Source organism: Nocardia sp. NPDC049737 (assembly GCF_040674755.1).
In the GTDB taxonomy this organism is placed as follows: domain Bacteria; phylum Actinomycetota; class Actinomycetes; order Mycobacteriales; family Mycobacteriaceae; genus Nocardia.
The window spans coordinates 1-115,343 of record NZ_JBFANH010000001.1 but is presented as its reverse complement, the minus strand read 5'-3'; the positions used below and the strand labels follow the sequence as shown (position 1 = coordinate 115,343).

General features: G+C 65.2%; 108 protein-coding genes, 4 tRNA genes and 1 pseudogene. 65 read left to right on the top strand and 48 right to left on the bottom strand.

Annotated elements, in window-relative coordinates:
• Positions 1-184: 184 nt before the first annotated feature.
• Positions 185-261 (top strand) — tRNA-Arg (locus AB0J47_RS00565).
• 453 nt (positions 262-714) lie between these two features.
• Positions 715-1,590 carry a TIGR03621 family F420-dependent LLM class oxidoreductase gene (locus AB0J47_RS00560; protein ID WP_364338872.1) on the top strand — a complete coding sequence of 292 codons (876 nt, stop codon included), beginning with the start codon at positions 715-717 and terminating at the stop codon, positions 1,588-1,590.
• A 341-nt stretch (positions 1,591-1,931) separates the two neighbouring features.
• Here the strand turns inward: AB0J47_RS00560 and AB0J47_RS00555 are convergent, their stop codons facing one another.
• A complete protein-coding gene (locus tag AB0J47_RS00555) occupies positions 1,932-3,353 on the bottom strand; it encodes an amino acid permease (protein WP_364338870.1) in 1,422 nt (473 codons plus the stop codon).
• A gap of 83 nt (positions 3,354-3,436) precedes the next feature.
• On the opposite strand from AB0J47_RS00555, the gene AB0J47_RS00550 reads away from it, so the two are divergent.
• On the top strand, positions 3,437-4,387 hold the full coding sequence (locus AB0J47_RS00550) for an FAD-dependent oxidoreductase (protein ID WP_364338868.1): 951 nt from the start codon (positions 3,437-3,439) through the stop codon (positions 4,385-4,387).
• 188 nt (positions 4,388-4,575) lie between these two features.
• Positions 4,576-5,169 (top strand): hypothetical protein, encoded by a 594-nt coding sequence (locus AB0J47_RS00545; protein ID WP_364338866.1) that lies wholly within the window; start codon positions 4,576-4,578, stop codon positions 5,167-5,169.
• 68 nt (positions 5,170-5,237) lie between these two features.
• Here AB0J47_RS00545 and AB0J47_RS00540 read toward each other — a convergent pair whose 3' ends face one another.
• The 3 genes from AB0J47_RS00540 to AB0J47_RS00530 all read right to left on the bottom strand — a co-directional run bounded on the left by AB0J47_RS00540 (position 5,238) and on the right by AB0J47_RS00530 (position 7,004).
• Positions 5,238-5,846: a hypothetical protein gene (locus tag AB0J47_RS00540; protein ID WP_364338865.1), complete on the bottom strand. Its 609-nt coding sequence runs from the start codon at positions 5,844-5,846 to the stop codon at positions 5,238-5,240.
• A 153-nt stretch (positions 5,847-5,999) separates the two neighbouring features.
• Positions 6,000-6,479 (bottom strand): DUF4383 domain-containing protein, encoded by a 480-nt coding sequence (locus AB0J47_RS00535; RefSeq protein WP_364338864.1) that lies wholly within the window; start codon positions 6,477-6,479, stop codon positions 6,000-6,002.
• A gap of 141 nt (positions 6,480-6,620) precedes the next feature.
• Complete coding sequence (locus AB0J47_RS00530; protein WP_364338862.1) at positions 6,621-7,004, bottom strand: VOC family protein; 384 nt, start codon at positions 7,002-7,004, stop codon at positions 6,621-6,623.
• Positions 7,005-7,125: 121 nt separating this feature from the next.
• Between AB0J47_RS00530 and AB0J47_RS00525 the strand changes: the two genes are divergently transcribed.
• Complete coding sequence (locus tag AB0J47_RS00525) at positions 7,126-7,785, top strand: L,D-transpeptidase family protein (protein ID WP_364338860.1); 660 nt, start codon at positions 7,126-7,128, stop codon at positions 7,783-7,785.
• Here the strand turns inward: AB0J47_RS00525 and ectB are convergent, their stop codons facing one another.
• Positions 7,786-9,027, bottom strand: coding sequence for a diaminobutyrate--2-oxoglutarate transaminase (gene ectB, locus AB0J47_RS00520; protein WP_364338857.1), 1,242 nt, complete (start codon positions 9,025-9,027; stop codon positions 7,786-7,788). It lies immediately after the preceding gene.
• Between the two features lie 310 nt (positions 9,028-9,337).
• On the opposite strand from ectB, the gene AB0J47_RS00515 reads away from it, so the two are divergent.
• From AB0J47_RS00515 to AB0J47_RS00505, 3 genes are read left to right on the top strand one after another with little or no spacing between them, the layout of a single operon-like run.
• Complete coding sequence (locus tag AB0J47_RS00515; RefSeq protein WP_364338855.1) at positions 9,338-10,192, top strand: ABC-2 family transporter protein; 855 nt, start codon at positions 9,338-9,340, stop codon at positions 10,190-10,192.
• Positions 10,185-11,018, top strand: coding sequence for an ABC-2 family transporter protein (locus AB0J47_RS00510; protein ID WP_364338853.1), 834 nt, complete (start codon positions 10,185-10,187; stop codon positions 11,016-11,018). Before AB0J47_RS00515 ends, AB0J47_RS00510 begins: the two co-directional genes overlap by 8 nt.
• A 2-nt stretch (positions 11,019-11,020) precedes the next feature.
• Positions 11,021-12,010 (top strand): ATP-binding cassette domain-containing protein, encoded by a 990-nt coding sequence (locus tag AB0J47_RS00505; protein WP_364338850.1) that lies wholly within the window; start codon positions 11,021-11,023, stop codon positions 12,008-12,010.
• Between the two features lie 149 nt (positions 12,011-12,159).
• Here the strand turns inward: AB0J47_RS00505 and AB0J47_RS00500 are convergent.
• Positions 12,160-12,264 (bottom strand): annotated as a pseudogene (locus AB0J47_RS00500) (DUF4389 domain-containing protein); the annotation flags it as partial.
• 6 nt (positions 12,265-12,270) lie between these two features.
• Entirely contained in the window at positions 12,271-12,657 is a 387-nt protein-coding gene (locus tag AB0J47_RS00495; RefSeq protein WP_364338848.1) for a hypothetical protein, read from the bottom strand.
• Between the two features lie 333 nt (positions 12,658-12,990).
• Between AB0J47_RS00495 and AB0J47_RS00490 the strand changes: the two genes are divergently transcribed.
• Positions 12,991-13,527 carry a DUF4254 domain-containing protein gene (locus AB0J47_RS00490; RefSeq protein WP_364338846.1) on the top strand — a complete coding sequence of 179 codons (537 nt, stop codon included), beginning with the start codon at positions 12,991-12,993 and terminating at the stop codon, positions 13,525-13,527.
• On the opposite strand, the gene AB0J47_RS00485 is transcribed toward AB0J47_RS00490, so the two are convergent.
• The 3 genes from AB0J47_RS00485 to AB0J47_RS00475 are packed head-to-tail and all read right to left on the bottom strand — an operon-like array spanning position 13,528 to position 16,060.
• Positions 13,528-13,794, bottom strand: coding sequence for a hypothetical protein (locus AB0J47_RS00485; RefSeq protein ID WP_364338844.1), 267 nt, complete (start codon positions 13,792-13,794; stop codon positions 13,528-13,530).
• Between the two features lie 42 nt (positions 13,795-13,836).
• The gene (locus AB0J47_RS00480) at positions 13,837-14,985 is read right to left on the bottom strand and encodes an acyl-CoA desaturase (protein ID WP_364338842.1); all 1,149 of its coding nucleotides are present in this window, start codon (positions 14,983-14,985) and stop codon (positions 13,837-13,839) included.
• Between the two features lie 16 nt (positions 14,986-15,001).
• Positions 15,002-16,060 carry an FAD-binding oxidoreductase gene (locus AB0J47_RS00475; RefSeq protein WP_364338840.1) on the bottom strand — a complete coding sequence of 353 codons (1,059 nt, stop codon included), beginning with the start codon at positions 16,058-16,060 and terminating at the stop codon, positions 15,002-15,004.
• Positions 16,061-16,243: 183 nt separating this feature from the next.
• Here AB0J47_RS00475 and AB0J47_RS00470 point away from each other — a divergent pair, with 183 nt between their 5' ends.
• Positions 16,244-16,864 carry a TetR family transcriptional regulator gene (locus AB0J47_RS00470; RefSeq protein ID WP_364338838.1) on the top strand — a complete coding sequence of 207 codons (621 nt, stop codon included), beginning with the start codon at positions 16,244-16,246 and terminating at the stop codon, positions 16,862-16,864.
• Here the strand turns inward: AB0J47_RS00470 and AB0J47_RS00465 are convergent.
• Both AB0J47_RS00465 and AB0J47_RS00460 read right to left on the bottom strand, forming a co-directional pair.
• Positions 16,861-17,619: an SDR family oxidoreductase gene (locus tag AB0J47_RS00465; protein WP_364338836.1), complete on the bottom strand. Its 759-nt coding sequence runs from the start codon at positions 17,617-17,619 to the stop codon at positions 16,861-16,863. The two genes, AB0J47_RS00470 and AB0J47_RS00465, sit on opposite strands and share 4 nt — an antisense overlap.
• A 36-nt stretch (positions 17,620-17,655) precedes the next feature.
• Positions 17,656-19,002, bottom strand: coding sequence for an MFS transporter (locus AB0J47_RS00460; protein ID WP_364338834.1), 1,347 nt, complete (start codon positions 19,000-19,002; stop codon positions 17,656-17,658).
• Positions 19,003-19,151: 149 nt separating this feature from the next.
• Here AB0J47_RS00460 and AB0J47_RS00455 point away from each other — a divergent pair, with 149 nt between their 5' ends.
• The 4 genes from AB0J47_RS00455 to lysA all read left to right on the top strand — a co-directional run bounded on the left by AB0J47_RS00455 (position 19,152) and on the right by lysA (position 24,497).
• Entirely contained in the window at positions 19,152-19,733 is a 582-nt protein-coding gene (locus AB0J47_RS00455) for a PadR family transcriptional regulator (RefSeq protein ID WP_364338832.1), read from the top strand.
• Positions 19,730-21,760 (top strand): NADPH-dependent 2,4-dienoyl-CoA reductase, encoded by a 2,031-nt coding sequence (locus AB0J47_RS00450; protein ID WP_364338830.1) that lies wholly within the window; start codon positions 19,730-19,732, stop codon positions 21,758-21,760. Before AB0J47_RS00455 ends, AB0J47_RS00450 begins: the two co-directional genes overlap by 4 nt.
• Positions 21,761-22,086: 326 nt before the next feature.
• On the top strand, positions 22,087-22,890 hold the full coding sequence (gene cmrA, locus AB0J47_RS00445; protein ID WP_364338828.1) for a mycolate reductase: 804 nt from the start codon (positions 22,087-22,089) through the stop codon (positions 22,888-22,890).
• A gap of 263 nt (positions 22,891-23,153) precedes the next feature.
• Positions 23,154-24,497, top strand: a complete 1,344-nt coding sequence (gene lysA / locus AB0J47_RS00440; protein ID WP_364338826.1) for a diaminopimelate decarboxylase — start codon at positions 23,154-23,156, stop codon at positions 24,495-24,497.
• A 10-nt stretch (positions 24,498-24,507) separates the two neighbouring features.
• Here the strand turns inward: lysA and AB0J47_RS00435 are convergent, their stop codons facing one another.
• Complete coding sequence (locus AB0J47_RS00435) at positions 24,508-24,951, bottom strand: MarR family transcriptional regulator (RefSeq protein ID WP_364338824.1); 444 nt, start codon at positions 24,949-24,951, stop codon at positions 24,508-24,510.
• Between the two features lie 52 nt (positions 24,952-25,003).
• Here AB0J47_RS00435 and AB0J47_RS00430 point away from each other — a divergent pair, with 52 nt between their 5' ends.
• On the top strand, positions 25,004-26,098 hold the full coding sequence (locus tag AB0J47_RS00430; protein WP_364338822.1) for an NAD(P)/FAD-dependent oxidoreductase: 1,095 nt from the start codon (positions 25,004-25,006) through the stop codon (positions 26,096-26,098).
• 3 nt (positions 26,099-26,101) lie between these two features.
• Here AB0J47_RS00430 and AB0J47_RS00425 read toward each other — a convergent pair whose 3' ends face one another.
• Together AB0J47_RS00425 and AB0J47_RS00420 are read right to left on the bottom strand one after the other, a co-directional pair.
• Positions 26,102-27,745, bottom strand: coding sequence for a S8 family serine peptidase (locus AB0J47_RS00425; protein ID WP_364338820.1), 1,644 nt, complete (start codon positions 27,743-27,745; stop codon positions 26,102-26,104).
• A gap of 139 nt (positions 27,746-27,884) precedes the next feature.
• Positions 27,885-29,690 carry a helicase HerA-like domain-containing protein gene (locus AB0J47_RS00420; RefSeq protein WP_364339750.1) on the bottom strand — a complete coding sequence of 602 codons (1,806 nt, stop codon included), beginning with the start codon at positions 29,688-29,690 and terminating at the stop codon, positions 27,885-27,887.
• A gap of 335 nt (positions 29,691-30,025) precedes the next feature.
• Here AB0J47_RS00420 and orn point away from each other — a divergent pair, with 335 nt between their 5' ends.
• Positions 30,026-30,667 carry an oligoribonuclease gene (gene orn, locus AB0J47_RS00415; protein WP_364338818.1) on the top strand — a complete coding sequence of 214 codons (642 nt, stop codon included), beginning with the start codon at positions 30,026-30,028 and terminating at the stop codon, positions 30,665-30,667.
• Between the two features lie 55 nt (positions 30,668-30,722).
• Positions 30,723-30,795 (top strand) — tRNA-His (locus tag AB0J47_RS00410).
• 236 nt (positions 30,796-31,031) lie between these two features.
• Here the strand turns inward: AB0J47_RS00410 and AB0J47_RS00405 are convergent.
• Positions 31,032-31,934 carry an NADP-dependent oxidoreductase gene (locus AB0J47_RS00405; RefSeq protein WP_364338816.1) on the bottom strand — a complete coding sequence of 301 codons (903 nt, stop codon included), beginning with the start codon at positions 31,932-31,934 and terminating at the stop codon, positions 31,032-31,034.
• A 137-nt stretch (positions 31,935-32,071) separates the two neighbouring features.
• Here AB0J47_RS00405 and AB0J47_RS00400 point away from each other — a divergent pair, with 137 nt between their 5' ends.
• Complete coding sequence (locus AB0J47_RS00400) at positions 32,072-33,340, top strand: LuxR C-terminal-related transcriptional regulator (protein ID WP_364338814.1); 1,269 nt, start codon at positions 32,072-32,074, stop codon at positions 33,338-33,340.
• A gap of 129 nt (positions 33,341-33,469) precedes the next feature.
• On the opposite strand, the gene menC is transcribed toward AB0J47_RS00400, so the two are convergent.
• Entirely contained in the window at positions 33,470-34,576 is a 1,107-nt protein-coding gene (menC, locus tag AB0J47_RS00395) for an o-succinylbenzoate synthase (protein ID WP_364339748.1), read from the bottom strand.
• Positions 34,577-34,727: 151 nt separating this feature from the next.
• Here menC and AB0J47_RS00390 point away from each other — a divergent pair, with 151 nt between their 5' ends.
• Positions 34,728-35,012 (top strand): hypothetical protein, encoded by a 285-nt coding sequence (locus tag AB0J47_RS00390; RefSeq protein WP_364338812.1) that lies wholly within the window; start codon positions 34,728-34,730, stop codon positions 35,010-35,012.
• On the opposite strand, the gene AB0J47_RS00385 is transcribed toward AB0J47_RS00390, so the two are convergent.
• Entirely contained in the window at positions 35,009-36,193 is a 1,185-nt protein-coding gene (locus AB0J47_RS00385; protein ID WP_364338810.1) for an Ig-like domain-containing protein, read from the bottom strand. The genes AB0J47_RS00390 and AB0J47_RS00385 overlap by 4 nt on opposite strands.
• A 346-nt stretch (positions 36,194-36,539) precedes the next feature.
• Here AB0J47_RS00385 and AB0J47_RS00380 point away from each other — a divergent pair.
• From AB0J47_RS00380 to AB0J47_RS00370, 3 genes are all read left to right on the top strand, one after another.
• A tRNA-Lys gene (locus tag AB0J47_RS00380) sits at positions 36,540-36,612 on the top strand.
• Between the two features lie 389 nt (positions 36,613-37,001).
• The gene (locus AB0J47_RS00375) at positions 37,002-39,560 is read left to right on the top strand and encodes a LuxR C-terminal-related transcriptional regulator (RefSeq protein WP_364338808.1); all 2,559 of its coding nucleotides are present in this window, start codon (positions 37,002-37,004) and stop codon (positions 39,558-39,560) included.
• Positions 39,561-40,186: 626 nt separating this feature from the next.
• Positions 40,187-40,477, top strand: a complete 291-nt coding sequence (locus AB0J47_RS00370) for a hypothetical protein (RefSeq protein ID WP_364338805.1) — start codon at positions 40,187-40,189, stop codon at positions 40,475-40,477.
• Positions 40,478-40,517: 40 nt separating this feature from the next.
• Here the strand turns inward: AB0J47_RS00370 and AB0J47_RS00365 are convergent, their stop codons facing one another.
• On the bottom strand, positions 40,518-40,976 hold the full coding sequence (locus AB0J47_RS00365; protein WP_364338803.1) for a MarR family transcriptional regulator: 459 nt from the start codon (positions 40,974-40,976) through the stop codon (positions 40,518-40,520).
• Between the two features lie 62 nt (positions 40,977-41,038).
• Between AB0J47_RS00365 and AB0J47_RS00360 the strand changes: the two genes are divergently transcribed.
• From AB0J47_RS00360 to hemB, 7 genes are all read left to right on the top strand, one after another.
• A complete protein-coding gene (locus AB0J47_RS00360; RefSeq protein WP_364338801.1) occupies positions 41,039-41,407 on the top strand; it encodes a VOC family protein in 369 nt (122 codons plus the stop codon).
• Positions 41,408-41,582: 175 nt separating this feature from the next.
• A complete protein-coding gene (locus tag AB0J47_RS00355) occupies positions 41,583-41,723 on the top strand; it encodes a hypothetical protein (protein WP_364338799.1) in 141 nt (46 codons plus the stop codon).
• 407 nt (positions 41,724-42,130) lie between these two features.
• The gene (locus AB0J47_RS00350) at positions 42,131-42,421 is read left to right on the top strand and encodes a hypothetical protein (RefSeq protein WP_364338797.1); all 291 of its coding nucleotides are present in this window, start codon (positions 42,131-42,133) and stop codon (positions 42,419-42,421) included.
• 38 nt (positions 42,422-42,459) lie between these two features.
• A complete protein-coding gene (locus AB0J47_RS00345; protein ID WP_364338795.1) occupies positions 42,460-43,137 on the top strand; it encodes a hypothetical protein in 678 nt (225 codons plus the stop codon).
• Entirely contained in the window at positions 43,134-44,282 is a 1,149-nt protein-coding gene (locus tag AB0J47_RS00340) for an FAD-dependent oxidoreductase (RefSeq protein ID WP_364338793.1), read from the top strand. The genes AB0J47_RS00345 and AB0J47_RS00340 overlap by 4 nt, the downstream gene beginning before the upstream one ends.
• Before the next feature lies 1 nt (position 44,283).
• Positions 44,284-45,075 (top strand): aspartate/glutamate racemase family protein, encoded by a 792-nt coding sequence (locus AB0J47_RS00335; RefSeq protein ID WP_364338791.1) that lies wholly within the window; start codon positions 44,284-44,286, stop codon positions 45,073-45,075.
• Positions 45,072-46,049, top strand: a complete 978-nt coding sequence (hemB, locus tag AB0J47_RS00330) for a porphobilinogen synthase (protein ID WP_364338789.1) — start codon at positions 45,072-45,074, stop codon at positions 46,047-46,049. The genes AB0J47_RS00335 and hemB overlap by 4 nt, the downstream gene beginning before the upstream one ends.
• A 617-nt stretch (positions 46,050-46,666) precedes the next feature.
• On the opposite strand, the gene AB0J47_RS00325 is transcribed toward hemB, so the two are convergent.
• Positions 46,667-46,924 carry a hypothetical protein gene (locus AB0J47_RS00325; protein WP_364338787.1) on the bottom strand — a complete coding sequence of 86 codons (258 nt, stop codon included), beginning with the start codon at positions 46,922-46,924 and terminating at the stop codon, positions 46,667-46,669.
• A gap of 274 nt (positions 46,925-47,198) precedes the next feature.
• On the opposite strand from AB0J47_RS00325, the gene AB0J47_RS00320 reads away from it, so the two are divergent.
• On the top strand, positions 47,199-49,862 hold the full coding sequence (locus AB0J47_RS00320; protein WP_364338785.1) for a discoidin domain-containing protein: 2,664 nt from the start codon (positions 47,199-47,201) through the stop codon (positions 49,860-49,862).
• A gap of 169 nt (positions 49,863-50,031) precedes the next feature.
• Here the strand turns inward: AB0J47_RS00320 and AB0J47_RS00315 are convergent, their stop codons facing one another.
• From AB0J47_RS00315 to AB0J47_RS00235, 17 genes are all read right to left on the bottom strand, one after another.
• Positions 50,032-50,601, bottom strand: coding sequence for a nuclear transport factor 2 family protein (locus AB0J47_RS00315; RefSeq protein ID WP_364338783.1), 570 nt, complete (start codon positions 50,599-50,601; stop codon positions 50,032-50,034).
• Positions 50,602-51,253: 652 nt separating this feature from the next.
• Positions 51,254-54,562, bottom strand: coding sequence for a protein kinase (locus AB0J47_RS00310; protein WP_364338781.1), 3,309 nt, complete (start codon positions 54,560-54,562; stop codon positions 51,254-51,256).
• Positions 54,563-54,696: 134 nt separating this feature from the next.
• Positions 54,697-55,713 (bottom strand): dihydrodipicolinate reductase, encoded by a 1,017-nt coding sequence (locus AB0J47_RS00305; RefSeq protein ID WP_364338779.1) that lies wholly within the window; start codon positions 55,711-55,713, stop codon positions 54,697-54,699.
• 428 nt (positions 55,714-56,141) lie between these two features.
• On the bottom strand, positions 56,142-57,146 hold the full coding sequence (locus AB0J47_RS00300) for a LacI family DNA-binding transcriptional regulator (RefSeq protein ID WP_364338777.1): 1,005 nt from the start codon (positions 57,144-57,146) through the stop codon (positions 56,142-56,144).
• Between the two features lie 28 nt (positions 57,147-57,174).
• Entirely contained in the window at positions 57,175-58,176 is a 1,002-nt protein-coding gene (locus tag AB0J47_RS00295; RefSeq protein WP_364338775.1) for an NAD-dependent epimerase/dehydratase family protein, read from the bottom strand.
• A 14-nt stretch (positions 58,177-58,190) separates the two neighbouring features.
• Positions 58,191-59,027, bottom strand: coding sequence for a mycofactocin-coupled SDR family oxidoreductase (locus AB0J47_RS00290; protein ID WP_327099472.1), 837 nt, complete (start codon positions 59,025-59,027; stop codon positions 58,191-58,193).
• A gap of 32 nt (positions 59,028-59,059) precedes the next feature.
• Positions 59,060-60,262: a cytochrome P450 gene (locus tag AB0J47_RS00285; RefSeq protein WP_327099473.1), complete on the bottom strand. Its 1,203-nt coding sequence runs from the start codon at positions 60,260-60,262 to the stop codon at positions 59,060-59,062.
• A gap of 67 nt (positions 60,263-60,329) precedes the next feature.
• Entirely contained in the window at positions 60,330-61,070 is a 741-nt protein-coding gene (locus AB0J47_RS00280) for a hypothetical protein (protein WP_364338772.1), read from the bottom strand.
• A gap of 38 nt (positions 61,071-61,108) precedes the next feature.
• Positions 61,109-62,311, bottom strand: coding sequence for an MlaD family protein (locus AB0J47_RS00275; RefSeq protein ID WP_364338770.1), 1,203 nt, complete (start codon positions 62,309-62,311; stop codon positions 61,109-61,111).
• A 56-nt stretch (positions 62,312-62,367) separates the two neighbouring features.
• The gene (locus AB0J47_RS00270) at positions 62,368-63,453 is read right to left on the bottom strand and encodes an MlaD family protein (RefSeq protein ID WP_364338768.1); all 1,086 of its coding nucleotides are present in this window, start codon (positions 63,451-63,453) and stop codon (positions 62,368-62,370) included.
• A 52-nt stretch (positions 63,454-63,505) separates the two neighbouring features.
• Complete coding sequence (locus AB0J47_RS00265) at positions 63,506-64,621, bottom strand: MCE family protein (protein ID WP_364338766.1); 1,116 nt, start codon at positions 64,619-64,621, stop codon at positions 63,506-63,508.
• Entirely contained in the window at positions 64,618-65,670 is a 1,053-nt protein-coding gene (locus AB0J47_RS00260; RefSeq protein WP_364338764.1) for an MCE family protein, read from the bottom strand. The genes AB0J47_RS00265 and AB0J47_RS00260 overlap by 4 nt, the downstream gene beginning before the upstream one ends.
• Before the next feature lie 7 nt (positions 65,671-65,677).
• Positions 65,678-66,715: an MCE family protein gene (locus AB0J47_RS00255; protein WP_364338762.1), complete on the bottom strand. Its 1,038-nt coding sequence runs from the start codon at positions 66,713-66,715 to the stop codon at positions 65,678-65,680.
• Positions 66,712-68,022 (bottom strand): MCE family protein, encoded by a 1,311-nt coding sequence (locus AB0J47_RS00250; protein WP_364338759.1) that lies wholly within the window; start codon positions 68,020-68,022, stop codon positions 66,712-66,714. Before AB0J47_RS00250 ends, AB0J47_RS00255 begins: the two co-directional genes overlap by 4 nt.
• 3 nt (positions 68,023-68,025) lie before the next feature.
• Positions 68,026-68,880 carry an ABC transporter permease gene (locus tag AB0J47_RS00245; protein ID WP_364338757.1) on the bottom strand — a complete coding sequence of 285 codons (855 nt, stop codon included), beginning with the start codon at positions 68,878-68,880 and terminating at the stop codon, positions 68,026-68,028.
• The gene (locus tag AB0J47_RS00240) at positions 68,880-69,752 is read right to left on the bottom strand and encodes an ABC transporter permease (RefSeq protein ID WP_364339745.1); all 873 of its coding nucleotides are present in this window, start codon (positions 69,750-69,752) and stop codon (positions 68,880-68,882) included. The genes AB0J47_RS00245 and AB0J47_RS00240 overlap by 1 nt, the downstream gene beginning before the upstream one ends.
• Before the next feature lie 11 nt (positions 69,753-69,763).
• A complete protein-coding gene (locus tag AB0J47_RS00235; RefSeq protein ID WP_364338755.1) occupies positions 69,764-70,198 on the bottom strand; it encodes a nuclear transport factor 2 family protein in 435 nt (144 codons plus the stop codon).
• A gap of 120 nt (positions 70,199-70,318) precedes the next feature.
• On the opposite strand from AB0J47_RS00235, the gene AB0J47_RS00230 reads away from it, so the two are divergent.
• Positions 70,319-71,185 (top strand): helix-turn-helix domain-containing protein, encoded by an 867-nt coding sequence (locus AB0J47_RS00230; RefSeq protein ID WP_364338753.1) that lies wholly within the window; start codon positions 70,319-70,321, stop codon positions 71,183-71,185.
• A gap of 16 nt (positions 71,186-71,201) precedes the next feature.
• Here the strand turns inward: AB0J47_RS00230 and AB0J47_RS00225 are convergent, their stop codons facing one another.
• Together AB0J47_RS00225 and AB0J47_RS00220 are read right to left on the bottom strand one after the other, a co-directional pair.
• On the bottom strand, positions 71,202-71,750 hold the full coding sequence (locus tag AB0J47_RS00225) for a nuclear transport factor 2 family protein (RefSeq protein WP_364338751.1): 549 nt from the start codon (positions 71,748-71,750) through the stop codon (positions 71,202-71,204).
• A complete protein-coding gene (locus tag AB0J47_RS00220) occupies positions 71,747-72,160 on the bottom strand; it encodes a nuclear transport factor 2 family protein (protein ID WP_364338749.1) in 414 nt (137 codons plus the stop codon). Before AB0J47_RS00220 ends, AB0J47_RS00225 begins: the two co-directional genes overlap by 4 nt.
• Positions 72,161-72,688: 528 nt before the next feature.
• Between AB0J47_RS00220 and AB0J47_RS00215 the strand changes: the two genes are divergently transcribed.
• Positions 72,689-74,137 carry an aldehyde dehydrogenase family protein gene (locus AB0J47_RS00215; RefSeq protein ID WP_364339742.1) on the top strand — a complete coding sequence of 483 codons (1,449 nt, stop codon included), beginning with the start codon at positions 72,689-72,691 and terminating at the stop codon, positions 74,135-74,137.
• A 132-nt stretch (positions 74,138-74,269) separates the two neighbouring features.
• On the opposite strand, the gene AB0J47_RS00210 is transcribed toward AB0J47_RS00215, so the two are convergent.
• A complete protein-coding gene (locus tag AB0J47_RS00210; RefSeq protein ID WP_364338747.1) occupies positions 74,270-74,644 on the bottom strand; it encodes a cupin domain-containing protein in 375 nt (124 codons plus the stop codon).
• 77 nt (positions 74,645-74,721) lie between these two features.
• Between AB0J47_RS00210 and AB0J47_RS00205 the strand changes: the two genes are divergently transcribed.
• From AB0J47_RS00205 to AB0J47_RS00195, 3 genes are all read left to right on the top strand, one after another.
• Positions 74,722-75,192, top strand: a complete 471-nt coding sequence (locus tag AB0J47_RS00205) for a MarR family winged helix-turn-helix transcriptional regulator (RefSeq protein ID WP_364338745.1) — start codon at positions 74,722-74,724, stop codon at positions 75,190-75,192.
• Positions 75,193-75,729: 537 nt separating this feature from the next.
• Positions 75,730-76,362, top strand: coding sequence for a transglycosylase SLT domain-containing protein (locus tag AB0J47_RS00200; RefSeq protein ID WP_364338743.1), 633 nt, complete (start codon positions 75,730-75,732; stop codon positions 76,360-76,362).
• Between the two features lie 94 nt (positions 76,363-76,456).
• Positions 76,457-76,768: a hypothetical protein gene (locus AB0J47_RS00195; RefSeq protein ID WP_364338741.1), complete on the top strand. Its 312-nt coding sequence runs from the start codon at positions 76,457-76,459 to the stop codon at positions 76,766-76,768.
• 1 nt (position 76,769) lies between these two features.
• On the opposite strand, the gene AB0J47_RS00190 is transcribed toward AB0J47_RS00195, so the two are convergent.
• Complete coding sequence (locus AB0J47_RS00190; protein ID WP_364338739.1) at positions 76,770-77,234, bottom strand: MarR family transcriptional regulator; 465 nt, start codon at positions 77,232-77,234, stop codon at positions 76,770-76,772.
• A 58-nt stretch (positions 77,235-77,292) separates the two neighbouring features.
• On the opposite strand from AB0J47_RS00190, the gene AB0J47_RS00185 reads away from it, so the two are divergent.
• Complete coding sequence (locus AB0J47_RS00185; RefSeq protein ID WP_364338737.1) at positions 77,293-78,270, top strand: pirin family protein; 978 nt, start codon at positions 77,293-77,295, stop codon at positions 78,268-78,270.
• A gap of 136 nt (positions 78,271-78,406) precedes the next feature.
• The gene (locus AB0J47_RS00180; protein WP_062993065.1) at positions 78,407-78,703 is read left to right on the top strand and encodes an excalibur calcium-binding domain-containing protein; all 297 of its coding nucleotides are present in this window, start codon (positions 78,407-78,409) and stop codon (positions 78,701-78,703) included.
• A 61-nt stretch (positions 78,704-78,764) separates the two neighbouring features.
• Here the strand turns inward: AB0J47_RS00180 and AB0J47_RS00175 are convergent, their stop codons facing one another.
• Complete coding sequence (locus tag AB0J47_RS00175; RefSeq protein ID WP_364338734.1) at positions 78,765-78,986, bottom strand: DUF3618 domain-containing protein; 222 nt, start codon at positions 78,984-78,986, stop codon at positions 78,765-78,767.
• A 190-nt stretch (positions 78,987-79,176) separates the two neighbouring features.
• Here AB0J47_RS00175 and bcp point away from each other — a divergent pair, with 190 nt between their 5' ends.
• Complete coding sequence (gene bcp / locus AB0J47_RS00170) at positions 79,177-79,650, top strand: thioredoxin-dependent thiol peroxidase (protein ID WP_364338733.1); 474 nt, start codon at positions 79,177-79,179, stop codon at positions 79,648-79,650.
• Positions 79,651-79,813: 163 nt separating this feature from the next.
• On the opposite strand, the gene AB0J47_RS00165 is transcribed toward bcp, so the two are convergent.
• The gene (locus AB0J47_RS00165) at positions 79,814-81,073 is read right to left on the bottom strand and encodes a hypothetical protein (protein WP_364338731.1); all 1,260 of its coding nucleotides are present in this window, start codon (positions 81,071-81,073) and stop codon (positions 79,814-79,816) included.
• Positions 81,074-81,387: 314 nt separating this feature from the next.
• Between AB0J47_RS00165 and AB0J47_RS00160 the strand changes: the two genes are divergently transcribed.
• The gene (locus AB0J47_RS00160) at positions 81,388-82,008 is read left to right on the top strand and encodes a TetR/AcrR family transcriptional regulator (RefSeq protein WP_245721387.1); all 621 of its coding nucleotides are present in this window, start codon (positions 81,388-81,390) and stop codon (positions 82,006-82,008) included.
• Positions 82,009-82,068: 60 nt separating this feature from the next.
• On the opposite strand, the gene AB0J47_RS00155 is transcribed toward AB0J47_RS00160, so the two are convergent.
• Together AB0J47_RS00155 and AB0J47_RS00150 are read right to left on the bottom strand one after the other, a co-directional pair.
• Positions 82,069-82,503, bottom strand: a complete 435-nt coding sequence (locus tag AB0J47_RS00155) for a holo-ACP synthase (protein ID WP_040687506.1) — start codon at positions 82,501-82,503, stop codon at positions 82,069-82,071.
• A 93-nt stretch (positions 82,504-82,596) separates the two neighbouring features.
• Positions 82,597-91,950 carry a fatty acid synthase subunit beta domain-containing protein gene (locus AB0J47_RS00150; protein ID WP_364338728.1) on the bottom strand — a complete coding sequence of 3,118 codons (9,354 nt, stop codon included), beginning with the start codon at positions 91,948-91,950 and terminating at the stop codon, positions 82,597-82,599.
• A 387-nt stretch (positions 91,951-92,337) separates the two neighbouring features.
• On the opposite strand from AB0J47_RS00150, the gene AB0J47_RS00145 reads away from it, so the two are divergent.
• From AB0J47_RS00145 to AB0J47_RS00120, 6 genes are all read left to right on the top strand, one after another.
• A tRNA-Leu gene (locus tag AB0J47_RS00145) sits at positions 92,338-92,419 on the top strand.
• Between the two features lie 170 nt (positions 92,420-92,589).
• Positions 92,590-93,024: a hypothetical protein gene (locus tag AB0J47_RS00140; protein ID WP_364338726.1), complete on the top strand. Its 435-nt coding sequence runs from the start codon at positions 92,590-92,592 to the stop codon at positions 93,022-93,024.
• Positions 93,021-94,064, top strand: coding sequence for a tyrosine-type recombinase/integrase (locus AB0J47_RS00135; protein ID WP_364338724.1), 1,044 nt, complete (start codon positions 93,021-93,023; stop codon positions 94,062-94,064). The genes AB0J47_RS00140 and AB0J47_RS00135 overlap by 4 nt, the downstream gene beginning before the upstream one ends.
• A 25-nt stretch (positions 94,065-94,089) precedes the next feature.
• Positions 94,090-94,980: a DUF2637 domain-containing protein gene (locus AB0J47_RS00130; RefSeq protein WP_364338722.1), complete on the top strand. Its 891-nt coding sequence runs from the start codon at positions 94,090-94,092 to the stop codon at positions 94,978-94,980.
• Positions 94,981-95,212: 232 nt separating this feature from the next.
• A complete protein-coding gene (locus tag AB0J47_RS00125; RefSeq protein ID WP_364338720.1) occupies positions 95,213-95,539 on the top strand; it encodes a hypothetical protein in 327 nt (108 codons plus the stop codon).
• A 1,095-nt stretch (positions 95,540-96,634) separates the two neighbouring features.
• Positions 96,635-97,243, top strand: coding sequence for a hypothetical protein (locus AB0J47_RS00120; RefSeq protein WP_364338718.1), 609 nt, complete (start codon positions 96,635-96,637; stop codon positions 97,241-97,243).
• A gap of 189 nt (positions 97,244-97,432) precedes the next feature.
• Here AB0J47_RS00120 and ligD read toward each other — a convergent pair whose 3' ends face one another.
• On the bottom strand, positions 97,433-98,353 hold the full coding sequence (gene ligD / locus AB0J47_RS00115) for a non-homologous end-joining DNA ligase (RefSeq protein ID WP_364338716.1): 921 nt from the start codon (positions 98,351-98,353) through the stop codon (positions 97,433-97,435).
• Between the two features lie 264 nt (positions 98,354-98,617).
• Here ligD and AB0J47_RS00110 point away from each other — a divergent pair, with 264 nt between their 5' ends.
• Together AB0J47_RS00110 and AB0J47_RS00105 are read left to right on the top strand one after the other, a co-directional pair.
• Positions 98,618-98,749: a hypothetical protein gene (locus AB0J47_RS00110; protein WP_364338714.1), complete on the top strand. Its 132-nt coding sequence runs from the start codon at positions 98,618-98,620 to the stop codon at positions 98,747-98,749.
• Between the two features lie 195 nt (positions 98,750-98,944).
• The gene (locus AB0J47_RS00105; protein WP_364338712.1) at positions 98,945-99,598 is read left to right on the top strand and encodes a hypothetical protein; all 654 of its coding nucleotides are present in this window, start codon (positions 98,945-98,947) and stop codon (positions 99,596-99,598) included.
• A 186-nt stretch (positions 99,599-99,784) separates the two neighbouring features.
• On the opposite strand, the gene AB0J47_RS00100 is transcribed toward AB0J47_RS00105, so the two are convergent.
• Positions 99,785-100,231, bottom strand: coding sequence for a hypothetical protein (locus AB0J47_RS00100; protein WP_364338710.1), 447 nt, complete (start codon positions 100,229-100,231; stop codon positions 99,785-99,787).
• A gap of 1,073 nt (positions 100,232-101,304) precedes the next feature.
• Here AB0J47_RS00100 and AB0J47_RS00095 point away from each other — a divergent pair.
• The 13 genes from AB0J47_RS00095 to AB0J47_RS00035 all read left to right on the top strand — a co-directional run bounded on the left by AB0J47_RS00095 (position 101,305) and on the right by AB0J47_RS00035 (position 110,261).
• Entirely contained in the window at positions 101,305-102,048 is a 744-nt protein-coding gene (locus tag AB0J47_RS00095) for a hypothetical protein (protein ID WP_364338708.1), read from the top strand.
• Positions 102,036-102,842, top strand: coding sequence for a hypothetical protein (locus AB0J47_RS00090; RefSeq protein ID WP_364338706.1), 807 nt, complete (start codon positions 102,036-102,038; stop codon positions 102,840-102,842). Before AB0J47_RS00095 ends, AB0J47_RS00090 begins: the two co-directional genes overlap by 13 nt.
• A 110-nt stretch (positions 102,843-102,952) precedes the next feature.
• Complete coding sequence (locus AB0J47_RS00085; RefSeq protein ID WP_364338704.1) at positions 102,953-104,170, top strand: hypothetical protein; 1,218 nt, start codon at positions 102,953-102,955, stop codon at positions 104,168-104,170.
• The gene (locus AB0J47_RS00080; RefSeq protein ID WP_364338702.1) at positions 104,158-104,913 is read left to right on the top strand and encodes a hypothetical protein; all 756 of its coding nucleotides are present in this window, start codon (positions 104,158-104,160) and stop codon (positions 104,911-104,913) included. Before AB0J47_RS00085 ends, AB0J47_RS00080 begins: the two co-directional genes overlap by 13 nt.
• A gap of 48 nt (positions 104,914-104,961) precedes the next feature.
• On the top strand, positions 104,962-105,219 hold the full coding sequence (locus AB0J47_RS00075; protein ID WP_364338700.1) for a hypothetical protein: 258 nt from the start codon (positions 104,962-104,964) through the stop codon (positions 105,217-105,219).
• 14 nt (positions 105,220-105,233) lie between these two features.
• Positions 105,234-105,665: a hypothetical protein gene (locus tag AB0J47_RS00070; RefSeq protein WP_364338698.1), complete on the top strand. Its 432-nt coding sequence runs from the start codon at positions 105,234-105,236 to the stop codon at positions 105,663-105,665.
• Positions 105,662-105,928 carry a hypothetical protein gene (locus AB0J47_RS00065; RefSeq protein WP_364338695.1) on the top strand — a complete coding sequence of 89 codons (267 nt, stop codon included), beginning with the start codon at positions 105,662-105,664 and terminating at the stop codon, positions 105,926-105,928. The genes AB0J47_RS00070 and AB0J47_RS00065 overlap by 4 nt, the downstream gene beginning before the upstream one ends.
• Positions 105,918-106,415 (top strand): hypothetical protein, encoded by a 498-nt coding sequence (locus AB0J47_RS00060; protein WP_364338693.1) that lies wholly within the window; start codon positions 105,918-105,920, stop codon positions 106,413-106,415. Before AB0J47_RS00065 ends, AB0J47_RS00060 begins: the two co-directional genes overlap by 11 nt.
• Positions 106,400-106,678 carry a hypothetical protein gene (locus tag AB0J47_RS00055; protein WP_364338691.1) on the top strand — a complete coding sequence of 93 codons (279 nt, stop codon included), beginning with the start codon at positions 106,400-106,402 and terminating at the stop codon, positions 106,676-106,678. Before AB0J47_RS00060 ends, AB0J47_RS00055 begins: the two co-directional genes overlap by 16 nt.
• Positions 106,679-106,681: 3 nt before the next feature.
• A complete protein-coding gene (locus AB0J47_RS00050; RefSeq protein WP_364338689.1) occupies positions 106,682-107,353 on the top strand; it encodes a hypothetical protein in 672 nt (223 codons plus the stop codon).
• Between the two features lie 46 nt (positions 107,354-107,399).
• Positions 107,400-107,987, top strand: a complete 588-nt coding sequence (locus AB0J47_RS00045) for a hypothetical protein (protein WP_364338686.1) — start codon at positions 107,400-107,402, stop codon at positions 107,985-107,987.
• Positions 107,984-108,865, top strand: a complete 882-nt coding sequence (locus tag AB0J47_RS00040; RefSeq protein WP_364338684.1) for a bifunctional DNA primase/polymerase — start codon at positions 107,984-107,986, stop codon at positions 108,863-108,865. Before AB0J47_RS00045 ends, AB0J47_RS00040 begins: the two co-directional genes overlap by 4 nt.
• Before the next feature lie 328 nt (positions 108,866-109,193).
• On the top strand, positions 109,194-110,261 hold the full coding sequence (locus tag AB0J47_RS00035; protein WP_364338682.1) for a DUF4192 family protein: 1,068 nt from the start codon (positions 109,194-109,196) through the stop codon (positions 110,259-110,261).
• A 16-nt stretch (positions 110,262-110,277) separates the two neighbouring features.
• Here the strand turns inward: AB0J47_RS00035 and AB0J47_RS00030 are convergent, their stop codons facing one another.
• A complete protein-coding gene (locus AB0J47_RS00030; RefSeq protein WP_364338680.1) occupies positions 110,278-110,451 on the bottom strand; it encodes a DUF6374 family protein in 174 nt (57 codons plus the stop codon).
• A gap of 171 nt (positions 110,452-110,622) precedes the next feature.
• On the opposite strand from AB0J47_RS00030, the gene AB0J47_RS00025 reads away from it, so the two are divergent.
• The 5 genes from AB0J47_RS00025 to AB0J47_RS00005 all read left to right on the top strand — a co-directional run.
• Complete coding sequence (locus tag AB0J47_RS00025) at positions 110,623-111,681, top strand: DUF4192 family protein (RefSeq protein ID WP_364338678.1); 1,059 nt, start codon at positions 110,623-110,625, stop codon at positions 111,679-111,681.
• 137 nt (positions 111,682-111,818) lie between these two features.
• A complete protein-coding gene (dprA, locus tag AB0J47_RS00020; protein ID WP_364338675.1) occupies positions 111,819-112,697 on the top strand; it encodes a DNA-processing protein DprA in 879 nt (292 codons plus the stop codon).
• 102 nt (positions 112,698-112,799) lie between these two features.
• Positions 112,800-113,033: a hypothetical protein gene (locus AB0J47_RS00015; RefSeq protein ID WP_364338673.1), complete on the top strand. Its 234-nt coding sequence runs from the start codon at positions 112,800-112,802 to the stop codon at positions 113,031-113,033.
• A gap of 135 nt (positions 113,034-113,168) precedes the next feature.
• Positions 113,169-114,812 (top strand): hypothetical protein, encoded by a 1,644-nt coding sequence (locus AB0J47_RS00010; protein ID WP_364338671.1) that lies wholly within the window; start codon positions 113,169-113,171, stop codon positions 114,810-114,812.
• 97 nt (positions 114,813-114,909) lie between these two features.
• Positions 114,910-115,343, top strand: a 434-nt coding sequence (locus tag AB0J47_RS00005) for a single-stranded DNA-binding protein (RefSeq protein WP_364338669.1), incomplete at its 3' end; no start/stop codon positions are given.

Below are 115,343 nucleotides of genomic sequence, written 5' to 3'. Positions count from 1 at the left end.
GCGGGGTTTGGGCCGATATGGTGGCTAACGGATCGGAGGTGCGATGTCGATCATCCCGCGACTCGCTTGGCCCGCACACCCAAGTGCTGAAATGTTGCTGACGCTAAGAAGCTAGCCATCTGGACGGTCGCTATACTTGGCGCGCTGGACAGCACGGCCAATGTCGGCCATGGTGGAACCCACTGCCTCCGTAGCTCAGTTGGATAGAGCAAGGGCCTTCTAATCCCTAGGTCGCAGGTTCGATTCCTGCCGGGGGCGCCACGCAGCCCGTCCGTTCGCGTTTACGCGGGCAGACGGGTACCGCGCACGTCGTCTCACCCTCTGTCGACCGTACGCGGATCCAGGTTCGAGGGCTCGTCTCGAGGCCCGCCCAGGAACTCACCGATTCAGTTGTCACATCTGTGACCGATTTCCCATCCGAGTAGCCCGAAGTAAGCAGAGGTCACGGCCTGCCGTCGGATAGGTACCACCCCAGACCACCCTTTAAACGAGAAAATCAGACTTCTTCAACGACTCGCCGAGACCCGATCAGCGTTTCTACGAGACGATTCGGAGCCCGCGGCCATCTGGACGCCAGACGAAGCCGACAACCTCACCAGGCGGCAAGTGACCTCGCCGCCAGCCAGGCCGACCGACATCGCCGGTCGAGATGCCGCATGATCGACTAACGTGCGAGGTGTGGAAGAAACTCGAAATGAGATGACTCGAAATGAGATGACACAGCGTCCTTTTCGGTTCGCCGTCGGTTTCTCCGCCGCGGGCTCGCGCGCCGAGTGGCGGGACAAGGCACGGCAAGCCGAAGACCTGGGCTACGACGTGATCCAGGTTCCCGACCATCTGGGTATGACTTCACCTTTCCCCACGGTGGTCACCATGGCGGAGGCGACGAACCGTGTGCACGTCGGCACGATGGTATTGAATGCGGGCTTCTACCGGCCTGCTCTGCTGGCTCGTGACGTCGCCAGCGTGGATCAGCTCACCGATGGGCGCTTCGAGTTCGGACTCGGTGCCGGACCGGATTTCGCGAAACCCGAGTTCGAAGCGGCCGGGCTGCCGTTCCCGAGCGGGCGGCAGCGTATCGACTACCTGCGTGACACCATCGGCGAAATCCGGACACTGTTCGGGAACGGTCACCAACCACCCGTCCACCGCCGGATTCCGCTGCTGGTGGCCGGGCTCGGGGACCGTCTGGTGAGGGTTGCCGCCGAACAGGCCGACACGGTGTCGCTGGCCGGGGTGCCCGTCAGCGCCGACATCGATTCCGAGAAAGCCGGAACCGTCGCGCTCGCCCAGCGCGTCGAGTTCGTCCGGGCCGCGGCCGGAGAACGCTTTCCGCACCTCGAGTTGGGCCTGATGTTGCAGGCAGTGGACGTGCAGGGCCACGCCGAGACCGATCTGTGGCTGCCCCGCAGGTTCAATCCGGACCTGTCCGATGCCCAGTTGCGTTATCTGCCCGGCGTACTGCACGGATCCGCACACCACATCGCCGACACCCTGCGGCATTACCGCGACGCATACTCGATCACCCATTACTCGGTCTCCGAGACGGATATGACCGCTCTAGCAAAAGTGATCGAACAGCTTCGGTGAGCGTGTCGCAAGGACCGCACTGGTCACGGCGATTCCGGCGGCCGCAGTGCCGATCGACACCGGAGGCGTGACCGCACTCGCGGCTGCGGATCTGTACCGCGCGACCGCCGTCTCGTTGACTCCGAAGTCATGTGCACCGCCGACGCCCAGGTAATGCAATCGGCATTCTTCACCAGCCAGGGCTACCCGACCGGCACCCGCGACGCCGCCGATCCGTCCTACCAACCCACGCTGCGTCAATAGCCGAGGTACGCTGCGGCCCAGGATATTCCGTAATGCCGATTCGAGCGCTCTCGGCTGGACCCTCCACCATGATCGAATAGCTCGATAGCCGTAGCGTGCTAATGAGACGATTCGGAGTCCGCCGCGGGCTGGACGGCCTCGGTGGTTCGTCGTCTGAGGAACCAGCCACCGACCAGCACTGGGACCATGATCAACGGGACGGCGACGATTGCGCTGCGCTGTTCGGTGCTTCCACTGCTCGCCATCAGAGCTACTACACCGGCGAGGAAGACCAGGGTGGCAATGCTGGTGTAGGGGGTGCCGATCAGGCGGAAAGTGGGGCGGGTTGCGCGGCCGTCGCGCCACCAACGCCAGAGTTGCAATTGGCACAGGACGATTGCCGCCCAGGCGGTTATGACGCCGAGGGCCGACATGTTCAGAACTATCTCGTATGCCTGCTCGGGGACTACCGCGTTGAGTCCGACGCCGGTCAGGGCGATCGCGCCGGTGGCCAGAACCCCAACGTAGGGAACGCCATTCGCTGACAGCTTGGCTGCGCGGGCGGGGGCGCTGCCGTTCATAGCCATGGAGCGCAGGATTCGGCCGGTCGAGTACAGGCCCGCATTGAGGCTGGAGAATGCCGCCGTCAGCACGACCAGGTTCATGACGGAATCCGCACCATCCACACCGATTTTGGCGAAGAACGTGACGAATGGGCTCTGCCCGCCACGGAAGGCTGTGTAGGGCAGCAGCAGACTGAGCAGCACCAGCGAACCGACATAGAACACGGCGATGCGTGCGATTACCGAGTTGATGGCGCGCGGCATGATCTTCTCGGGATTTTCGGCCTCACCGGCGGCGGTGCCCACCAATTCGACTGCGGAGTAGGCGAATACGACACCGGTCGTGACGACGACCAGCGGAAGCAGCCCGGTCGGGAACAGCCCGCCGTGATCGCGCAGGACACCGGGCCCGGTACTCTCGCCCGCTATCCGGAAGCGTCCGATGAGGAAGACCGTACCGATCACCAAAAAGCTTACCAGCGCAACAACTTTGATCAGTGCGGCCCAGAATTCCAGCTCACCGAACCAGCGCACCGACACCAGATTGATGGCCACCACCACGGCCAGCGCGATCAGCGCGATGACCCACTGCGGAATCGCGCCGAACGCCGACCAGTAGTGGACGTAGGTGGCGATGGCGGTGATATCCACGATGCCGCTCATGCACCAGTGGAAGAAATACATCCAGCCGACGGCATACGCCAGTTTCTCGCCGTAGAACTCGCGAGCGTAGGAGACGAACGATCCCGACGACGGACGGTGCAATACCAACTCGCCCAGCGCGCGGAGCACGAAGAAGACGAACACCCCGCACACGGCGTACACCAGCACCAGCCCGGGACCGGCGCTGGCCAACCGACCGCCCGCACCGAGGAACAACCCGGTCCCGATGGCACCGCCGATCGCGATCATCTGTAGCTGACGTGGGCGGAGACTCTTCTGATACCCGACGTCCTCGTCGTGCAATACGTCAGTCACAGTGCCTCCCGCGCTCCCGAATCGTATCGCTGATTAATGTATCGTCAAATAACGGCACACTCAATGGTGTTAAAATAATCGGCGTGCGAGCGGTGATAGTCGGATCCGGGATCGTCGGCCTGTCAACGGCATTCGAGCTGCTGCGCGGCGGGCACCATGTCGTGTTAGTAAGCGCGGAGCCCATCGACTCGACGACATCGTTTCTCGCCGCCGCGGTATGGTTTCCCACCGCAGCCGGGCCGATCGATCGGGTGGCTGCTTGGAGCGTCGAAACGTTCACCCATCTGGAACGACTCGCGCACGCCGGTACACCTGGTGCGCGCATGTGCGAGTCGCTCGCCGTATATCGCGACGAACCAGCGACGCCGTCCTGGTCCGAGGCCGTCCAAGCGTTCCGGCTGGCGCGACCGGACGAACTACCGCCGAACTACCGATTCGGGTTCCGATTCGCCGTTCCGCTGCTCGAGATGCCGATCTTCCTGCCGTGGTTGGCTGCTCAGGTTCGCCAGGCGGGCGCGTACTGGGTTCGGCGGACGATCCGGAGTCTGGACGAGCTCGACGATCTGGCGCCCGATGTGATCGTGAACTGTGCGGGTCTGCGTGCCGGCCCGCTGGCCGACGACGCCGAGGTCTACCCGATCCGCGGCCAGATCGTGCGCATCACCAATCCGGGCATCTCGGTCTCGGTGCGTGACGAAGCGCATCCCCTCGGGCGCGCCTATGTCCATCCCCGCACCCACGACTGCATCCTCGGTGGCTCACTGGAGACCGGAGCATGGGATCGCACCCCCGATCCGCGACTGACACAGTCGATCCTGCGTCGATGCCGAGATCTCGTACCGCAGCTGATGGGTGCCGAGGTCATCGAAACACTTGTCGGACTGCGCCCGGGGCGCGCCGAAGTCCGCCTGGAGATCGCCCAGGCCGACGCGTCATCGGTGCCAGTGATCCACAACTACGGCCACGGTGGCTCCGGCATAACTATCGCCCACGGTTGCGCCCGCGAGGTGTCGGCGCTCATCGATACGCTGTGAGCAGAGCCGGATCCGGACGGCTCATCGACGCAACTGGGCCAGCTGATCGGCACCACGCCCGAATGCACTGTGAGCTAGCGAACACCACGACTGTGGCGGATCGGGTGAACCAAATGCTTGCGGTCGCTCGTGGTACGGGGACGAGATGCGTTGTGCACCTTGTCGAAGAACGACGAAGGGTTCCAAAGATGAGTTCAGCCAAACGTTTTCAGCGTGTCACCGTGCCGGTCGCGGCTGCCGCTGTCATGCTCGCCGGCCTGCTCAGCGCCTGTGGCGGCGAGAAGGGTGCCGAGGCGGTGGCGCGGACGTCGACCGCCGCGGCAGCGGTACCCGCCGCGGCACAGGCGCCCGCGGTGGCGAAAACGCAAGGCTGGCTGAAGATCTACGACGGCACGGCTGCGACCGGGACCACTAATGCGGTGCAGCTCAAAGTGACCAGCAATCCTGCTGTCGGACAGTATGTTTCGGACGGATCGGGCCGATCGCTGTACCGGTTCGACAAAGATACGGCGGCACCGTCGGTATCCAACTGCGCCGGGCAGTGCGCCGTGACCTGGCCGCCGCTGACCGTGACCCGCGATCAAGTGCTCTATGCCGCGGGGGTCGATCCCCAACTCGTCGGATTCATCGAACGTGCCGACGGCACATGCCAAATCACCATCGGCGGTTGGCCTGTGTACTACTTCTCGAAAGACATCAAGCCGGGTGATCTGCTCGGCCAGGGTGTCGGCGGAACGTGGTTCGCGGTGGCTCCGAATGGCGGCAAGACGCTGAGCAAGTGATCACAACGGCCCCGGCGCGGAACCCGGGGCCGTTCGGGTCGCAATTCGCTGCCGGAGCTCCGAGTACATCATTGGCTGCCCTGACCGGTGGGGTGGCTGAATTGACGCCACTCCCGGTCCAAACGGATGTGTCGGCGGTGGTTCAGCGCCCATGTGGTGGCCCAGACGACCGCTGCTACACCGCAACCGATTTCGAGTAGAACGGCGACACCCACACCGATGCCGTGCACGGCGGCGGCACTGGATTGTTCGGGAGGGGCGGTCGGTTTGCCGTCCGGGCCCAGCCAGACAGAAGCGGGCTGGCCGGGTTCGGCGGCATCGGGGACGCCGACGGTCGCGGTGCCGGACTTGCCGTCGTGGATCCAGGACACCTGCGCCTCGAAGTGGTCGCGGACCGTTGCGTTGCGGTCCGCTATGGGTGCGGTGACCCGGGCGGGGGTGCCGATAATGGTCCCTGTCACAACGACTTTCGTCGCATTCTCAGTGTGGATTCGTGCGGATGCCGAGCTATAGGCCGCGGTACCGGCCGCCGCCGCGGTCGGCACGGCGATCAGCAGCATCAGGACGGCCAGAATGCGGACGAACCCCTCCACCCGATCAGAGACCCGCATCAGCGGACTGGGATTCCAGGGCTGCATCCGCCAGCTCCGCACCGGCCACATCGGCGGCTCCGACACCTTCATCACCTCCTACGACGAAGCCACGGTCCGCTCCAGACCGCGACTCCTACCCGGGGCATTCCCCCGACTCGCCGGTTGATGCATCGGCGGAACCCGGAATATGGACAAACCCCGCTGGGCCGCATCCAAGCGGGATTCATCGACTCGTAGCTATTGAATCGACGGACGCGGATGCCCGGTTATGCCTCGTCGGCTGCCCGACCAACCGAGCGCCGCCCCGACGGCGACCATGCCGACGCCGAGGGCGAAGTGCAGCCAGTTGTCGGCGGTGTTCACCGGGACGAAGTTCGCATCGCTGTGCTGGTCGATGACCAGCCCGTACAACCACAGCACCAAGTAGATAAGACCGCCGCCGAGCAGGAACGCCCGGGATGCGAGCACTGTGCGCGATGCCAGCAGGCCGGCTACGCCGAATACCAGGTGGACGATGTTGTGCAGGATCGAGACGTTGAACAGCCCGAGAAGTTGGGCGTCGGAGCTGTGTCCGGCCCATTCCATGCTGTCGTAATTCGTGGTGACGCCCGGAATGAAGCCGAGCACGCCGACCACCAGGAACACCGCACCGACCGCCGCCGCCGCGATGCGCAGCGGCGTCCAATGCGCGGAGGTTTGCGCGTGATGCGCGGCCATGGTGACTGCCTCTCCCGAACCAGGCGTCCGGACGGGCGCCCGCTTCGTGCGACTTGATTTCAGCGACTGCCGGTGGCGGCAGTCACCTGCGTCATACCCACGCGCCGCGTGGACAAACGGACAAACCCGCAGGTCCAGCACTCAGGAGCGCCGATGCAGCCAGATGAGGCAGAAGGTGTGTCCGACTGGATCGGCATAGACACGGAACTGCTCGTCGTCATTGGCCTGCACCAACCGCGCGCCGAGCGCGAGCGCCTTCGGCTCGGCCTCCGCGATATCGTCCACCAGCACGTCGAAATGTATCTGCTGGGATGCTTCCGGATCCGGGAAGCGCGGTGGTCGATATTGCGGCGCGTATTGGAAGGCCAAGCGCCTGCCGCCGGGTTCTTCGATGACAACCCACGTGTCATCCGAGGTGTAGGTCGGTTCGGCGCCGAGCAGGCGGGCGTAGAATTCGGCGAGCTTGGGCGGATCCGGGCAATCCAACACGACTGTGCGCAGACTCCCGACCTTGCCTTCCGTCATCGTTCGACCTCCTATTTGTCGCGGCAATGCTCATCGCGTACCCGCGCGGGGACACTCGAACCCGCCTGCCATGGCAAGGGCGCAATCTGCATTAGGGTCGAGGCCCGTCGGGAGGTTGCAATTGTCGAAACGCATAGTGCTGCTCGTGGTTCTGCTGGCCGGCGTCGCCGCGTGCACCAGCACATCGAAGTCCGATCTACCCCTGCCGTACCACGGCGACGCCGACCAAGTCGTCACCGTGGTCACCGAGCACGCCGCTGCCACCACCGCGACGTTGACTGCGTGGCAACGTATTTCAGGCGGCTGGCGCGCCGAGATCGGTCCGCTCCTGGCCTATGTCGGGCGCGACGGCATCGGCCGAGCCAGCGAGGATTCGGCGCACACTCCCGCTGGGGTGTGGACGCTGAGCGAGGCGTTCGGGATCGCGCCGAACGACGGGACCCGGCTGCCTTATCGCCAGGTCGGCACGCAGGACTGGTGGGTCTCCGATAGCAGCTCGCCGAATTACAACCGCTATGCGCAATGTGCCACTGGCACTTGTGAATTCAATGAAAACGCGAGCGAGAACCTCGGCCGGGCGGGAGCGGCGTACGAACACGCCGTCGTGATCGACTACAACCGTCAGCCCGTCGTCGCGGGCGCGGGTTCGGCGTTCTTCCTCCATGTCGAGACCGGAGGCCCGACCGCCGGATGCGTGTCGATCCCGGCTGCCGACCTCAGCGCCGTTATGCGATGGCTGGATCCGAGCGCGCACCCGGTGATCAATATCGGCAGCAGGTGACTATCCGCAGATCGCCTCCACCGCGCCGGCGAGCAACGTCAATCCGCGATCCAATTCGTCCTGGCTGATCGTCAACGGCGGCATCAGCTTTACCACCTCGTCGACCGAACCGGAGGTCTCCACGAGCAGCCCGCGCTCGAAGGCGAGTTGGCACACCTTGCCCGCGCGTGAGGCTTCCTCGAACACGATGCCGTGCACCAGCCCGCGACCGCGCGTCGAGACACCGGGAGATGCCGCTGCGATGTCGGCGAGCACGCGTGCCGTGCGCTCCCCTTTGGCCACCGTCGAAATCTCCAGCGCACTATCTGACCAATAGTGCTCGAGCGCGACCCGCGCGGTGACGAATGCCGCATTGTTGCCGCGAAAGGTCCCGTTGTGCTCACCGGGCGCCCACTGATCGAGTTCGGGCTTGAAAAGCACCAGAGCCATGGGCAACCCGTAACCGCCGATGGATTTCGACAGCGTCACGATGTCGGGAGTGATGCCCGCGAACTCGAATGAGAAAAACCCGCCGGTCCGTCCGCAACCCATCTGCACATCGTCGACGATCAGCAGAATTCCGCGCGCCCTGCACAATTCGGCCAGCTGCCGCAGCCATTGCGAGCGGGCGACATTCACCCCGCCCTCGCCCTGCACCGTCTCCACGATCACCGCGGCGGGCTTGTCCACCCCCGAGGACGAATCGTCCAGGGCCCGCCGCATCCAGCGCAGATCGTCGGCCACATCGAGGAACCCGTCGTAGGGCATGGGCATCGTATGCGGCAGTGGTACACCGGCAGCCGCGCGTTTGGCGGCATTTCCGGTCACCGATAGGGCGCCGAGCGACATGCCGTGGAAGGCGTTGGTGAAGTTGAGAACGGTCTGACGTCCGGTGACCTTGCGAGCCAACTTCAGCGCGGCCTCGACCGCATTTGCGCCGGTCGGACCGGGAAACTGCACCTTGTAGTCGAGGCCGCGCGGCTCGAAGATCGTGTCCCGCAAGGCCTCCAGCAGCCGTCGCTTGGCGACGGTCGACATGTCGAGGCTATGTGTGATGCCATCGCCGACGATGTAGTCCAGCAGTGCCCGCTTCAGCACCGGATTGTTGTGGCCGTAGTTGAGTGCGCCCGCACCCGCGAAGAAGTCCAGGTAGTCCTTGCCGTTCTCATCACGCAACCAGGACCCGCTGCCGGTGTCGAAGACGGTCGGCCAGGCCCGGCAGTACCCGCGCACATTCGACTCGAGCGTCTCGAAAACGGTCAATGCGGTGCTGTTTCGAGCGACCTGCGAGCAGTCGCTAGCGGTGCTGTTTCGAGCGACCTGCGAGCAGTCGCTAGCGGTGTTGTTTCGAGCGACCTGCGAGCAGTCGCTAGCGGTGTTGTCTCGAGCGACCTGCGAGCAGTCGCTAGCGGCGACAGTCATCGACGATCCTTCCTGTCGTGCGCGAGCGCCCACGAGGCAAATCTGAAGTGACTGTGTTTCTAACATTGGTGCAGCAGGTTTGTCGCACTTTTCCAAAAATCGCGCGCTTACCTACCGCGCGTCCCCCGACGCACCGTAGAGTTAGCTTTTTGTGCGCGGCAGAGTGGAGGGCAACAGTTCGCAGCTCGCCGTAGCGCACCCACTCCGGACCGCGCGGCTGTACCTCTACCTCGTACGAGCCGGTTTCCGACGCCAATCCCAATACAAACTCGCGATGTTCGCGGGCCTGTTCACCAACTGCGTGTTCGGATTCGTGCGCGCGGCGGTGATGATGTCGGCGGTGCGCGCCTCCGGCGGCTTCGGTGGTTACGACGTCGGATCGATCGGCGCCTACGTCTGGCTGTCACAGGGACTGCTCGGTGCGACTCAATTCATGGGGCCACCACTGGAATTGGTGGATCGAGTCAAGAACGGCGATATCGCGATCGACTTCTTGCGTCCGGTCGATGTCCAGTTCAGTTATCTCGCCATGGATCTCGGCCGCGCGTCCTGCACGATCCTGCCGCGCGGGGTGCCGAGCGTACTGGTCGGCGTGCTTACTTTCGGGCTCCTCATGCCCGGCACGCCCGGACCCTACGTGCTGGGGCTGGTCAGCGTGGTACTGGCCGTCGCGTTGTCATTTCTATGCCTTTTCGCCGTCGGATTGATCGGATTCTGGGTAGTGGAAACCCGCGGCCTGCGAGTGCTATACCAGATCTGCGGCACGTTTCTGGCCGGGTTGTTCGTGCCGGTCCACATGTTCCCGGCATGGCTGCGCACCGTCGCGCAGGCCACTCCGTTCCCGTCGATCCTGCAGTCGCCGATCGACATCCTGTCGGGTCGGGTCATCGGGATGGACGCCGTGACGGTCGTTGCCGCACAAGTGTTCTGGGTACTCGCGGTCGGTGCGGTGGGCCGGGCACTATTGATGGCCGGACGCCGCAGGCTGGAGGTGCAGGGTGGTTGAGCCCCCGTATACGCCCGTACCGGCCGGTACCTGGTTCACCCCGTATGCGGCGGTGCTGCGGTCGCGGATGCGAGCCCAGCGCGCATATCGATTGTCCTTCGCCAGTGAGGTATTCAGCGCCTTCCTGATCGGCATCGTCGAATTCGCCGAGGTTTGGGTCATCTACCACAATGTCCAGGTGCTCGGCGGCCTCGATCTGGACGGCGCACTGCTGCTGTTCGGCCTGAGCAATTCCGCATTCGCACTGGCCCAAGTCCTGTTCGGCCACCTTGATTCACTGCCGACACTCATCCGGCTCGGCGTGCTCGACGCCTACCACCTGCGCCCCCAACCACTTCTGTTGCAGCTCATCACCAGCGACATCTCGCTGCGCCGATTCGCCCGCGCCTCGGTGGCGATCATCGTGCTCGGACTCGGTCTCGTTCGCAACGATCTCGACTGGGGTCCGCGAACTCTCGTACTGCTGGTGACCACCCTGCTCAGTGGCATCGCACTGTTCGGCGGAGTGTTCGTCTGCGCCGCCGGCGCGCAGTTCTATCTGATCGACGGTGCGGAATTGACCAACAGCTTCACCTACGGCGGCTCCTTCGCGGCCATGCAACCGGCTTCGGTGTTTCCGACGTCGCTGAGGCTGGTATTCGGCTTCGCCATTCCGGTCGCGTTCACGGCGTATCTACCGACCATCGCACTGCTACACCTACCCGGCCCGCCGCTGCTGCCGCCCTGGCTGGCCTGGTGCGCACCGCTGGCCGCGCTGTGGGTGTGGCTGCTTGCGTTTGGTTTGTGGCGACTAGGCACTCGGCACTATCAGGGAGGCGGCGGATAAGCGTGGCGGACAGCGAGTTATCGGACTCGATCATCGAGATCGAGAACCTGACAAGACAATTCATTCTGTACCGCAAGAACGGGCATCGCTGGCGACGCAGCCGCGAAACACTCACCGCGGTGGACCGGATGACATTTCGCATCGAACGCGGTTCGGCGGTGGGATATATCGGCGCGAACGGGGCGGGCAAGTCGACCACGATCAAAATGCTGACCGGCATCCTGGTCCCCACCTCGGGCACCGTGCGCACCTGCGGCCTGGACCCGGTGCGACGGCGTCGTGAACTCGCCGCCCGAATCGGTGTGGTGTTCGGGCAGCGCTCCCAGCTGTGGTGGGACCTACCACTGCGCGAATCGTTCTCGATTCTAGCAGCGATCCACCGCTTGGAATCCGATGTCGCGCAAAAACGTACCTACGAGTTGGTCGAACAACTGGAGATGGCCGAGACACTGGACACCCCGGTGCGCCAGCTCTCGCTCGGCCAGCGCATGCGGGCGGAGGTAGCCGCGGCACTGTTGCACTCTCCGGAATTGGTCATTCTCGACGAACCGACCATCGGCCTCGATGTGCTGTCGAAACAGCGACTACGCGAATTCCTGCGCGCCGAACGCACCGAGCGCGGCACCACCCTGTTGCTGACCACCCACGATATGGGTGATATCGAGCGGCTCTGTGATCGGGTGCTTGTCGTCGACCGCGGCACTCTGGTGTACGACGGTTCACTGACCGGTCTGGCGGTGCGGGTTGGCGCGCGGCGGGTGCTGGTCGTCGACCTGGCCGAACCGACCCGCGATCTCGACGATCTGCCGAGCGCCGAACTGTTGACCAGCGAGGGCGGGGGCATGCGACAGCGTTTGGCCTTCGATGCCGAATCCACCACCGCCGCACTGGTTCTGGCGGCGGTCGCCGATCGCGCCGAGGTGCGCGACCTGTCGATAGAGGAGCCGGACATCGAGGACGTGGTCCGGCGGATCTATGAATCCGCCTGGTGACCGACCCGCGGTCCGGCTCCGGATTCGGTTGACATTCAGTTGTTTTCGAGTGCGCGGGCGTCCTGGTCGAGTCGGAACGGCGGATATTCGTCACGCATCGGCGAGGCGTAGGCAACCCCGGATGGACCACCGGTGCAGGCCGAGCAGTAGGCGTAGAAGCCGACCCGCCAACGCCAGCGCATGACGCCGACCTTGAAGTCGAACAGTGCGCGCGGAAAGTTACCGATGATCAGAATCGCGAAGAATGCGACCACCGGGCCTCAGCCCGGCGCCTGCCCCTGGGCCGAGTACAGACTGACCTCCCCCTCCTCACCGAGGAAGGCGTTCACCAGCATGATCTGTCCGGCCTCCAACTCGTCCGGGTCCGGGGCGCTGGTGGTGATCGAGATCTGCGGAATCACCGCCCAGTTCACGACATAGCGTTCGGGCGGCCCGTCGTCGTCGGACAGGCGCGCGAGTCGGAACACCGACACCGTCTTGCGGAGGATGAGCGTGCGCACCACCTCGGCGATTCGCTCCGGATCTTCCAGCGCGAACATGAACCCGAACGTCAGCTCGGGCGAAGACACATAGGCGGGCACGAACACCGAGGCTAGTCGATCGAACGAGGTCTCGCTCGCACCTCGCCGGAAGTGGTTGCTGCTCATGCGCTCAGCGATTTCACGAAGGTAGGAAAGTCGGCGGTTATGTGACCGATCCGTAACGGATCATAACGATTTCCCGGCAGCTCATCTGTTTCTACACCATTCTATTGCGCCGATTCGACTATCGCGCTTTCCTGAAAAGGTCCCGATTATCTCGGGCCGTCTTCCTCATCGCATCGTCGCGGATTTCCCGGTTTCTTTGCCGTGTTGGTGGACTGTATGGAGGGCGATCCGAGTGCGGGGCTGCGCCGGAGCCGAGGGGTGCCCCTCCCCGAAATCCTCCTCGGCCCTGGCGCATCCAAAGACACACCCATCGCCACCGCAGGGGCGTGCATCATGCATACCGAATACGCAGCGGGTCGTATCGAAGCCGACGAGCTGCCATCGCCATCGGCGCTACTGCGCGCATTTCGCGATCCGCACGATCCGAATCGACACCGGCACCGTGTCCTGGCCGCTGGACGCGCACTGGTCGAATGTCATGAACGCAGGCGCAATGCCCTGCAGGCGGCACATGCGCCGGACACGCCGAGCGGCCGCGTAGCACAGTACCTACAGCTCGTCGATGACCTCGACGCACACCGAACCGAACTGGTCGGCCATATCGACAATTGGGTTGCCGGCAATGTGGAGCACCGTGCCGGCGCCTCGCTGCACACCGAGACCCTGGGTGCCGTTATCGATCGAATGGCGGCGAAATGGGTTGCGGCACAACATGCATTGGGCATTTCGGCACCCGTGGGGCCACCGCATCCACTGCAGCTGGACGATTACGCCCAACTGCAGTGGAGCCGATTGGCCGAACTGGCCGACGGGTACAAGGACCTGATCACCGATGTGATCGAGCACCGGCGCAGGCTGCCGGTGTGGTGATCACCGGGGCTTGTCCATCTCCGACTCGACCACTTCCGCCTCGACGAACGGCGCGCTCGGCTCGACCTCCGCGTCATAGGACACATCGGCCTCATCGACGAAATCGTTCGTATCCTGCGCCGCGGCATCCTTACGCGCGGCGTCCGCGGCCTCGTTCATCTCGATGGCGTCGGTGATCCACTCACCGATCTCCCGGGTGACCTCCGCGACGGTGCCGGTGATGATATTCGCAATATTTCCGACATGTCGCGCACCAGAGGAAGTCAATTCTTGAATTAGATCCTTGTTGCTTTCGAATTTCCCGATCATTCACACGCCCACTTCGGTTGTGTTCCGCTGTCGCATTACGATAACACCGGGCGTGGACTCCTTCCCGACCAAGAACGCCGGCAGTGCCAGCTTGAAAATCTTCAGCCACACCGATCCGACTTGCTCACCGAGCGAACCGGTGTTGTAGGGCAATCCATACTTCTCGCACAGATCCCGAACCTCCGGCGCGATCTGCGGATAGCGGTTCGCGGGCAGATCCGGGAACAGGTGGTGCTCGATCTGGTGCGACAAATTGCCGGACATGATGTGGAAGAGCCTGCTGCCGGTGATGTTGGCCGAGCCGAGCATCTGCCGGACATACCATTCACCACGGGTCTCCTCGGCGGTCTCCGCTTCGGTGAACGTCTGTACGCCCGTGGGGAAGTGGCCGCAGAAAATGATGGAGAAGGCCCAGAGATTGCGCACCAGATTCGCGGCGGTGTTTCCGGCGAGTGTGCTGACGAACAGCGGACCGGTCAGCGCTGGGAAGACGAGGTAGTCCTTGAGCACCTGCCGACCGGCCTTGCGCCACTGGCCCTTCACCAATCGCTTGATGTCCGACCAGCTCTTCTTGCCCCGGATGATGTTCTCCACCTCCAGGTCATGGCCCATCACACCCCACTCGAACAGCACCATCAGCGCGAAAGCGTAGAGCGGCTGGCCCAGTCGCAGCGGATTCCACTGCTGGGCTTCGTCCATGCGCAGGATGCCGTAGCCGATATCGCGATCCATGCCGTGGATATTGGTGAAGGTGTGGTGCATGTAGTTGTGCGAATGCTTCCACTGATCCGCCGGGCAGACCGTATCCCATTCGAACTCACGGGAATTCAGGCCGCGCTCACGCATCCAGTCGTACTGGCCGTGCATGACATTATGGCCGATCTCCATATTGTCCAGGATCTTCGACACACTCAGCGCGGCCACCGCGGCCAGCCAGAACGGCGGCAGGAAGCCGAGATACATCAGGCTGCGTCCGGCGATCTCGAAACCGCGCTGCGCCTTGATGATCGAGTAGATGTATTCGCGATCGGCGTCGCCGAGATCGGCGACGACCCGGGCACGCAGCTCGTCGAGGGCCCGGCCGAGTTCCTCGACCTGGTCCGGGCTCAGTACCAGCGGGCCGTCTTTCGTTTCGGTCAGAATTGTCATTGCTCAGTCCCCTTTGTCAGATATCGATGTCGACGTCGCCGACGGGCGCGTTGATGCAGAGCTGGATGGGCTGATCCGGGTCGCTGTCGGTTTCGCCGGTGCGCACATTGCGGGTGCAGCCGGAGCGGCGAACCGCGGTGCAGGAGAAGCAGATGCCCATCCGGCAGCCATATTCCGGTGTCAGCCCCGCGGCCTCGGCCTGCTCCAGCAGGACGGCACCGTTGTTCTCAGCGCTGCGGCCGCTGGCCGAGAAGTTGACCGTGCCGAAGGCCTCGTCGGCGTCGACGGGGGTGGCGGACAGGGTGAATTCCTCGGTATGCAGCCGCTCCTCCAACTGCTCGGCCTCGAAGATCTTGCGCACCGCGTCCATCAGGCCCGGTGGACCGCAGACGTAGGTCTCGCCGTCAGCGAACCAAGGTGCGACTCGTTCGAGTTGGTCGTAGTCGAAATGGCCTGAACCGTCACCGGGATAACGCAGTTCGATGCGGAAGTTCTTGTGCGCCTGCGCAATCGACTCCAGCTCGGCCCGATGCGGCACCGTCTCCGGTGATTTCGCATAGTGCAGGAAGGCGAGATCACCCGGATAGCCCTCATCTGCCAGCGTGCGCAGCATGGACAACACCGGGGTGATGCCGCTGCCGCCGCTGATCAACAGCACTCGTTCGGGACGCGGTTCAGGCAGTCGGAAGACACCAGCGGCCGGTTCCAGGCTGACCACCATGCCGGGTACGGCATTGCGGTAGAGATATTGCGATACCAGGCCGCCCGGATGCGCCTTGACCGTCAGTTGCAGGTGGCGGTCGCGCCGCCCCGCCGAATTTACCGGTGAATAGCATCTGGTGTGCCGGACGCCGTCGATCACGACGCCGATCTGTACATACTGCCCCGCGACGTGGCCGCGCCACTGCCGGGTGGGGCGCAGGGTCAGCGTCACCGAACCCGGAACCGAGCGGCGGACGTGGGTGATCTGCGCCCGCAACTCCCGAACCGTCAGCGTGGGGCGGACGAGTTCCAGGTAGCGGTCGAGCGGGTGCGGTGTGGTCAGGGTTTGCACCAAGTCGATGAGTCCCACCATGTGGTTGCCTCTGCTTTCGGGCTGCGACGTACTCCTGAACCCTCATCGGTGAAGAATTCAGTGCACGTCTGTACACTCAACTAGTGTGACCGATGGACCGGGTCCAGTGTCAACCAGGAACTGATGTGACCCGAACTACATCCTTGGAATGGACGAATGGTGAACGGCTGTATGCTCACTGTGATGACCGAGACCACAGCTACCCGGGGCGAGCGCAAGGAGCGCACCAGGCAGGCCCTACTCGACGGCACGCTCGCGCTGGCCGCCGAGCGTGGCTTCGGCGCGCTGAGCCTGCGTGAGATCGCCCGCTCCGCGGGCATTGTGCCGACCGCGTTCTACCGGCATTTCGCCTCACTCGACGATCTCGGCGCGGCCCTGGTCGACGAGGGCATCCGAGCGCTGCGCCTGGCCTTGCGTCAACTGCGTCGCACGCCCGATGCCCGACTATCGGAGACCGTGCGGTTTGTTTTCGATCAGGTCGCCACCAAACGCGAACTCTTCGGCTTCATCACCCGCGAACGCCGCGGCGGCTCGGCCGCCCTGCAACATGCCATCGCGCTCGAACTGCAATTGATCGTGCGCGAACTGGTCGTCGACCTGTCCCGCGTCCCCGCCCTGGACTCCTGGTCCCCCGACGACCTCGAATTGGCCGCCGACCTGATCGTCTCCACGGTCGCCGACTGCATTGCCGACTACGTCGCCGCCACCCCGCGCGACCAACCCGCCATCATCGACCGCACCATCCGCCAGGTCCGCCTCATCGCACTCGGCATGGCCGCCTGGTGGCCGAGCAAGGAGCGCTAGCCGGCTTCCGGATCGAGTGCGAGCACCGAGCGGCCACCGTCCACCGGGACCACCGCCCCGTTGATGAAGCTCGCATCCGCCGATAAGAGAAAGGCAACCGCTGCCGCGACTTCACCCGTCGTGGCCACACGCCCGATCGGATGCAGCACCGCCATTTCCCGCTGCACCTTCGCCGATGCCGAAGGAGTCAGTCCGGCCAGGAATTCGGCATACCTTTCGGTATCCACCGAGCCCGGAGCGACCGCATTGCACCGAATATCGTTGCGCCCATATTCGACCGCGATGGCCCGGGTCAGCCCTTCGATCGCCGCCTTCGCCGTGCTGTAGGGCAGTGCACCCGGCACCGCCCGCTGTGCTTGGTGCGAGCTGACATTCACGATCGCGCCCCCGGCTCCCGCCGCGAGGAACCGGCGCACCGCGGTCGTGCAGCCGATGACGGCGGGTGACAGGTTGGCATTGATCAACTCGAGCACCTGCGGCGCGGGCGCGGTATGCACCACGGCATCCCGGAAAACCGCCGCATTGTTCACCCATCCGACCAGCGGGCCTACCGCCTGCGCGAGATCCGCGGCGCGCTCGGCGGTCTCGACCGACGATGCGTCGCCGATCACGGCGAGCACACGGTCGCCCGCCCATGCCAGCGCCGCAGCGTCACGCTCGATGGCCACCACCGTGTTCTCGGTGCTGAGCAGGCTTTGCACGATGGCCCGCCCGATCCCCCGGCCACCGCCGGTCACCACATACGAAACAGCCACAATCCGATGCTAGGCGGCCGACCTCGCGGCACGACTCTATTCGGCGGGATCAATGGCGCGATCCGGCTTGTGGACCGGGAGCAACGCCACCAAACCGACGGCGAGGACTACCACAATGCCGACAATGCCCGCGCGGTCGGCGTCGAACGCCCAGACGAAGAACCCGAAAAGCGCTGGAGCGAGGAAGGATACGGCGCGGCCGGTAGTGGTGTAGAGGCCGAACATCTGGCCCTCGCGACCGGGTGGGGCCAGGCGGGTGAGGAAGGAGCGGGCGGCGGATTGGGCGGGGCCGACGAAGATGGTGAGCAGCAGGCCGAAGATCCAGAACATGACCGGGCCGGACACGATCAACAGCGCGATGCCACAGATCACCATGGCGACCAGCGAGATCACGATCACGATCTTCGGACCGAGACGATCGTCGAATCGACCAGCGGTGATCGCACCAAGTGCCGCAACAACATTCGCGGCGATGCCGAACAGCAGCACATCGGAGTCGGCGATGCCGTAGACCCGCACCGCCAGGATGGCACCGAAGGTGAATACCCCGGCAAGACCGTCGCGGAAGATAGCGCTGGCGATCAGGAAACCGACGGTGCGTCGGTCCACGGACCACAGCTCGCGCAGATCCCGCCACAGCACCCGGTACGAACCGAAGAATCCAGCCTTGTCCGCACCGGGATCGGCATTGGTATGCGGTAATTCGGGTACGGCGAACAGCACCGGCAGCGCGAAGGCGGCGAACCAGACCGCGGCCAGCATCGCGACCAATCGGATATTCGTACCGTCATCGATGGGTACGCCGAGTAGACCGCGATTGTCGCCGTGGCCGGAGATGAAGCCGAAGTAGCTGATCAGCAGGATGAATATCCCGCCGAAATAGCCCATGGCCCAACCGAATCCGGAGACCCGACCGACATCGGCCGGGGTGGAGACCTGGCGCAGCATGGCGTTGTAGGGCACGCCCGCCAATTCGAAGAATGCGGAACCGAAGCCGAGCAGGACCAGACCGAACCAGAAGTGGTGGTAGTCGTCGTGCACGAAAAACATCAACGCCATCGTCAGGATGGTCAGCGCGGTCAACATTCCAAGTGAGCGTTTACGTTTCGCGCTCGCATCGAAGCGCTGACCGCTGATCGGCGCGGTGAGCGCGACCACGAAACCCGCGGTGCCCAGAGCCCAGCCGAGCCACGCGCTCGGTGAAACTCCACCCGGTAGATCGTCGCCGACCTTATCGGTGAGGTACACCGAGAAGACGAAGGTCAGGATGACGGCATTGAATGCCGAGGAGCCCCAGTCCCACAACCCCCACGCCACCACTTGTCCGCGCCCGGCTGACTGCCCGACAGTCGCCCGCGCGTCAACTTCCGACTCACCCGTCACCCGGCCACCACCCTCATCGAATCGCTGCGCGATGCGGCGCTCATGGGCGCAGCCTAGTGCGGATTTCCTCGGCGGGCGGGCCAACACTCGATACCGCCTCGGCTATGCACCCAGTTGCATAGTACCGGGTGTAACGATAACCTGGCGTCATGGCACTCGAACATGCGCTGCTGGTATCGCTGACCGAGCGCGCCGGTTCGGGTTATGAGTTGGCGCGCCGCTTCGACAAGTCGATCGGCTTCTTCTGGCGGGCCACCCATCAGCAGATCTATCGCGTGCTCAAGCGCATGGAGGAAGCCGGCTGGCTCAGCAGCGAGGCGGTGGCCCAGGAGGGCAGGCCGGATAAGAAGGTCTACTCGGTGAACGAGGCCGGCCGGACAGAACTGGCGCGCTGGATCGCCGCGCCGACCGATACCTCGATGCCGCGCAACGAACTCGGCGTGAAGATTCGCGCCGCCGCGCACGGCGATATCGGCGCGCTCTGCGACGAGGTCGTCCGGCATCGCGAGCAGCACAGTCAGCGCCTCGAACTGTTCCGACTCATCGAGAAACGTGACTTCCCCGCTGGGGATCAGCTCTCCGGTACCCCACTGCACCAGTACCTCGTGCTGCGCGCGGGCATCCGCGTGGAGTCCGGATTCGTCGAATGGTGCGACGAAGTACTGCAAGCCCTGCAACCTCGTGCAACAGCCCCGCACGCGGACCCGAAGAAAGGTGAGACTCAGCGATGAGTTCGTTCCCCCATCTTTTCGAGCCCCTCGATCTCGGCTTCACCACACTGCGCAATCGCGTGATCATGGGGTCGATGCATACCGGCCTGGAGGATCGTGCCTGGGATACCAACCGGCTCGCCGCCTATTTCGCCGAGCGCGCCCGCGGCGGTGTAGGTCTCATCATCACCGGCGGCTACGCCCCGAACCGCACCGGCTGGCTGCTGCCGTTCGGCGCGAAACTCACCAATAAGTCCGAGGCCTACCGGCACCGGGTGATCACCAAGGCCGTACACAAAGAGGGCGGCAAGATCGCCATCCAGATCCTGCACGCGGGCCGTTATTCCTATATGCCAGGCAGTGTTTCGGCATCCTCGATCAAGGCACCGATCAATCCGTTCCGGCCGCGCAAGCTCTCCGCGCGGGGGGTCGAGCAAACCATCGACGACTACGCCCGCTGTGCGAAGCTGGCCCAGTTCGCGGGCTACGACGGTTGCGAAATCATGGGCGGTGAAGGCTATTTCATCAACCAGTTCCTCGCGCCGCGCACGAATAAGCGCACCGACAAGTGGGGCGGTACGCCGGAGAACCGACGCCGGCTGGCGGTGGAGATCGTGCGTCGCACCCGCGCCGCGGTCGGGCCCGACTTCATCATCGTATTCCGTTTATCCATGGCCGAATTGGTCGAGAACGGTCAGACTTTCGACGAAATCGTCGCGCTGGCAAAGGAACTCGAAGCCGCGGGTGCCAGCATTCTGAATACCGATATCGGCTGGCACGAGGCGCGGGTGCCAACCATCGTCACCTCGGTACCGCGGGCCGCCTTCGTCGAATTCACCGCGAAGATCACCGAGCAGGTGAACATTCCGGTCTGCGCGTCCAACCGGATCAATATGCCCGAGATCGCCGAGGAGATCCTCACCCGCGGTGACGCGCAACTGGTTTCGCTGGCGCGACCTTTCCTCACCGATCCGGAATGGGTGAACAAGGCTGCCGCCGACCGGGTCGACGAGATCAACACCTGCATCGCCTGCAACCAGGCCTGCCTGGACCACGCGTTCCAGCGCAAGACCGTGTCCTGCCTGCTGAACCCGCGCGCCGGCCACGAGACCGAGCTGAAGCTGCTCCCGACTCGGCGCACCAAGCGCGTCGCGGTGGTCGGGGCGGGCCCGGCCGGACTGTCGGCGGCGGTGAATCTCGCCGAACGTGGGCACCAAGTCGATCTTTTCGAGGCCGACGACAAGATCGGCGGACAGTTCGATATCGCGCGCCGCATTCCGGGCAAGGAAGAGTTCAACGAGTCGATCCGCTACTACACCAGGATGCTGGAGGTCACCGGTGTGACCCTGCACCTGAACAAGCGGGTCACCGCGGCACAGTTGCTCGAGGCGCGCTACGACGAGATCGTGCTGGCCACCGGCGTGCGCCCGCGCATTCCGAACATCCCTGGCATCGACCACCCGATGGTGCTGTCCTATGCCGAACTGGTGCGCGAGGAGCGGCCGGTCGGCAAGCGCGTCGCCGTCATCGGCGCGGGCGGCATCGGCTACGACATAAGCGAATTCCTCACCGTCGACGGACACCCCACACTCAAGCTCGACGAGTGGAAGGAAGAGTGGGGCGTAGACTCGGCGGATGAACAGGCCCGCGGCCAGCTCACCAAACCCAAGCCCGCACCGGCAGCCCGCGAAGTCGTTCTGCTGCAACGCAAGTCGACCTCATTCGGCAAGGATCTCGGCAAGACTTCAGGTTGGGTGCACCGCGCGGCACTCCAGGCGAAGGGCGTCGAGCACGTCGGCGGCGTCAACTACGAACGCATCGACGACAACGGCCTACACATCAGCTTCGGCGAGAAACGCCAACGCCCCCAATTGATTCCGGTCGACAACGTCATCATCTGCGCAGGCCAGGAATCCGTCCGCGAACTCGAAGAACCGCTACGCGCCGCCGGGGCCAACATCCACCTGATCGGCGGCGCCGACCTAGCCGCCGAACTCGACGCCAAGCGCGCCATCGACCAGGGCACCCGCCTAGCAGCCCGCCTGTAACGCAGACCTGGACCGTTGATCACCATGCGCTGGTAGCGGCAGACGCCCGAAGGCACCCCTCCACCAGCGCATTCTCGACGCCAGGGCTAATGCGGGCTTGGCGGGGGCGAGGTGTCGGACCAGGCAGCGGCAGGTGCCGACGTAGGCGCCGAGCGAGCGTGTCCCTCCCCACTGTGCCCTGCGGTCGGGTCCTGGGCCGTTGAACGCCATGCGTGGGGAGGCAAACGTCGAGAGCGCCCCTCCAGGGTTGCATTCTCGATCCGACTCGGTGGAGGTGCGGCGTGGCCTGGGCGGTTGAGGTTGGGTGGATCGCCTAGGCTCTTCTCGTGAGTTTGCCCTCTCCTACGTCTGAGAACCGTGCGGTTGTTACTGGTGCCTCTTCAGGTATCGGGACTGCACTTGCTGCTGAGCTTGCTGCGCGCGGGTATTCGTTGATCCTGGTTGCGCGGCGGGGGGAGGTATTGACCGAGCTTGCGCAGCGGTTGACGTTGGCGCATGGGATTACCGCGGAGGTGCGGGCGGTTGATCTGGCCGATCGGACGGCGCGGGGAGCGCTGGTCGAGGAGTTGGCGGCGCGCGATATTTCGATACTCTGCAATAACGCCGGTATCGCGACGTTCGGTGCGGTCGCCGAATTGGATCCGGCTTATGAGCGGGACCAGATGGAGCTCAATGCCGTTGCGGTGCACGATCTCACCCTGGCCGTGCTGCCCGGCATGATCGCAAGGGGTGGCGGTGGCATCCTGATCAGCGGTTCGGCGGCGGGCAACATGCCGATTCCGAACAATGCGACCTATGCGGCGAGCAAGGCCTTCGCCAACACCTTCTCCGAATCGCTGCGCGGCGAATTGAAGGGCTCCGGCGTGCACGTCACCCTGCTCGCCCCCGGCCCGGTCCGCACCGAAACTCCCGATCCGGCCGAGGCCTCCATCGTCGACCGAATGGTGCCCGACTTCATGTGGGTCACCTCCGAATACACAGCCAAAATCTCCATCGACGCCTTGGCACGCAACAAGATGCGCGTCGTTCCCGGCCTCATCAGCAAGGGCATGAGCGTGGCAGGCCAATACGGCCCTCGCGCCCTCACCGCCCCCGTCGCCGGTGCGTTCTACAAGAAGCTCGGCGGCTGAGAAGCGCGAACTCGGCCGTTGCCGCGCAATTCTCGCGGGCACACAGCACCGTGGTGGCCGAACCATCCATCGACCACAAACGCCGGCATCGGTCCGGTTCAGCGCGAGCGTGGACCGCAAAACAGTGTCGGTCAGCAACCCGTCAGGAAACGTTTCGGGTGCGTCAAGGATCCGTCAGCATCGCCCATGAGCAGTAGGAACCGGCGTAGTCCTGATATCGGCCCCGCATGCCGAGAAAGCGGGGGCGCACCCAGGAGAACCACGTGACGCTGCTCGAAATCTTCCCGTCGCTGCGATCGGGAATGCCTTCGCGCCTCGACTCCGCGGTCTGGCCGCGAGATACCCACTACGACGGCGACGGCAGAATCACCCTCGGCGGAGTCGCCCTCGCCGATATTGCCGACCAGTACGGCACCGCCACCTATGTGCTCGACGAGCACGAGGTCCGCACCCGCTGCCGCGCCTACAAGAAGGCCTTCCCGGAGGCCGAGATCATCTACGCGGGCAAGGCGCTGATGATCCGCGCGGTCGCGGAATGGGTTACCCAGGAAGGACTTTCGGTAGACGTATGCTCGGCGGGTGAACTCGCCATCGCCATCGCGGCCGGTGTCGACCCGAAGCGAATCGTATTGCACGGCAACGGCAAATCCTTCGACGAACTCGAAGCCGCCCTGAAATGCGGCGTCGGCCGGATCGTGGTCGATTCACCGACCGAGATCACTTTGCTCTCGGCCCTGGCTACCCGACCGCAGCAAGTCCTGCTCCGACTCTCGCCCGGCATCGACGTGCACGGGCATCCGGCCGTGAAAACCGGTGTGTTGGATCAGAAATTCGGTTTTCCGCTCGGCAGCGTTATGGCCGCCGAGGCGGTCGAACGCATCATGCGCCAACCGAACCTCGAATTGATCGGCTTCCACTGCCACCTGGGCTCGCAAATCCACGATCCGGATCACTACGGCGAGGCGGTGCGCCGGATGATCGGCGAAATGGCCAGGGTCCGTGCGGAACACGGTCGTATCCTCACTGATCTCGACCTCGGCGGCGGACATTCGGTTGCCTACCGCAGCGGCGATGCCGAGATGAATCTGACCGAACTCGCCGACATCATCGACGACGCCCTGGACGCGGCCTGCGCGCGAAACCACTTCCCACGCCCGAATATCGCCTTGGAGCCGGGGCGCGCCATCGTCGCACGCGCAGGCGTGACGTTGTATCGCGTGCTCTCGGTCAAGCACATCGACGGCGGACGCACCTACGTCACAGTCGACGGCGGCATGGGCGACAACGCCCGCGTCGCGCTATACGGAGCGAATTACGAAGTGGTCGTTGCCAATCGGCATCCCTGCGGCCCACAGATGACCGCCACGGTGGCGGGTCGCTACTGCGAGGCGGGCGATGTGCTGGCCACCGATATCCGACTCCCGGCAGACCTGCGCCCCGGCGAGGTGCTCGCGGTGCCGTGCACCGGCGCCTACCACCACAGCCTCGCTTCGTCCTACAACAGCGTCGGTCGGCCACCGGTCATCGCGGTCCGCGACGGACGCGCCCGCCAGCTGATCCGCCGCGAAACCACCGACGATCTACTCGCCCGCGATATCGGCAACTGATGGGCCGATCTCAGGCTTGTCCGGCGGCGTGCTCGATGAACCGGCCGAGCAGTTCGTGCAACTGGCGGCGTTCGGCCTCCGAGAACGGCGCGAGCAATTCGACCACCACCGCGTCGGCGGTGCGATTTGCGGCCGCTAGGCGCTCCCGCCCGCTAGAGGTGATGTGCACGGCATAGCTACGCCGATCCCGCTCGTCCTTGCGGCGCTCCGCCAGCCCCTGCCGCTCCAGCTCATCGATGATGTAGACCATCGACGACTTGTCCAGCTGCAGCCGATCGACCAATGCGCGCTGACTTAGCGGCCCTACGGCGGCCAGACAGCTGAGCACCCCGAGATGACGAAGCTCGAGCCGCTGTTCCCGCAGTGCTTGATTGGCCGCCGCGCGCGCATAGCGGTGCGCCAGATAGAGCTGACCACCGATCTGGGCGCCGAGCTGCTCCGAAGTGTCCGCCACAGACAAAACTATAACCGATGACAGATCGTCTGAATTCAGATAGTTTTGATTCATGAATATTGCTATTGTGGGAGCCGGGCTGGCAGGCCCCCTGCTCGCACAGGGCCTGCGCCGAGCCGGAATCACCGTCGAACTCTACGAACGCGAAGCCGCGGGCCACCACAGCCAGGGCTATCGCATCCACCTCGATCCGGAGGGAGACCTCGCATTGCGTGCGTGTTTGCCGTCGGACCGCTACGAACGAATCGTCGCCACCGCGGGCAAGCGCGGGACGGGCGTGCGGTTCCTCGACCCGCAACTGCACGTCGTCCGGGAAATACTGGTTCCGCCGTCGGCGGAGGAGGATGTGCACGGGCGACACCTGACCGTCGACCGACTCACGCTGCGCAAGCTCCTACTCACCGGCATCGATGTCCACCACGGCGCATCCTTCCAACGCTTCGAATTGCTCGACGACGGCCGGGTCCGCGCCTACTTCGACGACGGCACGGTCACCGATGCGGATCTACTCGTCGCCGCCGACGGCACGCATTCCCGTATCCGGGCCCAATGGCTGCCGGAGGCGGAGGTAGTCGAAACCGGCCAAGCGGAGATCTACGGCAAGACAGCGCTGACCGACGAGATCCGCGCGCTCACCCCGGAGGCAGCACTGGACGGATTCAGCGTCGTCTCCGGTACCGACGGACGATTCATGTCGCTGGCCGCCCACGAATTCGCCTCCGGCGACGGCGACGACTACGTCATGTGGGTGGTCGCCGCGCCGACCACACTGATTCCGGGCGACCTGTCCGCAATGGACAAGCAGCAACTGCAGAAGATCGCCACCGAGCTGATCGACGACTGGCCCGACAATCTCGCCGCACTCGTGCGCCATGCCGATCCGGAGTCCGTCCACAACACCACCATCCGGACCGCAAAACCGTTGCGGCACTGGGAAACCGGGCCGGTCACACTGATGGGCGACGCCATCCACACCATGATCCCCGCCGGGAGCAGCGCGGCGACAGCCCTGCGGGATGCCGCCCTGCTCTGTCGCCGCATTACCGAGCGGACCGGTTCACTGCGCGATGCGGTGCATGCCTACGAAACCGAAATGCTCGATTACGGTTTCGCGATGGTGGAACGCTCGCTGCGCAGCGTCACCTGAACTTCACTGCGGCCCCCGCAGCTTCTTGGCCGTCTGCACCGCGGTCAGCGCATTGAGACGGCCGAAGCCGTACTTGTCACTGCGCCCGTCCGCACCGTACGCGCCGTGTTGCGGATCGATCATGTCGCACGACTGCTTCAACAAGTCCTTGACCTCGCTCGACGTGAGATCCGGATGCACCGACAACACCAACGCCACAACACCGGCCGCCCCTGGGCAGGCGCTCGAAGTGCCACCGAAGCTATTGGTGAAATTGCCCGCGGCATCGCCGTCATCGGTCGTGCCCACGTTGTATCCGGCGCGACCGTGCCGATCGACAGTCCAGATGCCGGTGGTCAGGGCATCGGGATGATGGAACGCCGGATGTCCGATGTCGTTACTAGGGAAAGCGCACCAGACGGCCTTGCCGAAATCGCTGTAGACACTGCGCTTTCCGGTGTCATTGCAGGCCGCGACCGCGATGACCTTCGAGAAACTCGCGTATCCGTCGTTGTCGACGGGCTCATTGCCATTGCCCGCCGCGAAGAGCACGACACACCCCTTGCCATTGCGTCCGTTCGTCACCGCGTGCTCGATCGCCAGGCGGGTGCTCGCCGGCAGCGGCACAACCTGACTGTGCGCCGGATCGTCCGGCTGGAACCAGAGCCCGTCGGCCGGACCCCAACTGCACGATATGACGTCGGCGCCGTGGTCGGCGGCCCACTTGAAGGCGCTCGCCTCTGCCTGCGATCCGAGATCGGAGGCGAGCCGAATCGGCATCAACCGGGCCTCGGGAGCCACTCCGGAGGCGCCGAGGGTGCCGTTGGCACAGGCGACACCCGCGCATGCGGTTCCGTGATTATCTCCTCTTTCGGCGCCGGTTCCGTGCGTATCGCGCGGACGCGGATCGTTGGTCTGTCGGGTCGCATCGCGCGGTGCGACGACCTTGCCTGTCCCGCCGAACTCGGGGTGGTCGATATCGACACCGTCGTCGATCAGCGCGATCGTCGCTCCACCGCCACGCGTAATCGCGTGGGCCGCTTCGACATTCGCGTGTGCATTGATCGTGGCGCCGCCGATGGTCGTCGCCTTCAGATGCCACTGCTGCGGGAAGATCGTCTTGCGGGCACGCCGCCGGATCAACTCGGGATGGCAGTACTCGACATCGTCGCGGCTGAGTAGCCCGTTCGCGATATCGAATACCTGCTGGCCGGTCCCCTCGGGCGCGGCGGTGAAGTACGCGTTGACGGCGTAGTCCACCCTCTCCTTGATCCGCAGACCGGCCTCGCCGAGCACCGCCCGACACCGTTCGGGGTCCGCGTCATCGGTGAACTTCACGAAGACGTTCTCCGTGTACAGCACGGGCTCGCCGCTCACCGGATCCACGAGTACATGACCAGCGAAACGCACCTCCGGCGCGGCGGCGAGCACGGACTTGCGCTGGGCGACCGAGCGCGTATCGGGCGGCACCCGAAACACCTCGACGCCCGCCTCCGGATAGGACACCACCAGTGCCGTGTCATCCAGTTCACCGCTCAGCGGGGTGCGAACCGATCCGATGGAGCGGGGCAGCGGACGTCTGTCCTGGGTTCGGACCGCGATCAGGTCCGGGCTTTGTTCCAACACAAAACCAGGATCATTCTTTGTCCCGAAATTTGCGGTAGGCATGACGACTCCTTATCTGTGACCGCCCGAACACCATCGCAAAATTAGCGCCGACCTGCGACGATGTATCGAGTACCGACTACTCGAAAACAATCGGACCCACCAATTGCCCGTTCGGTGAGTCGGGGGGTATCACTCGTATTCAGCGCTTGCGGGTACCGAAAATGCTACGGCTGATCTCGCGCCCCGCGGCGGTTGCGGCCGAACGCAGAAAGCTCTTCACCGCCGGATTCTTCATGATGCGCTCGGCGGCGGATTCCTCCTCTGGGGCGGCCTTCGAGCGCCCCGGCGCCCGAGCTGCCTCCGGTTCCTGCTGTGCCGCAGCGGCTTTCGCGGCCATGATCTCATAGGCAGACTCGCGATCGATGGTCTGGCCGTACTTTGCCGCCAACGCGCTGGATAGCGCCCGTGACTTGATCTGATCCTCGCCGATGGTGTCCATCAGCGAGCGCGGCGGCTGAATCCTGGTCCACGCCACGGGAGTTGGCGCACCCTTCTCCGAGAGCACCGTCACGATCGCCTCACCCGTCCCCAGTGAGGTGAGCGCCTGCTCCAGGTCGTAGACACCAGTCTTCGGGTAGGTGCGCACCGTCTTGGACAGCGCCTTCTGATCGTCGGGAGTGAAGGCACGCAGTGCGTGTTGAATGCGCGCACCCAGTTGGGAGAGCACCGAATTCGGGATATCGGTGGGCAGCTGTGTGCAGAAGAAGACGCCCACGCCCTTGGACCGGATCAACTTGACCGTCTGCTCCACCTGCTCCAGGAATGCCTTCGAGGCATCCGCGAACAACAGATGCGCCTCGTCGAAAATGAAGACCAGCTCGGGCTTTTCGACATCGCCGACCTCGGGCAGTGTCTGGAACAGATCGGCGAGCACCCACATCAGGAAGGTCGAGAACATCACCGGCCGCGCCGCCTGCGCACCGAGTTCGAACAGCGTGATAACGCCCTGACCGCCCTCGGTCCGCAACAGATCGCCCGGATCCAGTTCGGGCTCACCGAAGAATGTGTCACCGCCGTCGGCCTCGAGATTCACCAGCGCGCGCAGGATCACACCTGCCGTCGCGCCCGAAACCCCGCCGATGCCCTCGAGATCCTCCTTGCCCGCCGGGCTGGTGAGATGGGTGATGACCGCGCGCAGATCTTTCAGATCCAGCAGACCGAGGCCCGCCTTATCCGCCCAGTGGAAAATCAGCCCGAGGGTGGACTCTTGAGTTTCATTGAGCCCCAACACTTTACTGAGCAGCACCGGACCGAATGCGGTAATGGTCGCGCGGATCGGCACCCCGACACCACCGGTACCGAGCGAGACGAATTCGGTCGGATAGCCGCTCGGCGCCCAGTCCTGCGCACCGGTCTCGGTGGCCCTGGCGCTGAGCTTTTCACCACCGCGCCCCTGCTGCGCGAGGCCCGACAGGTCACCCTTGATATCGGCGAGCACCACCGGAACCCCAGCCCGAGATAGCTGTTCGGCAATGCCCTGCAGTGTCTTCGTCTTACCCGTACCGGTCGCGCCGGCGACCAACCCGTGCCGGTTCATGGTGCGCATCGGAATCCGCACGCGCGCAGTCGGATCCACTGCGCCATCCACGACAACAGTGCCCAATTCCAGTGCTGCCCCGTCGAACGCATACCCGGCCGCGATCTGCTGCGCCACCGACTGCTGCGCGTCCTGCGCGGTCTTGTTCGCCGCCAACTGCGCGGATTCCGCCGCGGCAGCGCTGGCCGCCGCGGTCTCCACGGTCGCGGCGACCTTGGATTGCGCGGCCTCGGCCTGCGCCACGGCATTCACCGCATTCGGATCCGCGCTCGCGGCAGCGGCCTCCTGCTCAGCCAACTCGCGTTCGGCGGCCTCGGCCGCAGCGGCGGCTTCCTCGGCCACGCGCGCCGCTTCCTCGGCTGCTTTCCGAGCCGCGACCACCTTCTCCTGAGGGGTGGGCCCACCCATCTCCCGACCGCCGCCCCCCGTCGAATCGCTTCGCGATCCTGCGTCCATCGCGTCCTCCGTCTGGTCTGACCCTGACTGCTTTCGCAGTGTTAGCTGTCGTGCCGAAACGCATACGCCGATCTTCCGCAAACTCTATCGCCGCTACTCCCACTGAGACGGTTCGACCCAGTGGGGATATGCACTGCCGAAGGCTCGCCAATAAATACAGCTGATGTTGCCGGGGTGTCCGACAAATACGTGGTGTCGAATTCGGAGCTTTTGATACACGGCCTACGCTGCGGCAACGCAGCCGGGTGAGCCCCGTCGGTCACGACCAAACGGCTACTGTGTGTCCAGTGAGCGACAAATACGTGGTGTGGATGGATTGCGAGATGACCGGTCTGCGCCTCGACAGCGACAAGCTGATCGAGGTGGCCGCGCTCGTGACCGACAGCGACCTCAATATTCTCGGTGACGGCGTGGATATCGTCATTCACGCCGACGATGCGGCCCTGGCCGCCATGCCGCAGGTGGTCGCCGACATGCACGCACGTTCGGGCCTGACCGAGGAAGTGCGCCGCTCCACGGTCACCCTCGCCGAAGCCGAGCAGCAGGTACTCGACTACATCCGGGCATACGCCCCGACCGCGGGCACGGTTCCGCTGGCCGGCAATTCCATCGCAACCGACCGCGGTTTCATCGCCCGCGATATGCCCGCACTCGATGCGCATCTGCACTACCGGATGATCGATGTGAGCTCCATCAAGGAGCTGTGCCGACGCTGGTACCCGCGCATCTACTTCGGCCAGCCGGAGAAGGGCCTGACCCACCGCGCCCTGGCCGATATCAAGGAATCCATCCGCGAACTGGAGTACTACCGGCGCACGGCCTTCGTCGCCGCACCGGGCCCGTCGACCGCGGAGATCACCGCCGTCGCGAACGAACTCAGCGGCGGCGACAAGGAGACCGCGCAAAACGCCACGTCAGAAACCGATTAGGGACTCGAGGGGTTGACACGCTAATATCGACCGCGCTGGTGATTCACCGGCGATGGTGGCTGTAGTTCAGTTGGTAGAGCACCAGGTTGTGATCCTGGCTGTCGCGGGTTCGAGTCCCGTCAGCCACCCTTACGCGAGGGCGCGAACCAAACGGTTCGCGCCCTCTTCTTTCGCCCAGCTAGAGACAACCTGAGCAACTCCGGTTCGCACACTGGGACACTGCCCCGAATAACGCACGAACCGCCGTACCGCTTCGGCCCATCACATCGGGGCGGATTCGACACCACCAGCCGCTATCGCAACCTGCGCCCCGACAAGGCCGACACCATCCGCCCGCCCTCTTGCCGGGTCCCGCGCTTCGTCGCTACGGGACCAGGATTACCTTTCCGTCCGCATGGCCGGTCTCACTCAGGTCGTGTGCCCGGCCGGCGTCGGCCAGCGCGAAGCTCGCGGCGACGCGCACGCCGAGCGCGTCGTCCACGACGAGCTGGGCGTAATCGGCGAGCTGCGCCCCGAACCGCCGGCTATCGCCGGAGAACACGACGCCCAGTTCGAACGCCCGCAGGTCGGTGATCGTCACGATCCGGTCGGTGCCGCCGCGCAGTTCGATCGACACGTCCAGGGCGGCCTGCCCGGCGACGTCGAAGACCGCGTCGACGCCCTGCGGCGCGAGGGCCAGGACCCGGTCGGCGAGTCCTTCGCCGTAGGTGACCGGGATCGCGCCGAGCGAGTGCAGGTAGTTGTGGTTGCGCTGCGACGCGGTGCCGACGACGGTAACGCCGCGAGCCACCGCGAGCTGGACGCCGAACGCGCCCACCACTCCTGCTGCGCCGTGCACCAGCAGCGTCTCCCCGGCCGTCACCCCGAGGACGTCGAGCACGCGGTCCGCGGTCTCCAGGGCCACCGGCAGCGCGGCGGCGGTCTCCCAGCCGAGCCCGGCCGGCTTGAGTGCGAAGTCGTCGGCCAAGGCGTACTCGGCGTAGGAGCCGGTCACTGTCCAGGCCATCACCTCGTCGCCCACCGCCACACCGGTGACACCCGCCCCGACCTCATCGACCACGCCGGCCGCTTCCAAGCCGGGGATCGCCGGCAGGGATGCGGGCGCCATGTCCTGCATCCAGCCCCTGCGGATCTTGTAGTCCACCGGGTTGACGCCGGCGGCCACGACCTTCAGCCGCACCTGTCCGACCTCAGCGTGCGGTTCCTCGACGTCCGCCAACCGCAGGACCTCCGGACCGCCGTACTCGGCGTAAACGATCGCCTTCATCTCTCACTCCCATGTTGTTCCGGTGACGACTCCATCCTGAAGATGGACCGGCTCCACCCTCGCCAGCCGTTCGGCCAGTTCGCCCTGGTCGAAAGGACAGCCGGAACGTGTGTTGCGCACGGCTATGCTCGGAAACCATGGACCCGATGTCGGCCGTCGAGGTGATCCGGGCGCCCCTGACCGAGACCCAGACGCGGCTGTCCGCGGCCTTCGCTGAGGCGATCCCGCACCGGACGCTCGCCCAGCTGTCCGCCAACTGCCCGTTCGCGCCGTTCAAGACCTACGGCGAGTCGCCCGGCGCGCCGGGTTCGTCCGTCACGATCGCCGACCTCGCCGCGATCCGGCCGCTGATGCCTGCGCGGGGCACCTGGCAGGGACGGGCCACAATGGCGGGCGTCGAGGTGCCCGTGCTGGCCCTGGCCAGCGATGCCACCGAGCAAGGTGCGCTGCTGGTCCTCGTGCGGACCGAGGACACTCGGGTGCCGGAAGAGACCCTGGCGTCCGCCTTGGCGGTGTGGGACATGGTGACCGCCCACCGGGAGGGCCTGCGGAACGAGGCAGCGCCCGAATGGCTGGCCGTGTCCCGGGCGGCCGCGGCGGCACGCGCCGTGGCCATCTCCGACCTCGGCGACGCGCACGGGGCCGCGCTGACCGCCCTGCTCGGCATCCTGCGCGACCGTTCGCTGAGTGACGATGACGCCCGGACCCGCGCCGTCGACCTCGCCGTCACTGCGCTGGTCGAGCTGCGTGCACGGGCCGAACTGGACCACGCGATGGCCGAGGAGCGGGCCGGCAACGCGTTCGACCGGCTTGCCAAGTCGCTGAGCCGCGTCCTGCGCCCCCGCGGCGTGCTGCTGGAACTGGGCACGCCCGGCGCGGAGGAAGGCGCGGACCGGGCGCTGCCCGCCGACGTCGCCGCCGCGGCACGCGCGGTGGTCCGGGCTGTCGTGCACGCGATGCTGGACGACCAACAGCAGGTGCGGCGGATCCACGTCAGCTGGAAGATCGACGCAGCCGAACTGCGCGCCACCGTGCGGGACGACGGCCCCGGCGCGCTGCCGCGTGGCGCCCTCGACGCGCGCCGGGTCAGCGAACGGCTGGGCCCGCTGGGCGGGCGGCTGGAGGTGGACGCGGTACCGGGCTGGGGCACGACGGTGACCGTCCAGGTCCCGCTCGGACCGCCGGACACCCCGCGCGAGGACCCGCTGACCGTGCTGGGCGCGCGGGAGTTGGAAGTGCTGGCTCAGCTGGCGCGCGGGCGGCGCAACCGGGATATCGCCGGCGAACTGCACATCAGCGAGTCCACGGTGAAGTTTCACGTGGCGAAGATCCTCGAGAAGCTTGGCGTCGGCTCGCGCGGCGAGGCGGCCGCACTGGCCCACGAGTGGGGTGCGGCCACATCCTGATCCAGTTCGTCCACCAGCCTGACCTCCCGGACTCACCGGGCGTCCCTGGGTTGTGCAGACGACCTCGTCGGGGTCGTCCAGCCGGGTGACATTGAGCAATCCGTTGTCTACTCGACAGTGCCGCGCGGGTCATATCGGCGACAACCATTCCTTGCTCGTCGTTGCCGCCTCCAGCGCATCCGGCAACGGGTCTACACCGAGGCCGGACCCGTCAGGCACGGTGATGTATCCGGCTTCCAGCCGGAGCGGTTCGATGATGTCTTGTTCGTAATAGCGATCCGAGGCCACGATGTCCGCGGGCAACGTACAACCGGGTAGCGCCGCTACCGCCAGATTCGCTGCCTGACCGAGCCCGGTTTCCAGCATTCCGCCGCAAAATGCCGGTACGCCGTGTGCCACGCAGACATCGTGGGTCGAGCGCGCCTCGAGATAGCCGCCGACACGTCCGGCTTTGATATTCACCACCGAGCATGCCCCCAGCTCGATCGCGTCGGCAGCGCCTCGCGCCGAGAGAATCGATTCGTCCAGGCAGATCGGCGTACGCAGGCGAAGGGCGAGCATGATGTGATCGCGGCAGCAGTCCTCGGCAAGAGGCTGTTCCAGCAGTTCGAGTCCGAACTCGTCGAGACCAGCGAGGTGGTCGGTATCGGCCGATGTATAGGCGCCGTTCGCGTCGACCTGCAGCTTAAGAGCGTCGCCGAACCGCTCCCGTACCGCCCGCACCGGCGCGACATCCCATCCTGGCTCGATCTTGAGCTTGATCCGCTGGTAGCCCTGTTCCAGATATTCCATGACGGTATCCAGCAGTTCGGGTATCTCGTCCATGATCCCGATCGAGACACCCGCGGCCACCGATGTGCGAGTCGCGCCGAGATATCCGGCGTAAGAACGTCGTCGGGCGCGCAGCCAGGCGTCGAGGATCGCCATCTCCAACGCGGCCTTGGCCATTCGATGACCAGGAAACCGCGCAAGCGTGGGCGCTACATCATCCGGGTCGAGATCTCGGCCGGCCAGCGCCGGCAACAGAAACCGGCGGATGACGTCGGCGGCGCCATCGATGTACTCGGAGGAAAAACTCGGAGAGGGCAGTGCTACGCACTCGCCCCAACCCTGGGCGTCCGAGGCAACCACCCGCAGCAGGAGAATGTCGCGCGACAATTCGACCCCGAACGAAGTCCGAAATGGGCTGCGTAGCGGAAGACCCAGCCGACGCAGCTCAACGCCCTCGAGCCGCACCTTCACAGCTTGGCATATCAGCCTCTTGCCGATAGCCGCTTACTATCACCGATTATCTGACAGATCACTGTTTCACTCCGTAGACTGCGGGCATCAGGGGCGGTGTCACCGGGACGCTACCCCGGCTGATCAGAAAGACACCAAGTTCGTGATGCGTTCGGCGGTAATCGCAGCTTTCCTCGGCACAACCCTGCTCGCAGGCGCCACCGGTACCGCGACCGCGGATATCGTGGTCGAACCGGGCACCGGATCCAGTACGGGTTCGAGCTCGACCACCACCGGATCGGCCGGCGGTCTCACCACCACCGGCTCCTCGGGCACCGGCTCGGCCGGTGCCGCGATGTCCGGGTTCGAGAATCTGCTGTTCGGCGGGCCGCTACTGTGCGCCGCGCTCGGGAGCGCCGTCGGAGCGACGCTCACTTGCGCGTCGGGCTAGCTGTTGTCGGCGTTGCCCGCCCTCCACTCCGACCACGGGATGTTCCAGTCCCCGAGGCCGTCCACACCCGAAAGCGTGCCGCCCACGGTGTTCCTGACGATGGTGATATCGCCGCGCTTGGCGTTCTGCAAAACCCACAGCGCGTTGGCGGGGCTCAGGTTCAGGCAGCCATGGCTGGTGTTCGAGTAGCCCTGCGCACCGACCGACCACGGCGCGGAGTGAAAGAAGATGCCCGAGTAGGAAAGCCGGGTCGCGTAGTCGACCGGCGTCTTGTAGCCGTTCGCCGAACTCACCGCGACGCCGTAGGTCGAGGAGTCCATGATGATGCGGTCGAAACGATCGCCGACGATGTAGATGCCGTTATCGGTGGGCGTGCTGTCCTTACCCATCGAGGTCGGCATGGTCCGCACCACCTCGCCGTTCATCTCCACTGTCACCTGCTTGGTGTTGTCATCCGCAGTGAAGATCGTCGGATCGCCGATGGTAAAGAACGAGTGGATATTGTCCTGACCGAACAGTCCGTTGCCGAGATCACGGCCGTAGACGTTCACATCGATGGTGACCTTGGTGCCCGGCGCCCAGAAATGCTCCGGCCGCCACCGGACTTCGCGATTGTTCACCCAGTAGAAGGCGCCCTCGACCGGCGGCTCAGTGGTGATCTTGATCGCGTTCTGCACGGACTTGCGATCCGGAATGTTCTCGTCGAACTGCACGGCCACCGGCTGACCGATGCCGACCACCTCGCCCTCGCCCGGCAACAGATACGGCTTGGTCTGACTGCCCGGAGAACTGGTGGTGAAGCTCAATACGGTGGAGTTCGCGCCGCCCAGCCCGATCGCGTCGGCCTTCAGCCTGTAATTCTTGCCGTAGCCGAGTACTTCGGTGGTCTCCCAGGTCCGCCCGTCCGCGGCCAGCTTGCCCGCGACCGAAACACCCTGTGAGTTGGTCAATGTCACGGTGGTGAACTTGCCGTCGTCGACCTTGAAGGTCAGCGGCACGCCTGGCGAAACCCCCATGTCACCGTCCTTGACCGGCGACAACAGCTTGGGCTTCATCAGCTCGGTGATCGGATTACGGTCGATGGCCACCGTCGAGTTGTCAGCGGCGTTGGACGACGAACACGCCGTCAAGGCCAGCGCTAACACCGCGCATACGATTACCGGCCCCGTGATCTTTCTCATCGACCGATGTCGACCCAGACCAACGCTCATAACCAAACCCCGTTTCAAGTCCCGATGCACCAGGGCACCGATGGCTCGGAATCCAACCCGACCACGCTCCTCCCGCAACGCCGACGGAGTTCGGTTCGGACCACGCTCCAGACATTCTGCCAGCGCAACGGGTCCGGTCCAATGTGAAATCACTCCGCCTCAGGCGAGTTCCACCGGTTAGATCATCCGCGCCCCACCGGGTGTTAACACCCATCGCGAACTCGCCCATCGCCCCCGGTCAGAAACCGATTTCACTTCTGGGTACTCGGCCTGTTAATGTTTGTCCCGCACCGGAACACGGAGCGCAGCAAGACACGCGCCATTAGCTCAATTGGCAGAGCAGCTGACTCTTAATCAGCGGGTTCGGGGTTCGAGTCCCTGATGGCGCACTTAAATTAGCAGGTCAGGCCCGATTTAATGATCGGGCTTGTTTCGCTGTACCGGACCGTCACCAAAAGAACACCAAAAAGTCACCACCAATGACCAATGGTTCCTCAGCTGGCGGTACTACCCCAGCTCCAGCACGGCCGATGAGTCCGGTGCCTGCTCCGGCGAGACGATGTAACGCCGCTCCGTGATGCCCTCACGAGAATCCCCCAACTCTGTGTGCAGATCGCGCAGCACTCCACCGCAGCCGGGAAACACGAGCGCCCGTAAGGCCAGCGCTGCCAAGCGCCGACGACTGAGCGAATAGCTGGACAGACCCTTTTTCGCGCCGTCGGGTGGCGCTGATGACGAGGGGTTCAGCCTCGGGACGCGGGGCCTATAATTGTTTGGTATGGATGTCAGGCACCGGGATGGTGCAGGCAGCCTACCCGCTGTCACCTACAGCTTTGTCGGTCGAGACCGCGAGCTGGAAAAGATCAGCACCCTACTGCTGGGCCCAGCCCGGTTGATCACCCTCATCGGCCCCGGTGGCATCGGGAAGACTCGTCTGGCCGTCGAAGCGGTGCGCCGTTGCGGTAAAGCCGAAGCCAGGAAAACACGAGCGTACTGGGCTCGATTGGCTCGATTGACTCCGGATTCGGATTCGACCGCGGTCGCGGAAGAAGTCGCCCATGCAGTGATCAAGGCGGATTTCTCCGGGCGATCGGCGTGGGACGCCTTGGTCGACACCCTCACCCCGACCGATACCACCGGACGTGCCCCGCACTCCGTGCTGGTGCTCGACAACTGCGAGCACGTACTCTCCGGTGTCGGGCCCCTGATCGCCGACCTCATCGAGACGGTACCGGGGCTGAGCATCGTGGCCACCAGCCGAGAACCCATCGGCTGGATCGACGAACACCTGATCACCGTTCCGCCGCTATCGCAGCGCGAGGCCCTGGCCCTATTTCGGCAACGCGCCGAACTCACCGAACATCCCGTCACCGGTAAAGACCAGACCACCACCGCCGCCGAGATCTGCCGCCACGTCCACAACCATCCCCTCTACATCCAATTGGCGGCCGCACGCCTGCTTCGCCAACCGATGGCCGCCATTCTGCACGGGCTCACCGGCCACGCTGATGACACTCGACTGAGTTGGTCGCATGGCCCCCGCGTGGGCGCCGACCCGCGCCATCGAGGAGTCGTCGACGTCATCTCCTGGTCCTACGAGCTGTGCAGCGACAAGGAACGTCTGCTCTTCGACCGCCTGTCGGTGTTCGCCGCCGGCTACGACACCAATCCCGACGACACCACAGCGGCTGCACCGGATGTGGGTGCCGAGCTGGACGCCATCGAGACAATCTGCTGCGACGACGAAACCAGCGATACCCGAGTGACCCTGACCCGGCCGGAAATCGAGGGCCTGCTCGAGCGGCTTGTCGATCAATCGTTGGTCACGACGCACAGGACGGCGACCACGGTGCGGTATTCACTAGTGGAGAGCCTGCGGGTATTCGCCCAACAGCGACTGCGCCAGCGCTCCACCGCCGCGGTGGACGAACCCACCCGCTTGGCCCAGCGGCACTGCAGCTACTACCACGACAGGATCGCCTACGCCGCGGCCAACTGGTTCGATCCCGAAGGGCAAGCCCTGGTGGACTGGGCCCGGACGGTCTGGGCCAACACCCTCACCGCGATCGAAACCAGCATCACCACCCCGGGCCGAGCCGGAGACGGTCTGGAGATCTGTCTCGGGCTGATCACACTGCAGGTGTGCTTCACCAGCGGCTCCGTACGAGAAATTCGCCAGTGGACCCTACGCTGCCTCGACGCCACCCGGGCAGCAACCCCGCAACCCTTCGAACTCCAGATCGGGGCCATGGCCACCATCGCATGGCTCGCCACGCTCCAAGGCACCCACGAGGATGCCGAACAGCTGCTCGATGACTGCGTTTCCGCCTGCATCCCCGACCCAGACATCATTCGGAACTGGCGAGACACCGCCGAGACCGACATCGGGCTGCCCGCTCCAGTCGAATTCGCATGGGGTGCGGAGCTCATATTCGCGCGCCGTGACGCCCGCGCCATCACCGTCCTGAGCCGAGCCAGGGATAAATTCGAGGCCTACGGCGACCACGGCGCTGCCTCAATGAACGAGCTGTTCGCTGCCCTGGCCGCTGGCATGCTGGGAACCGCGCAGCAAGCCCACGAGATTACGCAGCATTACCTAGAGCGCGCGTCCATTTCCGGAATTCCATGGGAAAAGGCTTGCGCCGACCTCACCAGGGCGGCAGCCTTGACGCTGCACGGCAACCCCACCGATGCACTGGCTCTCGAACGATCCTCGCTGGCGTATCACCTCGCCACCAACGAGCAATGGGCCGCGGTGTGGTTGGTGCAATACCGCACCTGGTCATTGGCGCACATCATCACCGACTCGATCGTCGCCGGAAAACCCGACCGCAAGAAACTGATTGCCTTGGCCACCGAAATCGCCCACTTGGCCGGCGGCACCACCACCCTACGAGCCAAGCTCGGCATCGACTTCAAGGCGTCTGGTCCCCTCTTCGACGAATCCGAAAAAGCTATCGCTGTCGCCCGCCGGGTACTGGGGCCCGACGCCTTCACTGCGGCAGAAGCCCGAGGCATGCGCCTGCGTCCGGAACGAAACGAAGTGCAACGGCTGGCACTGGGCACACTGACCATCGATACTCCAGCGGACGCGGGCGCCACATCGCACTGGTACGAATTGACCCGGACCGAACAACAGGTCGCGATCCTGGCCGCGGCCGGGTGGACCAACGTCGACATTGCCTTCCGCCGTGGAAAGTCGTCCCGAACTGTCGACGCCCAAATCGCGGCGATTTTCAATAAACTGGCCATCACTTCACGTGCCGACATATCCGAGCACATCCCCAGTAGATTCACCGACCAGGTCCGAGGCGAAACCGCCCGACGACCGCGCTGACAGCAGGGACTGTCTGAAAGACCCGCGCATCCGATCTCGGTCTGACCTACCCGATCCTTGTGGTCAGCGAACTCGCCCCCTCCCCTGGCACGAACATATCGGCGACGACGACGAAACCGTCGCGGACGTACGCGATCAGCCCGCCCAGCTAACGGCGTGTGGTGTCCTTCCCGGCGACCGTGCCGGTGAAGGTATGTTTCGATGTCGATGCCGTCGAGTGGCAGACGGACGGCGTTCTGAATGCCCCGGCTCCCCTGACATGTCGGGATTCTTCGAGGTCAGCCTCCCGCCCACCCCAGAGGTGCTTGTGTTCGCGAGCCCTGCTGATGCCTTTTCATAGGTATAGCCCACGTCCATTACCGATGCTGGGGTCTATACCTACGGCCCATGCTGGTTGTCGTGCAGAAGACGAAGGTCTGGGTGACGCCGTCATCAGCCCTTCAACCACACAATCTTGCGACGGGCCGAGCTCGACTTCATTGCCGAGTCGACGGCGAACAGGTGCGTATATGCCGCCCTGCGATGACAAATCCATCCGGCTGACCGAAGTGTAATCTCTCGTGGCCGACCGACCGGAAACCGAATCATCCATGACAACTGCACTATTACCTCTTGCATACGGATACGTGCGTGACGATTTGCTCTGTGACCGCGACTGGAATTCGAGCGAAGCCAGACTGCGGGACACTGCCAGGTCACTCGGCTACGAGCTGGGCACCGTGTTTCGCGAGCCCCCACCACAGAACGGGACACTGCCCCCGGCGTTCGTCGATCTCGTCCAGGAATGCAGGCGAGCCGAGGCACACACCGTGATAACCCTGCGTGGACACATGTCGGATATGTCGGTGTGCCGGATGGTCCTGCTGGCGGTCCTCGAAGTGCGAGCCGGTGCCGCGGTGCACGAAGTCGAGTTGTGAACCATTCCATCAGCGCATCAGCCGCGAGGTGCGGCTGAAGCTATGCACCGTCGTTGCCATCGCGCAGGGAATGGATCATGCTCCGCAGGATCCGGAAGGCGTTTGACTGCTCGGTCTCGGTCATGCAGGCCAGCATTCTGACCTCGACGGACCGGACCGCTACGGTCGCCTTCTCGAGGCTCCGTCGGCCGCGAGGCGTGAGCCGCGTGGGCAGAACCTTCCCGACGGGTGCCTCCGCAGGCCTGGTCACGTAGCCGTCTCGTTCCAGGGCCTGGAGCAGCACGTTCATCGTCTGCCGGGTCACGAACGCGCCCCGCGCGAGCTCGGAGTTCGACAAGCCCGGTCGTTGAGCCAGCAGCTCGAGGCAGGAGTAGTGCGTCACGCTCATCCCGAGCGGCCGCAGCACCTCGTCCATGGCTGCACGCAGCGCGCTCGACGCCTCTTTCAGCAGGTAGCCCAGTGACGTCTCCAAGTCGACGCCAGCACCGTCTTGACTCATGTCAGTATTCTGACATAGATTAACCGGTGTCAGAAAACTGACACAGACTGAGGAGCATCATCATGCCCGCCACCGGCCCCGACTTCATCTCGCTCCAAGCGCGCGACCTCGACGCTTCGCAGGCGTTCTACGAGCAGTACCTCGGCCTCGTCCGCTCGCAGACCGGACCTCCGCACGCCGTCGTCTTCGACACGAAGCCGATCGCGTTCGCACTCCGCGACGTCGTTTCCGGCACCGATCTCGCATCCGTTGCTCAGCCCGGCATCGGTGCCGCGATCTGGCTCCACGCCACAGACGTCCAGGCCATTCACGATGCTCTCGTCGCCGACGGTCACACCATCGTCTCCGCACCGATCGACGGCCCCTTCGGTCGGACATTCACCTTCGCCGACCCCGACGGCTACCAGGTCACGCTCCACGACCGCGCCTGACAGGCCAAACGCCACCGGACGATCACCAGCCCCCGCAGAGCGCGGTTGCGCCCGAGACTCGAGAATCCGGGCGACGTTTGTCTACCCCGGGGTGATACCGATACCGACCAGCCGCGACCCCGTCGCCCGTAACGAGTGCGCACTCCAGCGCGCGGCTGGCCGTATCCCGGCCGACGTGGCTCCGACGGTGGCCGCGATCCTGACCCGACACGCACCAGCCGCCACGGCGATGAACGCCTTCTACTGGAAACTGTTCGATGGCGAAATCCACACGGATTACGCCCAGTTGGTAGATCAGCACGATCTGACCATTTGACCGGTCATCGGGTGCATGAGCGCGCTCGACCGACGCGCGACGCATCTTGTGGTTCCTGAGCGAGAAATCGGTCGAAGCCCCATCTCACCCGCCTGTTTGCCAAGCTCCGCGTCTCGTCTCGCGCCGAACTCGCCGCCGTCGGCGCCGGTGTCCGGCATCGGCCACGACTCGACCGGTAACCGATTTGAGGGGTTTCCCTACTACCTGCGCTGTCCGACGGTATCCGAAACTTGTTGCGGCAGTGGCGTCGAACGTCTGACCGGCGAAATCTCGGCGAGCTGCGGAAGCCGAGACCGGAGGACGTGCGCTGTGCAACCCATCCATGCCGACCTCTGGTGTACGGCATCGCGGCCGGACCGCCGATGAGCGCGGCATTGTCAGGTCCTGTCGTCGTACGGAGCGCCCACATGGAGCCGATCGAGACCAGTGCCGACGACCAGACGGCAAACCGGCTCACCACGGAGACATTGTCGTCGCTGCGGAACTGGGTGGGGGCCGTGTGTGAGGCGGAGCTGCGTCGCCTGGACTCCCGTGCACCCAGGCTCGACGCCGACGCGCGCGCCGAAGTGGCCCGCGCCATCCAGCGGGTGGTCGATGGCCTCCTCGGCGACCTCGGATCGCGGGTGGCCCGCGATGCCGGACTCGTCGACGCGCTTCGGACCTTCTTCGTATTCGACCGCCCAGGAGGCAAACCTTGACCAGAGTGGGTGTGGTTGTGCCACCGTCCAATCCGGCGGTGGAGCCGGAGTTCGCACGCCTCCTCGACGCGCGGGCAGATCTGCATGTCACCCGCTTTCCGGTACGGCCAGGCCGCCCGCTGGCGGAGCGTTTGGACGCCTACAACGACGCGTTGCCCGACATGATCCGTTCGTTCGGCGATCTGTCGCTCGACGCTCTGGTCATGGCGTGCAGCGGCTCCCGTTATCTGCTCGGCCCGGCCGACGATCGTCGCCAGTGCGCCGAGCTGAGCGCAGAGTTCGGCCTGCCGGTCGCCTCCGCCACCGAAGCCATCAGATGCGCGCTGGCACACCTCGGCGTCGATGAAGTCGCCTTGGTCTCGCCCTACCAGCCGTGGCTGACCGCATGCGCCGAGCGGTTCTGGGCGGCGGCGGGCGTCCGAATCGCCCAAGTGGTCGCGGTGCGGGCCGGAACGCGTTTCGCTCCCTACGAGGTGACTACGGACCAGCTTGTTGCGCAGCTCGAGCAGGCCGCGCCGCCACGGGACACGGCGCTGCTGCTGACCGGCACTGGCATGCGCACGCTGCGCGCGATCGACCTGCTGACTTCGCGTGCTGAGCGGCTCGTTCTGACCGCCAACCTGTGCAGCGTCTGGTGGGCGCTGACCAGCGCAGGCCTGCCCGCCTCCTGGGGACGCACCGCGCCCCAGACGCCGGCCCAGTCGGTCGCGACATGAGCCCCGAGGTGATTGTCGCGGGCGCTGGACCGGTCGGTTTGGTTGCGGCTCTCACCCTGGCCAGGGCCGGGGTGTCGGTGCTGGTGCTGGAACGAGAGCCACGGCCCGCGCCGCGTTCACGCGCCGCCACCTTTCACCCGGCCACGCTCGAACTGCTAGACGAGCATGGAGTGGCCGCGGCCCTGGTGGCGCGCGGCGTCGTCGTGAACCGCCTGCAGTGGCGCGACCTGTCCGGGGCGGTACTTGCCGAGATGAGCATGGCCACCTTGAGCGAGCTGACCCGGTATCCCTTTCGGCTGCACGTGGAGCAGTCGGAGCTCGTCGCGCTGCTGCTCGCCGCCCTCGAAGCGTATTCAGAGGTCGATGTCCGATTCGGCACCGCGGTGCAAACGGTCACCGACACAGGCGTATCCGTGTGTGTCCGCGCCGCGGGCGGCTGGTGTCGGGCCAGGTACCTCATCGCTGCGGACGGCGCGCACAGCACTGTCCGGGCCTCACTCGCTGCGGCATTGCCGCTGTCGGTCTATCCGACGCATGCGTTGCGGATCTTCACCCGCGCACCGCTGGACGAACTGCTTCCGGGCTTGGCGTCGGTGACCTATGTGCGTGACCCGATTCAGTCGTGCAGCTTGTTGCGGTTGCCCGACCACTGGCGGCTCATTCTCCGGCTCGCCCCCGACGAGCCCGTGCCGCGGAGCGTGGCCGGGCTGGAACTGAGCACCTTGGACATCTTCGATGTGCACCGCTACAGCTTGGCGAGTGGCGTACTCGACGCTTTCCGCCACGGCCGGGTGTTGTTCGCGGGCGACGCCGCCCACGTCACCTCCACCGCAGGCGGTCTCAATATGAACGCCGGTATCCACGATGCGGTCGATCTCGGCCGGACACTCGCCGGCGTGCTGGCCGGACAGGCCGCACCGGACGCGCTGGCGGAGTGGTCGCGGCGACGCCGCGCGGTCCTGGTCGATCATGTCGTCCCGGCCAGTGAGGCCAGGGTCGCCGGCGTTCAGGACGGCGACAGCGCGCGGCTGCGCGCCGCTGTCGCCGCGCTCACAGCCATCGCCGCCGAACGCGAGGCCACCAGGAACTACCTCGTGAACGCCGCCATGCTCGACACCGCCCCATTACCGGTAAGGAAGATCTGACATGCGAATTCGGTTCCAGAAACATGCCGTCGAGGGGCGTTCGCAGCTGCTCGACAAGCTCTACGCCGACCATCTGGCAAAGGTCTCCGATCCCACCACCGAGGTCGAGATCCATACCCTGCCGCCGCTGCTCTACTCGACCGAGCTACCCGAGGACTTGGTCGGGTTCGGGACGATCGGGCTGCTTTTCGCCGACTATTTCGCGCGCACCGCCGTCGCCGCCGAACGCGACGGCTGTGCCGCTTGGATCAGCGGCGCTGGCCAGGACCCGGGGCTGGTCGCGGCACGGGTGCGCGCCACCATTCCCGTCGTCGGGTACGGCGATGCCACTTGGCAGACCGCCAGGCAGGAGCGTCATCGGCTCGGCCTGATCGGCTTCATTCCACATCTGGTCGAGCCGATTACCGACAACATCGCCGCCGCGGGCGCCGCATTGGCCTCTTATCAGTTGATCGATGACGGCGCGGCGGTCATCTCTCGTGCGCTGGCCGGCGACTTCGAACCGTTTGTACGGGCCTACACCGTCGCCGCCGAGCGGGCGGCGGCGGCAGGCGCTCACTGGTTGGTGCCCGCAGAAGGCATACCCAACGAGCTCCTCGTCCACCTGGAGATCCAGGAGCTGTGCGGACTGCCGGTCATCGACCCCGGCGGATTGGCGATCAAGACCGCCGAGCACCTGGTAGGACTCCGCGCTCTCGGCATCACGGCCAAAGCCACGACCGGATACTGGCATCGGCGGCCATCCCCGGACCTGCTGGCGCACATCGAGCAGATCTTGGAGTTCAAGGCATGAGCTTCCCCACCGACCGACCGCGGCGACTGCGCCGCACCGCCGCGCTACGAGCGTTGGTAGCCGAGCATCGGCTGCACCCGTCGGACCTCGTTCAGCCCATGTTCGTGCGCGAGGGCATCGACGAGCCGAGGCCGATCCCAGCCATGCCCGGCCAGGTCCAGCACACGCGCGAAAGTCTGCGCAAGGCGGCTGCGGCGGCCGCGCAGGCAGGCGTCGGCGGCATCATGATCTTCGGTGTGCCCGAGCACAGGCACCCGGACGGACGTGGCGCGTGGGATGAGCGCGGCATCGCGCAGCTCGCGATCCGCGACGTCGCGGCCGAGGTGGGCGACACGACCGTGGTGATCAGTGATGTCAATCTCGACGAGTACACCGATCACGGCCAGGTCGGGCTCCTCGACAATGACGGTGACGTGGATAACGACGCCACGCTCGACGCCTACGCCCGAGTCGCGTTGGCGCAGGCCTGCGCCGGAGCCCACCTGGTGGCGCCGAGTGGAATGATGGACGGTCAGGTCGCCGCCATCCGTGCCGGACTCGACGCCGCCGGACACGAGCGCGTCGCCATCCTCGCGTATGCCGCTAAATACGACTCAGCCTTCTACGGTCCGTTCCGCACGGCTGTCGAATCCTCGTTCACCGGAGCCAGATCCACTCATCAACAGGACCCCGCCAACCTCCGGGAGGCGATCCGCGAGGTACTGCTCGACATCGAGGAGGGCGCCGACCTGGTCATGGTCAAACCCGCAGGCCTCTATCTCGACGTGGTGCGCCGAGTGGCCGACGCCGTGAACGTGCCGGTTGCCGCCTACCAGGTGTCGGGCGAGTACGCCGCCATCGAGACGGCAGCGCAGCACGGGATGGTGCAGCGCGAGAGGGCCATCGAGGAGAGCCTCATCGCGATCCGCCGGGCCGGGGCACGGATCGTCCTCACCTACTGGGCCACCGAGTTCGCTCAGCGACTGCGTGCTTAGTCGACGACCCACAACCCAACTCGGCCGCTGTCGACGTCGCGAGAGAGGCGATCGGTGAGCGATCCTCGGCGCCTCAGGCGTCGTCGTGACCTCACCGAGGCGGTGTTCCGAAGTCGGTGTACGCGTCGGCGCCGATAACGGTCGAGGCGCCACCGGCCAGACTCAGTGTTCGGGCTCGCTGATAGCGGCAGTGGGCAGACGAAGTCGCGGGAGGCCTTGTCCGCGGCGGACGGTTCGTCGGCCTCGCCCTCCTCGACCTCCTCGGCCGAATCGAATGCCGCGGCTGTGGCGAGCGGGCGCGCTGGGTCATGGCCGAACAGGGCGGTGGCCCCCGATGCCGATTTCGGCCGCTTCGGCCAAGGCGTTGACCCGCTCCAAATGCCCCCAGCCGGTGTCATCGGGACCGAGGCCAGCAATTCGACTCGCCGATAGGTGGTTTCGGCGGTCGCGAAGATACCCCTCCCAGCACTAGGCCGCGTCGAGCCGCGCTGCGCGCCAGCGGGGCACCGGTCCGGTCGGCCAGGGCCACCACCCGCTCGATCCGGCCACCGCTGTCATTGCCGAGCGCGCGGGCCGGCTGTCACTGTCGGCCCCCGGTCCGCGAACAGTGCTACCGGTCAGGTCAAGGCCACACATGCGCCGAGGCTGCCAATGGATCGACGTAGTCCATTGCGCGCCAGACGGATACGAACGGTTTGGCTCGAAACTGAGTGCACGAAGGTGCGTTTCGGTAGCTGCAACGCAATCGCGTCACGCAATGCCGAGACCGGCGCCGAGGTCATGCGCAAGCAGTCCACGGAGATCTCGAAATCCTTCGCGATCCGCTTCAGCGGCCGCTGGCTCTTGGGGGCCCCAGCGACCACGTAGCGGTCCACCTTTCGGGCTCACCCGCTCGGGTGCCGACCCGCCGAGAAGCACGAAATCTGCTCGGTCGCAGCAGGAATACGGTCTTGACCCTCGACCGACACGCCATTATGGTTCTCTCAATTATTCGTCAACTTTTATCGAATAGTTGATAACTCCGGATCCAGCTTTCGGTGGCGCTGGCGTACACGGGCGTACGCCACATGGAGAGGTACGCAGTTGTCCTTGATAGGCAGGTGCTTCGGGCGCATCGGCGTGTGGGCCAGGGCTTGGATCGCTGTTGCGATGTTTGTGGTCCTCGCGCTGGCAACTCGGGTTCCTGCGGTCGCCGTACACCACACCTCCGAGACGACGATCGGGGCCATTTGCCCGGATGACGAAGTCGCCGCTGCGCCGGAGTGGGCACCGTCGAGCAGCGAGGTCGATGCCGCCTACGATCGACATCCCTTCGTGGGCAATGGCTATCTCGGGCTGCGGGTGCCCCCGCGCGGTATGGGCTACGCCGTGACGAACGAGCGCAGTGGTTGGCCGTTGTACACACCCCGCTACGACGGCGCGTTCGTTGCCGGACTCTACGGTCATACACCGACTGTCGCCGCGGACCGCGAGGTGGCGGCGGCCATTCCGAACTGGTCGGGCCTCACCGTTGGTGTCGGCGACGAGAAGTACTCCGGCGCGACACCGGCGGCGCAGATCACGAATTTCGCACAGACGGTGCACCAGCGGTGCGGGCTGGTACGCACCACTCTCACCTGGACCACACGGGACGGCAAGGCCACCGATCTGGTGTACGAGGTGCTCACCGATCGCGTCGATCAGCATGTCGGTGCGGTGCGGCTGACGATGGTTCCGCACTGGTCCGGTCAGGTCACTGTCAGCGATGTGATCGACGGCGCCGGGGCGCGACGAATGACGCAGAGCGGCGGTGGTGCGCGCGGCGAGGACGGTATCGGCGTCGGCTTCCGAACTGATGGCACAGCGGTCACCGGCGAGGTCGCTTCGGTGTTACGCACGAAAGCATCGACGGCACAGCAGGTTTCGCCAGCGCTCGAACTGAGTATCGGCCGCGAGGTGCGGTGGGAGGTGCGGGCAGACGAAACCTACGAGGTGACGAAGTTCGTCGGTGTGGACACAACGCTCACCGCCTCGGATTCCGCGGCTGCTGCTTTCGACGCCGCGCGCGGGGCCGCGGACAAGGGCTGGTCGCGGCTGCTCGCCGACACAGCGGCGGCGTGGCGGACGCTGTGGCGCGGCGACATTGTCATACCGGATGATCCCGAGGTCCAGTCTTGGGTGCGTGGCTCGCTGTATTCGCTGTATTCGAGTACGAATTCCCAGCAGGACAACAGCATTTCACCGGTTGGGCTCAGCAGCGACAACTATGCGGGCGCGGTGTTCTGGGATGCCGATACCTGGATGTTGCCGATGCTGTTGCAGTTCGCGCCCGAGCTGGCGAAATCGGTTGTGGACTACCGATACAAGACGCTACCGGCCGCGCAGGCCAATGCGCGGCTCCTAGGCTTGCGCGGCGCGTTCTATCCGTGGACCAGCGCCAGCCGCGGCGATCTGGCCGATTGTCACAGCTGGCTACCGCCGCACTGCCTGAACCAGATCCATCTGCAGGGCGATATCTCGCTGGCCGCCTGGCAGTATTACCTCGCTACCGGTGACGAGGACTATCTACGCACCCGCATTTGGCCGATCATGCAGAACGTGGCCGAATTCTGGGTCTCGCGTGTCACATCGAATCCGGACGGCAGCTACTCCATCAACAATGTCGCAGGCCCCGACGAATACAGCAACGGCGTACCGGATGGGGTCTATACCAACGCTGTGGCCGCCCTTGCCCTGCGCGACGCCGCACACGCCGCCGATCTCCTCGGCGAACCGATCCCACCCGAATGGACCACGATCGCCGACCGGCTCCACATTCCGTTCGATCCGGCGCGGCAGATCTTCCTCCAGTACGACGGCTATCCAGGCACACCGATCAAACAAGCTGATGCCGCGCTGCTGATCTATCCACTGGAATGGCCTATGTCCCAAGAGGTTTCCGAGCATACGCTGGACTACTACGTCGAACGCACCGATCCCGGCGGTCCGGCGATGACCGACTCCATCCACGCCATCGCCGCTGCGGCGGTCGGGCGCCCTGGATGCGTGACCCAAACCTATCTCGAACGTGCGGTGCGTTCATTCATGCGCGCGCCGTTCGGGCAATTCTCGGAGTCGCGGGGTGTCGGTGGTATCACGGAGACCTTGAGCGCTCCAGCGTTCACGTTCGTTACCGCGGCTGGGGGATTCCTGCAGTCTTTCACGAACGGACTGCTGGGGCTGCGCCTGCGCGAGGGCGGGATCCGTATCGACCCCCTGCTATCGCCGGAACTGAAATCCGGAGTGTCTATTCACGGAATGCACTGGCAGGGAAGAACGTTCGACGCCGAGCTCGGGCCCGAGAGCACAATCATCACCCTCACCGATGGTGTGCCGATGCACGTCGAAACCCCGACCGGCATAGACCTGCTAAGTGCCAGCCAGCCCTTGACCGTCATGACTCGACGACCGGATCTGGAGCACAGCGAAAACCTCGCCCGATGTACACCGGTTGCCGCCTCCTCCGAGGAACCGGGCCGATACGCCGCCGCCGCGGTCGACGGCAGCCTCGCCACCGGTTGGGCGCCCGAGGGCACCCAAGCAAACCTCACCGTCGATCTCGGCACCGATCACCCCATCAGCAGAATCCTCCCGCGCTGGGCCGAGCACGCCCCGACGTACACAATCACCGCATCCACCGACAACCAAACCTGGACACCAGTCACCACCGATCCCGCAACCGGCACAGTACAAAACTCACTCACCGCCCGCTACCTACGCCTCCAGGTCATCAATCCCAATCCCACAATCCATCCCACTGTCCAAGAACTGGAGATTTCCGGCCCACCACGCTGACGTGGACTATCGCTAAGGAGTTTCCGGCGTTATTCCGCGCTGATCCGGCAGGTGAGCGGACCCACATCAGCGGTTCGGGATACAAAATGGGTGGGGTTCGATCCATTGTCGGTTCTCCTCGAATAGAAAGGCGGGAGACCACGTGCGTGGTCTCCCGCCTTTGCTGTGATTACCAGGGCCCGATGATATCCTTGACTTTCTGGACGATCTCCTCGATTGGAACGTCTGCCTGGATTATCGTGCCGTCGTCAGGGTTGATGAGATCGAGGCGTGTGCGGGTGAGTTTGGAATATTTGATCACCCACTTGCCGTTGCTGTTCACATAGCGATCGTGGTAGTTGCCATAACCGTGCACTCCGAGTGTGCCACCCCAGATGAGTATGTCCTCCAGCCTCCAGTCGCCCTCGGCAGTCGTCGCGGACGTCAGCCGGATCGCAGGATCGAAGCCCTGGTGGTGCGTTTTAGCGGGACCGATCGTGAGCTTCAGGAAGGCGATGAAATTGTCCCTCCCGACAAGGATGTGGCCACCGCTGCCCGTGGTGTCCACGATGACGTCCGGAGCGAGGAGTTCGCGCAGCGCGTCCCAGTTTTTCGCATCGATATCCGCGAAATAGCTGGTCTTGAGCTGCTTGATCGCTTCGATATCGGCGACCGCGTCGGTCGCCGAGAAGGCGCCCGGGGTAGCGGGGGACGGCGACGGCTCGGCGTTGGCGATCGAGATGCCGACAGCGCCGAGCATTGTCGCCGTGCTCAACGCGACAGCGGTGCGCAGTACACCTCGCTCGCTCGGTCCGGGAAGGAACCGACGATGGATTTCTACAGACATATCTCTTCTCCTCTTCGAGAGGATATCTCGAATAATTTGGTCAGTTGCGGATGCTCGACAGGACCGAGCAGCTCGAGTGCTTTGGTCCATGCAGAACCTAAAAGGCGATGTCTTTTCTGAATACGGAAGCATTTCCTCCACTCGGCGTGCGGCACCCGGTGGTTCATTTCGTGCATTGCGGTGTTTCTGAGCCGAAGGAGCTCGAATCGATTTACCTCGAACAATAGGAGGTGTGCATAACTGGTGCCGTACGTTGGTGATATTTTTAGCACCGAGCACTGAAAACGGGAAGAAATAAAAGTTGTGCGGAATTTGTCAATCTCGATCCCATCCGCGAGAGCGGTTCAGCGCGCTTTCATCCCACTCACCGGGAGCGGGGTTCGACAGGGCAAGTACGGGGTCGCAACCGTAAACCAGCAATGCCGTTGAATTGGCCCTATGTTGATCGGATGATCGAAAGGCTATCAATGGGCCGGTCAATAAATATATAGCATACTAGTCCGGTTTAAGCCGTGCGGTAACCGGAAATTTCCGTTTACCGAGATACGAAGTATCGGAACCTCGTTCAGCGCACCGAGCCGAAACCGCCGATGGATCCACGGTCCCGCTCTTGCTGGGCATCGTCGACTACCCAGGCCACGATCTGTGCGCGGGAGGTGAAGCCGAGTTTGCTCAGGATGTGTTCGACGTGGTGCTGTGCGGTGCGTTGGGAGAGTACGAGTTTCGCGGCGATCTGTTTGTTGGTGAGCCCCTGGGCGACAAGGTTGGCGACCTCACGTTCACGCTTGGTCAGTGTGAGTCCGGAGTCGGGTGGAGTGGTGGTGAGTGGTTCTCCCAGGGCGTACGCCACTGCGGCGTTCATCACCATGGCTTGTCCGCGCCGGAAGGCGACGTCGAATCCTCGGTCGCCGAGTGCGCGACGCACCGTGCGCTCGCATTCGTCGTGATAGCGGGCTAGCTCCGTGAAAAATGTGGTGACACCAGGGGCGGGTCGCAGCAGGTTTTGGGCGGCACCCATCAGGATGGCCGCGCGTTCACCATGGTCGTCGGCGTCGGTCCAGGCCAGTCCCTCGATGGCCATAGCCGCGACGACGGGGCTGCGCACGCGCCGGTTGGCCCGTAACGATTCCAGCAGTAACTCTTGCGCATGGGAACGGTCGTTTTGCTGCCATACGGCGATGGCGATGCCCCACAGTGTGGTCGATCGGAACAGCGATTCGCCGCACGCTTGGGTGATGGACAGTATCTGCTCGTGATACTGCATCGCCCGTCCGGTATCTCCCTGGAGTGCGTGTGCCCAACCGAGGTCGGACAATGTGGAGATATAGAGATGTCCTCGAATATTGGATTCGAATACCGCGAGGGCGGGTTCGAGTACGGATACCGCCCGATCGAGCTCACCCCGAAACAGTGCCAGAACTCCCTCGGCGGATGCGGCCAGCGCTTTGGTGGTGGGCGCGGGATCTTGTTCGGCGAGTGTGCGTGCCTGCTCGACGAGAGTGGCCGCGTATTCCAAGTTTCCCTGTACCGCAGCCATGTGCGTGCTCGTATGCAGCGCTTTGACGCGATCGGGTATCGAGTGCGCGGCCGGGTGGGCCAAGAGGCGGTCGAGCCACCGTCGGCCTTCACCGAACCGCCCTCGGAAGCTCCAGAACACGAATAACGCTGCGGCGGTGCGCAACCCGGCCTCCGCTGACTCCGCGGTAGCGTCGGACACACAGAACTCGAGCGCTTCTCGCAGATTCGATTGTTCGCGGTCGAGGCGAGCGAGCCAGTCGAGTTGCTGATCGCTGATCCACCCGGCCTCAGCGTCCAACGCCAACCGCTGGTACCAGTCGCGGTGTCGTCGGCGCAGATCCTGGCTTTCGCAGGCCTCCTGCAACTTCTCCCGACCGTAGTCGCGCATCGTCTCGAGCATTCGGAAGCGCACAACGCCTTCGGGTTCCTCCCGGTTCACGATCGACTTGTCCACCAGGGACGACAATGCGTCGAGCAGACTTTCCGGTGCCAACTCGGCACCACATACGTATTCGGCGGCGTCGAGTTCGAAACCCCCGGCGAATATCGTCAGCCGAGCCCACAGCCGCTGCTCGACCGGGGTGCACAGCTGGTAGCTCCAGTCGATGCACTCTCGTAGCGTCTGTTGCCGGGTGGGCGCTGTGCGGCTACTGCGGGTGAGCAGCGCGTATCGATCGGTGAGCCGCTGCAGGATCTGATGCGGCGACATTGCGCGCATCCGTGCCGCGGCGAGTTCGATCGCCAGCGGCAATCCGTCCAGCCAGGAACAGATACCCGCTACAGCCGCCTTATTGTCGTCGGAGAGTTCGAATCCGGGAACTACCGCAGCGGCGCGGTCGGCGAACAATGTCACGGCGTCGTATTTGGACAGTCCGCGCAGCGCCGGTTCATCGTCGGGGTCCGGAACGGTCAGCGGCAACACCCGCAGTACCGCTTCGCCGGCGATGTCGAGCGGCTCGCGGCTGGTGACGAGAATCCGCTGATTCGGACAAGCCATCAACAACGTCTCGACCAGCTGCGCCGCAGCCGCCAACACTTGCTCGCAGTTGTCCAGAACGAGCAGGGTTTCCTGGGACTGCAGGAACTGGACCAGCACTTCCTGCGTCGATCGGGCCGAATCGTCGCGCAGGCCGAGCGACGCCGCCACGACGTCGATCAGCAGCGACGGGTCGCCCACATCGGCCAGTTCGACAATCCGGACGCCATCGGTGAAATCGCGTCGAGCGTTCGCCGCCGCGCGCAGCGCCAGCCGGGTCTTGCCGACGCCACCGATCCCGGCCAACGTCACCAGTCGGTAGGTGGACAACAGATTCTTCACCTCGGCCGCCTCGGAGCGGCGGTCGACGAAACTGGTCAGCTCCAGCGGCAGCTGGCCGACGCTGCCGCGACCCGCAGCCGTCACTGGCGGGCCCCATTCCTGCATCGCGGACGTGTAGTCCAGCGGCTCGGGGGCTGGGTTCGCGTGCAGCGCCATCTCACCGACCGGGTATCCGTGGTGGCGCTGTACCTGCCGGATGGCCTTACCCATCTCACCCGCCGACATCCGCTGCCTCGGGTCCCGGCTCATCGCCGATTCCACCACGGCCGACAAGTCGTCGGGAATGCCGCTTTCCCGCAGGTTCGGCACCGGTTGACTGGTGATCCTGACGAACTGGGCCACCACTTGCTCACCGCTGCGTCGTTCGAAGGCGGCGTGCCCGGTGAGCGCGCAGAACAGGGTCGCACCGAGACCGTAGATATCCGCAGCCGACGTCGGGTCGTCGCCACCGAGCACCTCGGGCGCGGTGAACGCCGGGGATGCGGTCAAGATCCCCGTCGCCGTCTCGAACCCGCCCGCGAAGTGCGCGATACCGAAATCGGTCAACGCCGGCTCGCCGTAATCGGTGAGCAGAATGTTTCCCGGCTTCACATCGCGATGCACGATGCCGAGCCGATGCGCGCTCTCGAGCGCACCGGCGATCTTCACCCCGATCCACAACGCGGTCTGCACCGGCAACGGACCCTGCCGGCGAATCCACGCATCCAGCGAATCCAAAGGGTGATACGGCATCACCAGATAGGGGCGCCCGCCTGCGGTGACACCTACCTGCAGCACAGTGACGATATTCGGATGTCCGGTCAGCCGACCCATTGCCTTCTGCTCGCGAAAGAACCGCGCCTGATTGTCCTCGTCGAGTTCAGCTGTCAGTACCTTCACCGCCACCGTGCGGTCCAGCGCCACTTGCTTGCAGCGATAGACCTCACCGAAACCGCCACGCCCGACCTCTTCGGCGTCTTCGAACCCGGACGCGCTCAAATCGGCCGTGACGGGTGTGACCGCGTCGCGGCGGGTCCGAAGCGGATCACCGTCTGTCATCAGCGGCGTGTAATCCACTCGGCAGGTACGCGAATACCGGGCGCCATGCGCTCACCTTTCGACAATGCCAGCGTATCGCCAGCAAAGGTAAACGGTCCGGACGTCCGCGAGTATTTACGTTCCTCGGGACGTGCTCACCACAGTGCCGCGGCAATGGGTGGCAGATCCTGGGCGGTGCGGATCCCCGGTGGTGCGGCACATAGGTAGGGAATGGTGTTGACGGCGCGGTTGGCCGCGTAGGTTGGCGCGGCGGCATTCGCCTGATCAGACGCTTCCCCCGGCCGAAGGTCGACCTCGAGGGGCGTATCGCCCTCGACCGAGATATGCCATCCGGTAGGGCGCAGTGCCCAGTCGGAGTCGATGTCGGTGCTGCAGTAGCGGGTCGAGCGGAACTGCAGCAGCGGCTGGCCGCGGCGTGTGCCGGAGACGGTGATCCGTTGCGCGACAACGGTTCCCTTACGGAAGACGGCGCCGCCGACCTGGACGTCCCGATTCGCGGTGGCGAGTTCGCCGCGGATATCGATCGCGTCGAGTGGCGGACCGAAAGCGTCGGCGGCCATGCACAGTGACGGGCTGATCGCGCGGCGGGCCTGGATCAGGCGGTGGGGCTCGAAGGCCGCTTGGCTTATGCCGAAGCCCATGCCGAGCAGCGTCCATGGGGTTTCGGAGTGGGTGAGGTCGGTGTATTCGTCGATCATCAAGCGGTCCAGGCGTCGTTGGATCGAGCCGAGTGCGATGGACATGGTTTCGGTGATGAAGCCGGGACTGTGGCCGGTGCTGTGGATCGAGGCTCCGCCGGACCAGCATGCCGCCTCCACGCGTGCGTACAGAGCTTCATCCATGCTGGCCGGATGATGGAATATGCCGTGGGTGGTCACGATATTCGTGCCGGTGGTCAGTAGTCGGCAGACGGTGTCGATGTCGAAGACGCGCGGTGTATAGACCACGCAATCGGCACCCAGTTCGATGATTTCGTCGATATTACCGGTGGCGTTGATCCCGGTGTCTGTCGGCAGTTGACACAGGCGGCTGGCATCGGTGCCGACCTTTTCCCGGCTGTGGGTATGGACCCCGACAAGTGTGAGGTTCGGGTGTTCTATGAGGGCGCGTAGAGCGGGTCGGCCGACATTCCCGGTGGCCCACTGAACCACCCGATATTGTCGCGCCGTTGGCTCGATTATGTTGTGCGGCAAGGGATTCGTCCCGTCTCGGTGGGCTGGATAAGGGGCGTGATCGACCCGGCCTTCACATACCGACCCGATCCGATTGCAAGCGAGTCGATTTCGCGGCCATCATCGTCTTCCTGGTTGTCGGGCTATCGCGACCTGCGGCACCGGCATGAAGGGAAATCCGAATCGCAACCGCGAGCCAGCTCTAATTATCTAGTATGCGATAAATTTTATCTAATAATTGATAGAATCTTAGCTCTGGCGGCGAAAAGGCGTCAAGCTGGCTTGCGTCTGCTATCGACGTGAACTCCGCGCCGCCGCCACCGGTTTCGCCGCACAGACCGTAAGAGCGTGCCGCAGGTAGGCGAATTTCGTTGTGGTGCAGTAGTTCTCGATGCGCCGCGCGCGGTCTAGGTCGAGGCGCGCACGACGAGCCGGGCGATATCGGTCGGCTCGGGAGCCGACGGCACCGGATACCCCAGTTCGGTGAGAACTGCCGCGATTGCCGCAGTGGCGACCGCGGCAGGATCGAACTCCACCGTGGTCAAGGGCGGCGAACTGAACGCTCCCATGGGATTGGCGTCCACACCGATCACGGCGAGGTCGTCGGGGCAGCGGAGTCCGGCTTCGCGGATGCCGAACAGCACCAGGCCCGCGATCTCGTCGCTCTGCGCGCACACGGCGGTCACACCGTCGCGCACCCACCCGGCCACTACATCCGAGACATTGTTTGGAGTGACCTCACCGACGCTGATGGACGGCAGATCGCGCAGGCGTGCCGCCCGGGCGACGCCCTCGAACCAATAGTCGCCCAGGGCACGCCATTTCGCGATTCCGGTATAGGCGAATCCGATCTTGTGGTGCCCACGCGAGACCAGATGCCCGACCCGCAACGTGCCGACCGACAGCAGCGGATCCCCGAGCGCGGGCAGCAGCCCGATCTCGATATGCGGCACCTTCGCCGCTCGCACCGCGGTCCGTACGCGGCTGCTCAGCGGAAACATGCTGACGACCGCGATCGGATCGAGATTGCCTATGGCATCGACGACCTGCTGATCGTCCTCGGTCTGGAAGATCTGCACCTGCAGCAGCCCGTGGCGGGCGAGTTCGGTGGTCATCCGGTTACCGGCCTCGATCGGCATGTCACCGACTGCCACGCGCGGCACCACGTACAGCACCACGCCACCCTTACCACGCGCCAGATTCCGCGCAGTGACATTCGGCCGATACCCCAACTCCTCGGCGGCTGCGTAGACCGCCTCCCGAGTTCGCGCCGAAATCCGCTTGCCCTCGGCATTGTTCAGGACATAGCTGACCGTCGCGGTCGATACCTTCGCCAGCCGCGCCACATCGGCATTCGTAGGCCGCACAATCCTGTCCTCGACGCTCGACGCGTCATCCTCACGAGCGGCCATGGCCTCATGATGGCACGCCGTGCACCGCTCATCCCGTTCGCCATCCCCGTCGGCGGTGCTCGAAGAACTCCGCGGCGCGGCGGATCGAATTCTCCACCGGCTCCGGCTTCCAGCCGAGTTCGCGCTCGGCCTTGCCGTGGTCGAGCGGCGACATCAACTCGGCCATGCGCAAACCGACTGTGGCGAATGGGAGATCGCGGTTCAACACTCGGGCGGCGAGGTCGTTGCCGCGGGCAGCGAAGTAGAGCAGACCCAGCGGCAAGCCGATGCGCGGTGCGCGGGCTCCCACAGCAGCAGCGGCGATCTCGTGGACCTCGCGGCTGCTCATGTAGCGGTCGGAAATGATGTACCGCTCACCGGGACGGCCATGGGAGCCCGCGAGGACCATCGCACGCGCAGCGTCCTCGATGCCGACCACCTCCGAGGAGAAGTCGAGATAGAACGGGAACCGCCCGGCGGCGACCCGGGCGATCACCGAACCGTGCGGTGTCGGCCCCCAGTCGCCGGGGCCATAGGTCGTGGAGATGCACATGGCCACTGCCGGAAGGGACTTCTCCCCGACGTAGCGCATCACGAGATCCTCAGCCGCGACTCTGGCCGCGATGTACGGACCGCCATCGTTCCAATTGTGCGGGTCGTCCTCGGTGACCGGGCGCTGGTTGCTGATGGCCAGCGTTCCGGCGGTACTTGTGAAGACGAATTTGTCCGGACCGGCCGCGACCGCGGCGTCCAGCACATGCCGTAAACCTTCGACATTGGTGCGGAACAGGGGCGCCGGATCGCGTAACCACATCCGCGCGTCCACGACACAGTAGTAGACGACGTCACACCCCTTCATCGCCGAGCGCAGTGCGACGTCGTCGAAGACGTCACCGTAAACGCGTTCGACATCGAGGTCATCGATCCCCAACGTCGAACTGGAGGGGCGCAGCATCACCCGTACGTCCGCGCCATCTGCCGCCAACCGACGGGTGACGTGGCTGCCCAGGAAACCACTGGCCCCGATGACCAGCTTCTTCGACTGTGTCATAGCCGCCGACATGCCTACTTCAGCATGCTGCCCGCGTCGATCGGCAAAGGTACGCCGGTCACGTAGCGGGATTCATCGGAGGCCAGGTAGAGCACCGCATTGCTGATGTCGCTCGGCTCCACCCACGGCACCGGCAGGGTGTGGAACATCTGGCAGATCGGCTCGAGATCCTTCGGGCCCGGATTCTCCAGGTCGGGGCGGAACAGCTTGAAAGTTCCCTCGTTCAAGAGCATGTCTGTGTTGACGTGCGTGGGATGCACCGAATTGACGCGGATCATATGCTGGCCCAATTCGACGGCGAAGGTTCGCATGAGGCCGACCACACCGTGCTTGGCCGCGACGTAGTGCCCGACCTGCGGGTACGCCTTGAGACCGCCGACCGAGCTGGTGAGGATGATCGAGCCGCCACGGCCAGCCGCGATCATATGCGGCACAGCAGCTTTCACGCTCTTCCATACCCCACCGAGGTTCACTCCGATCATGTCCTCCCAGAGGTCTTCCTCGAGATCGACCAGCTGACCACCTTGGTTGGCGAGGCCCGCGTTCGCGATGATGATGTCGAGTCGGCCCAGCTGCTCGACGCCACTATCCACCGCCGCCTTCAGCGCCGCGTAGTCACGCACGTCGACCTCGGCGGTGACGACGCGCCGGCCTTCGGCCTTGACGAGATCGGCCGTGGTCGCCAAGTCTTCCGGCGTCGGCATCGGAAAGGGCACCCTATCCAGCTGTTTGCAGACGTCGATGGCAATGATGTCGGCGCCCTCCTGCGCCAGCCGCACGGCGTGGCTGCGACCCTGGCCGCGCGCCGCGCCGGTGATGAATGCGACCTTTCCTTCGACCCGTCCGGTCATGATTACCTCTATTCGTTGTGTTGATTCGGCGGTCAAGATGTGAAGGCGGGCAACGTTTCCCAACCGCGGACGGTCGAGGTGGGCGACAACTTGGCGCTGGCCATGTCGACCTCCCACTCGGGGAACCGCGCCAAGATCTCCTCCAGCGCGATCCGCCCCTCCAACCGAGCCAGCGCCGACCCCATGCAGTAGTGCGTGCCCACGCTGAAGGTCAGGTGTTGGCGGGTGTCCCGATGGATGTCGAAAACATCGCCGTCCGCTGGGAATTGCCGGTGGTCGCGGTTCGCCGCCCCGATGAGCATCATCATGACGCTGCCCTCCGGAACCGTCCGGCCGTGCAGTTCGACATCCCGAGTCACATAACGCGCGACGTGTGGCGCGGGGGGCTCGAACCGGAGCAGTTCCTCGACCGCGTTCGGAATGAGCCGCGGGTTCTCGACCAGTTCACGCCGTTGGTCAGGATGTTCGGCGAGAACCTTGCCCGCCCAACCGATCAGCCTCGTCGTGGTCTCATTACCGGCACCGGCAACCACGTTCACGTAGATCAGCAATTCATCGCGGGTCAGTCGCCGCACGACTCCGTTCTCGTCCTCGAACTCCACGTTGAGCAGCTCGGTCATGATGTCGTCGGACGGGTGCTCGGCACGCCAATCGATATACGCGGAGAAGATTTCGCCGGTGGCAAGCCCCTCCGAGGCAGCCTTCATCGGCTGGCCTTCCTCGGTCCGCATCTGATCGTTCGCGAAGTCTCGGATCGCTTCCTGATCCTCCTCGGGAATGCCGAGCAGCATGCCGATCGTGCGCATCGGCATCTGCGCGCCGATATCGGCGATGAAATCCAGCCGACCGGTGCCGACCAATGGATCGAGGCTGCGGACGCAGAACTGGCGAATCTTGTCCTCGAGTTCCCGGATCTTGCGCGGAGTGAACATGCGCGACAAGAGCTTTCGGTGAATGTCGTGGACCGGCGGATCCTCGAAGATCAGAATTCCCGGCGGCATCTCGATTCCGGCCTTGATCAGTTCGAGGATGGCTCCGCGGGCGGAACTATAGGTACCCGTATCGAGCAGTGCCGCATTCACATCGGCCCACCGGCTGATCGCGTAGAAGTCGTGCTGCTCGTTGTAATAGACAGGCAGCTCTTCGCGGAGCCGCTTGAACATCGGGTAGGGATCGGCATTGAGTTGGATATCGTAAGGGTCGTAGTAGATGTCGTTGATTGCACTGGTGGTCACGGAGATTCACCCCTCCTGCTCGAATTTCGATATGGCACTTTTTAGTTGGATGGCGGGGCGGACCGCTTTACGGCAGTTCGACCTTGCTCGTCAGCCAGCGACCGTCGACGCGGTCCATGGTCATCAAGATGCGGTTGCGATCGATGCGTGGCGTCGGGTTGGTCATGTTGGTGATTTCGGCGTCGACGAACAGCATGATCACGGCGTGGTCCTCGGCAGCGGACTGCACGCTCGCGGCGACGACGTGTCCCTTGCTGACCGACTTGGCCTGCAACAGCATCGGTTTGAGCTGATCGGCCGACTTGCTGTACATGCTCTTGAATTCCCCGGTCGCCCCGTTCAGGACGGTCGCGAAATCGCTGTCGATATGCGAGGAGTCGATGCTGGTCAGGGCTACCGCATAGTCCTGAGCGGCCGCCAAAGCCGCCGTGCCCGCGGCTTGGCGATCGTTGCGGGTCTCGAGTTTCCAGCCGAACACCGCTGCGAGTATGACCGATACCACGACCAGCAGCATCAGGATCCCGGTCAGCGGGCGTGGCTGCAATCGGCGCCACGAGCGGCCGGATTTCCCGGTGCCCTCGGCGGCGTCCGCGACCGCGACCACGCCGTCCTCAGCGGCGACGGCGTCGGCGTTTTCAGTTGCGTCCGCACCGGCGTCGGACGCTTCCGCGCCGACAGTCGATGGTGCCGAATCATCGTGACTCTCATCGGGTTTCGTGGCTGACACCTGGTCGGACACCGCACTCGCGCCGTCGGACGAGACCGAGTCGTCGACCTTGTCCAATGCCATCACTGAGCTCTTGTTCATCCTTGTCTCCTGTTCACAATCGTCGTTCCCCCGATGCGCTATCCCCCTTGCACGAATGGACCGCCGTAGGTCTGTGGCACGGTGTACGGCCCGGTCGGTGTCGGGTCCGCGCGCTGCTGTGGATCCACGCCGGGTGGGATGGTCGCCGTGTTGTCGCCGGGCGGCCGGGGCGCGTTCGCCGCGCCACGTGGCATCAGCGACGGGTCGGTATTCGTACACCGGGCGTGCAGATAGGGTTCCGGGGAATCCGGAATGGTGCCTGGGAGGCGCGGCAGGTCGTAGTCGCACGCATACTTCGGGTAGACACTCGCAATGGCCCACACCCCGCCGTCGTGCAGGGCCGAGATGATGGCATCGAGCGTCGAGCCGGTGCGCTGCTGTGGGAAGAAGAATTCTTGCAGCGCCGGCACATGTACGTAGGCCATCTGTGACGTGGTGGCCAGGTTGCCGAGCAGCTGCACCATGGTCGGCGAGTTGTCGGCGATGATCTTGTCCACCGCGGTAAGCGCACCCGGTGTGTTGTCGACCAGGGTCTGATAACCGCCGGTCATCGATCCGACGCCGGCCATCGTCTGTGACAGGTTGGCGGCGGTCGCCTGCAGCCCCGGAGCGACATCACCCAGCGTGACGAGCACTGCCTTGCTGTTGTGCAGTAGCGAAACTGTCTGCGGCAGAACCGAATCCAGGGTCGAAAGCAGGAACATGCCGCCGTCGACGATGGCAGCCAGTTTCTCGGGTGCTGCCGAACTCGCACCGAGTTCGCGCACTATCGCCTCGATCCGGGCCGGATCCAGCTGCGCCAGCGTGCCGCTCATACTGGCGAGCATGGTGGCCAACGTGACCGGTGTGGACGTCCGCTCTTTGGCGACGACGTCGCCGTCGGCTAGATACGGCCCGCTCTCGGATGCGGGCAGGAAGTCCAGATATTGTTCGCCAGCCGCCGACAACGAGGCAACCCGAACCTCGCCGGTACGCGGGATCCGCACACCGGAGCGGATGTCGGCAACGGCGACGACCTTCTCGCCGTCAACGCCGACCGACCGCACGCGGCCAACCCGGACGCCGCGCAGCGTGACGTCCTGCCCGGACAGCAGGCCGCCGGATTGGGCCAGTTCGACCCGCACCTGGTATTGCGACCGGAACGGATCGAGTTGCAGGGAGCCCAAAAGCAGGTACCCGAGCCCGAGGACCAGAACGAGCAGTAGGCCGATGCACGAGGTCAGCAGACGGTGGCGCGACATTTGCCGCACCGTGTACACCAGCGCCCGCGCGGGTGGTTCCAAAATTACGGCTGTTTTCATCGGCCTGGCTCGACTTTTTCTCGCAAGCGGTTGAGGGTGTATTCCAGCGACCCGATGAAGTTCACCCAATCGGACGCGTCCGGCATTCTGGCGCCGGAATCGGCCGGAGTATTCGGATCCGGCAACGCGCCGATCGCGAGCCGGGCGACATCGACATTCACGTGCGCCGACGACGCACTCGTCACTTTCATGATCAGCGGGATAAGCCCGATGAGTGCGTCGAGGTTTGCGTCGGGATTGTTTGCTGCGGTGTTCATGCCGTCGGCCAGCAGATTGACCGATTCCATCAAGCTGCGGTCGTTCGTGCCGTTCACCGAGGGGTACCGGGCAATCTGCTGGGTGATCCGGTTCACCTGCCCGACCAGATCGATGATGCCGCGGGTGTTATCGCCGATGACCTGCAGAGCCGGTCCGGCCGCGGCGAGAACGTCGCTGACGTCGGCGCGCTGCGTCGCGATCGTCGCGCTCAGATCACCGGTCGCCGCCAGGATTTCGCGGATCCGGTCGGACCGGGCCGAGAGGTTCTTCACCAATTCCCTGGTCTGCTCGATCATCTCGGCCAGGCGGTCACCACGACCGCCGACGGCTGCGCCGAGGCTGTTGGCCAGGCTGGTGAAGTTCTCGATGGCACCACCGTTGACGAACAAGGCCGCTCTGGTGAGCACTTCCTCGATGGTCGCCGCAGCCGACGTCGACTTCAGCGGAATTCGCGCGCCGTCGCCCAGATCGGGAGCCGCAGGATCCGGCTCGGCGGGCGGGGTAAGTGCGACGAACACGTCACCCATCGGTGTGGCCGAACGCAATTCGGCGGTGGTCTCCGCGGGCAACCGCACACCGGATTTGATCCGCATCACGACCACGGCCGTGTAGTTTTCGGCCTGCATCGACTGGACCTCACCGATATCGGCGCCGTTGAGCCGGACCTTCGCTTTGGCCGGCAGGTTGAGCGCGTTGGCGAAGGTAGCCGTCAAGGAGTAGCTGTCGCCGCCGACGCCCGGCGCCGGTAATGGGAGCTTGTCCAGGGTCACCGAACACGCAGTGGCCGAGCAGGCAGCGGCCGACACCGCCACCACCGCGGTCATGCGGAGAAGGCGTTGTCGCGAACCGAATTTCGTCATAATCGAGTCATCCCTGCTATTTCGGCGGTGCGCCGGCCATGACCGCGAGCATCTGGCCGATACCGAAGTCGGGACCCATATCGCGCGCGGTTCCGGTCGCACAGCCGAGCTCCTTCAGCCCCAACAGGTTGCAAACCGTCTTCAGCATCTGGCCGTCGAGGAAGAACCTGTTCAAATCGACCGTGGCGCGCAGTGCGCCGATATTCTGGTCGATAGCGTTGTATGCGTTGTCGGTCACCAGCGGAAAGACGTCGAGAAATTCCGCGAGATTGTCGTTGTAGTCGGCCATGGATTTGGTGATCGTGTTCGAATTCGAAGCCAGCGCCCGCAGATTGCCTTGATTACGCTGCAGCAGATCGGTCATCGCGATGATGATCTGATTCAGTTTCGCCCCGGTGTCCCCGGTTCCCAGGTGCTGGTCGGCGAGAATATCGCTGAGCGTCCGCACACCGGAACCGAATTCGCGCAATGCCTGATCATTGCGGGCCGCGGCCGCGGTCAAGGCATCGAGATTCTGCACGACCGAGGTAACCGCGGCACGGGTCGCGGCCCCGTTGTCCGGTCCGAGCTGCATTGCGCGCGACAGTTCGCTCATCGCATCACGCAGATTGTTCCCGTTGTCGGCCACGATCTGCGAGCCGACGTCGAGCAGACCACCGACCGGTCCCTGGCCTTTGCCGTCCCCACCCAGCGAGGTGGACAGTTTGTCGGCCATCGCGAGCAGGCTGTCGAATTCCACCGGGGTCCTGGTTCGATCGGTGGTCAGGACAGTGTGGTCGGCCAGCGTCGGACCGTCGCGATATACCGGAGTGAGTTCTATGTGCCGGTCGGTCAGCACGGAGTCCGACACGACAACCGCCTGGGCATCGGCCGGAATCTTGACCCATTTGTCGATATCCATGGTGACGTCGACGCGCGTCGCCCGCGCCTGGATGTCGACGACTTTGCCGACCCGCATACCGAGTACTGAGACGGCGTTGCCGGTGTACAAGCCATTCGCATTCGCGAACTGCGCGGTAATCGTCATGGAGGTATCGGTCAGCCCGCCGAGCGGGCCGCTGGAACATCCCGCGACCACGGCGCCGATGAGGGCGACGGTCGCCAGCTTCACTCCTCGGATCACGCTATTCATTTGCAGTCCTGGAAGTACGGTTGCTGGTTCACTTGTTTCGCGTATCCGCTCAGTGCGCACATGAAGGAATCGATGAAGGCGCCGTCGGGCGCATTGGCCGCCAGTTCCTGGCCGGACCCCGATGCGTTCGCGAACAACCGCCACGGCACCGGCAGGATCTGCAGGATGTTGCGCAACAGGTCGTCGTGCCCGGCGATCATTGCCGTCATCTGCGTCAGATCGGTGATCAGTTGCTGGATTTCCGGCCCGTCGTCCACCGCGATGGGCTTCAGCTGTTGGACCAGAGTGGTAGCGGCGTTCAGCAGTGCTTCGATGGCCTGCCGCCGAGAAATAATCTGCTCCAATACATTTCGGCCCTGACCGACCATGGCCGCCAGGTCCGCCTGCTGCTCGTGCAGCACGTCGAGCACCTGAGCGGTGCCGTTGAGCAGCGAACCGATCTGGGTGCGGCGATCGGCGATCACCGAGGACAGCGACCTGATGTTGCCGAGGATTTCGGGCATCAACGCAGGTGTACCGCGCAGTTGCTCGGACAAGGTATTCATCGTCTGCGCGACCCGATCGGCATCGATGCTGCTAAAGGTCGTGGTGGCATTCTGCAGCGCGGTTTGCAGGTCGTAGGGCACCTCGGTGCGAGACAGTGCGATCGAATTGCCGCGCAGATGCCCCGACCCGGCGGGGCGGAGTTCTACATAGCGCGACCCGAGCAGCGTCGTCAGTTTGATGGCGGCCCCGGTATCGGATCCCAGTGGTAGGCCGCGGCGCAGCTTCATGGTCACCACCACGTGGTCCCCGGCCAGCCGTGTCCCGGTCACGGTGCCGACCTGGATACCGGCGAGGGTCACCGCATCGCCGGAGCCGACACCTGCGGCCTGCGCGAAGTCGGCCCGGTAGGTCTGCTCACCGAGGTGCAGTGAATTCACGAATACCGTCACCCCGACCACCACCGCGACCACGGTGACCGCGACCAAGCCGATTCCCAGTTTGCTGCGGTCCTCGAGCGGGCAGCCGCGCATCCGCTGCCACACAGTTTTCAGTCGTCGTATCATCGCTGCCTCACCTGCAGATCGCCGAGTTCTCGACTTTGCCGCCGGGGTTGCTCGCCCCGAGAATCGCCCCGAGCAGCGGATCGAATCCGGGCAGCATGCTCACCTGCACATCGCAGGGGTAGGCGTCCACATAGGCGCCGTTGTCGGTAACGCGGGCCATTCCCTTCAGCAGGAACGGCAAATTGAAACCCAGCTCGGCGAACTTCTGCTTGTTGTCCATGAAGTGCTGGGCGAATCCCGGTTGCCGATCGACGAACGCATTGATCGAGGGACTGGCACCGCGCACTACTTCCGCGGCGCGGCTCAGCACACCGGAGATCGAATCGACCTGCTCGAACAGCACATCACGCTGCTGGTCCAGCGCATCGAAGATCCTGCGCGTCTGCTGTAGCACCGTCTTCAGGTTGCCGCTCTGCTTGGACATATCACCCAGTACCGCACCAAGATTGTCGATCACCTGCCCCAGCACCTGGTCCGGCCCCGCGAATGCTTGTGCGAGCGAGGCGGTTTCGGCGATCAAGGTGGTGATCGCACCATCGTCACCTTGCAGTGCCCGCACCACCGCCGCACTGATGTTGTCGACCTGTTGCGGATCGAGCACGCTGAACAGTGGCTCGAATCCGTTGAGCAGCTTCGAAATATCGAACGACGGCTCGGTGTGCTCGACCGGGATCTGCCCACCTGGCGGTAACACCTTCGGATCACCGAATTCCCGCAGCGACAGTCCGATATAGCGCTGCCCGATGAGATTCTGATAGGTGACCGACGCTGCCGTGTTGCCGTACAACACCTGGCCGCGCTGGACCTCGAAGGTCACCTTCGCACGGGTGCCCTCGAGTTCGACGGCTTTTACTCGGCCGACCCGTACCCCGGCCATGCGCACGTCGTCGCGCGCATGCAGTCCCGATACGTCGGTGAAGATCGCGGAGTACGTTTCGGTCTGCCCGCTGACGTCACGTGACAGCGTCACGTACATCATCCAGGTCAGCCCGACCGAGACCACCAGGAACAAGATCAGGCCGAGCAACGGTTTGCGGTAGCTCATCGCGGCTCTCCTGTCGGGGCATCCGGTGCCGGGGTGAGCTTCACGTCATTGCCCCTTAGTAAGGGGCCGAACAGGATGTCGGCCGCAGTATTGGGCCCGCCGCCGAGAATCGATGCGATCTGCTGCTGCTCCTGACTGCTACCGATCGGACCCACATTTCCCCCGATAGGAGACGAATAATTCGCCGGTGCTGCAGCCGCATTCGGGCCGATGATGGTGGGCCCGCCGACCGGGGCCGTGCGACAACTCGGCCCCTCGAGGTCGCCGTAGCGCGGGCAATCGGCGCGTGTGTACTGCCGATGCGGCGTCAGCTCGACGATGACCTTGGCAGTGACGTTCTGATCCGCGGTGTCCCACAGCCCCAGGAACGTCCGGGCCAGCCGGGTCTGCGAAGTGGTCATCTGGACGAAATTGCGACTCCCCACCGCGATAGTGCCGACCACCGGGGACAGCTTCGCGGTCATGTCGGTGATCGTCCCCGTGTTGTTCTCCAATGCCGTGCCGATCGTCGCGGAGGTATTCAGGCCGCCCGTCAGCAAGGTCGCGAGCTGGTCTTTGCGCTCTGCCACCGCACGCATCGGACCCACCGCGTTGTGCACCGCGCTCATCAGGTCGGGCGCCGAGTTCCGAAGTCCGGCAAGGGCATCCGACAGCGCGCCGAGTGTCGACGCGGTCCCGTCGGGAGCCATCGCCGCATTGAACGCCTCCGAGATCCTGGTCAGTTCAGCACCGGCCCGAATGGCCTCGGCGCCGCGACCGCTGGTGGCGCGTTCGACGACGGCCAAGACCCCGAGCGCCGGATCCGATTCCGAACGCCCTGCGGCGGCGACGATTCGGCTCAGCGCAGTCAAGGATGTCTGCAGCCGGACCGTATCCAGGCTCTGGTCCTCGGGAATGTGCGCGCCCGCGGCGAGCGGTGCACCGCCGCCCTGGTAGACCAGCTGGACCGACGGCACCGCGAACACGTTGCTCGGCACCACACGTGCGGTCACCGTCGCCGGAATCCCCTGCACATATTCGGGTTTCAGATCGATCCGCACGTAATTCGGGCCGCCGCCGCTCGACGGGGTCACACTGTCGACCTGACCGACCAGAACGCCCTGATACTTCACATCCGATTTCGGCGGCAGGCCGTCACCCACATTAACGAGAACCGCCGTAACCAGCACGGTCTCCCGGAATGCGCCTTGCGATCTGGCGACCATCAGGGCAGCGGCCGCCGCGAGGACCAGTAGAAAGGCAGTCCCGCGCAGAAGCAGCTGCCAGTCGGGCAGGACCTTGCCATCGGATTCGAACGCAATCGACATCTGTTACCCACTGATTCTCGCGCCGGCGTCAAAGCCCCACAGCGTCATCGTCATCAGCAGATTCACGAAGATCATCGCGGTGATGCTCGCGCGCATCGCTCGCCCGGCCGCCACGCCGACCCCTTGCGGGCCGCCCGAGGCGTAGAAACCGAAATAGCACTGAATCGTCGTGGTAATGATGACGAAGACGACAGCCTTCGACAGCGAATAGATAATGTCGGTGCCGCTGAGCACCAGGCGGAAATAGTGTTCGTAGGTACCCGGCGACTGGCCGCCGGACAGACCGACAACGATTTCGACGGCCAGGTAGCTGGACGCGAGGCAGGCCAGGTACAGCGGAATCATGGCCACGATCGAGGCCAGCATTCTCGTCGTGACCAGATACGGTATCGGGCGGATCGCTATCGAATCGAGAGCGTCGACCTCCTCGGCGATGCGCATGGATCCCAGCTGCGCGGTGAAGCGGCAGCCCGCCTGCGCGGCGAAGGCGATCGAGGACATGATCGGCGCCAGTTCGCGGGTCACCGCCGTCGAGGCGATCATCCCGGTAGCCGGTGCCATGCCGAGCAGTTTCAGTGCGCTGAAGCCCTCGATGGCGACGATCGCCCCCGCCGCGGCACCGAGCACGAGAACGACCTGCCCGGTTCCGCCGCCCACGACGATGGAGCCGTTTCCCCACGTCACATTCGACAGAATGCGCAGGAACTCCGTGCGATAGTGCCGCAGCACCACCGGAATACCGCCCAGCACACGGCCGAAGAAGGTGACCATGTACCCCAGCCGCATGACCGGAACCGCCATCGTGTTCCCGGCTACTACGAGCGGCCGGATTCCTGGCGGATAGTAGCGCGACGCCATCAGAGCGTCGTCCTCGGAAAGAGGATGGTGTACAACTCGGTGAATCCCGCATTCACCAGCATGAGCATGATGATGGAGGCGACGACGGCGGCGTTGACGGAGTTCGCGACGCCTCCTGGACCACCCTTGGTGCTCAGGCCTTTTTCACACGCGACAACGGTGACGATGACGGCGAACACCACGGCCTTCACCATCGCCAGGTAGAGGTCGCCGATCCTGGCGAAAGAGGAGAACGTAGCCAGATAGCTTCCCGAGGTGCCGCCCTGGACATACACGTTGAATAGGTATCCGGCCAGAAATCCGACGAAGGAGCTCAGAATCGTCAACCCGAGCGCAACCACGATGCCTGCGGCCAAGCGGGGCACCACCAGCATCCGCAGTGGCGAGACGCCCATGACCTCCATCGCGTCGATCTCTTCGCGGATAGTTCGCGCTCCGAGGTCCGCGCAGATGGCGGATCCGACCGCCGAGGCCAACAGAATGGCCGTAACCATGGGCGCCGCCTGCCGGATCACCGCGAGGCCCCCCGCGGCACCAGCCAGCGAGGTCGCCCCGACCTGACCGGCCAACAGCCCGAACAGGATCGACATCGTCGCGCTGATCGGGATCGCGACGGCGATGGTCGGCACGTAGGAGGTCTTGGCCATGAACACCGCCTGGAGCACGAATTCACGGAACGGGAATTTGCCCGTGACGATGTCGACGAACAGGTACTGGATCGCCCGCACGGCCAGGACAACCTGCCCACCGACGGTCTCCAGGGACGCACCGGGATGACGGCGCAGATATCCGCGTGCCCACAGCTCGATCTCACGGACCGCCGACCGCTCGGCGATCTCGCCCGAAGTCACCGGCGTCTTTGCCCGTGCCATCATGAATGCCTCTATCTCTCTGTGGTGCCGGACTCTTCGGTGATCAGCCGGGTCAAGGTGAGCGAGGCGAGTTTCCAGTCATCGTGGCGTCGTACCCAGCGTTCGTGGTAGTGCCCGTATCCGGTCAGTGCCGTCCCGTTGTTCCATACGATGCGGTCCTGCATGGCCCAGATGACGCGGGCCTCGTCGCCGTCCGCATCGATCAGCGGCGTGTGCACCTGGTGGGCAGTGCGAGCGCCGGTCAGCGCGGTGCGAATCATCGCGACAGCGTTGTCGCGCCCGGTGATGACGGGGACGCCGGTCTTGCTGTGGCTGACGTCCAGTTCGATGTCCGGGGTCATCAGGTCGGTGAGAGCCGCCCAGTCCTGGGTGTCGACAGCCAGGCAATAATGCGCTTTTGCCTGCGTCAGTTGGTGGACGGTGATGAGAATGTCCGGTGTGGGCATTGATGCTTTTCTCTCGGTTTGCGTCGCGAGTCACCCTCAGGTACTGTTATCGAATATTCGATAACTTCTATCAAATTCTCGATGGGTTCGACCGTAAGGCAGAGCGGGAAGGGAGTCAAGATGCGTGGTGCGATATCGGCACCGACCGCGCGTGTCATCGACGTTGTGGAGTTGCTGGCACGTCGCGGCAATGAGCGGCTCCGCTACAGCGACATCGCACGCGAATTGGACCTGACACTGGCCACCACGCATGCGATCTTGAAGACCCTGTGCGATCGCGGATGGGTTACCCGCGACCCGGCGGGGAAGGCCTACGCACTCGGTCCCGGGCTCGCCGTCGTCGCGGCGGCAGTGAATACGCGCCCGTTCGTCGAGGCCGCGCGAGCCGCCGCGGTCGCGCTTACGGCCGAATTCGGTTATGCCGCATCGGTCACCGAGAAGATCGTCGACTCGTTGGTGATCACCGCGTTCGAAGGCGGTGAGCGAGCGTGGCCAGGTGATCGCATTCCCTACGCGCCACCGTTCGGCGCCGTGTTCGCCGCTTGGGACACCGCCGAGGAGCGCCGCGCCTGGATCCAGCGGGCCGCATCCACGAATACGGCGATCGCCGAACGGCTGAACGAGACGCTGGTCCGGATCCGCGACCGCGGATTCGATGTGGACTACACCTCGCCCGCCATCGGGCGAGCCGCGAGCCTCATCGGCACGCTCGACACCGGCACGATCGCGCTCCCATCGAATATCCAAGGGACTCTCGATCAACTGCGCGTGGAATTCACCACGCTCGGATTTCCGGACGTCAACTCCGGTCGGCCCCACCCGGTTTCCGCCATCACCGCGCCGGTCCTCGACTCGCAAGGACACGCGGCGCTGCTGCTCTCGGTCCACCCCCTCGGCGAACTCCCGCCGGAGCAGACCGAAACCATCGGCCAACACCTGATCCGGGTGACGACCGCGATCACCGACGGCGCCCGGTCGCACGCTTGACCGGGTGGCGGTGTCCTCACATGCCGAACAGTTTCCCCTCGGTGAGTGGGTCGAGGTAGAGGCGGGTGAGTTTGGAGCTTTTGATGCGCCAGCGCTCACCGTCGAATGCGTAGGTTTCGTGGTAGTGCCCGAATCCGACGACTCGGATATTGCCGGGAAAGATCAGTAGATCCTGCAGCGCCCACACCCCGGTCGCGGTGGTCGGTGACTGCACCTCGATTTCGGGCATGTGCCCGTGATGGACGGTCCGGGCGGGACCGATGGTGGCCTGGAGATAAGCGATGAAGGCGTCCGCGCCGGTGGTGATGATGCCAGCCGAGCCAGTCGTGTCGATCACGACATCGGGGGTTACCTGCTGTTTGAGCAACTCCCAGTCCTTGGTATCCACGGCCCGGAAATAGCGCGCCTTGACCTGTTTGATCGCGGAGACAGCCGCTACCACGGTCGCGACGTCCGGTGCCGCCGCGGCAACCGGGTCCGCGGACACACGTGTCGCCCTCGCTCCCGCGAGACCGAGGGCGGCGGCCCCGGTTCCGATGAGGAAAGCTCGCCGCGTGTACGTCATGACTGATCTTCTTGCAGGCCAGTCGATTTGATGCTCGTGATCACCCATCGGCCGTCACGAATGCCGTAGGTATCGTGATCGTGGCCGAATGCCAGCAGGCGTTTGCCGTCCGGGCGGACCAGCAGTACCTGCACCGCCCATGTTCCGGTCGCCGCACCTGCGGCGGTGATCGTGATTTCGGGCATGTGTCCGTGATGAACGGTCACCGTTGTGCCGTAATCACGTTGCAGCGCAGCCACATAATTCGACGCACCCGTGACACTGGTACCGCCGAGCGCCGTGGTGTCCACGTCGATGTCATTGGCGAGGACGGACCCGAGTGTCGACCAATCCTTGGTGTCGAAACCGCGGAAATAGCGCGCCTTGAGCGACTCGATCGTATTGATCGCCTGCAATGTATCCGGATCCACCGCTGCCCCACATCTTCCTCGTTGTCGACGATCGCGACCGCAGCACCGTCGTGAAGAATTCCAGCGGCAGAGCATGCGGCAATTTTATCTAATACTCGATAATATTCATCGAATAGTTGGCAGAACCATATGCTCGCGGCGAAAACGCGTCAAGCCGAACTGCATGCTCGCCCGATCCTGAAACAGGGCGCCGATAAGTCACGGAAGCCCACGCCACGACTCCCCTGCCGACGGCTCGTGCTCGACGAGCACCGTGCGGTGGGCTGCGCCCACGCTGGCGCCGGTCAGCACCTACGGTGCTGGACGCCTTCTAGTTAAGCGCGTAACCTACGTCGCGTACGACGACCACGAGACCCTGACCTCGAGACGCAGGGCCCATCTCGAACTAACGGTCGGCGCCGGCCCAAGTCCTGCCGGCGGCGGCACGCGGCCAGATTCTTCCTGTGCTTGCACAGCAAAGGGTTCTCAACAACTGGAGGCACCGGCGCTTCTCCGTGTAGGAGCGGCTCGGCGAAAGGATGCGGAACATTGAGTAGCACGATCGACGTCGATCCTGCGGTCGAAAGCCCTAGCTCGGGGATCATCCCGGTATTCGACCCGTCCACCGAGGAGCTGATCGCGGAGGTCGTCGATTCCGACCAGGCGACCGTCGACGCTGCGGTGGCCCGGGCACGCGAAACATTCGAGTCGGGCGTCTGGCGCAAGCTGCCCGCCGCGCACCGCGCGGAGGTGCTCTTCCGCGCTGCGGACATCATCAGGGCCCGCACCGACGAGCTCGCCGCGATCGAGGCCCGTGACAACGGCATGAACGCGATGGCCGCGCGTCAGATCATCAAGGTGTCGCTCGAGATGCTGGTGTACTACGCAGGCTGGGTCGGCAAGATCCACGGCGAGTCGAGCAATCTCGTGTCCGACGGACTACTCGGCCACTTCGAGAACTACCACACCTTCACTCAGCTCGAGCCGGTCGGCGTCGTCGGCCTCATCATCCCCTGGAACGGGCCGTTCTTCGTCGCGATGCTCAAGGTCGCGCCCGCCCTCGCGGCGGGCTGCAGCGCTGTCCTCAAGCCCGCCGAGGAGACGCCGCTCACCGCGCTGAAGCTGGAGGAGATCTTTCGCGAGGCCGGTCTGCCCGACGGCGTCCTGAATGTCATCACCGGCTACGGCGAGACCACAGGTGCGGCGCTCACTGCGCACCCGGACGTCGACAAGATCGCGTTCACCGGGTCGACGGAGGTCGGACGGTTGATCGTCAAGGCGGCCGCCGGCAACCTCAAGCGCCTGACGCTCGAGCTCGGTGGCAAGTCACCGCTGATCATGTTCGACGACGCCAATCTGGACAAGGCGATCATGGGGGCTGGCATGGGCCTGCTCGCCGGCTCGGGCCAGAACTGCTCCTGCACCTCGCGCATCTACGTTCAGCGCGGCATCTACGAACAGGTCGTGGACGGTCTCGCCGCCTTCGCCAAGATGCTGCCGATGGGCGGAAGCGATGATCCCAACTCGGTCCTCGGGCCGCTGATCAGCGAGAAGCAGCGCCAGCGCGTGGAAGGCATCGTGAACGACGGCGTGGCCGCCGGCGCGCAGGTGGTGACCGGCGGCCAGGTGATGGACCGCCGCGGCTACTTCTATGAGGCGACGATTGTCACCGGCACCACGCCCGACATGCGTCTCATCCGCGAGGAGATTTTCGGGCCGGTCGGCTCGGTGATCCCGTTCGACGACGAGGACGAGGTCATTGCCGCCGCGAACGACACGGAGTACGGGCTCGCCGGCTCCATCTGGACCGAAAACCTCGGCCGCGCACATCGCGTCGTGAACGAGCTACGCGCCGGCCAGATCTGGGTGAACTCCGCACTCGCGGCGGATCCCTCGATGCCGATCTGCGGCCATAAGCAGTCGGGTTGGGGCGGCGAGCGTGGCAAGAAGGGCATCGAGTCCTACTACAACATCAAGTCGGTCTACATCGGCCACTGAGAGCGGTCGCCCCCGGGAGAATCCGGACACCCAACACCCTTTCGGTCGAGGATCTCGGATTGTGATTCGAGGAGTCCGGGTGGGTTGCGGCGATTGCGTGTGGTGGGAACCCTCGGCTTTCCACCTACACCATCAGGCGACCCAGGGCGGGTTGATGACGGTTCCGTCGGGCAGCTGACCGCGGAATCCGACCGGGACCGTCACGACGATTACGGCCGGCTCGGCGGCCGAATTCGTCAGGGCGATCATCGAATTCGCGGGCGCCACTGCGGCGTCACCGGCCACCAGGGCCTCCGCCTGCCCGTCGATTGTGATCGTCACCGCACCCTGGATGACCACGAACGCCTCTTCGCGCAGCACCTTGTGCGGCACGCCTTCGGTGTGGGCCGACACCTGGATCTGCCAGACGCAGAGTTCGGCGCTGCCGGTGCCAGGACGGATGTAAGAGGTGAATCGGGTGCCGTGCATTTCGTGGACCTCGGCGTCGGCGGCACGGGTCACTGGCATGTCTGAACTCCTTCATTTGGTCAAGCAGATTGACTATATAGTCAACCAACTTGCCTATCTGTGTCAAGATGTCAGCCATGTCGAATCCGAAACCCGCTTCGACCCTGCGGCCCGGCCAGGACCTCGCCCTGCTGTTGCTGGCCGCAGGAGCCGCCGCCACGGATGCCATTCATGCAGGAGTGGTCGCGGCCGGGTTCACCGATGTGCGGCCGACGCACGGGTTCGCCTTCGTACGACTGGCGCCGAACGGGGCGACGGTTGGCGAGTTGGCCGAACATCTCGAAGTGACCAAGCAGGCGGCCAGTCAGCTGGTGGACGAACTCGTGCGCAAGGGTTACGTCGAGCGCAACGCACATCCCGACGATGCGCGCGCACGGTTGATCACACTCACCGCGAAGGGGTGGGCCTGCACGCGCGCGGCCGATGCTGCCGCGGCTGAATTCGCCGACCGGTGGGCATCCGTTTTGGGCGATTCCAAGGTGGCCGAATTGCGTAACATTTTGACCCGCGTGGTAGCCCCCGGACGGGTCCGCCCGGCCTCTTGGTGACCAAATCGAGACAAAGTGGCCTGCGTTACCCTGAAATTTCCGTGACCTGCGTCACATCAGGTTTAGCAGCAAACTCCCCGCATAGAGGGGGTTTCAAGGAGCCCGACCAGGGCTTTCCAAGATCGGCAACCCCCGCCATTCACTATTCGTTCATGTTGCGTTAACCGGCCGTGACCAAGCTGAGACCAGGTCAGAAACAGACCTGCAGTTTGGTAACACTGTGGAGCAATCCACACACAGTCGGAAAACGACCGCAACGGCAGATGGGTTTCATCCGCCGCGGTTGCTGGAGATACCAGCGGCACAACAGCCCGTGACCGCATTCTCCTCGCTCGACAGCGGCACCCGCCGGGAACCGACCACGGGTGACTCGCACCGCGTCGTGCGCCAGGGCTCGCCTGGCCTTCACAACAAAACCCGAAAACAGCATACGAACCGATTCAGGCGGGCCTTCCCACCGGGTGCCCCGTCGGAGATCCGCACTGCCTCAACCGGGCCGGATCGCCTCTCTGGACACGACAAGGAACTGATTTCGAAATGCTCGACAAACGCCTCCCTTCTTTCCGCCGCCTTTCACTGCGTGACGGTGTCACCCTGGCAGTGGCCGCGGCCGGTGTCATCGCCGTCGGCACCTCCTCCGTAGTCGCGCTGGCCGACGACAGCGTTCCGTCGCGCATTGCCATGGTCTCCGAGCAGCAGCCGGCCCCCGTGGCCGCGCCGGTCGACGCGGCCGCTCCGGCTCCCGCGGTCACGCCGGTCGACGCCCCGATCCTCCCGGGTCTGCCCGCGCTGCCCGAGCTGCCGCAGATTCCGGGGCTGCCCCTGCCGCCGCCCCCGGCCCCGGTCTACGAGGACAACCTCGACGGCTGGATCCACCACGCCCTCGACATCATGGCAGGACAGGGCATCCCGGGTAGCTACAACGGCATCTACCGCAACGTCATGCGCGAATCGGGCGGCAACCCGCAGGCCATCAACCTCTGGGACTCCAACGCCGCCAAGGGCATTCCGTCCAAGGGCCTGCTCCAGGTGATCGACCCGACCTTCAACGCCTACCACGTCGAGGGTACCGCCTGGGACATCTGGGACCCGGTCGCCAACATCACTGCCGCCTGCAACTACGCGGCCCACCGTTACGGCTCGATGGATAACGTCAACTCGGCGTACTGATCCGCGACTGCTGAACAATGCCTCCCCGCCCGACGGCGGGGAGGCATTGTCGTAGGGTCGACCAGGACCGACCACCACCGATGCGGATTCCGCCATGACCGATTACGCCCACTCCGACCACGCGTCGAAGAGCCGCGCCGAGAAGGCGCGCCGCCTCGCCACCTATATCTGGGATCGCGGCATCACCGGAACGGAACTGCTGGATATGCCGGCGGCGGTCCGCCGGAAGCTGGCGCGTGCGGCCGAGACGAATCCGCCGAGCACCGACGAGACCTGGACGACCGTGGCGAAGCTGCTCGAGGAGAAGGACACCTGGGCCGCCCGGAATCCGAATCATCCTGCGGCACAGCGCAGTAGTAGCGACGAGAAGCTGCTGTGGGTGAAGCCGCCGATCGCACCGTGGTGATTCAGTAACCGAGTTCGGACTCGCTCTCGGCCTCGACGACCACCTTGTCGGCCAGCGATCGCAGCGCACGCGCCTCGGCGGGTGTCATCGGATCGACGAACATCCGACGCACCAATTCGACATGGTTCGGGGCCGCCTTCTCGAGCACCTTGCGTCCCTCGGGTGTGAGTTCGACCAGAATCCCCCTGGCGTCGTCCTCAGCTGGGCGACGGTCGACGAGTCCGCGAGCGGCCATGCGCGCCAAGTGTTTCGAGAGCCTGCTCTTCTCCCAGCAGACCTCGGCGGCCAATTCCTTGGCGCGCAGACAGCCGCCGGGCGCGGCCGACAGCGGCACCAGGAGTTCGTAGTCGGCGGTGGACAGTCCGTCCCGGGCCAGCCCGGCCGATAGCGTCGCATCCAGGCGCTGGCGCAGCCGGATGAAGGCCTGCCAGGTCTGCTGCTCGTCATCGTTCAACCAACGCACCACGGGAATGATCCTAGCCAATGTTTGGTTGACATGGACACCAACTATTCAGGAGGTGCCCATGCCAGCCATCACCGTCCCCGACATCGTGGTGCTGCCGCGCCTGCCCCGACCCACGGATTCGACGCGGGAACGGCAGGTGAGCAGTATCAGCACCGCACATCAGCAGCGCGAAGGCGCCGGCTTCGAGGTGCGCAGGCCGTTCCCGAGCATGGATCTGCGCTCGGCAGATCCGTTCATCCTGCTCGACCAGATGGGTCCGGTCGCCTATGAGCCCTACGAAGCCAAGGGCGCGCCGTGGCATCCGCATCGCGGCTTCGAGACCGTCACCTACGTCATGGACGGCACCATGGTGCATCACGATTCCAATGGCGGCGGTGGCGTCATCAGCGAGGGCGATACCCAGTGGATGACGGCCGGTTCCGGCATCCTGCACGATGAACTGCCCGCCGAGGAATTGGTCATCGCGGGCGGCTGGTTCCACGGCATCCAACTGTGGGTCAATCTGCCGCGCGCGCAGAAGATGGCCACACCGCGCTACCAGGATCTGCGCGGCAGTGAATTGACGCTGGTCAGTTCGCACGACGGTGGGGCACTGGTGCGCATTATCGCGGGCGAGATGGGCGGCTTCGCGGGGCCGGGTTCGACCTATACCCCGATCGCCTACGCCCACGCCTCCATCACCCCGGGCGGCCAGCTGGAAACCCCATGGCCGCAACGGTTTACCGCGATGGCGTACGTACTTTCCGGCAGCGGAACAGTGGGCGCCGAGCGCCGGCCGATCAGCGAAGGTCAACTCGCGGTATTCGGTCCCGGCGACTCGATCACCGTCGCTGCGGATGCCCTGCAACACAACCGAACCGGCGACCTGGAGGTACTGCTGCTCGGCGGCCTGCCGATCAAAGAGCCTGTGGTGCAATACGGTCCGTTCGTCACGAACACCCGCGCCGAAATCATCCAGGCAATGGAGGATTACCAGGCCGGACGCATGGGCAATATCCCGGCCGAACATCTGGTAGGCAGGCGTTTGGGCGAATAACGGAAGTAGGGGCGTTGTCCCCTAATGCCCCTAATTGTTTTGCTGCGCAGTTGACAAGTACGCGGCCCGTCACAACAGTGGATGCGGCGTCTCCCCCTGGACGCTACTCCACCGCAGCACACAAACAGAGGAATATATGAACGTTCGCCGGCTCACCGTCAGCGTTGCCGCGGCAGCACTCGCCTTTCTAGCGGCGCCCGCAGCCCTGGCCGACGTCCCCACCGGTTCCGCAGGAACGGGCTCATCCGCCATCGATACCGGATCGGCCGCGACCGGTTCGGCAGGCATGTCCCAGACCGGCTCGGCCGGTGGCGCATTCGCCAACTGCGACGAGGCCCGCGCGGCCGGTCGGGCACCGCTTTTCCGCGGGGAACCGGGCTACGGCCCGCATTTGGATCCAGACGGCGACGGCTTCGCCTGCCCGACGGTCTGATAGCCCTGAAACGCAGAACACCCGGTGTGCTCAGCCACACCGGGTGTTCTGCGTTTTCGGCTCAGCGGAAAATCTTGACAAGCACCAACCCGACAACCACCACGGCCGTGCCGATCAGGCTGTACTTCACCTTCGGCTGGTTCAGCTTCGCCAGCACCATATGCTTGGTGTCATCGGCAATGCGCTGTGGATCGGCCCGTACGGCGATTTCGTCGAGCGTGCTCGCGAGCCGTGTCCGTGCGGTCTCGATCTCCCGCTCGATCCGCTCGGTATCCCTAGCCACGTATATCCTCCTGTGTTCAATTTGCGGTGCTCGCGGGGTCTCTCCGTGGTTACGCAGGCTGCCGCCTGGCGAGCCCGTCGCTCACACCGCGTGTTCAAATGTGCCGCGAACCGAGCTCGCCGACGAGTCTAGCCAGCCAGGCTGCGTGGGTGCGGCCGCGTTGTCGGGACGTTCGATTACCGTGCAAGAGGTGACCGACAACCAACGCCTCTCCCCCGGCGATCCCGCCCCCGATTTCACCCTGCCCGACGCCGATGGCAAGGACGTTTCGCTGTCCGACTACCGCGGCCGCAAGGTGATCGTCTACTTCTACCCCGCCGCGAGCACCCCCGGCTGCACCAAACAGGCCTGCGATTTCCGCGACAACCTCGCCGACCTCGGGGGTGCGGGCATCGATGTCATCGGAATCTCGCCCGATAAGCCCACCAAATTGGCCAAGTTTCGCGACAACGAAAAGCTCACCTTCCCACTGCTCTCGGATCCGGACAAATCCGTCCTTACCGCATGGGGTGCGTTCGGGGAGAAGACCATGTACGGCAAGACAGTCACCGGCGTTATCCGCTCCACATTCCTGGTCGACGAAAAAGGCGAAATCGAAGTGGCGCAGTACAACGTCCGTGCCACCGGCCATGTAGCCAAACTCCGTCGCGACCTGTCGGTGTAGACCTACTTGTCGAACGAGCGCAGGAACCGTTTGTAGCTGTCGAGCAACTGATCAGGACCGAACCGCAGATCGGCTTGCGCCCAACGGGTTTCGTCCATGTCGAAGGTGCATTGAACGAAAGGTCCGGAGCCACTGGGGCACCGGACCTCTCGAGAGCTTTCACCTAGATGGGCTGCAACTGCTGGGCCGCCCATTGCATGAGCATGCGGACGTGGTTGTCCCACCAGCGGTAGAACTCGGGGGTGAAGGCCGCCGGCGGCGGAGCCTCACCCGGGAAGAGCATGGCGTCGTTCGGAGCACCGACTTTGACAGTCGGCCCCGGGGTTCCGGTGCCTGGAAGCTGCTGAGGCGATCCGGCCGCCTCGTTTCCGTGTTCGTGTGCGTCCGGAGAGACCAATACGGGTGGCTGAACGCCCCAGTGTTCGTTGTACTGCGGAAGGTTGTCCAGATCGAAGGCAGCCACCGTCGAGTCGGCGGTGTTTCCGGCGGCCGCGGGTTGGCGGGCCTCCGGACGATCGAACGGGTTGATATTCGGCTGCACCGAGGAGCCCGCGGTAGAGCCGCTCGGCGATCCGGTATCACCGTCGACCACGCGGGCATCCGCGGTGACCCGAGCGTCAGCGACGACTGTGCCCGTACGCGTTGTCACGTACAAGCCGCCCGCGACCAGCCCGCCCACCAGCACACTGGCCGCGGCGAACAGCGCAGGGTAAGCGCGCGTACTGCGCACCGGCTCGACCGGCTCGCTCACACCCACAGCATCGCCCATCGCGAACAGCGCGGCACCGACCGCCGAGGCGGAGGTCGCGATCTTGCACGGCAGCACCGGCGCACCGAAGCCGTCCATCGCCGCGGCAACCAACGGTCCATCCGCGGCCGAACCGATCGGCACCACCGCATCCGGCCGGACCATCGCCGCCTCGAACTGATCCCAGGCATCCGATACCGCGACGTCGAGCGTTTCGGCGGTCGCACTGCCGGACTGGCTCGTCGCGGCCAGCACCCGGCTGCGCTTGCGGTCGATCAGTGTGAACGCCTGATGCCCCGGGACGACCTCGCAGATGAGTAGATCGTCGAATTCATCGAGCCAGGTCATGACCCCGGCCACACTCAGATGCGCCGACTTGGCCGATACCAGCGAGGCAGTATGCCACGGGCCGGACGCCAATCTGGTGACGATGGCGCGCCGCTCGACGGCATCGCGGTAGGCGACTGCCGCGCCCACGATCTCCCGCTCCGACTCCAACTCTGCGGCTAGGGTGTCCAGCGCCGTCTGGACCGCGACCGCCAGGTCCGCCTTCGAATCGCCACGAGTTTTTACCACCCGCTGAAGCAGCACCCGCTCGGATAGCTTCTCGCCGCCGTCGGCGAGGGCTACCGCGTGAACGGCGCCGCGTTCGGTGGAAACGCCTAGTGTTACCACGGATCGAGCTCCCACTGATCACGCCTTCCCAGTGCAATTGCAGAGCTCACGAGCTTGCCGAAACCCCTGAGCCCCTTGGATTCCCCGGCACGAAACGTGCGTTGAGATGCACGCACGCTCGGTTATGTGTTCGGCGCCATCTCAGGCTTGGATGGGTGATGAAATGTGACAGTCCTTAACACGCAGATACGGTGCGCGTGTCGCACGCGTGTCTATACCGCTAGCCTTGATACGTGGATGTACGCACGGAGGCCAGGTCGAAGCAGCGACGTCTGGATCCTGCGTTGGACCTGCAGGACGACCCGCAGGAGCTCATGCCGCGGCGCAGGCCGACTCAGGAGCGCAGTAAACGCAAGTTCGATGCCCTCTTGCAGGCATCCCGGGAATTGCTCGTCGAGGTCGGGTTCGAATCGTTCACCTGTGAAGAGGTGGCCGCGCGGGCCGAAGTGCCGATCGGCACGCTGTATCAGTTCTTCGCCAATAAATACGTCATCGTCTGCGAGCTGAATCGCCAAGACCTGGTTGCGGTTTCGCAGGAACTCGCCGACTTCCACGGTGAAATCCCGTCATTGGACTGGTTGCGGCATATGAACCAGTTCGTCGACCATCTGGCGAATCTGTGGATGACCGACCCGTCCCGGCGCGAAGTATGGCTGGCCATGCAGTCGACCCCGTCCACCCGAGCCACCGGCGCGATCCACGAAAAGGAATTCGCCGAGGTCGTCTCGCAAATGCTGCGCCCGTTGACCCCGCGCACGCCCCGCGCACGCCGCACCATGATGGCCGAAGTCCTGGTGCACGTCGTCTACTCGATGCTGAACTTCTCCGTCCAAGACGACCAGAGCAACACCGAAGCAGTCTCCGAACTCAAACGGCTGATGGTGGCATACCTCATGGTCGCCGAAAAGGAATCCCGAACCGGCGGCCAGCGCTGATCTTTGGCAGTCCGCGTTCGAGCCGAGCACCCCGGGGTGCTCGGCTCGAACATCGGTCGGCTACTGCGCTTCGCGACCTTCGATCAGGTCGGCGAGTTCACCCGGATCCTCCAGGACGACCATGGCGGCTGCGGTGTCGCCGTCGTGCGTCAGCGACAGGTGAACCCTTGCGCGGGGCAGGAATTCGGCGGCAAGGCCGTGCAGTTTGATGCTCGGGCGGCCCCAGGCGTCGTTGACCACCTCGATGAGGGGGTACGGATTATCGCCGATCTGCGGGCGGCGCGCGAAACGCGAAGACGCCCATGCCTTCAACACCGCCTCTTTGGCCGCCCAGCGCGCCGCGTAACTGCGTGCCGGGTCGGTGCCCTTGCTCTGGCAGTAGCGCCGCTCACCGGCGGTGAAACTCTCCCGGAGCATGGTGGTTCCGGACCTTTGCAACTGTTCGGCGAACTCGGAGATGGTCACCAAGTCCAAGCCGATACCCAGGATGGTCAATGCGTCGCCGCTCCTCAGCCTTCGAGCCCAAATGAAAAACTCAGAGTGCGGCCGCCGTAGCGACCGCACTCTGCACGGTAATGGCCGAAGCCGCTATGCCATAGAGCCACCGGCATCGAGCTGACCGAGAATCACTGCGCCGGTGCCGCAACCCGCGCCGTCGGCCCGGTAGGTGCCGTTACCGGACAGTCGTGCCTCCGGCGAGAGCAGCACGTCGGCCTCCAGCTGCCGCTTCTGCTCCGACGGCGTGCCATCGGCACCGAGACGCCGATCCGCGGGCCGCTCGTAGAGCGGTGCGCCGCCGCACATGGCCTCGGTGAACCGCTGCCGTCCGGCGAGCTGACGCTCCTGCGCCCGGCGCTGGTACTCCTCGCGCCGTCCCGGCTCGATCGCCTGGATGAACGCCTCCGGATGCACCACCGCGAGCAGACCCGATACGTGGCCGAAGCCGAGCGAGGTCAGCAGACCGGCCTTGAGCGGGAAGCGCTCACCGAAGCGCAGCGGTTCGCGTGCCCAGACCAGATGCGGGTAGGCCTGCATCTTGTCGTCGACGCAGTCCAGGCTCCGATTCGGCGGCACCACAGCGTTTTCCAGCACCTGGCACAGGCCGATGAGCTGGAAGGCGGCCGCGCCGCCCTTGGCGTGTCCGGTCAGGCTCTTCTGCGAAACCACGAACAGCGGTGCGCCTTCGGAACGTCCGATGGCCGTGGCCAACCGCTCGTGCAGTTCGGACTCGTTCGGATCGTTGGCCGCGGTCGAGGTGTCGTGCTTGGAGATGACCGCGATATCGTCCGGCGCCACACCGAGTTTGCGCAGTTCGGCGGCGAACTTGGATTCGCGACCGCCACGCCCGGCACCGAGTGCGCCCAGGCCGGGCGCCGGGATAGAGGTGTGCACACCATCGGCGAAGGACTGTGCGAAGGCGACCACACCGAGCACCGGCAGGCCCATTTCCACCGCCACGTCACCGCGCGCCAGCAGGACGGTGCCACCACCCTGCGATTCCACGAAGCCGCCGCGACGGCGGTCGTTGGCCCGGGAGAAGTACCGGTCGCTGATGCCCTTGGCGCTCATGGCCGCCGAGTCCGCGGTCGCCGACATATCACCGAAGCCGACGATGCCCTCGATACCGAGATCGTCGAAGCCACCGGCGACCACCAATTCGGCCTTGCCCAAACGGATCTTGTCGACGCCCTCCTCGACCGACACCGCGGCCGTCGCGCAGGCCGCCACCGGATGCACCATCGCACCGTAGCTGCCGACGTAGGACTGCACCACATGCGCGAGCGCGACGTTGGGCAGTGCCTCCTGCAGGATGTCGTTCGGGCGCGACTCACCGAGCAGGTTGTCGATGTAGAGCGAGCGCATCGAGGACATGCCGCCCATACCGGTGCCCTGGGTGTTGGCGACCAGGCTCGGGTGCACCCAGCTCATCAGCTCGGCCGGGCTGAACCCGGAGCTGATGAACGCATCGACGGTGCAGACGATATTCCACAGCGCCACCCGGTCCACCGAGGCCGCCATATCGGCGGAGATGCCCCAGATGGTGGGATCCCAGCCGGTCGGGATCTGACCGCCGACAGTGCGCGACAGCTTGGCCTTGCGCGGCACCCGGATCTCGGTGCCCGCCTTGCGGATCACCTGCCAGTCACCGGAGTCGGCGACCGGGGTGATCACCGTGTGCTCCGGATCCGCGGCGTAGAAGGCGCGCGCCTCGGCCTCGCCGCCGACCGTGAAGGTCAGATCCTGGTCCAGGAAGACCGAGGTCATCAGCGGTGCGGCATTGTCGATCATGGCGCCGTCGTCGGCGTAGCGGCGCACACCGCAGCGCGCGACGACCGCATCGTGGTACTTCTCGGCGACCTCGTGTTCAGGGACGTAGTCACCGGATTCGGTGTCGTACCAGCCGGGCTTGGGATCGTTCTCCCAAGCGACCAGACCGGTGGTCCAGGCGAGTTCGAGCACGCCGGCGGCGGAGAGCTCGTCGGAGACCTCCATCTCGAACCGGGTGCGCGCCGAACCGTACGGGCCGAGCTCGCCGGCGCCGACGATGACGACCATATCGGCGAGATCGGCGGTCACCGAACCCCATTCGGGCACCGGCAGCGCCGAGCTCACGGTCGGCGGTGCTGGCAGCGCCGAAATCGTCGCCGCCGCAACGGTTTCCTCGTTCTCGGCCGGTGCGTCCTCCTGGGCCTGCTTGGCCAGCGCGGGCAGATCGAGCTTGACCCTGGCAAGTCCTCCGGTGAGATCGATCTGCTGCGGTCCGGTTGCGGTCACCTGACGGGCCCGCGAGGTGCACCACTTGAGCAGCTCATCGGCCATCTCGGTGGTGGACCAGGTGTGCACACCGGCCTTTTCGACCGCGGTCACCATCGGATCGTTGTGGCCCATCAGCCCGGTGCCGCGCACCCAGCCGATCAGGGCGTGTACCAGGGTGACCCGGCTCGACCACGACTTCTCCGCGCGCCACTTGGCGACCACCGCGTCGAGTGCGGCCTTCGACTCACCGTAGGCGCCGTCGCCGCCGAACATGCCGCGGTTGGGCGAACCCGGAAGCACCACATGCAGTTTCGCGTCGACATCGTGATCGGCGCCGATCTTGGACAGCCCACCGATCAGCCGCTCGACCGACCAGAGCAGCACCCGCATCTCCATTTCGGCACGGGCACCGGCGTCGGCGAGATCACCGGCGACCCGCGGCGCCGCGAACGGCAGCAGCAGGGTCGGTGTCATCGCGTCCTTGATCTTGACCTTCGCACCACCAGCATTGTCGACCTGCTCGCTGCCGACCCAGTCGATCAACGCGTCGACGTCCTGGTAGGAAGCCATATTCGCGGGCACGACCCAGAGCGCGGCGCCGTGGCGCGCGTTCTCCCGGTAGAGCTTGCGGTAGAAGCCCAGCCGCGCGTCGTTGAGGCTAGAGGTGGTGACCACGACCGTGGCGCCGCCGCCGAGCAGTCGACCGGCGGCCGCGGCCGCGATGGAACCCTTACTGGCACCGGTGATCACGGCGATATCCGAGGACCACAGGCCGGACTCTTCGGTGTTCAGCGCCGCCTCGGCGATGCGCTCGTACAGTCCGGCCAGCACCGAGCGGGCCTCGTGCTTGGCCTTCTCACGCCACCAGTTCGCCTGTGCCGCAACGGCTTCACCGGCACCGGAGAAACCCTCTACCGACTCCGCACCGGAACCGATGTCATCGAGCAGCCAGAGCTTGGCCAGATCCTCGCGCGCGGTCGCCCAGCGGTCGTCGATCAGCACGGCCTTGCGGGCATCGAAGGCGGGCGCGACCAAACGCGGCCAGTCCGAACCCAATTCGGCCGAGACCAGATCCACCAGGGTGTCGTCGCTGGCCTCCGGCGCGGAGACCTGCTCGGCCAGGCCGAGCTGTTCGAGCACCACGCGCGCGGCCGTGGCGAGCACGCCGTCACGACCGGTGATCTGCTCGGTGAACTCACCCAGCGCCGCGGCGTCCACAGTGGCGCCGCCACCGCCGCCCGCGCTCGGCAGCGATACCGCGACACCGCGACGGGCCGCGACGGCCTGCACGGCGGCGTCGATGGCGGCATCGACCGACGCGGCGTCGCTGACACTCGCGACCAGTCCGCCGAGATCGCCACCACGCACGCTGACACCCTCGCGGGTACCGAGCGAAACCTCGGCGGTGACATGGTGGGCCCAGCCGTCGCCCAGCTCCCAGACCTTCTTGACGCGCTCGGCGATCGCGGCGGGCCGCTTACCGGACGGACCGAACACCTTGCGCAGGTGATCGCCGATGGCATCCGACAGCACCGAACCAAAAGGCTTGTAAGTGCGCGCAAGTCGCTCGACCGTGGCCGAGAGCGCACCCATATCGGCATCGGCGGCACCGTCGATCGCACCGAGCGACAGCTCAGAGCCGAGGTCGACGAGCAGCTGATTGCGCCGCGACGAAACACCGTCGCAGAGACCCTCGATGGTGTCGACCGGGCCGATCTGATCCAGCCGCAGCTTGGTCCACAGCGCGATGAGTACGCGGGTGGCGTCGGCGGCGGTGAACGCGATGTCATCCGGACGCGGACCACCCGAGCTCGCGACGGGTGCGGCCACCAGGGCCGCCGCGGCCGGCGCTGCGGCCGAAGCGGTCTCGACCGGGTCGTCAGCGGGCTCGTCGACCGGCGCGGGATCGGTATCGGTCGAGTACACGATCGCGGCCTCGCGCTCGATATTCAGCACCTCGACGGTGACCGTGCCGAAGGCGGGCAGCTTCAGCGTCTGGCTGGCCAGGTTCGCCACGGTCGGCGTTGCGCCCAAACCGATTTCGACGAAACGCTGCACCCCGAGACCGCCGTGGTCGGCATCGGTGAACAGCAGATCCTGGGTCTCGATCCAGCGCACCGGGCTGGCGAACTGCCAGGCCAGCAGCTCGATAAGCACCACGCGGCACAGTTCGGTCGGGCGTGCGGCCCAGTTGTCGAAGTCGGCGAGCATGGCGGCCAGTGGCTCCGAGGGCACCAGATCGGCGATCTCCTGGATGAATGCGCGCTCCAGCGAGAACGGCTTGGGCACCAGGTTCGGAATGTAGCGGCCGAGCAGGATTTCCGGATGCAGATCCGCGGGCAGCAGCTGCTCGAGCTTCTGCCGGAACTCCGGCACACCCTCGCGCAGCACGGTGGAGTGGAACGGCACATCGATGCCGGGAACCAGGATGAACGCCCGCTTACCGCCGAATTCGGCACGGCGGCGGTCGATTTCGGTCTCCAACGCCTCGAGGCCCTTGACCGTGCCCGCGATCGCGTACTGCGAACCGCGCAGGTTCAGGTTGACGACCTCGAGGAATTCCCCGACGCTCTCGCCCACACCCTTGACGAAGTCGATGACCTCATCATCGGGCAGCCCGATCTGCGACGGCCGGATGGCGGCCATCCGATAGTCGCTGCGGCCCTGCGCATCCCGGGGCACCAGCTCGTGCATGGCGGAGCCGCGCTGGAAGACGACCTCCAGCACCGCCTCCAGCGGCAGCACACCGGCAACGGCCGCGAGCGCGTTGTATTCACCGACCGAATGTCCGGCCAGCATGGCGCCCTCGACGTAGGCACCGGCCTCACGCAGCTCGGCGACCTGAGCCACACCGAGCACCGCCATCGCGACCTGGGTGAACTGGGTCAGGTGCAGCACGCCGTCCGGGTGCCGGTGTTCGACACCACGCGCCTTGAGGTAGGTCGGGTTGTCCCGCACCACGGCCAGGATCGAAAAGCCCAGTGCCGCACGGGTGTGCTTATCGGCGCGCTCCCAGATCTCCTTGGCGGCCTTGGAGCGGGCGCGGGCGTCCAGGCCCATGCCCTTGCGCTGAATGCCCTGGCCCGGGAAGGCGTAGACGGTCTTCGGGGCGGCGGTGCGACCGGTCGCGGTCATCACCAGATCGCCGTCGGCGCGGCAGGAGACCTCGACGATCTCGCTGCCCCTGTCGACCGCGATTCGCTCGACGCGCACGTCGATCTCCGCGCCCGGGCGGACCATACCGAGGAAGCGAGTGGTCCAGGCGGTCAAAGTCCGTGCCGGAGTGGAGCTTTCGGGATCCACCGCGGACACCACGTGCTGCGCGGCGGCCGAAAGCCACATGCCGTGCACGATCGGGCTGCCGAGTCCGGCCAGTTTGGCGGCGGAATCGCTGGTGTGGATGGGGTTGTAGTCACCGGAGACCGCGGCGAAGGCACGCATGGTGCGCGGCGCCAGGATGGTGACGTCACGGCGGCGGCGACGCGGGGTGTCGGTGGCCGCATCGGAGACCACACCGGCCGCGCGCGGCGGATCGGTCAACTCGCCCGCGCCATTGCGGCCGCGGATGGCGAAGCGTTCGGTCAGCGTCGCCAGCGGCACCACATCGAGGCCCTGATCCCGCATCTCACCGACGGACACCCGCACCTCGACGACGCGTCCCAGATCGGTGTCGACAACGTCACCCGATTCGGCGCGGACAACAAGGATGCTGGTGTCGTGCGGCAGGTCGCGCTCGAGTGCGATCTGGTGATCGAGGTGGACCAGATCCAGCATGCCCTCGATGACACTGTCGCCGTCGGCGCTGCGCGCGGCGCCGAGCACTGCGAAGACGGCGGGCCAGCACGCACCGACGAGCACATCGGGCGCGCTGCGCCCGAGCGTGCTCAGTGCGCCGGGCAGGCCCGAACCGGTGACACCCGCGTGGTCGGCGATGAGGTCCGGGGTCCAGGCCACATTGAGGTGTGCGACCTTGCCCTTCACCTCCGGCAGCGCCTGGCCGGCGGCGACCGCGAGCAGTGCGGACATGGCGGTGTCGGCATCGGTTTCGGTGATCACCGGCGCGCCGCCGTTGTAGAGGGAGGTCGGCACGGTGATGCGCAGGCGGATGCGCACGGCGTCACCGCCGAACAGCGGCACCGTGAGCTCGACATAGGCGTGATCGGCATCCGGGCCGGTGGTTTCGGTGACCGTCGCACCGGTCGGCGGATGTACCGCCCCTTTGTCATCGACGGTCCATTCGGCGACGTCGCCGAGGCGGTGGATCGGGTTGACCGTGGTGCGGCCGGACCATTCGACATCCGGCGCGGCCAACACCGCGTCGATCGGTCCCTCGGTGACACCAGCGGAGCGGCGCGCGTGCACCACGACCGGCGACACACCGGCACGAACCAGCGCATACGCCGTGTCCTGCTCGAAACGATCGAGCAATTCGCCGACCGGCTCGTCGACGCGGGTAATACCGGCGACCGCGACCGTGCCCGGAATGACGCAGACCTGATCGGCCGAGTAACGCGGATCATGAGCCTGCCACAGCGAATCCGAACGCCACCAGCGGCGCACATCGCCGTCGACCACCGGCACGAAGTTCACCGGCTTACCCGGGGTCTTGCACAGACTGACGAAGAACGGCACATCCGCCGGGTGCAGCAGGGTCTGCTCGGCGGCCGGGTACTGCTGCTTCAGCGTGCACAGCGCGTCGACCGGGTTCTCGAAGACCTCGTCGGATTCGAACAACGTCGGGATCTCACCGCGGTCGGCCGGGTGCAGCCGGGATTCGGTGCGGCGCATCATCTCCGCGAACCGGTCCCGCCAGGTGATATCGAGCCAGACCGAACGGGTGGCGTCCAGGATGGCGTCGCCGAGGTCGCTGCCGCAGTCGAAGTCCTTGCGGCGGTCCAGGCCGACGGCCAGCTCGACGTAGCGTTCCAGCCACCCGAGGTAGGTCATGGTCGTGACATCGCCGAAATACGGCTTGGCGGTGGCATTCAGCGCGGCGATGATCTCGTCGCGGCGCTCGGCGACCGCATCGGCGTCACCGGCGACCTCGTCGAGCAGGCGGCCGGTGCGCGAGGCCGCATTGTCGATCTCGTGGATATCGGCACCCAATTGGCTACGGCCGGAAGCCATTCCGCCGGTCGCGGTGCCCGCGCCGACCCAGTCCGGGGTGCCGGGGGTATCGACGAGCAGCTGCTTGACCTCAGGTGCGGTGGTGGCCTCGAGCGTCGCCATGGCGGCGGTGCCGACCAGCACGCCATCGAGCGGCATCACCGGATAGCCGTACGGCACAGCCCATTCGCCGGTCAGGTATTCGGTGGCGCGCTCAGGGGTACCGATGCCGCCGCCGACGCAGACCACCACATTCTCGCGGTTGCGCAGCTCGGCGTAGGTCTCCAGCAGCAGGTCGTCCAGGTCCTCCCAGGAGTGGTGTCCACCGGCCCGGCCGCCCTCGATGTGCATGATCACCGGGTAGTCCGGCACCTCGTCGGCGATGCGCAACACCGCGCGGATCTGAGCGACGGTGCCCGGCTTGAACGCCACATGTGTAATGCCGACCTCGGTCAGTTCGGCGATGAGCGCGACGGCTTCTTCCAGCTCCGGAATGCCCGCCGTGACGACGACACCGTCGAACGGCGCACCCGCCGCACGGGCCTTCTGCACCAGGCGCTTGCCGCCGAGCTGCAGTTTCCACAGGTACGGGTCGAGGAACAGCGAGTTGAATTGCACCGCGCGGCCCGGATGCAGCAGCGTCTTCAGCTCGGCAACCCGGTCGGCGAAGATCTGCTCGGTGACCTGACCGCCACCGGCCAGCTCCGCCCAGTGGCCCGCATTCGCGGCCGCCGCAACGATTTTCGCGTCCACCGTGGTCGGGGTCATGCCCGCCAACAGGATCGGCGAGCGACCGGTCAGCTTGGTGAACGAGGTCTCGACCACGATGCGTCCGCTCGGCAGGCGCACCGGGCGCGGAGCGAAGGCCGACCACGGCTGAGCCACCTCGGGTGCGGCGCCAGGAGTCAGCAGGCTGCGCTGGCCCGCGCGGGTCGCGGCCGCGACGATGCCGACGCCGGTACCCTTCAGCGAACCGCTGGTGAGTCGACTCAGCAGGTCTCCGGGGCCCAGATCGAGAATCCACTGCGCACCGGCGGCGACGACGCCGTCTACCTCCTCGACCCAGTCGATCGGGTCGACGAGGATCTCCTTGGCCAGCGAACCCGCGAGTTCCGCATCCAGACCACACTGGGAAGCCCAGCCGCTCACGATGTCGACCGTGTCGGCGAGCGCGGGGTGATGGAAGGCGACATCGACGGCCAGATCCTCGAAGACCGGTGCGAAGACCGCGCCACCGCGCGTCTTCGCATCGCGCTCGCGGGTCTGCTCGTCATGGATCTGGGAGCAACGCTGACGCACCCGCTCCAGCTGGGTCGGCGTGCCGGAAAGGACCACGCGACGACGACCGTTGCGAATCGAAACCACCGCGGCCGCGGCGGGATCCACGCCCGCGGACACCTCGGCCACCACCGTGCGCAGATGTTCGGGATCGACATTCGACACCGCGACCATCGACGAACGCTCGCCCACCGGCATCAGACCGCGCCGCCGCGCAACCAAACCCGCTGCGGCACCGATCATTTGGGCGATGGCGAGCAGTTCGGCGTCGCGCTGTCCACCGGCCTGTACCGAGGTTGCGGCGAGGCGCCCCTGCGAGTGCCCGACAACCGCGACCGGCGCGTGCTCGTTGGCATCCAGCCCCTGCAGCCGCAGCGCGCGCACGGCGGCCACCTGCGTCAGGAATACGCCCGGCATCGAAACCACGGCCGACCGGAGCACCTGCTCCGAAGGCGCACCGGAAACCTCGGCCTCATCACCCTCGGCGAGCTCGTTCTCGAGCATCCAGCCGATCGGGTCGAAACCGACCGGTCGTACGACAAGTAGTTGTGCCGCAACAGGTTCCAGCAGTGTCGCCGCTTCGTTGACCAATGCGGTCAGTTCGGGCTCCAGTGCGGCGTCGCGCCCGATCTCCTCCAACTCACCGAGCCAACGCGCACCTTGCCCACCGAAGGCCAGCGCGTAGGGCGTTCCGCCCAGCAGTCGATCCAGCAGCGGGGACCGCGAACCCTCCTGCTGTGGCGCCCCAACCACTTTCGGGCTCTGTCCGGTTCCGGCCGCAGTGCTCTCATTGATCGTCAAGACGCTTCGACTTCCTTCTCCTGGCGACATGCCGTTCAAGACACGCCGCTCCCTCCGGTGCGCAGGTGTTCCTCACCAATGAGCCCTGATGACTGCAAGGATTCCAGAAAATCATGAGGAAATCCTCACGTTTGTGTCGCGACGCGCGTCTTACCGTCGAGTATTTCCGTACCGACGTACCAGAATGCCCAGAAACATGACTCTCCCTCATGTTCAAACCCGCTGGTCCACCCGGTTACTAACGCGTACGAAACATGAGCACTCCTCATGTTGAGCGTTATCGAATCGTTATAATACCAGGTGGGGTTACTGGCGAGTACGACATGCCGGGGCTGCGCTTCGCGATGTCGGTCAAGCCCGGTAGAGTTTGGACGGTCGTACCATCAAGCGCGAGTGGCGAAATTGGCAGACGCGCCAGATTTAGGTTCTGGTGTCCACGGACGTAGGGGTTCAAGTCCCCTCTCGCGCACAGATTCACGTCAAACGTGACAGAAATTCGTGCTCTGTGTGCGAGTGCCCTTGCACACACGGGAGCCGACCAGTGGAAACACGTTCTGACCTGCACCGATTCCTGGCAGATCTGCCAGAATCCGTCATATCTGCCCCCTCGCGAAAGTTTGCTGGCGCGGGAGATCGCCGATGATCGCGCCCGTCATCCCTCCCCAGTCTCCGCTGCAGGAGCTCATCCACGGTCCCCTCCCGACAACCCCGACGGTGCGCCCTGCCGACGGTGATGTCGTCTACGGGATCTGCACCGTCGGCGACGGCGGCCGCGTCCTCGACAAGCTCGGCTTCGCCGCCCTTGGCTGGCGACCAGGCACTCGCTTGGAACTGACCCGCCTCGATGCTGGAGTGCTGCTGGCCCGACCCGCCCTCGACGGACAGACCACCATCGCCGCGGGTGGGTACTTCCGTATCCCGTATCGGCTGCGACGGCAGATGAGCTTGTTCGTCGGCGACCGCACCTTGCTGATCGGGCATCGCACCCGCAACCAGTTGCTGATCCATCCGCCCGCGGCGCTCGACCAGTTGTGCGCGGCGAGTCTGCGACTGCTCGAGGCGGTGCGCCGATGAACACACCGACCGCCAGTACGGAAACCGTCGCAGCGGCACGGCTGCTGCTGACCCAGATGGGTATCTCCCCCGCCGACCTCGTCACCGTCGGCGCCACGGTGCCGACATTCGCCGAGATCGTTCCCCGCGTCCGCGAAACACTCAAACCGGGCACCAAACGCACCTACGGCACCCACCTCGACCGGTTGGAACAGCAGTGGCCCGACCGACACCTCGATCAGGTGGGCAAACCCGACCTCGACGAGATGGCACGCGCCATCCAACTCGGCGCCCGCGTCAACCGCGCGTCCCGCGGCGGCGCGAGCGCCGTCGAGCACTTCATCAGCGCCGTGCGCTGCGTGTACCGCTACGCCGAGGACCACGGGTGGATCCGCCCGTGCGACAACCCCGCCCGCCAACTCACCATCCCGGTGCGACGTCCCTCCCACCGATACGCGATCCCCTCGGGCCAGCTGGCCGAGATCTGCCAGACCGCAGCCACCACCGGCGACGACCCCGAACTCGACGCCCTGATCCTGCGCCTGCACATCGAAACAGCCTGCCGCCGTGGCGGTGCGCTCGCGTTGCGTCCACATGACCTCGACCCCGAGCAGTGCCTGGTCTATCTGCGGGAGAAGGACGGCGCCGACCGCTGGCAGCCCGTGTCGCCGACGTTGATGCGGCACCTGCTCGACCACGCCACCAAGCGCAACAGCCCACAGTCGGGACAGCTACTCCGTTATCGCAACGGAAAACCGATCACCACACGCCGATACGACAACATCTGGCAACGCGTCGGCGAAGTCCTCCCCTGGGTCGCCACCCAAGGCATCACCATGCACTGGCTACGCCACACCACTCTCACGTGGGTGGAACGTACCTTCAGCTACGCCATCGCCCGCGAATACGCGGGCCACCGCGGAAAGACCAGCGGCGCTACCGCCACCTACGTCAAGTCCTACCTACAGGAAGTAGCCGCCGCGCTGTCGGTCATGACCGGCGAGCCTCATCCACTCGTGCCCGCACACCAGCCGAGCACGCACGCGTCGTCCGCACGCTGACCACCTCGCACAAGGGAACCAGTCCATGACTGACGCCGACATCGACTCGCCCAACCGCAGCGTGCACACCGCACGGCCTGCGCCCACCACCCGTAAACCGCGTGCGCACGCGTTCTTCTGGACCGTGCTCACGGCGGCGGCCATCGTGAGCATCACCGGCAACGCCACTCAAGCCCTATTGCACGACACCGCGCTACCGGTTGTCGCCGCGGCGGTCGCGGTCATTCCGCCCCTGGCACTGCTGGCTGCGGTGCACGGCGTTTCGGTGCTTCTGCGTGCGCACGCGGGAGCCCGTGGCACCCATCTGATCGCGACCGCGATGACCGCACTCATTGCCACCGGCGCGTTCTGGTTGTCGTTCACCGCACTGCGGTCATTGGCGATCACCGCCGGTGTCCCGCACGGAGAAGCGTGGCTGTGGCCCTTGATTATCGAAGGCTCGATGGCCCAGTCCACCGTCGCACTGTTGGCACTTGCCCACTCCGCCCGCGGCGGTGAGCATCCGCACGCTGCCGACCCCGGAACTCGTGACTCCGCCTCTCAGCAGACCGACCGAGCAATCACCGAGAATACGGCTCAGGCGTCGCCAGCAGCACCCAACGCGATCCGAAACGTGCACACGCCAGCGCACACTGCAGTCGATGCCAGCCAAGACTTTTCCGATCTCGCGAGGCGCTTGTGCGCACGCGATCCAGCACGACGCCGCGACCCCGAACTCGTCGCCCAAGCCCTGGCACACCATCACCGCGACGGCTGGAACCCCAGCCGTATCGCCCACCAACTGAACAAAAGCCGGTCCACCATCAGCCGAATACTCAGCGACGCGGCGACCTTCAGCACCCACGAAACAATCGATGAAAACCACCGTCACGAGCGACCACCGGACGAAGGCCCCCACTCTCCTCCACGCAATTGAATACGTAGCTACCGCATAGATCCATCGACAGCACGGAGCGTGCCACGCTCCTGAACGGTCTAGGCCGGAAATACCAGGCCGAAGCTACCGCGCCCAGGCGTAAACGCCGCACTCCTGTCCGAAGAACCGAGGGTGTTGTCATTGCGCACGTAGCCGAGATACAGAATCGAACCTCTCCGATCTCGACCACGCGAACCGACATTGACTACCCACCAGCATGAGAGGGTCGATGATGAACAACGATTCGAACGCCCCAATGCCCGAACTCGAGCAACTCGCACCCGGCGGTCCACACGAACCGACCTACCCCGTCTCCGCCGGCGCCCGCGCACTCGGCAAGTCCGAACGCTGGTACACCCAGCAACTCAAGGACGGACGCTTCCCGGGACACAAAGCAGGCCGCAACTGGTTCCTCACCGCCAGCGACATAGACGCCGCCATCCAAGCCACCCGCCAACCAGCCACTCCCCCGATACCGACACAACCAACCGACTCGATCCGACGCCCTCAGCAGCGCCGCACCCGCCGCCGCAACCCCATACCTCCCCAGAACCGATAGCCACAGCATCACCGCACCGGGCATCCTGGCGTCGCAGCACACGGCGGCCACGTGAACGAACAAAACTGCTCGCCGCCGTCGCGTGCGCGCACGTGGGTCATCGTTCCTGGCGCACGCCATCGAACCTTCTCCGGTACACCGACTCTTACCGACTCACTCGATGCCATATGAGCAACCGGCTACTGGCGGCCGACAATTCATGTCAGGCACCGACGCTCTCGAGCACTTGTGCCACCGGGACTCATCAAAGCAATGCCGCTTCCCCGGCGGTTCAACGACCGTCACCTCTGCGCGCCAGATGCCGCACAACCTCAGCACAGACCCTGTTGAATCTCACGTGAAAACACGACAATTGACCACGCTGGACGAATTAGGCGCCTCAGTGCCGTAGCGAATCAATCGGCAGTTGCGAAGGCGCGCAAATTGCGGAAGAATATTGTAAAAGCTGTTGAGCCACAGTCGGTTTGGAGCCGCCTGGGGGAATCGAACCCCCGACAGTCTCTCCCTGAAGCGCCTGGTCAGAGAGCTGACCTTGGTGCATCCCCGCCGCTCAACCGACATTTCACGACGTGTCACTGCATTTCGCGAAACAATCTACCACTCGGCTGCCTGACATTGTCATCACCAGGTCAGCGCCTGGTTCCGACGCCTTGTGATGACGGCGTCATCACCTGCGAGCGTGCCAACGGTATTCGAGATTCCCGCCGGTAGACCCCGATGTATCCGAGGTTCATCAGCCTAACTTCGCTTCCGAGAACGTTCGAAACGGGGTTCGGCTTACAGCCGGTGTTCGGACGACCTGCCCGACTTGTCAACCGACACGACTGAGATCCGATTGGACATCAACTCCTCTACAAGCACGACGCGAGTCATACGCGCACGGGCTTGGCGCGGCCCGAAGTCAATTGCCCGTTGAATCACCCGAATCGAACTCATCAGCAAGCTAGGGGAAGGGATTTATCGATGCACAAGCTCACGAATATCTCTCGACAGCAGGTCACGGAGGGTGTTGGATTCTCAGCAGAGCTTTCGTTGCAGGTACCAGCACCACACACGCGCCGCGACAGCGCAACGGCTTTGGAGGGGGTTCCCCGCATGGACATCGATCTGACATGTCCGCACTGCAACCAACTCGACTGGGTGCAAAGTGTGCCTGCCCTGCATGCCGACGGTGTGTCGACCAGTTCCGGAACGAACAGCTATTCCGGGGTCGGGGTGGCTTCGACTGGCCTGGTTCCGGTGTTCGGCACCGCCACCGTAGAGCGCACTCACACAACAGCACTCGCAGCGAGTCTGTCCCGTGAGCCAGCCCGTACCCCGGCAGGGCGTCTGACTTTCATCGCGCTGGTGTTGCTGTTGCCGGCGATGTGCTGGGCAGGGTCGTCAATCGTCTCGATCGTCGATCCGGCTCCTGGGGAGTCACGATGGATCGCCGCGCTGGCGATGGTCGTCTTCTTCGCGATGCTGGCGGCGCCTGGGGCTGTCCCGTTCACGATTGCTGTGTGTCGTATTCGTCGCAACGGCAGAGTCGTTCGGGGTCGTCGCCACGCGGATGCGGTGTGGCGAGCCGGTTTCTATTGCCATCGGTGCGGCTTCGCGTTCTGGCCCTACTCGCCAGCGCCGGGTATTCCTTCCCGGCAGGCTCTCGCGCCGCAGCAGTTCCGCTGGTTCGTGTGGAACGCCGGTGGCTACGCCAACGCCTGAAATCCGCCATCGGGAAGCTGACAGAACAGATCCCGCCGATCAAACCCGCCACCTTCATCCGGGCACTCCGCGAATACCCCACCGCAGCCCTCCCACTCAAACCCCGAACCATCACCACGAACCCAGCAAAACAGCCCCTCGACAGGAGAACTGCGTTCGGCTCAACGACTTTGCTGGTCGCGTTGATGGTCAGGTCGGACGTGGCGCAACTTGGTCTGGATCGATGTCGCGCAGCCCGCGCCAAGCCGGGTGACGAAGGACGCCCTCACGGGTCCATTCGGTGAAGGCCACCTCCCCGACGAGGACGGCATCCACCCACAAGACGCCCCCGGCGGCAGCGTCATTGATAACTGGAGGTGTATCGCGTTGCAGTGCGGCTAATCTCGCCTGCAGGTCTTGCAGCATGGCGTCGGTGAAGCCGGTGCCGACGTTTCCGACCCAGACCAGGTTGCCAGTAGTATCGGGGACCGCGACGAGTAGCGATCCGATCGAGCCGCTGCGCCGACCCGAACCCGACTGCCAGCCGATGATCACCACATCGGCGGTAACGATGTTCTTGATCTTCGTCCAAAGCCGACTGCGTCGACCTGGCAGGTAACGGCCGTCCAGGCGCTTGGCTATCAGGCCTTCCAGTTGCATGCGACGAGTCTCGGCCAGGAGGTCTTCGCCGCGGCCGTTCAGGCGTGGCGAAATCTGCCAATGTGCCCCGTAGAGCCCGATTTGTTCGAGCAGCTGCCGACGCTGCAGGTAGCGCAGATCGATCAGTGATCGATCTCCAATGTGCAGTAGGTCGAAGATGACATAGGTGGCGGGGGTCGAGGCAGCTAACGCGGCTATCGCGCGTGGGCTGCGCTGGTGCATGCGTGGCTGCAACGCTCCGAAAGACGGGCGTCCGTCGACGAACACGACGATCTCGCCGTCGATCACGTACTGCGGATCCGCTGGAGCCAGACCCGACAGTTCCGGCCATGCCGCGGTGATGTCGTTGCCGTTGCGGGAGATCAGCCTCAGGCTGTCGGTGACGTACCCGCTGGCTCGGATGCCATCGAATTTCACCTCGTAGGCCCAGTCGGCATCATCGTTGGGCAGCGTTCCAGGCGCCGCCAGCATCGATGCATACCGTGGAAGCCTGCTCACCGCCATGTCGCCGCCATCGCCAAACCTTCTCGGGATACCGACATTCACCGGTTGACACGGTCAACCAATCCAATCGTACCGACCAGTTGGTAGTGGGTGAATCTCGACCGTGCGCAACAGGCGCGATTGTCAGCGTCTTCGCGAGCAAATACCGACCTGGCGGTACGGTTCGATAGTCTCTCAGCCGTGCAATTCAAAGTAGGTTCCCTGATCCACGTGGCCCCGGGAGGGGTAAGTGTGTTTCGCATCGTCGAGATCGGCGTGGATGGTGACACGACCAAAGCCCTCGTCGAAGCTGTCGCCGACACGCCGGGTACCTACCCGTGGCCGACCGATCTGGCCTACGCCGTTCCCGCCGAACAACCGTAGTGATCTGCGCTTTTCAGCCACAGTGTCGTTTGCCACCGTTCTGCCACCGCGTTGCCAGTCGTGGGACCACCGACAGCGGAACAGAAGTGGAACAGGTTATTGCGCTGCCGATTGGCGAACGCTTCGTCCCCGAGCGACCGATACGCGGCATGAGCGCGTATTCGTGCGACCGTCGAGTCGGCGTACTGTCGGCGCGTGGATCTGCAGCCCGTCGTCGATTCGTCCGAGTCGCTCACGCGCCGGGCCAAGTGGTTCATTTCGACGCAGTGTGTTCGCGGTGAATGCCCCCGGGTGGAGGAGTATCGGGACCGGTGGCTCGAAAACGGCATTCCCGCAACACACGTCGACCGTGTCGTTGATTTTCAGCGGCGGTGGGGCGGGCTGATCGTGCCGCCATCTACGGACTATGACGGCGGGCCCAAGACGTTGAGTGCCGATATGTCGAGGGGGGCACTCGAGCGGGGCGGGTGGTTCGGGGCGGGGCCGCAGCGAGTGTCGACAGCGATCGCTTTCATGATCGGTCCATCGGGAGAATTCGGCATCGACGGCGATCGGTGGGTGCCACTGCACTCGACCATCGAAGGATGGATCGAATCGGTTGCGCTGGCTCACCATGCGTCCTGCTATGCCCAGCAGATCAGCACTATTCGCGGTGACGCGATCGACGGGCTGCCGTTGAGCACCTTCGAACCCGTGACCGAGATCCGCGGGCTGGCCGACACCTGGTGGCGGGGCCCGGATTCGCTGATCGCGATCTATACGGGAGAGGCCGAATGCTTCGACGCACCAAGGCTCCGTGTCGCCCGCGTCTACGCCGGTCTCGATAAATGGGGACTGAGCGGAGGATGACGGTGACCGTGCCGCGCGAGGCCCACCGCAAATGCATCCGCACATCGGCATAGACGGACGTTCAGTTTGCCGTCGCCGTGATCGGTCGGCATGCCGAATCTGGAACATGTTCTCCCAGCGGATCGCCTGCTGGTCCCACGACTGGCCACGTGGTGGTCCCACAACGGGGCAAGACAGCCACAGCTTTCAGATTTGGTCGTGGCCTGTCGGTGCTGGACGTGCTGTCGACGCGCGGGCTTCGACGGTGCCGACTGGGTCGGTGTTTTGTTCCCGCGGTTCCTGGCGGCTGGGATCGGCTGGAACGTGGCGAGCATGCTCGGGTTGCTCGGTCGGTGCGGCGGTGGATGCTAGTGAAGCGCCCGATGACGGTGTGGCGCGGTGTGCGCGGGCGGTGGTGATGAGCTGGCGGGCTTGTTTGGTGCTGATCTCGAGCAGTTCAGCGACGTCGTCGTCGGTTTGCCCGTTGTCACGGATCACCGCTGCGGCCTCGGCTTGGTCGCCACGATGACGGGCGATTTCCTGCGCGGTGCGCGATTCGACGTCGCTGATCTGCTGTCGTAATGCCTCGATCTCGTTGTCGCGCTTGGCTTCACACGCGGTGATCGCCTGCCAGTCGCTGAGATACCGCTTCACTGCCTCCTGGATGGTTCGTTCTCGCTGGCGTGCCAGCGCTCGACGTTTCTGGATGCGGGCGCGTGAGCGTTCCAGTCGTTCAACGACTTCCGGGGAACGATCCGTCCGCGGCGAGCGCGGCGGGCGACGCGACGACATGGCCGGCCTCCTGATTTTTCGGGCCCGCCTGCAAATTCTCCCGCCCTCGATCCTACGCCCGCTGCGTTCGCGACACGTCCAGTCCCGCACCTGCCCACGTGGTTTTCCGGCGGGTCGAGCACGCGCCGACACACCGGAAGTCGACTGTCAATCCGATAGTTACAGAGGGTTTTTCGTGCACCTCTGTCCGATCGGTTCTGCGATCCGCCCCAGTAGGTGGTGACGACGATTTTCCTGCTGCTGACAACGCCACCGGTCCGTGGGCGTGGTTGGTGAGGAAGACGGCGCGGCCCCCAACGCGAGTGCCTATGACGTCCAACGGGTTCCGACGACGAACATCGCGTTGAACACGCCCAAATACTCCAGCGCTGGTCCGCGCTCGCCACGACCTCCTGTCCTTGTCCTGCCCTGTCCAACGCCAGGTTCGAGCGATCTTCTCGCTCGGGTCTGGCGTTTTCCGTTTCCGCGAAAGGTGTTCTGCCATGCCTGATCTCGATGCTGCCGCGTGTGTGGTGTGCCGGTCGCGCCGGGCGGGTCCTCGGTATCCGGTCGAGGACCAGTCGGTGTGCGGGGGGTGTCTGGGTGAGTTGTCGTTGTGCGATGGCTGCGGCCACCGGGTGCTGCGCGCCACTGAAACCGCTGATGATCGCTGGTTGTGCCAGGCGTGTGCAGCCGCGTGGAGCGGGTGTGTCTCGTGTGCCCGGTTGACCGGCCCGCATGAGTGCACCGACACCGATGAGGTGGTGTGTTACCGGTGCGCGAGCGTGTTTTTCGACCGCTGCTTCAGCTGTGGCCGACACAGCGCCGCGAGCCGCTATGTCGCCGGTGGGCTGCGGGCTTGCACTCGCTGCGCCGCCGGGTTCAGCTGCTGTCAGGAATGCGGGACGCTGCTGCGCGGGCAACGCGGCTGTGATCTGTGTGCGCACCCGGCCCGAGTGCGGAACTACAGCTTCAAACCCAACCCCCGCTTCCACGGCGAGGGGCCGCTGTTTCTCGGGCTCGAACTCGAGATCGTCGTCCCCGACGACATCCACGACGCTGCAGTCGAGCTCGCGACCGACCGCCTGGCCGGGCTGGGGTATTTGAAGCGGGATTCCTCGATCCAGCCCGGCGGGTTCGAACTCGTGTCCCACCCGATGAGCTACCGCTACGCCCTCGACCGGTTCCCCTGGGCATTGCTGGGACAACTCGACGATCTCGGGTGCGACACCAACGCCGGTGTCGGGTTGCATGTGCATGCCAGCCGCGCCGGGTTCGCCTCCCCGGCGCATGTGTTCCGGTGGATGAAGTTGTTGTACCGCAACGAATCCGAAGTTACGAGGCTTGCGCGTCGGCAGTCGCGCTATGCGCCGTTCGATCGCCTCGCGCGTTCGCGGGTGAAAGACACCGCCAAAAACCATATTCACGCTTTGGGGCTGGATCGGTATCAGGCGATCAACCCGTATCCACGTCACACCCTCGAACTGCGCGTGTTCGCCTCTTCCCTCGACGTGGGACGGGTGCAGGCGGCGTTGGCGTTCACCGCGGCTTCGATCGACTACACCCGCGCGCTGCGCATCCCCGACGTGCGGGCCGGGGCGTGGGAATGGAGCCGATTCGCCGCCTGGGTCGATACGCACCCAACCTATCTGCCGTTGTCCGAACAGTTGCGTGAATTGGAGCTCGCATGTGCCTGCTGACCTGTTTCCCGCCTGGAGTCGCCCCGGACCCGCTCGCGTTGCGGATCGGCGCGCACACCAACCATCACGGCCACGGCTACGCCCTCATCATCGGCGACATCATCCATACCGGCCACAGTATGAACCCCGAACCACTGATCGACGAGTTCACAAAATTACGTGCCCGCCACCGCGACGGGTATGCATTGTTCCATTCCCGCTACGCCACCCGCGGCGTCCGCGGAATCGAGAATTGCCATCCGTTCCGGCTCGGTAGTGACCCGCGAACAGTGCTGGCGCACAACGGGACTCTGCCCAAGCGGGTACATCCGCGCGCCTATGATCCGCGCTCGGATACGCGGATCGCGGCCGAGGAATATCTCGCCAGGCATCCGTTCGGGTCGATCGACACCCACCGCGGCGCAAGCGGGCTCGCGTCGTGGCTGGGGACGAGCAAACTGCTGATCCTCACCGTCGACCCCACCTATCAGCACCGCGCATATCTGTTCGGTGAACAGGCCGGGATCTGGGAAGACAGGATCTGGTACTCCAACACCACCTATCAGCCGATGTCACGACGCTGGCCCGACCGCTACCGCCTGCGCTGCGGCGGCTGCCGGGAATTCGACCTTGATCGCCGAGGCCGCCACTGCAGCGGGTGCGGCTGGTGCTTCGACTGCGAGCAACCCTTCCCACACTGCGACTGCTACACCCGCCACGCCAGCGGGCGTCGCAGCGGGGAGGCCACTTCGCTGACCCGCACCCAGCGAGCCGGTCACCACCGCGCCCACGCGAGATCCTCTGGCACCGCCTGACCCTCACCGCCCTCGATCTCCACCTCACCCATCGAAGCCCCTGCACCCACCCCCATTCCGGTGGTTGTGCCGGGGCTTCGTCGTTTTTCGTCGAAAGGTCGTGATCACCCATGCCCACCGCCACCGTGCCCGACATGCGCTGTGAGGAGTGTGCACTCGCCGTCGCCCCGGACACTCTCGTCACTCTCGCCGAGGGTGACCGCGTCTGCGAAGGCTGCGCCCAGACTCTCTCGCTCTGTGATGGCTGCGGCAGCCACGCCCGCGAGGTCGGCTACACGATCACCAACACCGAGCTGTGTGATCGCTGCCTGCACGGCTGGTCGCGCTGTGACCGTTGCGATCTGTTCACCCGCGAGATCACCGCGGTGATCGACGGTCCGGACGTGTGCCGCACCTGCGTCGAGGACTTCGACCGCTGCGAGGACTGCGGCGCACGTGCCCACCACACCGAAACGGTCGATGGCGGCGACGAGGTGTGTTCGTACTGCCGCAACGAGAATTACCACTACTGCGAGGACTGCTACACCCTCATCCCCCTCAGCGACAACCGCTGCGAGGACTGCTACGACGACCGCCGCGGCCACCGTCTGGTCCACGACTATGACTACCGACCGGAGCCGTTGTTCCACGGCGAGGGCTCGCTGTTTTTGGGCATGGAACTCGAACTCATCACCCCCCATTCGCAATTCGATGATGCGGTCGAGCTCGCGGTCGCTGACCTCGGGGAGCTGGGTTATCTCAAAGAGGACAGCTCGATCAGTCCGTGCGGGTTCGAGTTGGTCACCCACCCGATGTCGTGGGAGTACGCGCGCACCCGCTTCCCGTGGCAGCTGTTGAACAAGCTGCGGTTGCTCGGGTGCCGCACCGACGCCACCGTCGGCATTCACGTGCATGTCTCGCGGGCTGGGTTCTCCTCGCCCGCCCACATCTACCGGTGGCTGAAGTTCGTGTACCGCAACGAATCCCAGGTCACGACCCTCGCGCGACGCCACTGCCCGGAATGGGCGGAATTTTCCCCTCAAGCCCGCTCGCGTGCGGCCGAATTCGCCAAGGGCAGCACCGCTGGGTGGGGCCGCTACCAGGCCATCAATGTCTATCCCGCCCACACCTTCGAGGTGCGCGTGTTCGCCAGTTCCCTGTATCCGCGCCAGGTCAAAGCCGCGCTCGCGTTCGCGGCGGCCTCGGTCGAATACACCCGCACCCTCACCGCCGCCCAAGTCGCGCGTCGCCGCGGATGGGAGTGGTCGGCGTTCACCGCCTGGCTCACCACCCGCCCTGACTACGCCGATCTGCTCACCGAGTTGGAGGTTCTGCGATGTGCATGCTGACATTCTTCAAGCCGGGGGCGGCACCCGATGTCACGGCGTTGCGCAATGGGGCATTGTCCAATCCGCACGGCCACGGCTACGCCTTGATCACCGACACCACCATCACCACCGGGCACAGCCTCGACGCCGAGACCGCGCTCGCCGAATTCGCCGCCCTGCGTTTTGAATACCCCGACGGTCCGGCGTTGTTCCATTCCCGCTTCGCCACCCACGGCAAACCCACCATCGATAATTGCCACCCCTTCACTATCGGTGGCGACGAGCGCACGGTCCTCGCCCACAACGGGATCCTGCCCACGAACGTGCATCCGGGGGCGGGTGACGAGCGTTCCGATACCCGGATCGCGGCCGAGGATTTCCTGCCCACTCAGCCGTTCGGGTCGTTGGACTCCTGGACCGGACGCGAAGCCCTGGAGCACTGGCTGGGCACCGACAAACTCGTACTGCTCACCATCGATCCCACCTACACCCATCGCGGGTATGTGTTCAACGAGACGCACGGGCACTGGGACCCCGCCACCGGGATCTGGTACTCCAACCGCGACTACCTCGACACCGCCTGGGACTACACCTATTACGGCTACTGCGAGAACTGCGGCACCGAAGACGGCACCGCGCAGGGACCGCACTGCAGCTGCTGCGGATTCTGCGCCGACTGCTACCAACCCTTCCCCCACTGCGACTGCCCCGACCTAGCGGGCCGCCAACGCTACGCGGGCCTGCTCGACATGGAAACCGCCTGAACCCCAGCCACTTCCGCGCCCATCCTGCCTGCAAGGAGCGTGCCCGTTATGCCCCACAGCCTGAACCTGGCCAGCATCCTCATCCGCGTCCATGACATCGATGACCACCACGTCATCGCCAGCACCGACGGCCACCGCGTCCGGCTACTGATCCGCGACGCCGACAACCCCTCCACCGATTGGCGTTACGCCGATCTCGCCCCTGATGTCGCCGACGCCCTCGCGGCGGCGATCGCGACGAGACACCGCCCTCGGCCCATGCGGTGGTTCGCGCGGCGGTCTTGGCGGCGGGCAGGCAAGCGGTGAGCGAAGACCACACCATGAACGAGACAGGAACCGGGTCGCAGATCCGGTTCCTTGGTCATGTCCTGGACCGCCTCGACATCCTGCTGCGCGATGGCGGCGGGTGGGATGGTCTGCACCGGCTGCGCGAGCTCATCGCGCAGCGGGTCACCGTCCTGGCCGACACCGACTCCAACACCGACGACGGTCACGGTGGTGAGACCGGGGATCCGGTGATCGCGCTCATCACCGTCGAACTGCACCGGCTACGCCGCGCCGGCACCGCGGTCACGATCACCACCCGCGGCGGACACCGCCACGACCGCGTCCGCATCGGCGCAGTGCACCGCCACCACACCGTCCTGCATCGCAGCGGTGGCCACGACCGAGTGCTGCTGCCCCTGCGGTTCATCGAAGCCGTGAACCCCCACGCCCCTGCCTCGACCGTGAAGGAGCCGACAACCCCATGACCGACCCGTTCCCCACCGACCCCGACCAGCTCACCACGCTGCTGTTCACCGAACTCGGCACCCACCTCAACGCCGGGGCTGCATTGGTGTCCTACTCCCACGGTCTCGCCAACGCCCTCGGTGCGGAGGTCTTAGCCGCCTTCACCCACTTGCTCGAGCCGTACCAGTCCAGCGCGCACCTGCTGCGCATCTACCAGCAGATGCTCACCACCGCCGACGACGACCCGACGAGCCCTGCGGCAGGTGGGGGCGATGTTGGCTGACCTGTCCCGCTACACCGCTCGCATCCGCCTGGATCCGCACTACGCCCCGTACCTACCCGACAACGGATCACTGCCGTCGATGCTGCTCGCGGGGTATCACGCGGCGTTCGCCACCGGGCCGCGACCGGGCCCCCCGATCGCGGCCTTCGATCACCCGCCGACCTACCCCATCGTCGAGGGCACGGCGGCGCTGGCGTTGGTGCGCATCGAGTACGCCACCCAGATCACCACCCTCACCCCCGATGGTGACAACGAGATCGGCTGGGCCAGTGACCCGTTCGGTATCGGGTTGCCCGAGTTCGGGTGGCGGCTGATCCCCGCCCAACACACCGGTGGCCGGTGGCTGATCGCGCACGGTACGTGGGCCGCCGGTGGACGACAAGGGGTACTACCGCGCTCAGTCACCACCCAGGTCCCCGGTGCCCCGACCGTCGTCGCCGTCCACGACCACGACCCGCACACCGGGAACCGGTGGACAAGTTCGTGATCGGCCACATCGGTGACCTCATCGCCTGGATCCGAGCGAACCTGCCCGACCTCGACGAGGACCGATTCCATCCCTGGACCACCGGTCAGGTCGCACCCGGCGCAGTCACCGCCCGCATCGAGATCCGCGTTCACGGCCCCGGGCGCCCCGTGCGACACATCGACGTCGACCTGTCCGCCGAACCCATCCACCAGCCCACCAGTGACACGCCCAGCGTCGCGCATGGGCGCACCGCCCAACCCGTCGACTCAGATTCGAGGTGACCATTGACTTCAACACCGTCTTCTCCGACCGGCCCGGACCGGGTCCCGGTCCCCGCTCGCCTAGCCGAGGCCACACGTGCGCGGGGGCTGGTCGTCCCCCATATCACGCTCACCCATCGTGACCCGACGCGTCCCGTCTGGGGCATGCTCGATCCCCAGCGTGCCTGGAACACCCTATGGGGCAAGCTGTGTCAGATCTGCGGTCAACGACTCGATGACCGGGTCATCGTGTTCATCCGCTCGATCGACTACCTGCGAGGCCTGGCAGTCGAGCCCGGGGCCCATCCCGAGTGCGCGCACTACAGCCGTCGCGCGTGCCCGATGCTGGCCGGCCAGCAACACCACTACCACGCCAACCCCGCCGTGCGGTTCGCCCATTGCGAGGACCCGGACTGCGAATGCCGGTACTGGCGGCCCCGCGAACCCGACCCCCGCGAACCGTCCCGCGAAGGCCGACCGGCCGAAGCCTGGTACGAGGCATGGCTGCCCATCACCGACTACCGGATCATCGACGACCCCGGCAGCGAGCACGCCGCACCCGCGGTCGGGGTCGACCTGACCGGGGTCCGGTTCCTCAAGCTGCGCAAGATCCGCGACACCGCCGCACCCAGCACCAACCGATCACCCGAACCGCTGGACATGCTGATCGCCTCCCGCGAGCTGTTCGGCTACTGAAAACACCCCGCATTCACCGCTGCATCGTGAAAGGAGCTGCGCCGGTATGGATTTTCTCGAGTTCACCCAGCAGGTCGCCGCGGCGCTCGGGCCGCGGTGGCGGGCCGAACGCGGGTACATGATCCGCCGTCACGTCCTGCTGAAAGGCCCTGAGGATCAGTCGTTGACGATCACCCACGGCGATGATTCCTCGCGCCGCGGCGATCACGGCCGCCTCCACATCGCGGCCACCTACGGACGGTTCGCCAGCTACCACTACACCACCGACCCGCACCGCAGCGAACTCATCACCGTCGCCGCGCACCGGACCCCGGGCGATGTCGCCGCCGAGATCGAGCGTCGTCTGCTGCCCGACTACCAACGCACCCTCGAGGTGTGCCGGGCTCGCGCCAGCGCCGACGCCACGGTCCTCGCCGCCCGCGACGACCTGCTCAACCAACTCGCCGCGATCCTGGCCCCGGTACAGCGGGATGGCCAGGATCGGATCAGTTTCGGTTCCACCACAACCGCGGTGTCCGGCTCGATCCGCGTCCTCTACAGCCGTGAGACAGAGTTCGATCTGCTCCTGGCCGGTGACCGAGTCCTCGATCTCGCCCAGACTCTCGCCACACACACCAGAGCGGGCACGGCGTGACCCCCTCCCCCCACGCCGCCGCGGCACTGGCCAACGCCGCTCGCGGGTTTCATGTACTTCCGCTGCACCCCGGCAGTAAGGCACCGGCGATCGAAAACTGGGAGAACGCCGCCACCGTCGACCCCGCCCGCATCGGCCGATGGTGGCGGCGCTGGCCCGAGGGAAACGTCGGGATCGCTTGCGGGCCAAGCCGATTGCATGTGCTCGACCTCGACACCAGCCACGACCAACACCCGCCACACCGCTGGGCGGGGGCGCGTGACGGCCGCGATGTCCTGGCACGCCTCGCCGCACAGGCTGGGCACCCGGTGCCGGTACCGACCTTCGCGGTCGCCACGCCCTCGGGCGGGATTCACCTGTACTACCGGCCGCCGCGAACCCTGGTGTTGCGCAGCACTATCGCACGGCTCGGGTGGCGCATCGACAGCCGCGGTGTCGGCGGCTACGTCGTAGCGCCGGGCTCCACTCTGCCGCACGGGGGTTATCGCCTCCTCGATGGCCGCGACCCGATCCCGCTACCACCGTGGTTGACCGAACTCCTCACACCACCGCCACCACCGGTGCCGCCGCTCACCTCACCCGGCGAGATCGCGCATCCGCGCACCTATGTCGCGGCGGCGTTGCGCAACCAGGCCGACCGGATCCGGTTCGCCCGCACCGGGACCCGCCATCGTGCCGTGTTGCTGGCGGCCAACAGCCTCGGCCGACTCGTCGCAGCGGGTCTGCTCGACCGCGACCACGCCTACCGGGTCCTACTCGACGCCGCCCAGCGACATGTCGGTGTCGATGGCTTCACCGATCTCGAGGCCATCCGCACCATCGACGACGGCCTGACCTACGCCGCCAACCGAACCACCCGCACCCGCGCCAACACGTGAGGAGACCTGGAATGCCACAGATTGTTGGGCGCCACCGAAGAAGCCAATAAAAAGGCGTTGCCAATTCCAATGTCGGCACGGTGTCACACCCAGCGGCCCCGCTTCACAGCATGGCCTTCGTCCCGCGCTGCTTCACCCTCGCGGGCGGTCGGCAGTCCAATCCTCGCGCCACCACGCACGCAAAGACCGCGGCCCAGCAGTCGGCATATCGCCGCTGCCAACGTGTCCGATTCAAGCCGAGGGTTCCTGAGCACCCTCAACGCCCGAAGTCGCCCGCGACGTAGGCATTTTCAATGTCCGCTAACGCCCCTCCGCCCTAGGAGATTCGATGCCCTCGATCGAAGATCCCGGCGCCTTCCTCGCCGGAGTCCTCTCTCAGCTTCCGCGCCCAGCACACCGAATCGTGTTGATACTGCCGGTCCAAACATCTGATGCCGGACCCGGCGAGGACTTCTATGTCGACGCGGTTCGTGGCGTGGCCTTGTATTCCACCGGGGCCGATCTCGGGTTGGTCGATGAAAACATCGCCACCACACCGATCCTGGCGCACACCCTCGATGTCTACAGTCTGCACAACCCCGCCGCGGTTGCCGTGATCATCGTCGATGATCCGCGACCACACCGCCCGGTCCCGCGCCGCACCCACTACGAGTTGATCGCAAAGTTGCGAGAACAGTTGGCAGGCCAGGACATCGAACTGCTCGAGGCCTGGACGCTGACCGGTACCGTCCCCGGCCAACGGTGGACCAGCCTGTTCGAAAACGACACCGGTCTCCTCCCAACCGGAGCCAACTTCGATCCCACCTCGATCGAGGAATTCTCGCCAGCGAGCGAACCGATACCGGCTGTCCTGGTCACGGACCCCGCCTTGGCCGTCGCGGTCAAGGGCGCGCTGAAATCGCTCAACCAAGCCCGCAACGCCGCCGATGCCGCGGGCCGAGCTGAGCATCCATCCCCACCAGAGATGTTGCGGTTGGTCCTCAATCAGATCCGGGCGGCCGACAACGGCATCGACATCGGGGCCCTCGACATCGCGCGCGTAGAGATCGCCATGCACGACGAAACCGTCTGCCGCAGTCTCTACGCGTTGTCCTCGAGCCCGCGCGGGACCGCGACCCAAGCACTGTGGACGCTGCTGATTCGCGCGTTGCCCTCCCCGCGCCGCGCGCAAGCCGCATTGCAGTTGGCAGTCTCGGCCTACATCAGCGAGGACCTCGACATGGTCCTCGCCGCGCTGCGGATCGCGTTGACCGACGACCCCACCGAACCCACCGGGCGACAACTCGCCGACGATATCGCGCTGGCGGTCCCGGCGACGGTAATCGTTGAACGGTTGCGCGGCGGCTACCTCACCGCTGCAGAACTCGGCATTGACCTCGACCTCGGCCTGGACTGACCGGGGCATCGGGTTCTCACCGGTTACCGGTTTCTTCGGCGTAGATCCGCATGCCTTCCGACACCTTGCGCGCGGCGTGCTCCAACTGGTCAGGGCTCAGGTGTTTGCCGAACGCCGCCGCGCGAAGTAGCTGTTCGCGTACCTCGTCGAGGTTCACCCACGCCCTGTCCAACCGAGAAAGTTCGGGCATAACGCGACCATACCCCACATCGAACGTGTGTTCGCTTCCAGATGCGTGACTGAACGCCCAGCTGCCGTCCGACGTCCCTGCTGCAGCGGGGGCATTACACCGATTTCTGTCCATCTCATCTGCGCGCCGCCCGCTTCCGTTGAGCAGGTTCGCCCCGTCCAAGGAGCTTAGATGCCTTCGATCGAAAATCCCGGCGCGTTGATCACCGCGATCCTGTCCGCGGCCCCGCAGCCCCTGAAGCGTTGCCTGCTGCTGGTGCCGATGCAGGTACTCGGCTGTTGGCCCGACACCTACATTCGTCCCGGCACCGGTGCGCGGGAGGACCTGTATCTCACCGGAGACGATCTCGGCCTCGGCGGGGACTACCTCGCGACCGTCGCGATCCTCAACCGCGCATTGCGCATGTGCCAGCATCACGCACCCGAGGCGGTCGTGGTCGTCATCGTCGACGATCCACGTCCCGGCCGCCCGGTTCCACGCCCGACCCACCACGAACTGATCACCGTGCTACGACATCGCCTCGCCGAGCACAACACACACCTGCTCGACGCCTGGATACTCACCGGAGCCGAGCCAGGCTCGCGCTGGACGAGCCTGGTCGACGAGGACACCGGTGTGCTGGCGGACCACACAACCACCGAAAGCGGCGAACCTGCGCGACAGATCGAGTCGGTACCCGCGGTCCTGGAAACTGACCCCGCACTCACCGAACAGGTCGCGCAATGCCTGCGCGAGCGAGGTGTTGTCCTCACCACCGAGGCAACCTACCTCCCAGACCACAGCGAGGCAGCGGTTGCTGCCCGTCGAGACCGATTGCGATACGCGCTGACCCAGATCCACGCCGCCGATTCCGGCACCACCCTCTCAGCCGCAGCGCTGGCCGAGATGGCGATCACGCTGGAAGACATCGAGATTCGTGACTGCCTCTACGCCCTGTCGACCGGTCCGTGCCGTGGCGCGTGCCTGGCAGCGTGGACCCAGTTGGTGCGAGCACTGCCCGCACCCGGGCGGACCCAAGCCGCGATGATGCTCGCGGTCACCGCCTACACCTGCGATGATGCCGCACTGGCCACCGCCGCCATCGCGATCGCGTTGAGCGATGAACCCGGCCAACAAACAGCACTCGCACTGGCCGCCGCCTTCGCGTGCTCGGTCACCCCTGATCTGATCCGCGCATCGATGCGCGGTGGCTACACCGTCGCTGCTGAACTCGGCATCGACCTCGACTGACTCCCTGGTTGCGGTGTCGCCCGCCCCAGCCGCGCTGCCGCGCTGTGGTGATCGGGTGCGCGGCAGCGCACCACCGCCGAAGACGTCGCCCGAATCCGAGTGCAGACCCGCACCTCACCATCCCTCGAGAGGCCATCGTGACCACCACACCGGCACGCCAGCTGGCGTGGGCGATCCTCGCCCGCGCAGCCCTGCACCACGTCCCCGGCCTCGCCAGCGCGGTGCCAGATGAGCTCGGCTCTGTCGAAGCGGTCGCCGACCGGATCGCCGGTCGCCGGCCGCCGCCGCGATCGCGCGCGACTCTCGCGGACCTGGCCGCCGAGGACCTCGACCACGCAGCGAAGGTGGGGGCGCGGCTGCTGACCCGCGACGACCCGCACTGGGCGGCACTGGGATTCGACGACCTCACCGACGCCGACGCCGCTCCAGTCGCGGTGTGGGTCCGCGGCCACGGTGTGCCAGCGACCGCGCACCGGGTCGGGGTAGTCGGGGCACGGGCGATCACCGAACGCGGCGAACGGATCACCGGTGAGATCGCCGCAGCGTTGGCCGAACGTGGCTGGCACATCGTCAGCGGAGGCGCCTACGGCGCGGACGCCGCCGCCCATCGGGCCGCGCTCACCCACGATGCGGGCACGACGGTGGTCTTGGCCAATGGTGTGGATCGGGCCTACCCGTACCCGCATCGGGAGTTGTTCGACCGTATCGCCGGATCCGGTGCGATCGTGTCGGAGTATCCCCTGGGAAGCGGCCCGACCCGTGACCGGTTCCTGCGGCGCAACCGGCTCGTCGCGGCGCTGTCGCATGCGGTGGTGGTACCCGAGGCGGGCCGCTGGTCGGGCACCCTGCACACCGCCGGATGGGCCCGCCGCCTGCACCGCCCGCTGTTCGCGGTACCCGGACCCGCCGACGCCGCCGCCTCAGCGGGCTGTCACCGCCTGATCCAGGACCGCCGCGCCCACCCGGTCACCACCACCGCCGCCCTCCTCGCCGCAATCGGCACCCCTTCTCGCTGATTCATCCGGCAGCAGCTGCGACCGCTGCCGTGTCCGGGCGCTGCCATGCCCATGCCAGGCCGCAGCGCCGTGTCCGAAATCGAATTGTGTTGGAGGTAGCTCATGTCCACCAATCCCCTCGCCGTGCAGAGCGTGACCCGCACGCAGTATCAGAACCTGGCCGAGCGCGGCTACGCCGGGCCGGTCACCGACATCCCCGACGCAGCGGGAGCGGAGGCCTGGCGGGCGCAGTTCCCGGACTGGCGCGGCCAGTACTGGACCTACACCGACGACGGCGAGATGTTGCGGCTGCGGCCGGTCAACCTCGCCCCCCAGCGCGGCACCCGCGCGGCCTGAGCCCCGGCTCCACCCGCACCCCCAAGGGCTCCCACTCCCCGAGGGTGCTGTCCCCATCCGAAATTCGGCCCAGCACTTCCCCGTTCGTCGCGCGCGGGCGGAGTGCCGCGCCGTCTGGTCTGTGAGGAGATCACCGTGAGTACTGCGTCTCTGTCCGTCGTCCCCGACACCACCACCGAACCCGAACAGCCCGGCACCACTCATCCGCCTGAGACCGTCGATATCGAGGGCACCGGGGTGGAGCAGAACACCACCGCCGTCGATCCCGATCCGATAGTGGCTGAGGCAGCGTATCTGGATCCGAATGAGCTGGTGATCGATGAGAATGTGCGAACCAGTTTTGATTTGGACGACTATCCCGACGAGAAGGCGTCGATCACACTGTTCGGGGTGCGGGCCCCGGCGCTGGCCGAGCGTGAGCCCGACGGGTCGGTCCACGTCTACGACGGACAGCTGCGGGTGCTACTGGCCCGCGAAGTCGGCGTCGCGAAGGTGCCGGTGTGGATCACCCCCGCCGACACCACCGTCAATGACAACGAACGCCGCATCGCGCGCACGATCGATCAGATCAACCTCAACGATCGCCGAATACCGTTGCCCGACGCCGACCGTGCCAGCGGTGTCGCGCTCGTCTTGGAGTTGGGCGCATCACCCACTCGGGTGGCCCAGGGGTTGCAGCGCAAGCGATCCGAGATCACCAAGACCGCGGCCATCGGGGCGTCACCGACCGCGAAGCGGCTCCTCACCGAGGGCCGCCAACTCGACTTCGAGCAGCTCGCGATCATCGCCGACTACGAACGCCGCGGCGACACCGACGCGGTGCAGCGCCTCGAGGGAGCTTCGCGCTGGGACTTCACCTACATCCGCACACGCATCGACAACGAGCGAGCCGCGACCCGCGCCCTGCTGGAGGCCGCACTCCCGTATGCCGCCTACGGATTCGGGATCCTGACCACCGAACCCACCAGCGGATTCGTGCCCGCCACGACTCTGGCCACCACCGACGGGGACCCGGTCACCACCGATCACCTCTACACCGACCCCGCCCAATGGGCAGTGTGGCTGTCGGTGCACAAGAACGCCCTGCTGGTCGACCGCGAGACCGGCGCGGTCGTCGAATCCGACACGGTCGACTGGAGCACCCGCGCCAACCCCGATACCCAACCCGGCGAGGGACTGCGCCACGCCAACTCGGTGCGCCAAGCCGATCAGTGGACCCCGACCTACTACCTGCCCGAGAACGCGCTCGCGGGAAGCGGATTCGTAGTGGTCGTTCCCGAACCCGACCCCGAGGCCACCGCGCAGGCGACGGCGGAGCGGGAGGCGGCGCGGCTGGCGCGCAAGCGGGTGATCGAGCTCAACGTCCGCGGAGAAGCGGCCAACCAACGCCGCAGGGAGTTCATGCCCCGCTTGGTAGCGGGAAGCAGACCGCATCGCAGTGCAGCCCAGTTCGTCGCCGAATCGTTGGCGCACAAACTCGACCACAATCAGCTGGCGAAGACGACATCGCTGCTCGGCATCGACGCCACGACCCAAGCGCTGGTGACCGCGATCGGCAACGCCTCACCCAACCGGGCGTGGATGATCGTGCTCGCTATGCAGGTCGCCGCTGCCGAACTCGAGATCGGCAAAAGCCTGTGGCGCGACGCGCTGCCCGCCACACAGCGGTATCTGCGGTTCCTCGCCGAGGCCGCTACCGGACCCGACTTCGCCCTCGTCGATGTCGAACAAGCCGCCGCGAAACTCATCGACTACCACGACATCGACATCGAGTCCTGAACCACCACAACCCGATCAACCCCTCACCGGCCCGCCACAGATCCGCTCGTGGTGGGCCGGTGCGCGTCGTGCCCACTCGAACAGAAAGGGAACAGCCATGGCCGGAGACACCGTCATCACGGTGATCGGAAATCTGACCGCCGACCCAGAACTGAGGTTCACAGCGAACGGGACCGCGGTCGCCGATTTCACCGTCGCTTCCACCCCCCGCTACTTCGACCGCAATTCGAACGAGTTCAAAGACGGTGACCCGTTGTTCCTGCGGTGCAGCATTTGGCGAGAGGCCGCGGAGAACGCCGCGGAAAGCCTGACCAGGGGCTCGCGCGTGATTGTCAGCGGAAGGCTGAAGCAACGCCGCTGGCAGACCGACGACGGCCAGAACCGCACCACCACCGAACTGGAGGTCGACGAGGTCGGTCCGTCGCTGCGCTACGCCACCGTTTCCGGCGTGTTCAGGAATACCGAGCGCTCTTCGGAGCGGAACTCGATGCTGGTCGGGGAGGACCAGCGCTTGGAGGCGGAGCCCGCTCC

Excerpts from the sequence above, each read along its gene's own strand:
- AB0J47_RS00560 (WP_364338872.1), top strand. The coding sequence starts at position 715 with ATGACACAGCGTCCTTTTCGGTTCGCCGTCGGTTTCTCCGCCGCGGGC.
- AB0J47_RS00545 (WP_364338866.1), top strand. The coding sequence starts at position 4,576 with ATGAGTTCAGCCAAACGTTTTCAGCGTGTCACCGTGCCGGTCGCGGCT.
- AB0J47_RS00535 (WP_364338864.1), bottom strand. The coding sequence starts at position 6,479 with ATGGCCGCGCATCACGCGCAAACCTCCGCGCATTGGACGCCGCTGCGC.
- AB0J47_RS00530 (WP_364338862.1), bottom strand. The coding sequence starts at position 7,004 with ATGACGGAAGGCAAGGTCGGGAGTCTGCGCACAGTCGTGTTGGATTGC.
- AB0J47_RS00495 (WP_364338848.1), bottom strand. The coding sequence starts at position 12,657 with ATGAGCAGCAACCACTTCCGGCGAGGTGCGAGCGAGACCTCGTTCGAT.
- AB0J47_RS00490 (WP_364338846.1), top strand. The coding sequence starts at position 12,991 with ATGCATACCGAATACGCAGCGGGTCGTATCGAAGCCGACGAGCTGCCA.
- AB0J47_RS00480 (WP_364338842.1), bottom strand. The coding sequence starts at position 14,985 with ATGACAATTCTGACCGAAACGAAAGACGGCCCGCTGGTACTGAGCCCG.
- AB0J47_RS00475 (WP_364338840.1), bottom strand. The coding sequence starts at position 16,060 with ATGGTGGGACTCATCGACTTGGTGCAAACCCTGACCACACCGCACCCG.
- AB0J47_RS00470 (WP_364338838.1), top strand. The coding sequence starts at position 16,244 with ATGACCGAGACCACAGCTACCCGGGGCGAGCGCAAGGAGCGCACCAGG.
- AB0J47_RS00455 (WP_364338832.1), top strand. The coding sequence starts at position 19,152 with ATGGCACTCGAACATGCGCTGCTGGTATCGCTGACCGAGCGCGCCGGT.
- AB0J47_RS00450 (WP_364338830.1), top strand. The coding sequence starts at position 19,730 with ATGAGTTCGTTCCCCCATCTTTTCGAGCCCCTCGATCTCGGCTTCACC.
- AB0J47_RS00430 (WP_364338822.1), top strand. The coding sequence starts at position 25,004 with ATGAATATTGCTATTGTGGGAGCCGGGCTGGCAGGCCCCCTGCTCGCA.
- AB0J47_RS00425 (WP_364338820.1), bottom strand. The coding sequence starts at position 27,745 with ATGCCTACCGCAAATTTCGGGACAAAGAATGATCCTGGTTTTGTGTTG.
- AB0J47_RS00420 (WP_364339750.1), bottom strand. The coding sequence starts at position 29,690 with ATGGGTGGGCCCACCCCTCAGGAGAAGGTGGTCGCGGCTCGGAAAGCA.
- AB0J47_RS00405 (WP_364338816.1), bottom strand. The coding sequence starts at position 31,934 with ATGAAGGCGATCGTTTACGCCGAGTACGGCGGTCCGGAGGTCCTGCGG.
- AB0J47_RS00400 (WP_364338814.1), top strand. The coding sequence starts at position 32,072 with ATGGACCCGATGTCGGCCGTCGAGGTGATCCGGGCGCCCCTGACCGAG.
- AB0J47_RS00390 (WP_364338812.1), top strand. The coding sequence starts at position 34,728 with ATGCGTTCGGCGGTAATCGCAGCTTTCCTCGGCACAACCCTGCTCGCA.
- AB0J47_RS00385 (WP_364338810.1), bottom strand. The coding sequence starts at position 36,193 with ATGAGAAAGATCACGGGGCCGGTAATCGTATGCGCGGTGTTAGCGCTG.
- AB0J47_RS00375 (WP_364338808.1), top strand. The coding sequence starts at position 37,002 with ATGGATGTCAGGCACCGGGATGGTGCAGGCAGCCTACCCGCTGTCACC.
- AB0J47_RS00365 (WP_364338803.1), bottom strand. The coding sequence starts at position 40,976 with ATGAGTCAAGACGGTGCTGGCGTCGACTTGGAGACGTCACTGGGCTAC.
- AB0J47_RS00360 (WP_364338801.1), top strand. The coding sequence starts at position 41,039 with ATGCCCGCCACCGGCCCCGACTTCATCTCGCTCCAAGCGCGCGACCTC.
- AB0J47_RS00350 (WP_364338797.1), top strand. The coding sequence starts at position 42,131 with ATGGAGCCGATCGAGACCAGTGCCGACGACCAGACGGCAAACCGGCTC.
- AB0J47_RS00340 (WP_364338793.1), top strand. The coding sequence starts at position 43,134 with ATGAGCCCCGAGGTGATTGTCGCGGGCGCTGGACCGGTCGGTTTGGTT.
- AB0J47_RS00335 (WP_364338791.1), top strand. The coding sequence starts at position 44,284 with ATGCGAATTCGGTTCCAGAAACATGCCGTCGAGGGGCGTTCGCAGCTG.
- hemB (WP_364338789.1), top strand. The coding sequence starts at position 45,072 with ATGAGCTTCCCCACCGACCGACCGCGGCGACTGCGCCGCACCGCCGCG.
- AB0J47_RS00320 (WP_364338785.1), top strand. The coding sequence starts at position 47,199 with ATGTTTGTGGTCCTCGCGCTGGCAACTCGGGTTCCTGCGGTCGCCGTA.
- AB0J47_RS00315 (WP_364338783.1), bottom strand. The coding sequence starts at position 50,601 with ATGCTCGGCGCTGTCGGCATCTCGATCGCCAACGCCGAGCCGTCGCCG.
- AB0J47_RS00310 (WP_364338781.1), bottom strand. The coding sequence starts at position 54,562 with ATGACAGACGGTGATCCGCTTCGGACCCGCCGCGACGCGGTCACACCC.
- AB0J47_RS00300 (WP_364338777.1), bottom strand. The coding sequence starts at position 57,146 with ATGGCCGCTCGTGAGGATGACGCGTCGAGCGTCGAGGACAGGATTGTG.
- AB0J47_RS00295 (WP_364338775.1), bottom strand. The coding sequence starts at position 58,176 with ATGACACAGTCGAAGAAGCTGGTCATCGGGGCCAGTGGTTTCCTGGGC.
- AB0J47_RS00290 (WP_327099472.1), bottom strand. The coding sequence starts at position 59,027 with ATGACCGGACGGGTCGAAGGAAAGGTCGCATTCATCACCGGCGCGGCG.
- AB0J47_RS00280 (WP_364338772.1), bottom strand. The coding sequence starts at position 61,070 with ATGAACAAGAGCTCAGTGATGGCATTGGACAAGGTCGACGACTCGGTC.
- AB0J47_RS00275 (WP_364338770.1), bottom strand. The coding sequence starts at position 62,311 with ATGTCGCGCCACCGTCTGCTGACCTCGTGCATCGGCCTACTGCTCGTT.
- AB0J47_RS00270 (WP_364338768.1), bottom strand. The coding sequence starts at position 63,453 with ATGACCGCGGTGGTGGCGGTGTCGGCCGCTGCCTGCTCGGCCACTGCG.
- AB0J47_RS00265 (WP_364338766.1), bottom strand. The coding sequence starts at position 64,621 with ATGAATAGCGTGATCCGAGGAGTGAAGCTGGCGACCGTCGCCCTCATC.
- AB0J47_RS00260 (WP_364338764.1), bottom strand. The coding sequence starts at position 65,670 with ATGATACGACGACTGAAAACTGTGTGGCAGCGGATGCGCGGCTGCCCG.
- AB0J47_RS00255 (WP_364338762.1), bottom strand. The coding sequence starts at position 66,715 with ATGAGCTACCGCAAACCGTTGCTCGGCCTGATCTTGTTCCTGGTGGTC.
- AB0J47_RS00250 (WP_364338759.1), bottom strand. The coding sequence starts at position 68,022 with ATGTCGATTGCGTTCGAATCCGATGGCAAGGTCCTGCCCGACTGGCAG.
- AB0J47_RS00245 (WP_364338757.1), bottom strand. The coding sequence starts at position 68,880 with ATGGCGTCGCGCTACTATCCGCCAGGAATCCGGCCGCTCGTAGTAGCC.
- AB0J47_RS00240 (WP_364339745.1), bottom strand. The coding sequence starts at position 69,752 with ATGGCACGGGCAAAGACGCCGGTGACTTCGGGCGAGATCGCCGAGCGG.
- AB0J47_RS00235 (WP_364338755.1), bottom strand. The coding sequence starts at position 70,198 with ATGCCCACACCGGACATTCTCATCACCGTCCACCAACTGACGCAGGCA.
- AB0J47_RS00230 (WP_364338753.1), top strand. The coding sequence starts at position 70,319 with ATGCGTGGTGCGATATCGGCACCGACCGCGCGTGTCATCGACGTTGTG.
- AB0J47_RS00225 (WP_364338751.1), bottom strand. The coding sequence starts at position 71,750 with ATGACGTACACGCGGCGAGCTTTCCTCATCGGAACCGGGGCCGCCGCC.
- AB0J47_RS00210 (WP_364338747.1), bottom strand. The coding sequence starts at position 74,644 with ATGCCAGTGACCCGTGCCGCCGACGCCGAGGTCCACGAAATGCACGGC.
- AB0J47_RS00205 (WP_364338745.1), top strand. The coding sequence starts at position 74,722 with ATGTCGAATCCGAAACCCGCTTCGACCCTGCGGCCCGGCCAGGACCTC.
- AB0J47_RS00200 (WP_364338743.1), top strand. The coding sequence starts at position 75,730 with ATGCTCGACAAACGCCTCCCTTCTTTCCGCCGCCTTTCACTGCGTGAC.
- AB0J47_RS00195 (WP_364338741.1), top strand. The coding sequence starts at position 76,457 with ATGACCGATTACGCCCACTCCGACCACGCGTCGAAGAGCCGCGCCGAG.
- AB0J47_RS00185 (WP_364338737.1), top strand. The coding sequence starts at position 77,293 with ATGCCAGCCATCACCGTCCCCGACATCGTGGTGCTGCCGCGCCTGCCC.
- AB0J47_RS00180 (WP_062993065.1), top strand. The coding sequence starts at position 78,407 with ATGAACGTTCGCCGGCTCACCGTCAGCGTTGCCGCGGCAGCACTCGCC.
- AB0J47_RS00160 (WP_245721387.1), top strand. The coding sequence starts at position 81,388 with ATGCCGCGGCGCAGGCCGACTCAGGAGCGCAGTAAACGCAAGTTCGAT.
- AB0J47_RS00140 (WP_364338726.1), top strand. The coding sequence starts at position 92,590 with ATGATCGCGCCCGTCATCCCTCCCCAGTCTCCGCTGCAGGAGCTCATC.
- AB0J47_RS00135 (WP_364338724.1), top strand. The coding sequence starts at position 93,021 with ATGAACACACCGACCGCCAGTACGGAAACCGTCGCAGCGGCACGGCTG.
- AB0J47_RS00130 (WP_364338722.1), top strand. The coding sequence starts at position 94,090 with ATGACTGACGCCGACATCGACTCGCCCAACCGCAGCGTGCACACCGCA.
- AB0J47_RS00125 (WP_364338720.1), top strand. The coding sequence starts at position 95,213 with ATGAACAACGATTCGAACGCCCCAATGCCCGAACTCGAGCAACTCGCA.
- AB0J47_RS00120 (WP_364338718.1), top strand. The coding sequence starts at position 96,635 with ATGGACATCGATCTGACATGTCCGCACTGCAACCAACTCGACTGGGTG.
- ligD (WP_364338716.1), bottom strand. The coding sequence starts at position 98,353 with ATGCTGGCGGCGCCTGGAACGCTGCCCAACGATGATGCCGACTGGGCC.
- AB0J47_RS00090 (WP_364338706.1), top strand. The coding sequence starts at position 102,036 with ATGTGCCTGCTGACCTGTTTCCCGCCTGGAGTCGCCCCGGACCCGCTC.
- AB0J47_RS00085 (WP_364338704.1), top strand. The coding sequence starts at position 102,953 with ATGCCCACCGCCACCGTGCCCGACATGCGCTGTGAGGAGTGTGCACTC.
- AB0J47_RS00080 (WP_364338702.1), top strand. The coding sequence starts at position 104,158 with ATGTGCATGCTGACATTCTTCAAGCCGGGGGCGGCACCCGATGTCACG.
- AB0J47_RS00075 (WP_364338700.1), top strand. The coding sequence starts at position 104,962 with ATGCCCCACAGCCTGAACCTGGCCAGCATCCTCATCCGCGTCCATGAC.
- AB0J47_RS00070 (WP_364338698.1), top strand. The coding sequence starts at position 105,234 with ATGAACGAGACAGGAACCGGGTCGCAGATCCGGTTCCTTGGTCATGTC.
- AB0J47_RS00065 (WP_364338695.1), top strand. The coding sequence starts at position 105,662 with ATGACCGACCCGTTCCCCACCGACCCCGACCAGCTCACCACGCTGCTG.
- AB0J47_RS00060 (WP_364338693.1), top strand. The coding sequence starts at position 105,918 with ATGTTGGCTGACCTGTCCCGCTACACCGCTCGCATCCGCCTGGATCCG.
- AB0J47_RS00045 (WP_364338686.1), top strand. The coding sequence starts at position 107,400 with ATGGATTTTCTCGAGTTCACCCAGCAGGTCGCCGCGGCGCTCGGGCCG.
- AB0J47_RS00035 (WP_364338682.1), top strand. The coding sequence starts at position 109,194 with ATGCCCTCGATCGAAGATCCCGGCGCCTTCCTCGCCGGAGTCCTCTCT.
- AB0J47_RS00030 (WP_364338680.1), bottom strand. The coding sequence starts at position 110,451 with ATGCCCGAACTTTCTCGGTTGGACAGGGCGTGGGTGAACCTCGACGAG.
- AB0J47_RS00025 (WP_364338678.1), top strand. The coding sequence starts at position 110,623 with ATGCCTTCGATCGAAAATCCCGGCGCGTTGATCACCGCGATCCTGTCC.
- AB0J47_RS00015 (WP_364338673.1), top strand. The coding sequence starts at position 112,800 with ATGTCCACCAATCCCCTCGCCGTGCAGAGCGTGACCCGCACGCAGTAT.